This is a genomic window from Microbispora sp. KK1-11 (assembly GCF_006874435.1).
Lineage (GTDB): Bacteria > Actinomycetota > Actinomycetes > Streptosporangiales > Streptosporangiaceae > Microbispora > Microbispora catharanthi.
The window spans coordinates 1-115,343 of record NZ_VIRJ01000017.1 but is presented as its reverse complement, the minus strand read 5'-3'; the positions used below and the strand labels follow the sequence as shown (position 1 = coordinate 115,343).

At 72.3% G+C, this 115,343-nt stretch carries 98 protein-coding genes (1 of these 98 running past the window's edge); 43 read left to right on the top strand and 55 right to left on the bottom strand.

What is annotated here, in order from left to right:
- Positions 1–294: the start of a glutamate--cysteine ligase gene (locus FLW16_RS23950; protein WP_142562354.1), read on the bottom strand. 846 nt of this gene lie to the left of the window's left edge; the window shows 294 of its 1,140 coding nt (coding positions 1–294); its start codon is at positions 292–294; its stop codon lies off the left edge, out of view.
- 212 nt (positions 295–506) lie between these two features.
- Between FLW16_RS23950 and FLW16_RS23945 the strand changes: the two genes are divergently transcribed.
- The 4 genes from FLW16_RS23945 to FLW16_RS23930 all read left to right on the top strand — a co-directional run bounded on the left by FLW16_RS23945 (position 507) and on the right by FLW16_RS23930 (position 3,979).
- Complete coding sequence (locus FLW16_RS23945; protein WP_142562353.1) at positions 507–1,907, top strand: cellulose binding domain-containing protein; 1,401 nt, start codon at positions 507–509, stop codon at positions 1,905–1,907.
- 215 nt (positions 1,908–2,122) lie between these two features.
- Complete coding sequence (locus FLW16_RS23940; RefSeq protein ID WP_142562352.1) at positions 2,123–2,980, top strand: universal stress protein; 858 nt, start codon at positions 2,123–2,125, stop codon at positions 2,978–2,980.
- A gap of 131 nt (positions 2,981–3,111) precedes the next feature.
- Positions 3,112–3,597 carry a DUF6194 family protein gene (locus tag FLW16_RS23935; protein WP_142562351.1) on the top strand — a complete coding sequence of 162 codons (486 nt, stop codon included), beginning with the start codon at positions 3,112–3,114 and terminating at the stop codon, positions 3,595–3,597.
- 73 nt (positions 3,598–3,670) lie between these two features.
- Complete coding sequence (locus FLW16_RS23930) at positions 3,671–3,979, top strand: MTH1187 family thiamine-binding protein (protein ID WP_142562350.1); 309 nt, start codon at positions 3,671–3,673, stop codon at positions 3,977–3,979.
- A gap of 28 nt (positions 3,980–4,007) precedes the next feature.
- On the opposite strand, the gene FLW16_RS23925 is transcribed toward FLW16_RS23930, so the two are convergent.
- The 7 genes from FLW16_RS23925 to FLW16_RS23895 form a co-directional block, all read right to left on the bottom strand.
- Positions 4,008–4,691, bottom strand: coding sequence for an endonuclease V (locus FLW16_RS23925; RefSeq protein WP_142562349.1), 684 nt, complete (start codon positions 4,689–4,691; stop codon positions 4,008–4,010).
- The gene (locus FLW16_RS23920) at positions 4,588–5,961 is read right to left on the bottom strand and encodes an MFS transporter (RefSeq protein WP_142562348.1); all 1,374 of its coding nucleotides are present in this window, start codon (positions 5,959–5,961) and stop codon (positions 4,588–4,590) included. Before FLW16_RS23920 ends, FLW16_RS23925 begins: the two co-directional genes overlap by 104 nt.
- Before the next feature lie 54 nt (positions 5,962–6,015).
- A complete protein-coding gene (locus tag FLW16_RS23915; protein WP_142562347.1) occupies positions 6,016–6,921 on the bottom strand; it encodes a D-isomer specific 2-hydroxyacid dehydrogenase family protein in 906 nt (301 codons plus the stop codon).
- A gap of 126 nt (positions 6,922–7,047) precedes the next feature.
- Complete coding sequence (locus FLW16_RS23910) at positions 7,048–8,199, bottom strand: glutathione-independent formaldehyde dehydrogenase (protein WP_142562346.1); 1,152 nt, start codon at positions 8,197–8,199, stop codon at positions 7,048–7,050.
- A gap of 177 nt (positions 8,200–8,376) precedes the next feature.
- Positions 8,377–9,507: a sensor histidine kinase gene (locus tag FLW16_RS23905; protein ID WP_185949565.1), complete on the bottom strand. Its 1,131-nt coding sequence runs from the start codon at positions 9,505–9,507 to the stop codon at positions 8,377–8,379.
- A 137-nt stretch (positions 9,508–9,644) separates the two neighbouring features.
- Positions 9,645–11,408 carry an ABC transporter ATP-binding protein gene (locus FLW16_RS23900; protein WP_142562344.1) on the bottom strand — a complete coding sequence of 588 codons (1,764 nt, stop codon included), beginning with the start codon at positions 11,406–11,408 and terminating at the stop codon, positions 9,645–9,647.
- Positions 11,405–13,138 (bottom strand): ABC transporter ATP-binding protein, encoded by a 1,734-nt coding sequence (locus tag FLW16_RS23895; protein WP_142562343.1) that lies wholly within the window; start codon positions 13,136–13,138, stop codon positions 11,405–11,407. Before FLW16_RS23895 ends, FLW16_RS23900 begins: the two co-directional genes overlap by 4 nt.
- A gap of 89 nt (positions 13,139–13,227) precedes the next feature.
- On the opposite strand from FLW16_RS23895, the gene FLW16_RS23890 reads away from it, so the two are divergent.
- From FLW16_RS23890 to FLW16_RS23880, 3 genes are read left to right on the top strand one after another with little or no spacing between them, the layout of a single operon-like run.
- Complete coding sequence (locus FLW16_RS23890; RefSeq protein WP_142562342.1) at positions 13,228–13,857, top strand: TetR/AcrR family transcriptional regulator; 630 nt, start codon at positions 13,228–13,230, stop codon at positions 13,855–13,857.
- Positions 13,854–14,054, top strand: a complete 201-nt coding sequence (locus FLW16_RS23885; protein ID WP_142562341.1) for a ferredoxin — start codon at positions 13,854–13,856, stop codon at positions 14,052–14,054. The genes FLW16_RS23890 and FLW16_RS23885 overlap by 4 nt, the downstream gene beginning before the upstream one ends.
- Before the next feature lies 1 nt (position 14,055).
- On the top strand, positions 14,056–15,324 hold the full coding sequence (locus tag FLW16_RS23880) for a cytochrome P450 (protein ID WP_142562340.1): 1,269 nt from the start codon (positions 14,056–14,058) through the stop codon (positions 15,322–15,324).
- A 27-nt stretch (positions 15,325–15,351) separates the two neighbouring features.
- On the opposite strand, the gene FLW16_RS23875 is transcribed toward FLW16_RS23880, so the two are convergent.
- From FLW16_RS23875 to FLW16_RS23835, 9 genes are all read right to left on the bottom strand, one after another.
- Positions 15,352–16,653: a glycosyltransferase family 4 protein gene (locus FLW16_RS23875; RefSeq protein ID WP_142562339.1), complete on the bottom strand. Its 1,302-nt coding sequence runs from the start codon at positions 16,651–16,653 to the stop codon at positions 15,352–15,354.
- Between the two features lie 63 nt (positions 16,654–16,716).
- The gene (locus FLW16_RS23870; protein ID WP_142562338.1) at positions 16,717–18,951 is read right to left on the bottom strand and encodes a P-loop NTPase fold protein; all 2,235 of its coding nucleotides are present in this window, start codon (positions 18,949–18,951) and stop codon (positions 16,717–16,719) included.
- 128 nt (positions 18,952–19,079) lie between these two features.
- Complete coding sequence (locus FLW16_RS23865) at positions 19,080–21,662, bottom strand: CBM35 domain-containing protein (RefSeq protein WP_221891253.1); 2,583 nt, start codon at positions 21,660–21,662, stop codon at positions 19,080–19,082.
- A 138-nt stretch (positions 21,663–21,800) separates the two neighbouring features.
- On the bottom strand, positions 21,801–22,682 hold the full coding sequence (locus FLW16_RS23860; protein WP_221891252.1) for a carbohydrate ABC transporter permease: 882 nt from the start codon (positions 22,680–22,682) through the stop codon (positions 21,801–21,803).
- Entirely contained in the window at positions 22,679–23,632 is a 954-nt protein-coding gene (locus FLW16_RS23855; protein ID WP_185949564.1) for a carbohydrate ABC transporter permease, read from the bottom strand. Before FLW16_RS23855 ends, FLW16_RS23860 begins: the two co-directional genes overlap by 4 nt.
- Before the next feature lie 107 nt (positions 23,633–23,739).
- Positions 23,740–25,065 (bottom strand): ABC transporter substrate-binding protein, encoded by a 1,326-nt coding sequence (locus FLW16_RS23850; protein WP_142562336.1) that lies wholly within the window; start codon positions 25,063–25,065, stop codon positions 23,740–23,742.
- 62 nt (positions 25,066–25,127) lie between these two features.
- A complete protein-coding gene (locus FLW16_RS23845) occupies positions 25,128–27,263 on the bottom strand; it encodes an alpha-galactosidase (RefSeq protein ID WP_221891251.1) in 2,136 nt (711 codons plus the stop codon).
- 291 nt (positions 27,264–27,554) lie between these two features.
- Complete coding sequence (locus FLW16_RS23840) at positions 27,555–28,601, bottom strand: LacI family DNA-binding transcriptional regulator (RefSeq protein ID WP_221891250.1); 1,047 nt, start codon at positions 28,599–28,601, stop codon at positions 27,555–27,557.
- A 58-nt stretch (positions 28,602–28,659) separates the two neighbouring features.
- Entirely contained in the window at positions 28,660–29,331 is a 672-nt protein-coding gene (locus FLW16_RS23835; protein ID WP_142562335.1) for a hypothetical protein, read from the bottom strand.
- 204 nt (positions 29,332–29,535) lie between these two features.
- Between FLW16_RS23835 and FLW16_RS23830 the strand changes: the two genes are divergently transcribed.
- From FLW16_RS23830 to FLW16_RS23820, 3 genes are read left to right on the top strand one after another with little or no spacing between them, the layout of a single operon-like run.
- Positions 29,536–31,671 carry a sensor histidine kinase gene (locus FLW16_RS23830; RefSeq protein ID WP_142562334.1) on the top strand — a complete coding sequence of 712 codons (2,136 nt, stop codon included), beginning with the start codon at positions 29,536–29,538 and terminating at the stop codon, positions 31,669–31,671.
- A complete protein-coding gene (locus tag FLW16_RS23825) occupies positions 31,664–32,347 on the top strand; it encodes a response regulator transcription factor (protein WP_260615511.1) in 684 nt (227 codons plus the stop codon). Before FLW16_RS23830 ends, FLW16_RS23825 begins: the two co-directional genes overlap by 8 nt.
- Positions 32,348–32,378: 31 nt before the next feature.
- Complete coding sequence (locus FLW16_RS23820) at positions 32,379–33,266, top strand: AraC family transcriptional regulator (RefSeq protein WP_260615510.1); 888 nt, start codon at positions 32,379–32,381, stop codon at positions 33,264–33,266.
- A 370-nt stretch (positions 33,267–33,636) separates the two neighbouring features.
- Here FLW16_RS23820 and FLW16_RS23815 read toward each other — a convergent pair whose 3' ends face one another.
- The 8 genes from FLW16_RS23815 to FLW16_RS23780 all read right to left on the bottom strand — a co-directional run bounded on the left by FLW16_RS23815 (position 33,637) and on the right by FLW16_RS23780 (position 42,294).
- Entirely contained in the window at positions 33,637–34,524 is an 888-nt protein-coding gene (locus FLW16_RS23815) for an NAD(P)-dependent oxidoreductase (RefSeq protein ID WP_142562332.1), read from the bottom strand.
- A 208-nt stretch (positions 34,525–34,732) separates the two neighbouring features.
- On the bottom strand, positions 34,733–36,499 hold the full coding sequence (locus FLW16_RS23810; protein ID WP_142562331.1) for a thiamine pyrophosphate-dependent enzyme: 1,767 nt from the start codon (positions 36,497–36,499) through the stop codon (positions 34,733–34,735).
- Between the two features lie 54 nt (positions 36,500–36,553).
- Positions 36,554–36,787: a hypothetical protein gene (locus FLW16_RS23805; RefSeq protein WP_142562330.1), complete on the bottom strand. Its 234-nt coding sequence runs from the start codon at positions 36,785–36,787 to the stop codon at positions 36,554–36,556.
- 210 nt (positions 36,788–36,997) lie between these two features.
- The gene (locus tag FLW16_RS23800) at positions 36,998–38,038 is read right to left on the bottom strand and encodes a PP2C family protein-serine/threonine phosphatase (protein ID WP_142562329.1); all 1,041 of its coding nucleotides are present in this window, start codon (positions 38,036–38,038) and stop codon (positions 36,998–37,000) included.
- A 225-nt stretch (positions 38,039–38,263) separates the two neighbouring features.
- Positions 38,264–38,917, bottom strand: a complete 654-nt coding sequence (locus tag FLW16_RS23795) for a TrkA family potassium uptake protein (RefSeq protein ID WP_260615509.1) — start codon at positions 38,915–38,917, stop codon at positions 38,264–38,266.
- Between the two features lies 1 nt (position 38,918).
- Positions 38,919–40,268 (bottom strand): TrkH family potassium uptake protein, encoded by a 1,350-nt coding sequence (locus FLW16_RS23790; RefSeq protein ID WP_142562328.1) that lies wholly within the window; start codon positions 40,266–40,268, stop codon positions 38,919–38,921.
- Between the two features lie 219 nt (positions 40,269–40,487).
- Positions 40,488–41,663, bottom strand: coding sequence for a GDSL-type esterase/lipase family protein (locus FLW16_RS23785; protein WP_142562327.1), 1,176 nt, complete (start codon positions 41,661–41,663; stop codon positions 40,488–40,490).
- Positions 41,664–41,724: 61 nt separating this feature from the next.
- The gene (locus FLW16_RS23780) at positions 41,725–42,294 is read right to left on the bottom strand and encodes a TetR/AcrR family transcriptional regulator (RefSeq protein WP_142562326.1); all 570 of its coding nucleotides are present in this window, start codon (positions 42,292–42,294) and stop codon (positions 41,725–41,727) included.
- A 126-nt stretch (positions 42,295–42,420) separates the two neighbouring features.
- Between FLW16_RS23780 and FLW16_RS23775 the strand changes: the two genes are divergently transcribed.
- Together FLW16_RS23775 and FLW16_RS23770 are read left to right on the top strand one after the other, a co-directional pair.
- On the top strand, positions 42,421–42,759 hold the full coding sequence (locus FLW16_RS23775) for a PadR family transcriptional regulator (RefSeq protein WP_231514017.1): 339 nt from the start codon (positions 42,421–42,423) through the stop codon (positions 42,757–42,759).
- A complete protein-coding gene (locus FLW16_RS23770) occupies positions 42,756–43,871 on the top strand; it encodes a hypothetical protein (RefSeq protein WP_142562325.1) in 1,116 nt (371 codons plus the stop codon). Before FLW16_RS23775 ends, FLW16_RS23770 begins: the two co-directional genes overlap by 4 nt.
- A 15-nt stretch (positions 43,872–43,886) precedes the next feature.
- Here the strand turns inward: FLW16_RS23770 and FLW16_RS23765 are convergent, their stop codons facing one another.
- Positions 43,887–44,435, bottom strand: a complete 549-nt coding sequence (locus tag FLW16_RS23765) for a TetR/AcrR family transcriptional regulator (protein ID WP_142562324.1) — start codon at positions 44,433–44,435, stop codon at positions 43,887–43,889.
- A gap of 87 nt (positions 44,436–44,522) precedes the next feature.
- Between FLW16_RS23765 and FLW16_RS23760 the strand changes: the two genes are divergently transcribed.
- A complete protein-coding gene (locus FLW16_RS23760; RefSeq protein ID WP_142562323.1) occupies positions 44,523–45,668 on the top strand; it encodes an NAD(P)/FAD-dependent oxidoreductase in 1,146 nt (381 codons plus the stop codon).
- Positions 45,669–45,728: 60 nt separating this feature from the next.
- Here FLW16_RS23760 and FLW16_RS23755 read toward each other — a convergent pair whose 3' ends face one another.
- The 4 genes from FLW16_RS23755 to FLW16_RS23735 all read right to left on the bottom strand — a co-directional run bounded on the left by FLW16_RS23755 (position 45,729) and on the right by FLW16_RS23735 (position 50,646).
- Positions 45,729–47,975 carry an N-acetylmuramoyl-L-alanine amidase gene (locus tag FLW16_RS23755; protein WP_142562322.1) on the bottom strand — a complete coding sequence of 749 codons (2,247 nt, stop codon included), beginning with the start codon at positions 47,973–47,975 and terminating at the stop codon, positions 45,729–45,731.
- Between the two features lie 174 nt (positions 47,976–48,149).
- Entirely contained in the window at positions 48,150–49,580 is a 1,431-nt protein-coding gene (locus FLW16_RS23750) for a family 43 glycosylhydrolase (protein WP_142562321.1), read from the bottom strand.
- Between the two features lie 134 nt (positions 49,581–49,714).
- Positions 49,715–50,170: a hypothetical protein gene (locus FLW16_RS43890; protein ID WP_185949562.1), complete on the bottom strand. Its 456-nt coding sequence runs from the start codon at positions 50,168–50,170 to the stop codon at positions 49,715–49,717.
- 158 nt (positions 50,171–50,328) lie between these two features.
- On the bottom strand, positions 50,329–50,646 hold the full coding sequence (locus FLW16_RS23735; protein ID WP_142562320.1) for a hypothetical protein: 318 nt from the start codon (positions 50,644–50,646) through the stop codon (positions 50,329–50,331).
- 70 nt (positions 50,647–50,716) lie between these two features.
- Here FLW16_RS23735 and FLW16_RS23730 point away from each other — a divergent pair, with 70 nt between their 5' ends.
- Entirely contained in the window at positions 50,717–51,610 is an 894-nt protein-coding gene (locus FLW16_RS23730) for a LysR family transcriptional regulator (protein ID WP_142562319.1), read from the top strand.
- 28 nt (positions 51,611–51,638) lie between these two features.
- Here the strand turns inward: FLW16_RS23730 and FLW16_RS44590 are convergent, their stop codons facing one another.
- A complete protein-coding gene (locus tag FLW16_RS44590) occupies positions 51,639–51,908 on the bottom strand; it encodes a hypothetical protein (protein WP_221891248.1) in 270 nt (89 codons plus the stop codon).
- Positions 51,909–52,054: 146 nt separating this feature from the next.
- On the opposite strand from FLW16_RS44590, the gene FLW16_RS23720 reads away from it, so the two are divergent.
- The 8 genes from FLW16_RS23720 (at position 52,055) to FLW16_RS23685 (ending at position 63,895) form a co-directional block, all read left to right on the top strand.
- Positions 52,055–52,204 (top strand): hypothetical protein, encoded by a 150-nt coding sequence (locus FLW16_RS23720; RefSeq protein ID WP_221891247.1) that lies wholly within the window; start codon positions 52,055–52,057, stop codon positions 52,202–52,204.
- Between the two features lie 176 nt (positions 52,205–52,380).
- Positions 52,381–53,196 (top strand): NAD(P)H-binding protein, encoded by an 816-nt coding sequence (locus tag FLW16_RS23715; RefSeq protein ID WP_142562318.1) that lies wholly within the window; start codon positions 52,381–52,383, stop codon positions 53,194–53,196.
- Positions 53,193–53,570, top strand: coding sequence for a pyridoxamine 5'-phosphate oxidase family protein (locus tag FLW16_RS23710; protein ID WP_142562317.1), 378 nt, complete (start codon positions 53,193–53,195; stop codon positions 53,568–53,570). Before FLW16_RS23715 ends, FLW16_RS23710 begins: the two co-directional genes overlap by 4 nt.
- 11 nt (positions 53,571–53,581) lie before the next feature.
- Entirely contained in the window at positions 53,582–54,475 is an 894-nt protein-coding gene (locus FLW16_RS23705; RefSeq protein WP_142562316.1) for a haloalkane dehalogenase, read from the top strand.
- A gap of 280 nt (positions 54,476–54,755) precedes the next feature.
- Positions 54,756–56,342 (top strand): TIGR02677 family protein, encoded by a 1,587-nt coding sequence (locus FLW16_RS23700; RefSeq protein ID WP_260615507.1) that lies wholly within the window; start codon positions 54,756–54,758, stop codon positions 56,340–56,342.
- Positions 56,339–57,778 carry a DUF2398 family protein gene (locus FLW16_RS23695; protein WP_142562315.1) on the top strand — a complete coding sequence of 480 codons (1,440 nt, stop codon included), beginning with the start codon at positions 56,339–56,341 and terminating at the stop codon, positions 57,776–57,778. Before FLW16_RS23700 ends, FLW16_RS23695 begins: the two co-directional genes overlap by 4 nt.
- Positions 57,775–62,121 carry a TIGR02680 family protein gene (locus FLW16_RS23690; protein WP_142562314.1) on the top strand — a complete coding sequence of 1,449 codons (4,347 nt, stop codon included), beginning with the start codon at positions 57,775–57,777 and terminating at the stop codon, positions 62,119–62,121. Before FLW16_RS23695 ends, FLW16_RS23690 begins: the two co-directional genes overlap by 4 nt.
- 79 nt (positions 62,122–62,200) lie before the next feature.
- Entirely contained in the window at positions 62,201–63,895 is a 1,695-nt protein-coding gene (locus FLW16_RS23685; protein WP_142562313.1) for an AMP-binding protein, read from the top strand.
- 17 nt (positions 63,896–63,912) lie between these two features.
- Here the strand turns inward: FLW16_RS23685 and FLW16_RS23680 are convergent, their stop codons facing one another.
- Positions 63,913–64,800, bottom strand: a complete 888-nt coding sequence (locus tag FLW16_RS23680) for an oxidoreductase (protein ID WP_142562312.1) — start codon at positions 64,798–64,800, stop codon at positions 63,913–63,915.
- Between the two features lie 28 nt (positions 64,801–64,828).
- Complete coding sequence (locus FLW16_RS23675; RefSeq protein WP_142562311.1) at positions 64,829–66,262, bottom strand: MFS transporter; 1,434 nt, start codon at positions 66,260–66,262, stop codon at positions 64,829–64,831.
- A gap of 201 nt (positions 66,263–66,463) precedes the next feature.
- Here FLW16_RS23675 and FLW16_RS23670 point away from each other — a divergent pair, with 201 nt between their 5' ends.
- Positions 66,464–67,042, top strand: a complete 579-nt coding sequence (locus FLW16_RS23670) for a TetR/AcrR family transcriptional regulator (RefSeq protein ID WP_142562310.1) — start codon at positions 66,464–66,466, stop codon at positions 67,040–67,042.
- 66 nt (positions 67,043–67,108) lie between these two features.
- On the opposite strand, the gene FLW16_RS23665 is transcribed toward FLW16_RS23670, so the two are convergent.
- A complete protein-coding gene (locus tag FLW16_RS23665) occupies positions 67,109–70,750 on the bottom strand; it encodes a LamG-like jellyroll fold domain-containing protein (RefSeq protein WP_221891246.1) in 3,642 nt (1,213 codons plus the stop codon).
- A 373-nt stretch (positions 70,751–71,123) separates the two neighbouring features.
- On the opposite strand from FLW16_RS23665, the gene FLW16_RS23660 reads away from it, so the two are divergent.
- From FLW16_RS23660 to FLW16_RS23635, 6 genes are all read left to right on the top strand, one after another.
- Positions 71,124–72,401: a sugar ABC transporter substrate-binding protein gene (locus FLW16_RS23660; protein WP_142562309.1), complete on the top strand. Its 1,278-nt coding sequence runs from the start codon at positions 71,124–71,126 to the stop codon at positions 72,399–72,401.
- A gap of 14 nt (positions 72,402–72,415) precedes the next feature.
- Positions 72,416–73,369: a carbohydrate ABC transporter permease gene (locus FLW16_RS23655; protein WP_260615506.1), complete on the top strand. Its 954-nt coding sequence runs from the start codon at positions 72,416–72,418 to the stop codon at positions 73,367–73,369.
- A complete protein-coding gene (locus tag FLW16_RS23650; protein WP_142562307.1) occupies positions 73,366–74,172 on the top strand; it encodes a carbohydrate ABC transporter permease in 807 nt (268 codons plus the stop codon). Before FLW16_RS23655 ends, FLW16_RS23650 begins: the two co-directional genes overlap by 4 nt.
- 27 nt (positions 74,173–74,199) lie before the next feature.
- Positions 74,200–75,921 carry an amylo-alpha-1,6-glucosidase gene (locus FLW16_RS23645; RefSeq protein WP_142562306.1) on the top strand — a complete coding sequence of 574 codons (1,722 nt, stop codon included), beginning with the start codon at positions 74,200–74,202 and terminating at the stop codon, positions 75,919–75,921.
- Positions 75,922–75,954: 33 nt separating this feature from the next.
- Positions 75,955–76,983: a LacI family DNA-binding transcriptional regulator gene (locus FLW16_RS23640; RefSeq protein ID WP_221891244.1), complete on the top strand. Its 1,029-nt coding sequence runs from the start codon at positions 75,955–75,957 to the stop codon at positions 76,981–76,983.
- A gap of 108 nt (positions 76,984–77,091) precedes the next feature.
- Positions 77,092–78,651 carry a serine/threonine-protein kinase gene (locus tag FLW16_RS23635; RefSeq protein ID WP_185949561.1) on the top strand — a complete coding sequence of 520 codons (1,560 nt, stop codon included), beginning with the start codon at positions 77,092–77,094 and terminating at the stop codon, positions 78,649–78,651.
- On the opposite strand, the gene FLW16_RS23630 is transcribed toward FLW16_RS23635, so the two are convergent.
- Entirely contained in the window at positions 78,626–79,105 is a 480-nt protein-coding gene (locus FLW16_RS23630) for an Lrp/AsnC family transcriptional regulator (protein ID WP_142562304.1), read from the bottom strand. The genes FLW16_RS23635 and FLW16_RS23630 overlap by 26 nt on opposite strands.
- A gap of 175 nt (positions 79,106–79,280) precedes the next feature.
- Between FLW16_RS23630 and FLW16_RS23625 the strand changes: the two genes are divergently transcribed.
- The 3 genes from FLW16_RS23625 to FLW16_RS23615 all read left to right on the top strand — a co-directional run bounded on the left by FLW16_RS23625 (position 79,281) and on the right by FLW16_RS23615 (position 85,447).
- Entirely contained in the window at positions 79,281–82,766 is a 3,486-nt protein-coding gene (locus tag FLW16_RS23625) for an indolepyruvate ferredoxin oxidoreductase family protein (protein ID WP_260615505.1), read from the top strand.
- On the top strand, positions 82,763–83,902 hold the full coding sequence (locus FLW16_RS23620) for an acyl-CoA dehydrogenase family protein (protein ID WP_142562302.1): 1,140 nt from the start codon (positions 82,763–82,765) through the stop codon (positions 83,900–83,902). Before FLW16_RS23625 ends, FLW16_RS23620 begins: the two co-directional genes overlap by 4 nt.
- Positions 83,903–84,163: 261 nt before the next feature.
- Positions 84,164–85,447, top strand: a complete 1,284-nt coding sequence (locus FLW16_RS23615; protein WP_260615504.1) for an MFS transporter — start codon at positions 84,164–84,166, stop codon at positions 85,445–85,447.
- A gap of 98 nt (positions 85,448–85,545) precedes the next feature.
- On the opposite strand, the gene FLW16_RS23610 is transcribed toward FLW16_RS23615, so the two are convergent.
- Complete coding sequence (locus FLW16_RS23610; protein WP_221891243.1) at positions 85,546–86,373, bottom strand: MarR family winged helix-turn-helix transcriptional regulator; 828 nt, start codon at positions 86,371–86,373, stop codon at positions 85,546–85,548.
- A gap of 256 nt (positions 86,374–86,629) precedes the next feature.
- On the opposite strand from FLW16_RS23610, the gene FLW16_RS23605 reads away from it, so the two are divergent.
- Entirely contained in the window at positions 86,630–87,205 is a 576-nt protein-coding gene (locus tag FLW16_RS23605; protein ID WP_221891242.1) for an NADPH-dependent FMN reductase, read from the top strand.
- A gap of 4 nt (positions 87,206–87,209) precedes the next feature.
- Here the strand turns inward: FLW16_RS23605 and FLW16_RS23600 are convergent, their stop codons facing one another.
- From FLW16_RS23600 to FLW16_RS23555, 10 genes are read right to left on the bottom strand one after another with little or no spacing between them, the layout of a single operon-like run.
- Complete coding sequence (locus FLW16_RS23600; RefSeq protein ID WP_142562300.1) at positions 87,210–87,932, bottom strand: VOC family protein; 723 nt, start codon at positions 87,930–87,932, stop codon at positions 87,210–87,212.
- Positions 87,932–88,558, bottom strand: a complete 627-nt coding sequence (locus FLW16_RS23595) for an HAD-IA family hydrolase (protein ID WP_142562299.1) — start codon at positions 88,556–88,558, stop codon at positions 87,932–87,934. The genes FLW16_RS23600 and FLW16_RS23595 overlap by 1 nt, the downstream gene beginning before the upstream one ends.
- Positions 88,559–88,567: 9 nt before the next feature.
- Complete coding sequence (locus tag FLW16_RS23590) at positions 88,568–89,650, bottom strand: MSMEG_0565 family glycosyltransferase (RefSeq protein WP_142562298.1); 1,083 nt, start codon at positions 89,648–89,650, stop codon at positions 88,568–88,570.
- A complete protein-coding gene (locus FLW16_RS23585) occupies positions 89,647–90,483 on the bottom strand; it encodes a carbon-nitrogen hydrolase family protein (protein ID WP_142562297.1) in 837 nt (278 codons plus the stop codon). Before FLW16_RS23585 ends, FLW16_RS23590 begins: the two co-directional genes overlap by 4 nt.
- Positions 90,480–91,322: a carbon-nitrogen hydrolase family protein gene (locus tag FLW16_RS23580; protein WP_142562296.1), complete on the bottom strand. Its 843-nt coding sequence runs from the start codon at positions 91,320–91,322 to the stop codon at positions 90,480–90,482. The genes FLW16_RS23585 and FLW16_RS23580 overlap by 4 nt, the downstream gene beginning before the upstream one ends.
- Positions 91,319–92,740, bottom strand: a complete 1,422-nt coding sequence (locus tag FLW16_RS23575) for an MSMEG_0567/sll0787 family protein (RefSeq protein WP_142562295.1) — start codon at positions 92,738–92,740, stop codon at positions 91,319–91,321. Before FLW16_RS23575 ends, FLW16_RS23580 begins: the two co-directional genes overlap by 4 nt.
- Positions 92,741–92,746: 6 nt before the next feature.
- Complete coding sequence (locus FLW16_RS23570; protein ID WP_221891241.1) at positions 92,747–93,811, bottom strand: MSMEG_0568 family radical SAM protein; 1,065 nt, start codon at positions 93,809–93,811, stop codon at positions 92,747–92,749.
- A gap of 4 nt (positions 93,812–93,815) precedes the next feature.
- Positions 93,816–94,331 (bottom strand): MSMEG_0572/Sll0783 family nitrogen starvation response protein, encoded by a 516-nt coding sequence (locus FLW16_RS23565; RefSeq protein ID WP_142562294.1) that lies wholly within the window; start codon positions 94,329–94,331, stop codon positions 93,816–93,818.
- A gap of 37 nt (positions 94,332–94,368) precedes the next feature.
- Entirely contained in the window at positions 94,369–95,208 is an 840-nt protein-coding gene (locus tag FLW16_RS23560) for an amidohydrolase family protein (RefSeq protein ID WP_221891240.1), read from the bottom strand.
- A gap of 5 nt (positions 95,209–95,213) precedes the next feature.
- Positions 95,214–96,545: an MSMEG_0569 family flavin-dependent oxidoreductase gene (locus tag FLW16_RS23555; RefSeq protein ID WP_142562293.1), complete on the bottom strand. Its 1,332-nt coding sequence runs from the start codon at positions 96,543–96,545 to the stop codon at positions 95,214–95,216.
- 263 nt (positions 96,546–96,808) lie between these two features.
- Here FLW16_RS23555 and FLW16_RS23550 point away from each other — a divergent pair, with 263 nt between their 5' ends.
- Both FLW16_RS23550 and FLW16_RS23545 read left to right on the top strand, forming a co-directional pair.
- On the top strand, positions 96,809–97,735 hold the full coding sequence (locus tag FLW16_RS23550; protein ID WP_221891239.1) for a DMT family transporter: 927 nt from the start codon (positions 96,809–96,811) through the stop codon (positions 97,733–97,735).
- Positions 97,736–97,916: 181 nt separating this feature from the next.
- A complete protein-coding gene (locus tag FLW16_RS23545) occupies positions 97,917–98,588 on the top strand; it encodes a lytic polysaccharide monooxygenase auxiliary activity family 9 protein (protein ID WP_221891238.1) in 672 nt (223 codons plus the stop codon).
- Positions 98,589–98,669: 81 nt separating this feature from the next.
- Here FLW16_RS23545 and FLW16_RS45980 read toward each other — a convergent pair whose 3' ends face one another.
- A complete protein-coding gene (locus FLW16_RS45980; protein ID WP_142562291.1) occupies positions 98,670–100,241 on the bottom strand; it encodes a M28 family metallopeptidase in 1,572 nt (523 codons plus the stop codon).
- A gap of 154 nt (positions 100,242–100,395) precedes the next feature.
- Positions 100,396–101,238 carry a D-alanyl-D-alanine carboxypeptidase family protein gene (locus tag FLW16_RS23535; protein WP_260615503.1) on the bottom strand — a complete coding sequence of 281 codons (843 nt, stop codon included), beginning with the start codon at positions 101,236–101,238 and terminating at the stop codon, positions 100,396–100,398.
- A 275-nt stretch (positions 101,239–101,513) separates the two neighbouring features.
- On the opposite strand from FLW16_RS23535, the gene FLW16_RS23530 reads away from it, so the two are divergent.
- Positions 101,514–102,680: a steroid 3-ketoacyl-CoA thiolase gene (locus FLW16_RS23530; RefSeq protein WP_142562289.1), complete on the top strand. Its 1,167-nt coding sequence runs from the start codon at positions 101,514–101,516 to the stop codon at positions 102,678–102,680.
- A gap of 48 nt (positions 102,681–102,728) precedes the next feature.
- Here the strand turns inward: FLW16_RS23530 and FLW16_RS23525 are convergent, their stop codons facing one another.
- Entirely contained in the window at positions 102,729–103,817 is a 1,089-nt protein-coding gene (locus FLW16_RS23525; RefSeq protein ID WP_142562288.1) for an acyl-CoA dehydrogenase family protein, read from the bottom strand.
- Positions 103,818–103,855: 38 nt separating this feature from the next.
- On the opposite strand from FLW16_RS23525, the gene FLW16_RS23520 reads away from it, so the two are divergent.
- The 3 genes from FLW16_RS23520 to FLW16_RS23510 all read left to right on the top strand — a co-directional run bounded on the left by FLW16_RS23520 (position 103,856) and on the right by FLW16_RS23510 (position 107,021).
- Positions 103,856–105,019: an acyl-CoA dehydrogenase family protein gene (locus tag FLW16_RS23520; protein WP_142562287.1), complete on the top strand. Its 1,164-nt coding sequence runs from the start codon at positions 103,856–103,858 to the stop codon at positions 105,017–105,019.
- Between the two features lie 80 nt (positions 105,020–105,099).
- Positions 105,100–106,359, top strand: a complete 1,260-nt coding sequence (locus tag FLW16_RS23515; protein ID WP_142562286.1) for a C39 family peptidase — start codon at positions 105,100–105,102, stop codon at positions 106,357–106,359.
- Between the two features lie 59 nt (positions 106,360–106,418).
- A complete protein-coding gene (locus FLW16_RS23510; RefSeq protein WP_142562285.1) occupies positions 106,419–107,021 on the top strand; it encodes a TetR/AcrR family transcriptional regulator in 603 nt (200 codons plus the stop codon).
- Here the strand turns inward: FLW16_RS23510 and FLW16_RS23505 are convergent.
- Positions 107,007–108,692 (bottom strand): alpha/beta-hydrolase family protein, encoded by a 1,686-nt coding sequence (locus tag FLW16_RS23505; RefSeq protein ID WP_142562284.1) that lies wholly within the window; start codon positions 108,690–108,692, stop codon positions 107,007–107,009. The genes FLW16_RS23510 and FLW16_RS23505 overlap by 15 nt on opposite strands.
- A 159-nt stretch (positions 108,693–108,851) precedes the next feature.
- On the opposite strand from FLW16_RS23505, the gene FLW16_RS23500 reads away from it, so the two are divergent.
- From FLW16_RS23500 to FLW16_RS23490, 3 genes are read left to right on the top strand one after another with little or no spacing between them, the layout of a single operon-like run.
- On the top strand, positions 108,852–109,748 hold the full coding sequence (locus tag FLW16_RS23500) for an LLM class F420-dependent oxidoreductase (protein WP_260615502.1): 897 nt from the start codon (positions 108,852–108,854) through the stop codon (positions 109,746–109,748).
- Positions 109,745–110,221 carry a nuclear transport factor 2 family protein gene (locus FLW16_RS23495; RefSeq protein WP_142562283.1) on the top strand — a complete coding sequence of 159 codons (477 nt, stop codon included), beginning with the start codon at positions 109,745–109,747 and terminating at the stop codon, positions 110,219–110,221. The genes FLW16_RS23500 and FLW16_RS23495 overlap by 4 nt, the downstream gene beginning before the upstream one ends.
- Positions 110,222–110,232: 11 nt before the next feature.
- Positions 110,233–111,039: an SDR family NAD(P)-dependent oxidoreductase gene (locus tag FLW16_RS23490; RefSeq protein ID WP_221891237.1), complete on the top strand. Its 807-nt coding sequence runs from the start codon at positions 110,233–110,235 to the stop codon at positions 111,037–111,039.
- A gap of 14 nt (positions 111,040–111,053) precedes the next feature.
- Here the strand turns inward: FLW16_RS23490 and FLW16_RS23485 are convergent, their stop codons facing one another.
- The 4 genes from FLW16_RS23485 to FLW16_RS23470 all read right to left on the bottom strand — a co-directional run bounded on the left by FLW16_RS23485 (position 111,054) and on the right by FLW16_RS23470 (position 113,916).
- Positions 111,054–111,980: an aminoglycoside phosphotransferase family protein gene (locus tag FLW16_RS23485; RefSeq protein WP_142562281.1), complete on the bottom strand. Its 927-nt coding sequence runs from the start codon at positions 111,978–111,980 to the stop codon at positions 111,054–111,056.
- A gap of 124 nt (positions 111,981–112,104) precedes the next feature.
- Entirely contained in the window at positions 112,105–112,518 is a 414-nt protein-coding gene (locus FLW16_RS23480) for a nuclear transport factor 2 family protein (protein WP_142562280.1), read from the bottom strand.
- Positions 112,515–113,042 (bottom strand): nuclear transport factor 2 family protein, encoded by a 528-nt coding sequence (locus FLW16_RS23475; RefSeq protein WP_142562279.1) that lies wholly within the window; start codon positions 113,040–113,042, stop codon positions 112,515–112,517. Before FLW16_RS23475 ends, FLW16_RS23480 begins: the two co-directional genes overlap by 4 nt.
- Positions 113,035–113,916 carry an LLM class F420-dependent oxidoreductase gene (locus FLW16_RS23470; protein ID WP_142562278.1) on the bottom strand — a complete coding sequence of 294 codons (882 nt, stop codon included), beginning with the start codon at positions 113,914–113,916 and terminating at the stop codon, positions 113,035–113,037. The genes FLW16_RS23475 and FLW16_RS23470 overlap by 8 nt, the downstream gene beginning before the upstream one ends.
- 193 nt (positions 113,917–114,109) lie before the next feature.
- Between FLW16_RS23470 and FLW16_RS23465 the strand changes: the two genes are divergently transcribed.
- Positions 114,110–115,000, top strand: a complete 891-nt coding sequence (locus tag FLW16_RS23465; RefSeq protein WP_204053160.1) for an IclR family transcriptional regulator — start codon at positions 114,110–114,112, stop codon at positions 114,998–115,000.
- A gap of 71 nt (positions 115,001–115,071) precedes the next feature.
- Here the strand turns inward: FLW16_RS23465 and FLW16_RS43885 are convergent.
- A partial coding sequence (locus FLW16_RS43885) for an HNH endonuclease signature motif containing protein (RefSeq protein WP_185949560.1) occupies positions 115,072–115,343 on the bottom strand: 272 nt, incomplete at its 5' end.

Here is a 115,343-nt window from a genome sequence, read left to right as displayed (position 1 = left end):
CTCGGGATCGACCAGCGGGACCGTCCCCGCGGCGACGATGCCCAGGCCGAGGCCGTCCGCCGCGGCGACCGCGTCGGCGCGCAGCCCGGTCAGCTCCCGGGAGAGGTCCTCCAGACGCGTACACGGCCGGGTGTTGGCCTCCATGACCGAGCGGTGCAACTCCTGCGTGAACCGGTCGGGTGGCAACTGCTCAAGCAGCAGACCGGCGCGCGGGACGAGCTGCCGGGTCCCCAGGTCGACGACGTGGAACTCCTCTTCGACGCCGACCGCCATGTCCCGTGCGAGGTCTGTCATGTAGCCGCTCCCCAGGCTGATGAGTGCTTTGGTGTCCTCTGCCCTGAAAGTCGGCTTACGCACCTCTCTGGTTTGGCATGGTGATGAAAGTTACAGGCCCTCACCGGAGGATCCCCAGCTCACCGGGAGCGTCCGTGAGGGCGCCTTGACCGGGCCGCCGCCCCGCCGCCACGATCTCGGCGTTCCGAGCACCGTGACCGCAGGAGAGCCCGATGACCGGCCGCGCAACCTCCGTCCGACGCCGCATCTGGGCGGCCGCCGTCGCCGCGGTGCTGCTCACCGCCTGGCCCGCCGCGACCCCGGCCGGCGCGGTCGACGACCCGCCCGCGCCGGTGACCGGCAGCGCGACCTACTTCGACGGCCTCGGCTCGCCGTACGGCGGCTGCGGCCTCCCGCAGTCGGAGCTGGACTCGCAGGACTTCGTCGCGCTCAACGTGTACGACACCCCCGGCGACTACTCCTTCTACCCCCGCCCGCTGACCGGCGCGAACGCGTCCAAGGCCGGGCTGTGGAACAACGGCCTCAACTGCGGCCGGTACGTGAAGGTGACCGTCTCCGACTACTGCACCGGCGTCAACGACGGCGCGCCCGGCCAGGCGTTCTGCCGCAACGGCTCGTGGGTCTCCGACGCCTACAACGGCGCCACGCTCACGATGCTCGTCGCCGACAGCTGCGGCGACTCCAACGGCTGGTGCCGCGACGACCGGTATCACCTGGACCTGTCGAAGCCGTCGCTCAACAGGTTCGCCAAGAACGGGGCGCCGGTCGGGGACATGTACCCGAACCACTGGAACAACCGCCACGTGACCTGGTCGTTCGTCCCGGCGCCCGGCTACAGCGGCGACATCAGGATCGGGTTCATGAAGGGCGCGCAGGCGTGGTGGCCCGCGATCGCGGTCTCCCACCTGCCCAACGGCATCCACGGGGTGGAGTACTACGCCGACGGCGCCTGGAAGCAGGCCCAGATGAACTCCGACATGGGCCAGTCGTACATCATCGGCGGCGTCACACAGGGGGCGACGCGGTTCCAGATCCGGGTGCGCGACGTGTCCGACGCGCTGGTGAACGGCGGCCGGGTCTACAGCTTCGCCCTGCCCGCGTCCTGCGGATCGCAGTGCGGCGCGGACTACACCGAGGCGAGCTACACCACGACGACGCCCAGCGGCTCGCCGTCACCGTCGCCGTCACCGTCCGCGTCGCCCTCGGCATCCCCGTCCGCCTCGCCCTCCGCCTCGCCGTCGGCGTCCCCGTCCGCGTCCCCGTCCGCGTCCCCCTCCGCGTCGCCCAGCCCCAGCCCGTCCCCCTCGGCGAAGCCCGGGACCTGCCAGGTGACCTACCAGGTGGCCAGCTCGTGGCAGGGCGGGTTCACGGCGAACGTCACGGTCAAGAACACCGGCACCGCCGCCTGGCAGAACTGGACGACCACCTGGGACATGCCGTCAGGAGTGAGCCTTGTCAGCGGCTGGAGCGCGACCGTGACCTCCAGCGGCACCCGCTGGACGGCCAAGGCGCCCTCGTGGGCGACGAACCTCGCGCCCGGCGCGTCGGCGAGTTTCGGCTTCCAGGCGTCCGGCCCCTCCTCTCCGGGGGCGAGCGGGTTCACCTGCCCCTGACCCTCCGACCTGCTACCTGGCCCTCCGACCTGCTCCCGACCTCCGGCCGGCTCGCGTGCCTCGGCACCACGCGAGCCGGCCGCGCCGCGTGAGCACCCTCCCGCGATCTGTGCCTGCATCGGGAGGAGAAAGGTCCCTCAGAGCAGGGACCAGCGGCCCTGCCCCGGACGAGGCGCAGGCGGTCGGATTGGGGGCAGGAGCCAGAAGGAGGAGCCATGACCGAACCCGTCGTCGTGGGCACCGACGGATCGCGCGCCGCGGCCGCCGCGGTGGAGTGGGCCGCGGGCGACGCGGCGCGCAAGGGCCTGCCGCTGCGCATCGTCCACGCGGTGGACCGCCTGCCGTACGAGATCGCGCGCTATCCGATCCCGATCGAGGACCAGCTCGACCGGGCCGGCCGGCGGATCCTGGAGGAGGCCGAGCAGGCCGTGCGGGAGACCCGTCCGGCCGTCCATGTGACCACCAGCATGATCGATGGCGACCCGTCCCGGGTGCTGCGGCAGGAGGCCGGGAACGCGGCGGAGGTCGTGATCGGCAGCAGGGGCCACGGCGGGTTCGCCGGCATGCTGCTCGGGTCGGTCGGCATGCACGTCGCCGGTCAGGTCGACGCTCCCGTCGTCGTGGTGCGTGCCGGGGTGTCGGCGCCCCACGGGCTGGTCGTCGTCGGAATCGACGGCTCCGAGGAGGCCGGCGCCGCCCTGACCTACGCGTTCGAGGAAGCACGGCTGCGCGACTGCCGGCTGCTCGCCCTGTACGCCTGGCAGCTTCCGGTGCACCCCTTCGCGCCCGAGATCACCTATGACGTCGACGAGGTGCGCAAGGCCCAGGAGGACTATGTGGCGGGCGCGCTGCGGACCCACCGGGACCGGTATCCCGACGTCGCCGCCGAGATGCGGGCCGTCTGCACGCACCCGGTCGCCGCGCTGGTCGAGGCCGGGGAGAAGGCCGACCTGCTCGTCGTGGGGTCGCGAGGGCGCGGCGCCGTCGGCGCGGCGGTGCTCGGCTCGGTGAGCCGGGCGGTCCTGCACCACGCGCACTGCCCCGTCGCGGTGGTGCGGCCTCCCCGGCGCTGACACCGAGCGCGCGCGTCTTACCTCCCATTTGAGGGTTGACGAAGGGCCTGTAGAGGATTTCCGGAAAAAGTCTCATATAGGACTTGAATGAGAAACTTGAAGGAGGAAATCCAGCGAGAAAAGGACCTCGTGTGACCGAGAACGACATCATCGAATTCGTGACCGGCCTGCCGGGTGTCGTCGCCTTCACCGCCGCGGAGGACAACGGCGCCCCGCAGGCGGCATGGGGAGACACCTTCTTCTACTACGACCCCGACGACGAACCGGCCAACCGGAAGATGCCCTTCGCCACGATCGTCGTGAAGGATTACGCGGGGTTCGACACCGCCTCCGACCTGAACCGCCCCGGCGTCTTCCGGGTCAACATCGGGGTCGGCCGCGCCGTGTTCGAGGAACTGCTCGGCTATCCGCCGGCCGCGCACGCCGCGCACCACGAGGCGCTGGACTACCGTGTGCCGGACCGCATCCTGCCGCACCCCGTGTACGCGGCCCAGTCGTGGATCTGCGTGCTCAACCCCGGCGACGCCACCGCCGCACGGGTGCGTGCCCTCCTCACCGACGCGCACGCCCGTGCGGCCGCCCGCCACACGACAGGTGAGCGGGCCACCCGCGCGTGAGCCGCCCGCACCCGCTGCCGCCCGGCGGCGGGTGTTAGCGTGGCGCGGAGGATGCGATCTTCGAGGAGGTCTCATGTCGGTTCTCGTCGCGTTCAGCGTCACGCCGATCGGCGCCGGTGAGGATGTCGGCGAGATGGTGGCGGAGGCGGTGCGCGTGGTCCGCGCGTCAGGACTGCCCAACCGCACCGACGCCATGTTCACCACCGTCGAGGGGGAGACGTGGGACGAGGTGCTCGGCGTCGTCAAGGACGCGGTCGCCGCCGTCGAGGCCCGCTGCTCCCGCGTCAGCCTGGTGCTCAAGGCCGACGCCCGCGCCGGGCAGGGCAGGCTCGACGCCAAGGTCGCCACCGTGGAACGTCACCTCGCCGAAGGCGCCCCCTGATCACGGCCGGAGGCGCGTGCCGCGTCGGTCAGGTGGAGGCGGCCAGGGCGGCCTTGAGCGCCGAGCGGGACAGGTGGTCGGCGGCGCGCGTCGTCTCGGGGAGCCGGTGACGAGGGGTCAGGGCCAGCACGTCGTGGCAGGCGGTCTCCAGGTCGACGCGGTGGCCGACGGAGACGAAGACCGGTTTGACGCCGTCCCGGGTGCGCAGCACCCGGCCGACCACCTGGCCGTCCAGGAGCAGTTCGCTCCACGAGCCGCGCTCCCGGCCGGGCGGCTCGAAGGAGCCGACGAAGGCCGTCTTGCCGACGCCGATCGTGGGCAGGCCGGTGAGCACCCCGAGATGGCAGGCGAGGCCGAACCGGCGCGGATGCGCCAGGCCGTACCCGTCGCAGACGATCAGGTCGGGCGTGACGGTGAGCCGCTCCAGCGCCTCGACGAGGCTGGGCAGTTCGCGGAAGGCGAGCAGGCCGGGCACGTAGCCGAAGGCGGGCCGTCCCGGCACCGTCACCTGCTCGACCACGTCCAGGCTCGTCCCGTCGAGCACCACGACCGCGGCGGCCAGCAGGTCGTCGGCGTAGGCCACGTCCACCCCCGCGACCAGGGCGGGATCACGGGGACCCGGACCGGTCAGGTCCAGCCGGTGCCGCAGGGCGTCCTGGATCGCCTCCGCCTCCTCGGCGGTGGCCGGAGCGGCGATGGAGCAGACCTTCATGCGGGAACGATAGACGCCACCCGGGAGCGCGGCGGAGCGACCCCGTCGATCCCGCATCTTGGCCGGCCGCGGATCGCCGGGCCCGCAGCAGCGGGACGGCGGCGGCGAGCGCGGCGGCGGTCGCGAGTGTCGCGGGCGCGGCGCCGCCCAGCTCGGCCAGCCGCTCCACGGGGCCCTCCAGAAGACCCGCCACTCCGTCGGCCAGAGTCGTGAGGACGACCAGCAGGGCACCCGTCCGGCCGAGCAGCCGGTGGGGCGTGACGGCCTGCCGGTGGCTGAGCAGGGCGACGGCGGCGATAAGCGTCCCGGCTGCGGGGACGGCGGTCCCGAGGACATACCAGATCCACCCCGGCCCGGTCCCGGACATGGCGAGCAGCAGGGTGAACGGCCCGCTCACGAGCAGGGCCCACCAGGCCAGGCGGACCGTCCCGAGCCTCCGATGCAGCAGCACGGCGAGCAGCGCCCCGAGGACGGACGGGATGTACGCCGGCCCGCTCATCAGCCACCAGGCGTACCCGCTGTTCGTCCCTCTCAGGCCGAGGAACGCCGCCTCCCACGCCTCGCCCGCCACCGCGTCGGCGATCTCGGCGGACAGGGCCGACAGCACCAGATAGAGGGCGATCGCCCGCAGCGCCGGATGCCGGGCCGTGAAGCGGATCCCCTCCGCCGTCTCCCGCCACAGCCCCACCCTGGGCGGCGGCGGGCTCTCGACGGCGGAGACGCCTTGGAACAGCGCCGCCGCCGCGGCCAACGCCAGGCCGACGGCGAACGGGAACGCGGGACCCTGCCAGATGGCCCCCGTCAGCCTCATCGGCACGACGACGATCTGCGGCAGCAGGACCAGCAGCAGGACGTTCGCCGGAAGCAGGCGCCCGCGCCGTACGACGGACGGCAGGTAGGCGTCCCGGCCGAGCCCCGTCACCATCGCCAGGACGCCGCTCGCCGGCATCACCGCGAGGAGAAGGGGCCAGGTGGGCGCTCCGAGAGCTCCGGCCGCCGGGACGGATGCGAGGGCCGCCGCTCCCAGCAGCGCCGACACCACCAGAACGGACCGGCGTCGCGTCCGGTCGATCAGCACTCCCAGCGGCAGCGCCAGCACGAGGATCGCGACCGGCTCCACCGTCCGGTCGAACATGATGAGGAGCTTCGTCAGGACACTCCCGTCAGGGGTCCACAGAGCCGGTTCGGCCAGCGGGTAGGAGACGCAGACGACGGCGGCTGCGAGCGCGAAGAGCGCGAACCGCCGTCGTGCCGGGCTGGGGGAGGCCATCCGGCGATCTTCGTCGAGACCGTAGGGTCCCCGCAAACGGCGCCGGCAGGCGCGTCAGTAGCCCCGCGCCGGATCGATCCTGCCCAGGAGCGGCTCTCCCCGCAGGTAGCGGGCGACGTTCTCGCGCACGCGCTCGGCGAGGCTCTCGGTGAGGCGGGCCTGCGGGTTGGCGCTGTGCGACGTGATGAGCACGTTCGGCTCGGCCCACAGGCCGTGCCCGTCCGGCAGCGGCTCGGGGTCGGTGACGTCGAGGGCGGCGCCGCCGATCTCGCCGGCGCGCAGCGCGGCGAGCAGAGCGTCGGTGTCGACGAGCTCGCCCCGGGCCACGTTGACCAGCCACGCGTGCGGGCCCAGGGCGCGCAGCTCGTCCCGCCCGACCATCCGGTAGGTCTCCGGGGTGGCGGGAGCGGCCAGGATGACGTGATCGGCCCGTGGCCAGACGGCGGACAGATCCTCGAACGGCACGGTCGCTGCCGCGCCCTCCACGGGCTCGCCCGAGCGGTTGACCGCGAGGACGTTCGCGCCGAGGGCGCGCAGCGCGGGGATGACCGCCCTGCCGATGCCGCCCGCGCCGACGATGGCCACCGTGCTCGCGCGCAGCGTGCCGGGCTGGTCGCGCTGCCACGTACGGCTCCGGGCGGCGGCGGGCAGCCGGTGCACCCCGGCCAGCAGCAGGGCGAGGGCGTGCTCGGCGACCTGCGGGGCGTAGGCACCCGCAGCCGAGCACCATACACGCGTGGAGTCGACGAGCCCCTCCCGCGTCCATCGTTCGACGCCCGCGGAGGGCAGCTGGACCCAGCGCACGCTCGGCGTCAGGTAGTCCCGCACGCCCTCCGGCCGCGAGTCGGTCCAGACCAGCGCCTCCGCCCGGCGGGGATCGCCGACCACCTCACCGCCGGCGGCGCGAACGGATTCGACGATCAGCGGCGGGTCCGCCGGGGCCACACAGACGGTGAGCACGCCTGTCCCTTCCTGATCGCACCGGGCGCCTCCGCGGCGCGGCTTTCCTCCTCAAGAGTATGGTCCGCCCGCTTCGCCCGATCACCGGCCCGGCTCATCGAGATCAGGACGGGGGCCGCTGCGCGGTCAGCCGACCCTGTTCGGGTGCAGGACCACCTTGGTCCAGCCCTTCTCCCGCGCGTCGAAGTGCGCGTACGCCTCGGGCGCGTCGTCGAGGTCCAGCTCGTGCGAGACGATCCAGGACGGCCGGGCGCCGCCCTCGTGGATGAGGGCGGACAACTGGCGGTTGTAGTTCTTGACGTTGCACTGGCCGGTGCTCATCGTCTGGCCCTTGTACCAGAAGGTCCCGTAGTCGATGGCCACCTCTCCCCGCTTGTAGAGTTCGTTCCCGCCGCGGGGGTCGCGAGGGAGGAAGAGGCCGACGACGGCGATGTTGCCGGTGAACTTCACCGACTTGACCAGGTTGTTCAGCGTCATGTTGGGACGCTCCGTGCCCTCCGGGTCGTGCGCCTGGAAGCCCACGCACTCGCAGCCCCGGTCGGCGCCGATCCCCTGGGTGAGCTCCATGACCTGCTCGACGGGGGAGGAGCGGGAGTCGTCGATCGGGATCGCGCCGATCTCCTCCGCCTTGGCCAGCCGGTCCTGATGGTGATCGATGACCATCACGCCGCTCGCGTTCCTGAGCAGGGCGGAGTAGGCGGCCATCAGGCCGACCGGGCCCGCGCCGTAGATGACGACGGTGTCGCCCGGCTGCACGCAGGCGAGCATGGTCGCGTGCCAGCCGGTGGGCCAGATGTCGGCCAGCATGACGTAGTCGGTCTGCTTCTCCCGTGCGTCCTCGGGGAGGATGAGGCAGTTGAAGTCCCCGTACGGCACCCGCAGCAGCTCGGCCTGGCCGCCGTTGTACGGGCCCATCTCGGCGTAGCCGTACGCGGCGCCTGCCAGGCCCGGTTCGGGGTTGGTGGTCAGGCAGAAGGCCGTCAGGCCCTTCTCACAGTTGGCGCAGAAGCCGCACGAGATGTTGAACGGCAGGCACACCATGTCCCCGACCTTGACCTGGTCGACCGCGTCCCCGACCTCGACGACCTCGCCGAGGTTCTCGTGACCGAGGACCCGGCCCGGCGCGAAGGTGGTCCGGCCCTCGTACATGTGCAGGTCGGACCCGCAGATGTTGGAGGTGGTTACGCGGACGAGCACGTCGGTGTGCCGTTCGATCCGGGCGTCCGGAACGGTGGTGACTTTGACCTGTCGAGGGCCTTCGTAGACCACGGCTTTCATGGCTACTCGCAAACACGATCGTTACGGCAGACTTGTGCGAAGCGGCGCGCCGCGCCCGCTTTCCGCGACGGCGGCCCGGTGCCGACACACGTACCGGGCCGATGCGTTCCGGGCTCCCGTGCCCGCCCTGTATCGGTGTGAAGGCACGTACCCCGCCGGGTGGAGGAGAAAACCGGGTCAGCCGTGCGGCAATCGGAGGGGGAGCCGGGCGGCGAGCACGAAGCCGCCGTCGGGGGTCGGCCCGGAGAAGAACCGGCCCTGCGCGAGGGAGACGCGCTCCCTGATGCCGGCCAGGCCGTACCCGCCGCCGAGGGAGGGCGCCGCCCTGATCGTCTTCCCGCCGTGGTCGGCACGGTCCGGCGTGTCGACCACGGAGACCGCCACCTGGTCGCCGCTGACCTCGCAGGTGACCTGCACGATGGAGTCCGGTGCGTGCTTGCGCACGTTGCTGAGCCCCTCCTGCACCAGGCGGTAGCACGCGTGCGAGACCTGTCGCGGCAGCGCCCCCGGGGGCGCGTCGAGGCGGAGATCGACCTTGAGCCCGCTCGCCTGCGCCTCGCCGACCAGCCGGGCGATCGCCTCGGTGCCCTCGGCGAGGTCCCCGTCCTCGCGCCGGAGCACGGTGAGCAGGTGCCGCAGTTCGCCGAGCGCCTGCACGCCCTTGTCCTCGATGGCCGCCATCAGCTCCCGGATCTCGCCCGGCTCGGTGGTGTCACGGGCCATGCCCGCGTTGAGCACCATGGCGGTGACCGCGTGGGTGACGGTGTCGTGCATCTCCCTCGCGATCTTGCGGCGCTCCTCGGAGGCGGCGATCTCCTCGCGTTCGGCTACGCCGACACGTAGATCCCGGATGAGCCGCCGGTAGGCGTACACCCAGGTGCCGACCACCGCGGGCAGGTAGATGAGCGTCAGGGCGCGGACCAAGTTCAGATAGACCGAGTGGTCGGTGTGAGGGTTGCGGTAGTCGACGGCGAAGTAGACCACCGTCAGGGCCAGGGCGACGTACTGCCATCGGCGCACCCGATGCTCGGCCGTCATGGAGAAGACGGCGAGGATCATCGGCACGACCTGCCCGGTGACGCAGGCGCACACGGCCGAGGCGACGATCGCGGGCCAGGGGGTGCGGCGCCGCACCAGCATGGTCGCCGCGGTGATCGCCCCTATCGTGATCTCGAGCGCGTCCGGAGCGCCGCCCCAGATGGAGAAGCTGTAACCGATGAGTGTGGTGGGGATGGTGAACGCGAGGACGGCCGCGGCCAGCGCCGCGTCCACGAACCAGTCGCGATGAACGCCCCGTATGTTCCACATTCTGCTATTTTGCGACTTTTGCCCGATGTTCGTCACGTCGGCCGTCATCTTTTGACCGTGGCGGTCGCCGTATGGCGTGATCGAAGTTGACAGTGAGGCCTGTGATCGAACTGGGGACTGTCGTCCAGATCAACGTCTCATGGTTCGCCGTGCCATGAGCGCCATAGTGCGGCATAGGCGCCGCCGGCGATGACGAGATCCTCGTGGCTGCCGAGTTCCGTGATGCGGCCGTTCTGCATGACGGCCACCCGGTCGGCGTCATGGGCGGTCTGGAGGCGGTGCGCGATGGCGATGACAGTCCGGCCTGCGAGGACGGCGGCCAGTGCTCGCTCGGTGTGCCGTGCGGTCCTGGGGTCCAGGAGCGCGGTGGCCTCGTCGAGTATCAGCGTGTGCGGGTCGGCCAGCACCACGCGTGCCAAGGCCAGCTGCTGGGCCTGCGCGCCGTCCGGCCGATGTCCCTCATGGCCCAGCTCGGTGTCCAGACCATCCGGGAGTTCGTCGATCCAGTCGGCGCCGACCGCGGCGAGGGCGGCGCGCAGCTCGGCATCGGTGGCGGAGGGCGCGGCGATCTGTAGATTGTCCCGGATCGTGCCCAGGAACACATGGTGTTCCTGGGTGACCAGGACGATCCTCTGACGCAGCTGGTCGGGGTCCAGGCCGGCGACCGGGACCCCGCCCACCGTCACCGAGCCGGTGCGCGGTGCGTCGATGCCTGCCAGGAGCCTGCCCAGAGTGGTCTTGCCCGCGCCGGAAGGGCCCACGATCGCCAGCCGCTCACCGGGCCGGACTGTCAGGTCCACTCCGTGCAGTACGTCGTCCGCGCCGTCGTAGGCGTAGCACACCTCGGACACTTCGAGTCGATCGTCATTCGGTATGAGGCGGGACGCGCTCGGCGGCGCCTGCGGTGCCAGGCCGAGGCCCTCGACGCGGGCGAAGGAGGCGCCGCTGCTCTGTAGCTGTTCGACCCGTTGCAGGATGACGTCCAGGGGCTGGGAGAGCTGCCGCAGGTAGAGAGCCGAGGCGATCACCGCGCCCAGGCTCGTGCCGCCGTGCTCGTGCAGCACGCCACCGACCAGCAGAACGCCGGCCACCGGGATGACATAGGAGATGTCCACGACGGGGAAGAGCACGCTCCGCAGGAACAGCGTTCGGGCCCGGGTACGCCGGCACCGTTCGACCGCCTCCTGACATGCCTCGATGCGGCGCTGCTGCAGCCCGAGCGCCTCGACCGTGCGGGCCCCGGCCGTGGTTGCCGCGAGCTGCTCGGCGAGGGCCGAGTTGGCCGCTCCCTCGGCGAGGTATGCCGGCAGTGCCCGGCGCAGGTACCAGCGGACGGCGAACCAGATGCCGAGCAGGCCGAGCACCCCGCACGCACCGAGCAGCGGGTCGAGCGTGAAGACCGTCCCCAGGATGAACAGTGCCTGGACCCCGGCGATGAGGACATCGGGCCCGGTGTCGCGCAGGGTGCTGCCGACCGCCGCGACATCGGTGGTACCGCGGGTGGTCAGGTCGCCCGTGCCGGCGCGCTCGACCACCGAGGCGGGCAGCGCGAGCGCCCGTTCGGTGTACTGCTCGCGGACGCGTGCCAGGGTGCGCTCGCCGAAACGGTGCCCGACGTAGCTCGCGTAGCGGGCCAGGAGGAGCTGTGCCAGCGCGAAGAGGAGGATGGCGAGCGCCAGCCGGTCCACGGTGCGGACCTCGGCGCCGGCCTTGACCTCGTCGACGATGCGGCCGAGCAGCCATGGGCCGACGAGTCCGGCGCCGGCGGCCAGCGCGTTGAGGAAGATCATGGCGGCGAAGGCGCGGCCGTCCAGGCGGATCAGTCGCAGCGCGGCACGGCGGATCTGGACCGGTTCGGCGATGGGCAGAAGAGCGGTGGCCGGCTGGGAACGGTCGCTCATCGGACGGCCTCTCGTGGTGCGCTGTTCTCCTCGTCCGCGTCGCGGGACACCAACAGGCGGTAGCCGGGCTGTTCGGCCAGAAGCTCACGGTGGCTGCCGACGGCCGCGACAGAGCCGTCCACCAGGTAGTACACGATGTCCGCCTGATCCAGCATGAGTGGTGAGGTGCTGGCGACGACCGTGGTGCGGCCGGTCCGAGCGGCGCGCAGCCGGGCCGCGATGCTCGCCTCGGTATGTGCGTCCACTGCCGACGTGGGTTCGACCGCCAGAAGGATCTCGGGGTCGGCCAGCAGCGCCCGCGCCAGACGCACGCGCTGGCGTTGGCCGCCGGAAAGGTTGCGGCCCTGGGGGGCGACGGGCGAGTCGAGCCCGTCCGGCAGGCCGCGAACGATGTCCTGCGCCACGGCGGCCTGGAGCGCACGTCCGACAGCCTCCTCGTCCCGGTCCCATCTGCCGGCGACGACGTCGCGTAGCGTGCCGGCGAACAGGTCGGCCTCGTTGTCGGCGACCAGGATCCGCTCGCGGACGTGCGTCAGGTCGATCTCATCCAGGCGGATCGCGCCCCAGGTCGCGGAGGACTCGGTGAACCCGCCCAAGCGGTCGAGCACCGCCGCGGACTCCGCCGGCCGGGCGCTGACCAGCGCCGTCATCTTCCCGGGCGCGACCTGGACGCCGGAGGCCGGATCGCGGAGCGCGGCCGGCGACGGCGGCCCGTCCACGGGCATGTCGCTGCTCGCGCTGCCGGGCTCCAGGGCCAGGAAACGCACGACCCTGCGCGCGGCGACGAGTCCGCGACTGAGGTCGTAGCCGCCTTCGACGAAGAACGAGACGGGCACCACAAGGACGGCGGCGTATCCGTAGACCGCCACCAGTTCTCCGACGGTGATGTCCCCTTGAGCGGCCATCCGGGCTGCCAGCCAGGTCACGACGCCGAGGAACAGGGTGGGCAGGCCGACGCCGAGGGCCTGGATCCAGCTGGTCACCGCCCCGACCCGGTGCCCCTTCTCCAGCAACTCCTGCGAGCCGCGCCGGTAGCGTTCGGCGTACACCTCCTTGCCGCCGATGCCGTTGAGAACCCGCAGGCCCCCGACGATGTCCCCGAAACGGGCGGCGAGCTCCCCCTGCTTCAGCCGATACGTCGTCTCGACCACCCGCAACCGCCCCAGCAGCGGGCCGAGCAGCAGCACGAGCAGCGGCACACCCAGCAGCACCACAGCCGCGAGTAACGGCGAAACGTTCAGCAGCAACGCGGCCACGACGACGTAGGCGAGAACCGCGCCCACGCCGGGACCGGTGATGGTCAACGTGTTGGCGATCACGGCGACGTCGCCGAACCCGATCGTGACGACCTCCCCGGCCGTGACCTTGCGCGGAAGAGCCGCGCCGAGCCTCGTCGCCTGCATGACCACGACCTGCACGGAACGGAAGGCGGCGTCCAGGCGCACTCTGGTCATCGTGCGATGCCGCATGATGGCCAGCCACGCATTCACCACCCCGACTCCTGACAACGCCGCGACCCAGCCGACCAGGGCAGGCCGGTGTCCCGGCACCAGCCCGTCATCGACGGCGCGGGACAGCAGGTATGGCGGCAACGTCAGGAAAACCATCCAGGTGCCGCCCAGCACCGCGCCGGCGGCTATCCGGAGGCGCTGACAGGTGACGAGCCACCACAGGTACCGCCCAGCGCTGCGACAGTCGGGGGTTCCGGGGTTCATGATTCGTTCCGTCACGCACCGCACCCTAATCGCCGGCCGATTCGCCGCCGCCTCGGCGTACCGACCTCTTGACGCCATCAAATGAACGACCATTTAATTCCGTCGTGGGCCGGATCGCGGGTGTCACCGCCGCCGAGACGCGGGAGCGGCTGCTGCGCGCGGCCGTCGACGTGTTCGCCCGGCGCGGGTACGACGGCACGCGCGTGGCCGACATCGCCGCGGCCGCCGGGGTGAGCAACGGCGCCCTGTACGCGCACTTCGGCTCGAAGGCCGAGCTGATCGTGGCCGCGCTGCGCGCCCACGGGCCGCGGCTGCTGGCCGACATGCTGGCCGCCGACCCCGACCGGCCGGTCGCCGAGCTGCTGGTCGCCGTGGGCCGCCGCCTCCCTCGCCGTCCCGACGCCCGCGGTTCCCTGATCGTCGAGGCGCTCGTCGCGGCCCGCCGCGACGAGGACGTGGCCCGTCCGATGCACGACTACGTCGGCGAGCGGGCCGGCTGGCTCGCCGGGCTCGTCCGCGCCGCCCAGGACGACGACGAGATCGATCCGGCGCTCTCGCCCGGCGCCGTCGCCCATCTCTGTCTCCTGCTCGCGATGGGAAGCGCCCTCCTCACGCCGGACCTGCACGCGGTGGGCGACGACGAGTGGACCGCCCTGCTCACCCGCCTCGTCACCGCCATCGCCCCGACCGACCCCACTCCGCGGACGCCACCGAAAAAAGGGGAGCACCAGTGAAAGTGCAGATCGATCCCGAGCGCTGCCAGGGACACGGCCGCTGCTACGACCTGTCGCCCGACGTGTTCACGGAGGACGACGAGGGCTACGGCCAGGTCGCCGGCGACGGCGTCGTGCCGGCGGGCGGCGAGCGGGCGGCGCGGGTCGCGGCCTCCAACTGCCCGGAGAAGGCGATCGTCCTCGTCGAGGAGGCCTGACATGACCGTCGACGATCGCTTCGTCCACGACTTCCGGGAGCCGGAGGAACAGCACCTCGGCACCCGCAGCGAGATCATCACCGGGCCGGTCTCCGACTGGACCACCGACTTCTCCCACCTGGAGCCCGAGTGGGCCGCCGACCCCTACCCCATCCAGGACGACCTGCGGGGGCGCTGCCCGATCGCGCGCACCGAGAGGTTCGGCGGCGGGTGGCTGCCGACGCGGTACGAGGACGTCGCGGCGGTCGCCTACGACACCGAGCACTTCTCCTCCCGGGCGATCATCATGAGCAACTACCGGCCGCCGCGGGACATCGCGCCGGTGGGAGCCGTGCCGCCGATCTCCTCCGACCCGCCGTTCCACCACGACGCGCGCAAGCTGCTGCTCCCGGCGTTCACCAAGAAGGAGGTGGCGAAGCGGGAGCAGTCGGCGCGGGCGTTCTGCCACTCGCTGATCGACGGGTTCGAAGGCGCGGAGATCGTCGACGCCGCCCGTGACTACGCGCAGCACATCCCCATGCGGGTCATCGCCGACATGCTGGGCTTCCCGCCCGAGGACGGGCCGAGGTTCAGGGAGTTCGTCGAGCACGCGCTCGAAGGCGTGAACCTGCCGCCGGAGCAGCGGGTCGCGAACATGGGGGAGCTGTTCGACTACCTGCTGGAGCAGATCCGCGACCACGTCGCAAACCCGCGCGACGACCTCACCACCTATCTCATCGACGCGGAGCTGTACGGCCGGAAGCTCGAGCCCTCGCACGTGGCCGGCACGATGGCCCTGCTGCTCATCGCCGGGATCGACACGACGTGGAGCGCGATCGGCGCCTCACTGTGGCACCTGGCGAAGACCCCGGCCGACCGCGAACGCCTGGTCGCAGAGCCGGAGCTGCTGCCGACCGCGATGGAGGAGTTCCTCCGGGCGTACGCGCCGGTCACGATGGCGCGGCTGGTCAAGGAGGACATGCACTGGCGCGGCGTCGACATGAAGGCCGACGACTGGGTGCTGCTGTCGTTCCCGGCCGCCAACCGCGATCCCGCGCAGTTCGACCGGCCCGACGAAGTGATCATCGACCGCGAGATCAACCGGCACGCGGCGTTCGGGCTCGGCATCCACCGCTGCGTCGGTTCCCATCTGGCCCGCATGGAGCTCCGGGTCGCCCTGGAGGTCTGGCTGGAGCGGGTCCCCGTGTTCGGCCTCGCCGACCCCTCGACGGTGACCTGGGCCCCCGGCCAGGTGCGGGGGCCGCGCACGCTTCCGCTCCGCATCGGCTGACGCCCGCGGGGTGAGCGGGGACGGCCGTCACCGGGTCCCCGGGCGGGGGCGCGCGGCGCCGGCGTACGCCGCCAGGGTGTGCCGGGCGGTGCGCGCCCAGCTGTAGCGCTTCCGCACGTACGCGGCTGCCCGCAGGGCGAGCCGGTCCGCCTCCTCGGCGTCGCCGAGGAGGCACAGCAGGGCCGCGGCCAGTTCGCCGGGATCGTCGCGCACGCAGCGGACGGCGCCGTCGCCGACGACCTCGGGCGAGTAGCCGGGCCCGACGACCACCGGGCGGGCGAGCGCCATCGCCTCGACGGCGACCAGTCCGAACGGCTCGTACACGGACGGGAAGACGCAGACGTCGGCGGCCAGGAAGTGCGCGAACACCTCGGCGGAGGCGAGGAAGCGGTTGCCGGCGACCACGTGCCCGGAGGTCCGCGTCCGCTCGATCAGCCGGGCCACCGTCGCGGCGTCGTCGGTCTGCGGCGCCTGCGCGCCGATGAGCACGAACCGCGTGTCACCGTGCTCGGCGACGACCCGCGGCACCGCCCGGATCAGCGTGTGGACCCCCTTGTGCGGCGACGGCCGCCCGGCGAACACGACGAGCCGGCCCTGTCCGCCGGGCAGGTAGCGCCGCCGTACCTCCGCGCGGACCCGGTCGCGCTCGCCGCCGTACAGTTCGGTCAGCCGCAGCAGGTCGGGCTCCTCGAAGCCGTGCGGCACGACGAGCATCCGGTCCGCCGGCCAGCCCCGGGCGGCGAGGTCGTCGCGCATGCGGGCGCTCGGCACGATGATCGAACGGGCCGTCCTCGCCTGGGCCGTTTCCAGAAGGTCGAGGAGGACGGCGTACGCCGACCGGCGCCCCGCACGCGGATCACCCACGTGGGCGTTCAGTTCGCGGGTGTGCACGTGGAACACCACTGGCAGCCGCCCCAGCACGCGGCACAGGATCCCGGCCACACAGCCCATCCAGTCGTGCACGGCGACGACCGCCCCGGTCCGTCCCGCCTCCGCTCGCAGGATCCGGGCGGCCGCCCGCACGTTGAACGCGAGCAGTCCGGCGACCCTGGCGAGCCGCCGTACGCCCGGGGGGAGGACCGGGCCACCGCGCAGGCCGTAACCGGGGGTGGGCAGGCGGTGCAGCGTGACGTCGCCCCGGCGTTCCGTCCGGGGCGCCCGGCTTCGGCGGGCCGTCGCGCCGAAGACCACGACCGGCGCCCCGGCGTCACGCAGGGCGTCCATGATCCGCTCGGCGTACCGGCCCAGCCCGCCGACGACGTCGGGCGGGACCTCCGAGCAGACGGCGTAGACGCGGACGCCGGGGGAGACATGATCAGCGGTGGGCACGGCGCGAACCTAGCCCCTCACACCGCGCCCGGCAAAACCTCCCCGGCCCCCGTCGGCCGGTGACTACGTACGCAGCGGCGCCAGGTCGTCGCCCGCGCCGGAACAGGCACGGATCACGTCCGCCGTGAGCGTCACCCCCGGCACAGCGCACAGCACCTCATGAAGGTCCCGCGAGGCCGCCAGCTCCCGGAGCGATTCCGGCAGGTCCTGCACGCCGGAACCTTCCGTGATCCGATCGACGGCCTCGGGATGCGACTCCAGGTAGTCCGCCAACTCCGGCCATCGGATGCGAAGAAGCGTCCACAGCGCGAGGGTGTCGGTCGGCACCAGGCTGCCCTCCAGAACGCGCACGGCACGCAGGACGGTGTAGGTGTTGACGAACCGTTTCATCGCGCGCGGATTGCTGTGCAGCAGACGGGAGAACTTCGCGAGGGCGTGGTGGGAGACGTCCTGTACGCCGGCGTCGAGGATCCGTTCGACCGCCTGCGAGGCCACGATCTCGCGGACCCGGGGGTCGGCTTTCGCCAACGTCTCCAGCACCTCGATTTCGTCGCCGCTCGTGGTGAGCGCCGCACGGACCTGGTCGGCGGTGGCCGGCGGGGGCTTCGCGACGCTCACACCGAGCAGTTCGCCGAAGTACAGGTCCCGGCTGGCCCCGCCGAGTTTGGGCATGGGGACGCTGAGCTGGAAGAGCTTGTCCAGGAACAGGTAGCCGATCGGACGCCCCGGCTCGGCGACCGCCGATGTGAAGGTCTCGTAGGCGTTCTCGTAGGCGCAGCGCAGCCAGGCGCCGTCCATCGCGACGACGAAGCTCGGGGCATGGAAGTCCGGAGTGCGGCGTGCGGGCCGGCGCCAGTGCTCGGGCACGTCGCGGACGAGCGTCTGGACGGAATCGAGGAAGTTCACGACGTAGTCGGCGTTGCAGCGGTCGAGGTCCTCCACGAAGACCACGATGGGCCGGCCGGCGTGGCGCACGAGCCAGGCGATGTGCTCGGCGACGTCGTTCATGGGGTCGGTGTGGGACTGCTCGAAGGTGCGGGCCCTGCGCGCCGATCCCCACATCGCGTACCTGCTGACGAGGACCCCGGCCGTCCACAGCGCGCCGGCCGCTCCGACGAGCGTGGTCACGGTCTTGAAGGTCGGCTCGACGCTGCGGACCGTGATGACGCCCGCCCTGAACAGGAACGCGGCGAGGAGCGCCGTGCCGACCAGGAGCAGACCTGACAGCACCTGAGGGGCGCCGTCGCGACGGACGCGCGCGAGAAGCTCTCGTACGAGGAAGAAGGGACGTCGCCAAGGGGGCCTGTGCTGGACGACCGCCTTGCGGATCGTGGTGAGCAGCGCCCACCAGGGTGGTTCGATCCGCACATGCCGCCAGGTGTCGAAGAAGGCCACGATCGAGTCGCTCCGCAGGTCGCGGGCGAGCAGTTTGAGCAGGGTGCTCTTGCCCGTCCCCCACGAACCGTCGATGTGCACCAGAAAGGACGCGTCCGGGGCTTCCGCCCGCGCGTGGCGCAGTTGCCTGGCGAGCACGTTCGCCAGCGCGGCCCGCCTGAGCACGTCGCGGTCGGCCGGCGCGTCGCTGACCCACTGCGTGCGCTCCCGGCCGCCGGGCGCGAACTCTCCGGGGCTTCGCCGCCTGGCACCGGTGGCCCCGTCGGCCGAGGTGTGGCGGACGACGGCGTCGAACTCCGGCCACGTCTCGGCGAGAGCGGGAGCCGTGCTCATGTACCCGGCTCTGCCGCCTTGCCCGTCCGCCGCGAAGAGGATGCCGAGCGCCGCGCCGAGTTCGGGGCTCCAGACGGGCGCTCCGGAGTAGCCGGCCGTGAACCCCGCGCTGTCGGTGGCCTCCAGTTGGACGGCGCCGTTCGGCAGGCTTCCCACCGTGCGCCCGGACGCCCAGCGCCCGTCAGGGTAGCCGTGCGGAAATCCGTAGGCGCTCACCTGAAGGCCGGGCGGCGCGGCGGGGGCGAACTCGACCGGCCGGACATCCGGCGGCAGCGCCGTTTCCAGCCGGAGGACGGCGAGGTCCCCGGTCGCGAGATCCGAACCGGGCTTCGCCGGCGCCAGGAAGTGGACACGTGCCCGCGAAGGCCCCGTGCGGAGGAACGGGAAGTCCACGAGCACGGTCTCCGGCTGTTCCTCCCTTCCGCCGGTGATCACGTGCGCGCACGTCAGCACGAGATCCGCGGCGACGAGCACGCCCGCGCCCGCGACCGTCCCCGTTTCGTCGGCGATACGGGCGACGGCCTGCTCGACTGTTGCCTGCTCGAGTGTGGAAGCCGGGGGAGTGCTCATGGTCACATCGTCCTACGCGCGGACGGGAGATGTGGCACGTCTCAACCCACCATGCCCGGTCGTCCGTACGGCCGGCGGGGCGCGGCGAAGGAGGGCCCGCCGTGGACGGGCACGGCGGGCCCTGCCGGTCACTTGGCCGTGTTGTCGACCTCCAGCACGAGCCGCGCGAGCTCGAACCGGTCGAGGTTGGGCGCGTACGCCGTCGCGTTGCCGAGGACGAGCGCGCCGGAGGCGGTCGTCAGGGTGAGCGGCGTCGCCTGCGACCAGAAGTTGTCCCACGCGTAGCTGTGGCGGAACACGCCGCGCGTCGTCGTCCCGCCCGTCTCGGTGATGTCGAGGAACCGGCTGATGACGTCGGTGTTGTACGGGTGGCCGGTGTTCCTGTCGGCGTTGGCGTAGTGCGTCACGAGGACGTACTCGCCGGGGCCGAACCCGGCGGGCCTGGTGAGGGTGAGCGTGTTGCCCGCGCCGTTGCCGACGTCGCCCACGTAGGCGCCCGCGGAGGCGTTCGAGCCGCTCGTGGCGGGGACGGTGACCACGCGGGCCGTTCCGGCGCGCTGCGCCTGCTCGGCCTCGATCCGGTAGGCCGCCGCGTCCGCCTCCTCGGCCCTGACCGTGGTCAGGCCGCGCAGCCGCAGGCCGGCCGGGCCGCCCACCTCGACCACCGAGATGCCGGTGGGGAGGTACACGCGGGCCCGGGAGGCCGCCTCACCGGGGCGCGTCGCCCGCACACCGGCGATCCGCCGTCCGTCGACGCGGACGTCGAGGTCGCCGGCCCCGGCCGCCTTGTAGGAGAAGGTCAGGTCGTAGTAGCCGTTCTCGCTCACGGCGGCGAAGAACGTGGCGCGGGCGCCGCCGCCGAGGGTGACGGCGGCGCCCTTGCCCTCACGGGTGATGCCCGCGCCGCCGGACAGCCGGGCCTCGTCGGCCGGGTACGCCGCCCGCTCGGGGCCGGTGATCTCGGTGAGGTCGAACTTGTCCAGCGTGACGTCGCTGCCGGGCAGCGGGGTCGTGCCGTCGGCGCTGGTGCGCAGGGACAGCTCGTGGGTGCCGGCGGTCAGCTCGACCTCCACGTCGGTGCGGCCGCGGTAGGTCCAGCCGAGGTCGGCCGAATACTGCACGATCTGGTCGAGCGTGCCGTCCACGAACAGCGCGTGCCTGCCGGGGGCCTTGTTCGCGCCCTGGAAGACGCCCAGGCGGTAGCGGCCGTCGCGCGGCACGGTGACCGGGAACGTGACGGCGGAACCGGCCTTGTTCATGGAGCCGACGTCCCGCTTGCCGGAGGTCGCGTAGAGCTGCGGGTCGGCGGTGGTGTCCTGGTTGTGCGCCTGGGCCGAGGTGAGCGTGGCCGACTCGGCCTCCACCGCGACGCTCCACGGCGCGTCGGCCGCGGGCGCGCCGCCGCTCGCCGGGACGATCGTGACCCGGTAGGCGGCCATCACGTCGCCGCCAGGAAGGTCCACCCGCAGCGTGCCGCCGCGCAGGGTGGTCCGGGTGGCCGCGACGACCGGCGGCTGCACGGCGTCGCCCTCGTAGCCGGTCCACGTCGTCTTGGACACGACGACGTCGACCTGCTTGCCGAAGACCGCGGAGTCGAGCCCGGAGACGTCGAGCCGGACCGGCGCGGCGCCGCCGCCGACCAGCACGGTGCCCCGCCGTACGGAGGGGTCGACGGCCGCGACGGCCTGGACGGTGTCGGGGACGCCCGGCTGCGGCGGGGTCACCTTCACCGTCTGCCCGGTCAGGTCCGCGTACCACTTGAGCAGCGACCACGCGCCGTTGGCCTGGCGGGTGCGCACCGCGTGGTCGGAGAGGTTGCCGGCGTAGGTCCAGAACGCCATGTCGGCGTCCACCTTGGTGTCCTCGAACATGGTGATCCACTGGATCATCTGGCCGGGGACGGACATGTCGCGCCGGTTGCCGTACTCGTCGATGTTGATCGGCAGCGGGCCGATGCCGAGGTCGCGCTCCATCTGCCGGTAGTTCTCGTAGTGGCCCCGATAGGCGGCGAGGCTGCCGCGCGACAGTTCGTGCCAGGCCATGATGTCCGGCAGGCAGCTCCTTCCGCCGCAGGTGTTGTCCCTGGCCCAGGTGAGGAAGTCGCGCAGGCGGCCGGGGTTGTAGCCGGCCTCGTTCGGCCCGACGATGCGGGCGCCGGGGTCGATCGAGCGGATGCGCTCGACGACCGCCTTCCAGTCGCTGAAGAACTTCTGCTTCATCGTGGACCAGTTCTGGTACCAGATGCCGTCGGGCTCGTTGAACGGCACCCAGACGAACCTGCCCTTGTCCTGGGGACGCTCCGCGACGACCTTGCGGACCATCGCGTCGACCTTGGCGAGATAGTCGTCGATGCCGAGGTTCTCGTAGGGCCACTTGCTGTAGACGTCCTGCATGTAGACGACGATCTCCTCGCCGCCCGCGGCGAAGAAGCCGTCCGCGATCTTGAGCGCGTCGCCGTTGGGGTGCTGGTCGCCGTCCGGGGCCTTCTGGGCGACCGTACGCGGCCGGGCGCCGGCGACGAGGGGGTCTCCGGGGACGCCCGGGTCGGACAGGCCGTACAGCATGCCGGTCGCCCCGCCGTGGACCGGCCCGGTGCGCTGCGCGAAGTCCACCGCGACGACGTCGGCGGCGGCGGTGTCCGCGCCCGCCGGTCCGGCGACGGGCCCGGCGGTCAGGGCCGCCGCGGCGAGGGCCGCGGTCACGGCCGTCACGCGGGCACGCCGGAATGACCTTTGTCGGTGCATGGGTGTCCTCTCCTGTTACCGGGACGCGCGAGCGCCCGGAGGGGGTGGTACGGCGGGCTCGACGGGCACCGCCGGGATCGGAGGCGGAAGGTCGCCGCGCGGTCGTTACTTGACGGCGCCGCTGGTGATGCCGGAGATGATCTTCCGCTGGGCGACGGCGAAGACCACGACGAGCGGCAGGCTCATGAGGATGACGTAGGCGAAGATGAGGTGCCAGTTGTTGAGGTAGAGCCCGGCGCTCGCGACGCGGAAGAGGTTGAGCGGCAGGGTGTCGAGGCGGCCGCCGACCACGAAGAAGGCGTAGAAGACGTCGTTCCAGACGTAGAGGCAGACGAGGATCGTGGCGGTGGCCAGGACCGGCCGAAGCAGGGGCAGGACGACGTGGAAGAAGACGCGCACGGGCCCCGCGCCGTCGATCTGCGCGGCCTCCTCCAGCGAGGCGGGGATGGTGCGGACGAAGCCGGTGACGAAGAAGATGACCGTGGACATGTAGATGCCCATGTAGACGCCGATCATCCCGACGGCGCTGCCCGCCAGGCCGAGCTGGCGCAGCAGCAGCACGAGCGTGACCACCGCCGGGGGCAGGATGATGCCGCTGATCGCGAGCGCGTACAGCACGGCGTTGAGCCGGGTGGCGCGCCGGGCGAGGATCCAGGACGCCATCGACCCGAAGATCAGGACGCCGGCCACGGCGGGCACCACGACGAGAAGGCTGCCGAAGAACGCGGCGGGCACCTCGCCCTCGCTCCACACCTCGCCCAGGTTCTCCAGCAGGTGCCAGCGGGTGGGCGGGGTGAGGTTCGGGATCAGGGCCTCGCCCCGTGACTTGCCTGCGGTCGCCACCACGAGCCACAGCGGGATGCCGATGGTGACGACTGCCAGCGCCGTGGCGGCGAACGGCTGCAGGCGGGTCAGGAACGAGGTGTCCCTGGCCACGGAGCCGGTCACGGAGGAGGCGTGCCGGCGGGCGGGGGAGTGCGGCGTCACAGGATCTCCTCGCGCTTGCGCAGGATGCGGATGACGGGGAAGGCCATGAGCGACACGAGCAGGAACAGCACCAGGCTCATGGTCGTGGCCTGGGCGAACAGGCCCTGTCCGAAGGTGCGGTAGATGAAGATGTTGAGGATCTCGGTGGTCCGGGCCGGACCGCCGCCGGTGGTGGCCTGCACGATGTCGAAGCCGTTCATCGAGCCGAGCAGGGCGGTGGCGACGTTGAACGTGATCGCCGGGGCGAGCAGCGGGAAGCGCAGGCGCCGGAACGCGTGCCACCGCGACGCGCCGTCGATGCGGGACGCCTCCATGATCTCCTCGGGGATCGTCTTGAGCCCGGCCAGGTAGATGAGCATGGACAGGCCCATCCACTTCCACGCGTGGACAAGGGCGACCACGACGATGGTCCAGCGGGTGTCGCCCAGCCAGGCGTAGTCCACGTCGTGGCGGAAGATCTCCGACAGCAGCTGGTTGAGGCTGCCCTCGGGCTTGAGCAGGGCCTGGAAGATGTAGCCGACGGCGAGGGCGGACATCAGCACCGGGATGAGGAAGAAGACCCGCAGCGTGCGGTTGAGCCAGGTGTCGCGCTCCAGCAGGAGGGCCAGGCCGAGCCCGAAGAGGTTCTGGAAGACCGCCACGAGCACGGCGTAGACCACGGTGATGCGCAGCGCGGAGAACAGGGTGCCGCTGGAGGCGAGGTCGGCGAAGTTGTCGAACCCGACCGGCCTGATGGCGCTCTTGAAGCCCGACCAGTCGGTGAACGCGTACACGAAGTTGAACGCGGTCGGCAGGAAGAAGAACACCAGCAGGATCGCGAACGCCGGGGCCATGAACCACATCGGGTGGGTCCGGTCCGGCCTGCGGCGGGTGCGGCCGGCGAGACCGCGCGGGGCGGGCGGCGGCGCGAGCGGCCGGTCCGGGACGGGGGTGTCCGTGGCAGTCAGCATGGCATGTCCTCAGGTGCCGGGCGCGGAGACGGGGGGCGAACCGCGGCCTCCGCGCCCTGTCGATGGGCCTGTCGATGGGCGAGTCGTCGGGCGCGAGGGGCCGGGCGTCAGAAACCTGCCGCGCCGGCGGCCTTGGCGAGCTGGGCGAACTGCTCCTGGGTGGTGGAGGCCACCTGCTCGGGCGTCATGGTGCCGGTGATCATGTCGGCGAGGTTGATGTACAGGTCGGGGTTGGCCACGGCCAGGGCCTGCATGGAGCCGACGGCCTCGCCGAGGGAGTCGTGCACCTGCTGCAGCGCCTTGGGCACCGAGGCCGGGCTCGGCACGTCGGTCTCCAGGGAGACGGTGTTGCGGTCGGCGACGAAGTCCTTGTAGTCCGGGCCCATCCAGAACGACAGGAGCTGGCGCGCGGCGGCCTCGCGCTTGGCGTCACCGGTCTTGAAGGCCACCAGGGCGTTGGACTGGTCGGGGATGAAGGTGCCGACGTTGCCGCTGGGGGAGATCGGGAAGAAGCCGATCTTCTTGTCGAGGGTGGCGGTGTCCGCGGTGGCCTGGAGCTGGCCGAAGAAGGAGTTGACCTGCACCACCATGGCGGCCTTGCCGTCGAGCAGGGCCTTGCCCTGGTCCTCGAACTTGGCGGTCTTGATGTCCTTGTTGAACAGTCCCTCGTCGATCAGCGACTTGTACTTCTTGATCGCGTCGAGCACGACCGGGCTGGAGAAGGTCTCCTGGCCCTTGTTGATCTTGTCCCAGAGCCCGTCCTCGGCGGCGTCGGCGAGCTGGACCTGGACCCACCACTGGGTGGCCCAGCGGTCGCCGGCCATCTCGTAGAACGGGGTGACGCCCTTGGCCTTGAGCGTGCGGGCCAGCTCGACCATCTCGTCGAAGTTCTTCGGGGTCTCGGTGATCCCGTTGGCCTCGAAGACCTCCTTGTTGTAGTAGACGCCCTCGACGGCCGGGCTGGTGACCAGGGCGGCGTACCGCGTGCCGTTCAGGATGCCGGTGATGTCCTTGAGCTGGGGAGCGAGCTTGGACAGCCAGGGGGCCTGGTCCAGCGGCTGCAGGTTCGTCCTGGCGTTGACGGCCGTGAGCATGGACGCGGTCGGCTGCCAGAACGCCAGGTCGGGCTTGTCCCCGGTGGCGACCTTGGTCTGCACGCCCTGCTCGTACGGATCGGGGATGGTGACGATCTCGACCTTCGCGCCCGTGGCCTTACCGAACGCGTCGACGACCTGCTTGGGGACGGCGTTGCTGTTCTGCGCGGCCCAGATCGTCAGGGTGACGCCGTCGAGCCTGGCCGTCGGCTCGGCCCAGGTGGCGGCGTCCGCGGTGCCGCCGGCGGCGTCCGGGGAGGTGTCCACAGAGGGGTCGCTGCAGGCCGCGGCGCCCGCGGCGAGCACGGCGACGACCGCGAGGGTCTGCCATTTCTTCATGGGTTCGATCTCTCTTCTGAGGGCGCCCGGACCGCAGGCCCGGGATTTTAGAGCAGGAGGGATTAATCGGGCGAGGATGATGAGACGGGTGAAACACGGAAGATGCGGGCAGAAGGGCCGGAAACCGGCTTGGTGAGGACGAGGCGTCCCGTCTCCTGGTCCCACTCCCCGTCCCAGGCGGGCAGGTGGCGGGGGTAGACGACCTCGACGTCGACCCGTCGTCCGGCGAGGTGCGGGAGCGGCAGCGAGGCCGTCGCCCGCTCGTCCGCGCGGCACCAGACCCCCACGTACGTGTGGTCCGGCGTGGTCAGGCCGAGGCTGAGCCAGGGGTCGGCCCAGCCGGGAAGCCCCAGCGGCCAGACGGGGACGGCCGCGGCCAGGTCGGTGCGGATGTCCCGGTAGGCGGCGACGGCCGCCCTGACCGCCTCGCGCTGCGCGCCGGTCATGGTGGGCAGGTGGCCGGACAGGTAGAGGCGGCCCAGCATGCCGGTGCACAGGCTGTAGGCGACCCGCTCGTCGTCCATGTCCGGCTGGGGGTAGGCCCAGCTCGCCGACTGCTCCGGCAGGACGGACAGGGGAGCGGCCACCGCGATCGGGGGATACAGCAGGGGATCCTGCTGGTCGCTGGTGGACTGGAGCTGCATGCGCGACAGCAGGGCGTAGTCCATGCGCATCGCGCCGGAGGCGCAGTTCTCCAGGATCAGGTCCGGATGGCGGTCGAGGACCGCCTCCAGCCACGCCAGGTGGGCCCGGTTGCAGGCGAGCAGCCCCGCGCCCGGGCTCGCGGCGTCCACGTCGGTGCCCGCGCCGGGGTCGATGTTGTAGTCGAGCTTGAAGTAGCCCACGCCGAGCTGCTCCACGAGCCGGTCGACGACCTCGTCGAGGTGGGCGACGGCCGCCGGGTGGCGCAGGTCGAGGTGGTAGCGGCCGTGCTCCACGATCCTGGTGCCGCCCCGCTGCAGGAACGCCTCGGCGGGAAGCTTGTCGGCCATCGGGCTGCGCACGCCGATCACCTCGGGCTCCAGCCACAGGCCCGGCACCATGCCGCGCTCCCTGACGCGGGAGAGGACCTCCTCGATGCCCCGCGGGAAGCGCGTCTGGGACGGCTGCCACTCGCCCACGCTGTCCCACCAGTCGCCGTCGTCGTCGTACCAGCCGGCGTCGATGCAGAACACCTCGGCGCCGGCCTCGGCGGCGGCGTCGATCAGCGGGATCAGCTTCGCGGTCGTCGGGTCGCCCATGAGGGTGTTCATGTAGTCGTTGAACACCACGGGCAGGCGGGCCCGGTCCGTATGGGGGCGCACCAGGGCGCGGCGGTGGGCGGTCAGGGCGGCCGCCGCGCCCTGCAGCCCGCTGAAAACGCCGCGCGGCAGGCCGGAGGAGACGGCGACCGACGCCGGGACCGTGGTGAACGACTCGCCAGGGGCGAGGACCGTGTGCCACTGGTGGTCGATGTCGGTGGGGCCGAGCAGCGCGACGTAGGCGCCGTCCCTGCGCTCGCCGACCTCCCACCGCCACGGGCCGTTGTGCTCGACCTGCCAGAGCCACGCGCGGCCGGAGCCGGGGTCGAGCAGGGCCGCCGTGGGCAGGTGCTGCCCCGTCGACCAGGTGCCCGTGCTGGTGACCGCCAGGCGGCCCCGGCCGTCCTGGCCGTGCAGCGGCAGGTTGAGGTCGGCCATCTCCTCGCGCAGCGGCCGTACGCGCCAGCGGCTCTCGCCCAGCCACTCGCTGTCGGCGCGCACGACCTGCAGCCCGCCGGCCGAGCCGGCCGGGAACCCTGCGGCGAACGAGGTCACGCCCAGCACGACCGCCTCCGCGGTGCCGCGGTTGGCGATCGTCGTCCAGGACCGTACGGCCGGCACGCCCTCGGCGGAGCGCAGGTGCGCGTGCGCCTCCAGGCCGGTCTGCTCGTCCCGCAGGGTGACCCGCAGCTCGTGCCACTGCCCGTCACGGACCTGCTCGGCCCCCACGTAGGTGAAACGGCGGCCGACGGCGGTGTCGGAGAAGCGGTGGGAGGCCCGCGCCCGTCCCTGACCGGCCAGCAGCACCTCCACGAGAGGCTGCGCGGGCGGCCTCGGCCCCGGATCGCCCGCGCCCAGCTCGCGGATGCTCACGACACCTTCGGGTGATATGGCGATCACCACCCGCAGTGCCGAGTGCCCCCACACCAGGCTGGTCTCGGTGTGCCGTGAGTTCAACTGCGTCTCCTGACGATCGAGCCGGGTTCTCCGGAGGTCATGGCGGCGTGCGGGCCGTGACGGTGACCCTGGCGAGGAGAACGGCCGCGGGCGGCGGGCGAGCCCGGGAGTCATCTCCTGCATGTGTGTGACCGGTCACATCCGCACGAATGCGAGTGTGACCGGTCACATGACCGAGGGGAAGGCCCCGTTACGTTGTTGTTAATAACATCCGGCGGCGCGCCCGGATCGGCCGTTGGCCGTCGCGGCCGCACGGCCTCCGGCGGGCCGGCCGGGCGGCGCGGACGCGGCTCAGGCGCGCGGAGGCGCCGTCGACTCGCGCACCACCAGCCGCGGCGGCGTCAGCGACACCGCGGGCTGAGGTGTCCCGGCGAGCTCGGCCAGCACCGCCGCCACCGTGGCGCGGCCCAGTCCGGCGAAGTCCATCTCCACCGTCGTGAGCGCCGGCGTCCAGTACTCCGAGCCGGGCACCCCGTCGAAGCCCACGATGCTCACGTCACCCGGCACGTCCTTGCCCGCCTCGAACAGCGCGCGGCGCACCGCCATGGCGATGTCGTCGTTGCCGCACAGGATCGCGGTCACGCCGGGGTCGGCGGCCAGGACCCGTCCCGCCTCGTACGCCGACCGCACGTCCCAGCCCGCCGGCACCACAGGCGGGACCGCGGCTCCGGCTTCGGCCAGCGCGCGGCGCCAGCCCGCCTGACGTCCGCTGTGCTCCGACTCCGAGGGGATCGCCACGTGATGGACGGTCCGGTGTCCCAGGGCCAGCAGGTGCCGCGTCGCCTCGGCCGACGCCTGCTGCTCGTCCAGGCAGATCGCGGGCCGCGGCACACCCCGCACGCCCGGCTCGACGGCGGCCGCCGCGGGCAGGGACTTGGGGAGCGCGCGCAGCACCGCGATGCCGGCCGCGTCGAACGCGATCACGATCACGCCCCCGGCGCTCGGATCGCTGACGTAGTCGGCGGCGTTGCGCACGTCGCCCTCGCGGTCCGACTCGACCACCCGCACCCCGACGGCCAGGCCCTCGACCCGGGCCGCCTCCTCGATGCCCTGCAGCGTGGAGGCGTAGCCGTACAGCATGGTGTCGGAGGTGACCACCGTCACGCCCCGAGCACGCCCGGTCCCCAGCGCCCGGGCCACCCGGTTGGGCCGGTACCGCAGCCGTTCGATGACCTCCATGACGGTCTGCCGCGTCTCGGCGCTCACCTTGGGCGAGGCGTTGAGCACCCGGGACACCGTCTGCCTGGACACGCCCGCCGCCGCCGCGACGTCGCGGATGCTCGGCACCGTCTCCCGGCCGGGACGCGGCGAGGGCACCTCAACAGGGGTTTCGTTCACGCCCCCATCGTGATCGGTGTGGCGAGCCGGGGTCAAAACCGCCGTCGGGGTCGAGCGGTCACGAGTCCCCGGCCTCCCGTTCCGGCAGGACGTCCCCCGGCCGCAGGGCGAGCAGCAGGCCGAGCACCGTGTATCCCACGAGCAGGTGACCGCCGCCGACCCACCGGGACGCCGCGTCGCCGACCAGCACGTACGCGGGGACGGTGACGACGCCCCAGCTCTCGGCGACCAGGGGCCACGAGCGCAGCAGGCCCCTCCAGCGGCGGGCCGCCAGGAGCTTGACGCTGATCACGAACATGCCGAACATCGACAGCGGCCAGAACAGGTCGAGCACGCCGAGCAGCACGCCGTCGCCCGCCGCCTCGGGCAGGATCGCGTGCAGCAGCGACCACACGCTCGCCAGGGCGAGCAGCACGGCCTCGGTCCTCAGCATGATCACACTGGTTCGCGAGGTGCCTGTGGCGCCGGTCCGCGACTGCACGGCGAGCAGGCCGAACAGGCCGATCTGGAAGGCCAGACCGCCGAGGTCGCCGATCCGTCCGGCCGTTCCGCCGGCCGACGGGTCGAACAGGAAGATGGTCACGACCCAGATCAGCGTTCCTGCGGCCAGGCCCAGGCCGAGCCGGCGCACCCCGCCCTCACTGATCGGTGCGGGCCCGCCCCGGACGGCAGTGCCTGCGCGTACGTCGGTGCGGGCTCTGGCCGGGGTCGTGGTGAAGTGCGGTTCCATCTCACGTCCTTCATCGGTTCGTTCGCGGGCCGGGACGGCCGCGCGGATCAAGGCTCGGGGCCGCCGGACCCGGGAGGGCAGGGCCGCCGGTCCCCGATCGCGCCCCCGAACATGTCCGTCCGATTCGGGACGCGGGTCCTCCTTCGACCGGGACATCCCGTTTTCGTGAAAAACAAGGCGATTCGACCCGTCACAATGCTTGCCGTGAGGAAAGCGGAGACAGCGCCCGCGCCGGAGGCCGCCGGGGCCGCATCCGCGGGCGGCGGCCGTCTGCCCGCGGCGGCGGCGGCGGTGGCCGCCGTCGCCGCCCTGCTCGCCCTGGCCGCCGGCACGGTGCTGCTGGACGTCCTCGCCCGGGGAACGAGGGTGCCCGCGGGCGCCGAGCTTGATCCGGGATGGACCTCCGCGCTGGCCGGGCTCGCGCAGGCGGTGCCGGGCGTGCTGTTGCTGCGGCGGCTGCCGCGGCACCCCGTCGCGTGGGTGCTGACCGGCTCCGGCGTGATGTGGCTGCTGAACGGGGCCGCCGCCGCGTGGGCGGCCTACGCGGTGTACGTGGAGCCGGGCCTGCCGGGGGCGTCGGTCGCCTACTGGTTCTACCTCAGGCTGGGTGCCGCGCTGCTGCTCCAGCTGCCGCTGCTGATCCTGCTGTTCCCCGACGGGCGGCTCCCCGGCGCCCCGCTCTGGCGCCGGCTCTCCATCGCCAGCCTCGCGCTGACCGCGGCGCTGCCCGCGCTGCGGCTGGTGGCGCCCGTGTCCGTGCTCAGCCGGCACGGGGGAGTGCCGCTTCCGCCCGAGATCGCCCGGCTGGCGCTCGACCCGGTCGCCCTGACCCTGCCGTACGTGGTCTGGGAGCCGCTGCTCACCGCCGCCTCGGCGGCGGTGGTGGTGAGCCTGGTCGTGCCGTTCGCGGTGACGGTGCACCGCTACCGCGCCGCGGCGTCCGGCGGCCCCGGCGACGCCGACCGCAGGGCGCAGATCCGGTGGCTGACGTGGGCGGCACTGGCCGACATGTTCGTGCTGCTGCTCCCGCTCGTGCTGCCGCCCGACGTGCCCGCGTTCCTGCTCACGGTGGCCGTCGCGCTGACCTCCTTCGCCGTGGTCGTGGCGGTGGCCAAGCACCGGCTGTACGACGTCGACCGGCTGCTGCCCGCGACCTTCGGCTACGGCGTGACGGCCGTGCTCGTCGTCGTGGTCGACGCCGCCGTCTTCACCGCCGCCGCCGGCGCGGTGGACGAGCGCCAGGCGGCACTCGCCGCGATCGCGGTCGTCACGCTCGTCTACCTGCCCGCCAGGACGTGGCTCGTGCGCACCGTCAGGCGGCTGCTGCGCGGGCCGCGCGAGGATCCGTACGCGACCGTCTCGACGCTGGCCGAGCGGCTCGAACTCGCGGCGGGCCCGGACGAGCAGCTCGTCGCCCTGGCCCGCACGCTGGCCGAGGCGTTCCGGCTGTCCTACGTACGCGTGGAGATCGAAAGACCGGACGGGACGTGCTCGGCGGTCGAGCACGGCGTGGCCCGCGGCCCTTCGGTGTCGCTGCCGGTGGCCTACCGCGGCGAACAGGTGGGCCGGCTCGTGCTCTGCCGCACCGACCTGACCCAGCGCGACCAGCGGCTGCTCGGCGACCTCGTACGGCAGGCCGCCGCGGCCGCCCGCGCCACGGAGATGAGCGCCGGCCTGCAGCGCATCCGCGCCACGATGGTGGTGGCCAGGGAGGAGGAGCGGCGGCGGCTGCGGCGCGACCTGCACGACGGGCTGGGGCCGAGCCTGGGCGCGGTGGCGCTGCGCATCGAGACCGCCCGCAACCTGTCGCGCACCGCTCCCGAGCAGGCCGACGCGATCCTCGCGCGGACGGCCGAGGAGGTGTCCGCCGTGGTCGCGGAGGTCCGCCAGATCGTGCACGACCTGCGCCCGCCCGCGATCGACGAGCTGGGCCTGCGGGGGGCCGTCGAGCAGCAGGCCGGCCGCTTCCGCGGCGGGCTCACGGTGGCCCTGGGCGGGGTCCTGACCGGGGACGACGAGCCGCTGCCCGCCCTTCCCGCGGCGGTGGAGGTGGCGGCGTACCGCATCGTTTCCGAGGCGCTGGCGAACGTGGCGCGGCACGCGCACGCGGCCCGCTGCGAGATCGGGCTCGCCGTGCGGGACGGCATGCTCGACGTCGTCGTGCGGGACGACGGGGTGGGGATCGGCGAGGACGTCACGGCGGGCGTCGGGATGCTGTCACTGAGGGAGCGGGCGGCCGAAGTCGGCGGCGACTGCGTGGTGACCTGCCCGGAGGATGGCGGGACGCTGGTCCGCGCGCGGCTGCCGCTGGCGGAGAAGAGGGAGTTCACCGGTGTCTGACGAACCGAGCCCGCCGATCCGGGTGCTGCTCGCCGACGACCATCCGGTCTACCGCGACGGCCTGGCCGCGCTGCTGGGCTCGATGGCGGGCGTCGAGGTGGCGGGCACGGCCGCCACCGGGCGGGAGGCCGTCGAACGCGCCGCCGACCTGCGGCCCGACGTCGTGGTCATGGACGTGCGCATGCCCGACCTGGACGGCATCGAGGCGACCCGGCGGATCACCGCCGCGAATCCCGGCATGGGGGTGGTCGTGCTGACGATGTCCGAGGAGGACGCCACGCTGTTCGCGGCCATGCGGGCCGGGGCGCGGGGCTACCTGCTGAAGGGGGCGAACCAGACCGAGATCCTGCGGGCCGTCACCGCGGTCGCCCACGGCGAGGCCATCTTCGGTCCCGCCGTGGCCCGCCGGGTCGCGGAGTTCTTCACCGAGAGGCCCCCGGCCGCGGACCAGGAGGTCTTCCCCCAGCTCACGTCGCGCGAGCGGGAGATCCTCTCCCTGGTCGCGGCGGGACGTACCAACGGGCAGATCGCCGGGGCGCTGTACCTGTCGCAGAAGACGGTGCGCAACAACGTCTCCACGATCTTCGCCAAATTGCAGGTCGCCGACCGCGCCGAGGCCATAATCCGGGCCCGGGACGCGGGGCTCGGCCGTGGTGACGGCGGCCGGCGCCCCTGACGACGGCCGCGAACGCCTGTAGTCTCGGCGCGTGCGGCACGAGTCACCGGACGGCGGTGCGGGCGGCCTGCGCCGGCATCTGCCGGACGACGGGACCCGGCCCGGCCATCGGCTGCGGTTCGGCTCCGGCGCGGCGGGCATCGAGCGGCTGGAGGCGTCGCTCGTCGGCGAGGGGTTCGCCACGCACCGCCACGACACGTACGCGATCGGGATGACGCTGCGGGGCGTGCAGACGTTCCGCTACCGAGGTGAGCTGCGGCACTGCCTGCCGGGGGAGTGGCACGTCCTGCATCCCGACGAGCCGCACGACGGTGTGGCGGGCACCGACGAGGGGTTCGGCTACCGGATCATCTACCTCGACCCCTCCCTCGTCCAGGAGGCGTTGGGCGGGGCGCCGCTGCCGTTCGTCGCCGACCCCGTGATCGGGCGGCGCGAGGCGGACCCCGCGCTCGCGGCGTGCCTGCGGGACATCGACGAGCCGCTCGACGAGGTCGAACGGCTGACGCTCACGCTGCGGGTGGTCCACACGCTCGTGCGGCACTCCTCCGTACGGAACTCCTCCGCGGGGAGCTCAGGGCGGCCGGGCGTGCGGGCTCCGCTGGCGCTGGAGGCGCTGGCCCGCGTGCGCGACCTGATCGCCGGCGACCCGACGGTGAGGCACACACTCGCGGAGTTCGAGCAGGTCTCGGGCCTGGACCGGTGGACGGTCGCGCGCCAGTTCCGCGTCGCGTTCGGCACCAGCCCGACCCGCTTCCGCACGATGCGGCAACTCGACCTGGCCCGCCGGCTGCTGCGCGAAGGGGTGCCCCTGGCCGGGGCGGCCCAGCTCGCCGGCTTCGCCGACCAGGCCCACATGTCGCGCATGTTCAAAAGGGCCTATGGCCTCACGCCCGCCCGGTGGACCGCCGCGCTCGCCTGACGGCCGGCCGGGTGCGCCGCGGACTGTAGCGGAATACACCGTCGTTCGATATAGCACGAAACAGACTTCCCCGTCTTTTCCGGCTGCACTTGTGCTGTTCAGAAAAAGGCACCCGGGCGTGAGCCCGAAGGGGGAAGGAAGGACGATGAAAAGAATTCTCCGATGGGCGGCGGCACCGCTCGCCGTGGCGGCGCTGGCGGGGACGACGCTGCTGCCGGCGGCGTCGGCGTCGGCCGCGACGGGCTCTCGGCCTCGGCGTCGGGGTTCGGGTGCGTGAAGACGACGCCGAGCCCGTCCGCGCACAGGCGCCGCAGGGTGCTCCGGCCGATCCCGCGCGTCCCTCCGGTGACGATGACGACCGGGCGAGCGGTCATCCGCGTGTTCCCTGCCCGGCTGTCCTGGCCTCGATCGCGTGCACGACGGCGGCCATGTCCAGATCGGCGTGGCCCAGCGCGAGGGTCTCGCCGAACAGGGCGTGGCAGACGTCCAGCAGCGGCGAGGCGATGCCGGCCCGCCGCGCCGCCTCGGCGATGAGCCGGTTGTTCTTCAGCACGTCGGCGATGGCGGCCTGGGCGGCGAAGTCGCGCCCGGCCAGCTTCACCGCCTTGACCCGCGAGACGTCGCTCGCCATCTGGCCCGAGTTGAGCACGTCCACGAGCAGCCCGATATCGAGGCCCTGGCGCGCGCCGAAGTGCAGCGACTCCGCGAGGCCGGTGACCGTGGTGATCAGGAAGATGTTGACCGCGAGCTTCATCAGCAGCGCCCTGGGCGCGGGCCCGCACACCACCGTCTTGGCGCACATCGGCTTCAGCAGCGGGCGTACCTCCTCCACGGCGTCCGGCCGGCCGGCGAGCATCGCCACCAGCCGCCCCTGCTCGGCGGGCACGCGGGAGCCGGAGGTCGGCGCCTCGACGTAGCCGCCCCCTGCCGCGAGCACGTCGGCCTCCAGCCCTGCCGAGTAGACGGGGGAGGTCGTGCCCATGTGGACCACGACCCGATCCGCGACGTTGCGGGCGAAGCCGGGCGTGCCCCGCTCCAGCACCGCGTCGATCGCGGCCTCGTCGGCCAGCATGAGGATCACCACCCGCGCCCGCCGGAACACCTCGGCCGCGCTGCCCGCCACCTCCGCGCCCGCGGCGCGCAGCGGCCCGCTCCTGGCGGCCGTGCGGTTCCACACCACGAGGGGGGTTCCGGCGCGGACCAGGTTGAGCGCCATGGGCTGCCCCATGATCCCGAGACCGACGAAACCCACATCCATGTTCGCCTCCCCGACACACACGTTTCCGTGCCGCCGAGGCGGCACGCCGGGGACCGTTGTAGCCCATGGCGCGGCGGCGGTCTTGAACGATTGTGCCCGCCGGGATCACCCTGCCTGCGGTCGGCGAGCGGCGCGGCACGATCCTGCCCCGCACCTGCCCGTGCTTGCCCGTGCTTGCCCGTGCTTGCCCGTGCTTGCTCTGTGCCGCCTACGAGAGCAATTGGTTGATCTTGTCGCGGGCGACCGTGGCGAGGACGCCCGCCTTGTGCGGCTGGCCGCGCAGGAACGCCTCGGTGAAGTGCTTGGCCTGCTCGTACGTGACCTTGCCCGGCATCGGCGGCTCGTTGGGATTGACGTCGCAGTCCACCAGGGCCGCTCCGTCGTGCGCCAGGGCATCGCGGATCGCGCCCGGCAGGTCCTTCGGGTCCTTGATCTTCGCGCCGTAGGCCCCGCAGGCGCGGGCCCAAGCGGAGAAGTCGGCCTCGGGCTGCCGGTGCCGCACGGCGTACTCGGGGTAGCCGAGGATGATCTGCTCCCACAGGATCTGCCCGTAGCTGTTGTTGTTGTTGACCACGACCTTGATGGGCAGGTCGTGCCGCACGGCGGTGAGGAAGTCGGCCATGAGCATCGCGAACCCCCCGTCGCCCACGAAGGCGATCACCTGGCGGCCGGGGAAGGCGTGCTGGATGCCGATGGCGTACGGCAGGCCCGGGGCCATCGTGGCGAGGTTGCCCGACAGGTAGAACTCCCGTCCGCCGCGGATCGTCCAGTGCCGCGCGGCCCACGTCGCGATGGTCCCGGAGTCGCAGGTCAGGATGGCGTCGTCGGAGGCCACCTCGTCGACGCAGCTCATGAGGTACTGCGGGGCGATGGGGTCGCGCGAGGGGTCCTCGAGCGCCCTCATGTCCTCCCGCCAGGCGTCCATCTTGCGCTGGTACTTCTCCAGGAACGACCGGTCCTTCGCCGGTTCGAGCATGGGCAGCAGCGCCTGCAACGCCAGTTTGGCGTCGGCGGCGACCGGGGCCTGCGTCGGCCGGCGGATGCCGAGCAGGGTGGGGTCGGCGTCGATCTGCACCACCCGGGCCTGGCCCTCCGGCGGCAGGAACTTGCCGTAGGGGAAGGACGTGCCGACCATGAACAGCGTGTCGCACTCCTCCATGAGCTCCTCGCTCGGCGCGGTGCCGAGCAGGCCGAGCCCGCCGGTGGTGAGCGGATGGTCGTCGGGCACCACGAACTTGCCGGGCAGGGTCTTGACGATGGGACTGGCCAGCCGGTCGGCGACCGCCAGCACCTCCTCGCGGGCGTGCCGCGCGCCGACGCCGACGAGCATGGCGATCTTCTGGCCCTGCCGCAGCACCTCGGCCGCCCTGGCCAGGTCCTCCTCGGCCGGCCGCAGCGACGGGAGAGAGCAGGTCGTCAGGCTCGCGGGCGGGGTGCCCGGGCCGACATGCCGGTACGGGTCCTCGCTCGCGGGCGTCACCTGGATGTCGTTGGGGAAGGTCAGGTGTGACACCGTCCGCTTGGTCAGCGCGTTGCGCACCGCGAGGTCGACCACGCCGGGCATCTGCTGCGGATTGGTGACCATCAGGTTGTAGGCGGCCAGGTCCTGGTAGAGGCGGTCGAGGTGGACCTCCTGCTGGTAGTGGGTCCCCAGCACCGAGGTCTCCTGCATGCCGGTCAGGGCCAGCACGGGCACGTGGTCGAGCTTGGCGTCGTACAGGCCGTTCAGCAGGTGGATGGCGCCCGGCCCGGAGGTCGCGGCGCACACGCCGAGACGGCCGGTCGCCTTCGCGTAGCCGGTGGCCATGAACGCGGCGGCCTCCTCGTGGTGCACCAGGATGAACCGCAGCTTCTCGCGGTGCCGGCGGAAGCCCTCCATCAGGCCGTTGATCCCGTCACCGGGGAGCCCGAAGATCGTGTCGACCCCCCACTCCACCAGCCGCCGGGCCAGGCTCTCACCCACGATCTCGGTCATGTCCGCCTCCGATCGACATCAGCCGTACGGGCGCCCCGGCGTCCGCACGTGCCTTCAGCGGCCCCGCCCTCTGCGTCCCCCGGCCGGTGCGGTCCGGTGACCGCTCCGCCAGCCGAGGGCGTACGCGGCGACGAGGCCGGCGGCGACGGCGAGCGGCTTCGGGGACGCCATCGCGGACTTCAGCTGTTTCACGCCGCCCTTCGGGTCGGCCACGGCACCCGCGACGCTGCCGATCGCCGACGCCAGTTTGTCGCCCGCGCTCTTCACCACGTTGCTCTGAACGTTCATGATGACTCCGGCATCGAACGGCTCGCCGGTGGGGCCCTTCCCGCCCCCGGTATGCGTAAACGACGCCGCAGGTCACGGCGGCTTTGTGCCCATCAGACCCGCCTATCGCACGGCCCGCATGGGCCAATCCCCGCCGCGGCCACGCTGGTGGGCAGGCTCCGCGACCGGCCACCGCTCGGCCAGGGGGCCGGGCTACCCAGGGGGCCCGGGTTATCCGGGGTGACGGCGCAGCAGGAGCATGGCGGCGTCGTCGGGGAAGGGACCGCCGACGTGGCGCAGCAGGTCGGCGCGCAGCTCGTCGAGCGCCACCTGCGGATCGGTGCCCCGCAGCAGATGCGCCCGCTCCGCGAGCGGGTAGAAGCGGCCCTGCCGGTCGCGGGCCTCGATCACGCCGTCGGTGTAGAAGAGGATCTGGTCGCCGTCCCCGAACGGCACCCGGTGCGCCTTCGGCCGTGGCGAGCCGAGCGCGCCGAGCCCGAGCGGGAGGGCCTCCTCCTGCGGCTCGGCGAAGTGGACGCCGCCGTCGCGCAGCAGCACGAGAGGGGCGGGGTGGCCGCAGTTGAGCAGGGAGATCTCCCCGTCGTGGACCTCCGCGAGTATGGCGGTGACGAACTTCTCGCCGCTCAGATGCCGGGCCAGGCTGGTCTCCACGCGCTCGACCACCGCGGAGAGTTCCGACTGGTCGTAGGCGGCCTCGCGGAAGGCGCCGAGCACCCACGCCGCGGTCTCGACCGCCTCCAGGCCCTTGCCCTGCACGTCGCCGATGAGTATCCGTACGCCCTCGGGGGTGGTCACCACCTCGTAGAGGTCGCCGCCGATCTGGGCCTCCGCGGCGGCGGAGGTGTAGGAGAGCGCGACCCGCAGGTCGCCGGCGCGGCGGGGGACCGGGCGCAGGAGCACCCGCTGGGCCGCCTCGGCGACCAGGCGGACGTTGGCGAGTTCGCGCTCCCGCCGGTTCCGCAGCCTGCTGGCCATCATGCTCGCGGCGGTGACGCCGATGATCACCGCGATCGTGAGGTTGTTCTGCGGTCTGCCGAGGAGACCGTCGTAGACGGCGAGAGGGATGCAGACGACGAGGGCAAGCACACCCACCAGAACGGTGCGGCGCACGCCGCCCGCCACCGAGGCGAAGGCCGGGCCCAGGGTGAGGAGGGGCAGGAAGCCCACACCAGGGCCGGTGATCAGGTCGACGACGACGACCAGGGAAATCGCGATGAACGGCAACGTACGCAGGACGCTCTGGGAACTCATCGCGACTCCATAGCCGGCCCCCACGTCAGCACATGATTCCTTTGATGGCTTTACTCCTTCCCGCGTAGCGAACGGGGCACTCCCCATTGTCCGCGACGGATAGCGCCATTTCGGGCCGGTCGGTCAAGTCGCGGCGCGCCCCATCTGATCACTATGAGTAGTGACGTTACTCGAATTCGTGACGCGGTGGCCGGTAAAGCCGTACATCCGGCCTTCCCCACGCCGTCACGGCAGCTCCGCGAAGCGCTCGACCTGGTCCGTACGGCCGGACACGATGATGACGTCGCCGTAGCCGAGCTCGGTCTCGGCGGTGGCGTAGGTGAACTCCTCGCCCGGCCGCTTGACCGCCACCACCGTCACCCCGTACTTGCGGCGCAGGCTCGACTCGCCGAGGGGGACTCCGATGTACTCCTTGGGCGGAAGGGTCTTGACCAGGGCGAAGTTCTCGTCGACCTCCATGTAGTCGAGCATCCGCCCGCTCACCAGGTGGGCCACGCGCTCACCCATGTCGTACTCGGGGAAGACCACGTGCTGGACGCCGATCCGGCTGAGGATGCGGCCGTGCTGCTGGCTGACGGCCTTGGCCCAGATGTCGTTGATCTCCATCTCCACCAGCAGCGACGAGGTGAGGATGCTCGCCTCCAGGTCGCTGCCGATGGCGCACACCGCACGGTAGAAGTCCGGCAGGCCGAGCTGGCGCAACGCCTCGGGGTCGGTGGCGTCGGCGGTGGCGATGTGCGTGATCTGGCCCGCGAGACTCTGCACCACCTTGGGACGGTGGTCGATGGCGAGCACCTCGGTGCCGCGCCGCACCAGCTCCAGGGCGAGCGCGGTGCCGAAGCGGCCCAGACCGATGACGGCCACGGGGTCGTTTCTCATGTCAGCCAACGATGACGTCCTCCTCAGGTAATTCATAGCGGCGGGTGCGCTCCTTGAGCGCCAGGGCTGAGCCCAGCGTGAGCGGGCCGATCCGGCCGACGAACATCAGCAGCGTGAGCAGCACCTGCGCGGCGGGGGAGACGGCGGAGGCGACGCCGACGGACAGTCCGGTCGTGCCGAAGGCGGAGACGACCTCGAAGAGCACCCGGTCCAGGGAGTGCGGCGTCAGCACCAGCAGGACGTAGGTGAACAGCGCGACCAGGGCCACGCTCAGCGCGGTCAGCGAGACCGCCTGTCGCTGCGCCGCCTCGGTGAGGCGGCGGTGGCCGATGTTCACCCGGCTCTCGCCGCGCAGCTCCGCCCAGACGATGAACGTGAGCAGGCCCAGCGTGGTGACCTTGATGCCGCCGGCGGTGCCCGCGCTGCCGCCGCCGACGAACATCAGCAGCTCGGTGACGAGCCAGCTGGAGGGGTGCATCTGCGTGATGTCGAGGCTGTTGAACCCGGCGCTGCGCGGCATGACGGCGGTGAAGAACGCGGCGAGCAGCTTGCCCTGCCCGTCCATCGGCCCGAGCGTGCGGGGGTTGGTCCACTCCGTGAGAAGGAAGACCAGAGTGCCGCCCGCAAGCAGGACTGCGGTGACCGTGAGCGTGATGCGGGTGAGCAGCGACCAGCGGCCGGGGCGGCGCCAGGAACGGCGCAGCTCGAACACCACGGGATAGCCGAGCCCGCCCACGATCACCGCCGACGCGACGGTCAGGCAGACCCACGGATCGGCGGCGAACCTGACCATGCTGTCGGGCCACAGCGCGAAACCGGCGTTGTTGAACGACGAGACCGCGTGGAACAGGCCCAGATACAGGCCGCGCCCGACGGGCTCGCCATACCCGAGCACGAACCTGAGCGTGAGAACGGTTCCCACGACGGCCTCGCAGAGCAGGTTGAAGAGCACGACCTTGCCCACCACGCGCCGCAGGTCGCTGCCGTTGAGCACCCTGGTCTCGGCCTGCGCGGACAACCGGGCCCGCAGGCCCAGCCTCCGGGAGACGAGCAGGGTGAAGACGGTCGCGAGGGTCATGATGCCGAGGCCGCCCACCTGGATCAGGACGGCGATGACCACCTCGCCGAACACCGACCAGTGCGTGGCCGTGTCGACGACGGTCAGCCCGTTCACGCACACCGCCGACGTCGCGGTGAACAGGGCGGTGATCCAGTCCGCGGGCTTCCCCGAGGTCGTGGCGAGCGGACTGGACAGCAGGGCGGTCCCCAGGAGAATCGTCACCCCGAACACCGTCGTGATGACCTGCGCCGGCTGGTGGAAACGCGCCACCATGGCCCAGAACAGCCTCATGTGGGCTTCTCTCCGTCGTCACGGCCCCGTACGCGTCCGCGCGGCCGGCCGTGCCAGGCGGGGCTCTCGCGTTCGTCGTCGAACCAGCGGGGCGTCTGCGATACCACCGAGAACCTCCGTGTGGGCAACGGGACCATGTCCGCCGACCCGACTTCCCGGCACACCGCGGCCTACCGTAACAGCACATTTCCCACCAGGCACATCAGGGCGGGATTCCGGTCAGCCGGTCGTGATGGCGAACGGGCCGCCGCCGCCGAAGACGAGGCGGGCGAAGTTCTCGCCGATGCGGCGATGGCCCGCGGGGTCGGGGTGCACCTCGTCGGGCAGCGGCAGTTCCGCGTAGTCCGCCTCGCCGTAGAGGTCGCGGCCGTCGAGGTAGTGCAGGTTCGGGTCGTCGACCGCCCGCTGCCGGACGATCCGGGCGAGTTCGTCGCGGATGACGTTGAGCGTCAGACGCCCGGCGGCGCGCTCGGCGGGATCCCCCGTGGCCTTGAACCGCACGGTCCCGCCGTCGAAGTCGGGCGCGAGCGGGCCGGGGGTGTCCTCCTGGACCGGGCACAGGATGGAGGACACGACCAGCAGCGGCGTGGCCGGATGCCCCTCGCGGATGGTGTCGAGGAAGCCGTGGACCGCGGGGGTGAAGGCGCGCAGGCGCATCACGTCGCCGTTGACGATGTTGATACCGATCTTGACGCTGATCAGGTCGGCGGGGGCGTCCCGCATCGCCCGGGCGGTGAACGGGTCGAGCAGCGCGCTGCCGCCGAACCCCAGATTGATCAGCTCCACTCCGCCCAGGGCGGCGGCCAGGGCCGGCCAGATGGCGGTCGGGTGGGCGGCGTTCGAGCCGTGGCTGATGGAACTGCCGTGGTGCAGCCACACCCTGAGTCCGCCGTCCGGCGCCGGCTCGACCGGGGCGTCGGTGCGCAGCGCGATCAGCTCGGTGATCTCCGTGTGAGGAAGCCAGATCTCGACGTTCTTGTCACGCGCGGGAAGATCGGCGAAGCGGGCGGTGCCGGGAGGTCCTTCGCGCAGCTCAGCCGACTGCGTGGCCATGTCGATCACGCGGACGTTGCCGCCGGTCACGGTGGCCTGGGCCGTGAGGCGGCCGTCGACGAGCAGGTCGTATACGCCGTCCGCCGGGGCCGGGAGACCCCGGTAGGCCCTCTTGGTCGGCAGCGTGTCCAGTTCGATGGTGGTGGCCCGGGTCCGGAACGCCAGGCGTACGCCGGACGGCTGGGCCTCGGCCATGGCCAGTTGCCCGTCGGGGATCTGACGGCGAGCCCAGGCGGGCAGCCGGTGCGGCAGCAGGCCGTGCGCCGTGCGTTCCACGTCGAGGACGCCGCGCAGGACGTCCGGGGTGACGGGTGTGGTGATCCAGTCGTGCTCGATGCTCATGTCCTCAGCCTGTTGATCGGGTCGCCGGCGTGTTCCGCCGCGTCGGTGCGGGCCCTGGTGGTCAGGGCGTGGTCCGGTTGCGCAGCAGGGTGTCGAGGGAGTCCACGATCCAGGACCAGGATTCCTCCGGGTCGACGGCGGTGTGGCTGAAGCCTCCGCTCATCTCCAGGCTGACGTAGCCGTGGAAGACGCTGCCCAGCATCCGGACCGCGTGTGTCTGGTCCGGCTCCGCGATGTCGTAGCCGCGCAGGATGGCCCGCGTCATCTGTGCGTGCCTGACGCCGGCGCTGGCGGCCGCCGTCTCGGGGTCGAGCCTGAGACGGGCGGCGTCGTAGCGGCCTGGATGCTCGCGGGCGTAGCCGCGGTAGGCGTCCGCGAAGGCGGCCAGGGCGTCCTTGCCGGCGCGCCCGGCCAGCGCGTCGGCGACCCGGTCGGCGAGCTCCTCCAGCGCGAACAGGGCGATCCCGGTCTTCAGGTCCTGGGAGCTCTTCAGGTGTGAGTAGAGACTCGCGACCTTGACGCCGAACCGCCGGGCCAGCGCCGAGATCGTCACCTGGTCGAAGCCGACCTCGTCGGCCAGCTCCGCCCCCGCCCTGATCAGGCGTTCCGTGGTCAGCCCCGCCCGCACCATAACCCTCTCCCTGCTTGTCCTGAACTCATTATGGATTTGCCTAATACATTTAGGCAAATCGCCGATGATTCTCGAGATGATGTACGGCGCGCTTGAATATCATGTCTGCCGATATATCCTGGGGGTGTGACAGCACGGGCGATGACGGAACCGGCGTTCCTCGTTCTCACCGCACTCGTCGACGAGCCGCGGCACGGCTACGGCATCGCGCAGGAGGTCGAGCGGCTCTCCGGAGGGCGCGTTCAACTCAAGATCGGCACCCTGTACGGCGTGCTCGACCGGCTCGCGGCCGACGGGTTCGTGGAGGCGGACCGCGAGGAGGTGCGGCAGGGGCGGCTGCGCCGCTATTACCGGCTGACCGACGAGGGGGCGCGGGCGCTGGAGGAGGAGGCCGTACGGCTGGCCGACAACGCGCGCCGCGCCGTCGAGCGGCTGCGGCTCCGGCAGGCGGGAGGGCTGGCATGAGCGAGCGAATCAGTAGGCACAGCGAGCGAAGCGGTGGACGCAGCCTGCTCGAGGAGCGCTACCGGCGGTGGTTGCGGCTGTTGCCGGCGTCCTACCGGGCCGAGCGCGAGGAGGAGATGGTCTCGGCCTTCATGGAAGGCGCCCGGCCTGGGCGGACCGGGCACGACGACCAGCGTCCGCGTTTCCTGGAGATCGCCAGCGTGGCCGCGCTCGCGCTGCGGCTGCGGCTGGGCGGTCCGGGGTCACCGCCGGCGTCCTATCTGTGGGGTGAGGCGGTCCGCCGCGCCGCCCTGCTCGGCCTCGTCTTCTGGACGATGATCGCCGGCCTGTACGCCGGGCAGGCGGTGCTGACGTACGGCATCCCCGTGGACGCTCTGCCTGACGGCGTCATGGGCATCGGTGATCCCGGGTCGCCCGATCGGGTGCGGCTCGTGCTGGCGGACCTGACGCCGCTGCTGTGGGCGGCCGGCCTGGGCGCGCTCGTCCGAGGCCGCGCCGGCACGGCCAAGGCGGCGGCCACCGCCGCCCTGGTCGTGCCGTACGTGCTGATGCCGCCGTTCATCCTCGGGTGGGAGAGCGCGGTGCGCTGGGCCTGCTCGGCCCTTCCGGCCGTGGTCACGGTGCTGGCGCTGGCGATCGGGTTCCACCGCGACGCGCCGCCGCCCCGCCTGCCCGCGCGGCGGGCCCTGCTCCTGCTCGCGCTCCCGATCGCCGTGGGCCTCCTGCTCTCTCTGGTCGTCGGTGTGCTCGGGGCGGCGACGCGGGCGGGGGCCATCTCCGCACGGCTTCTCATTCCGGTGTGGATGGGGGTCGACGCGACGGGCCTCGCGTGCCTGTCGCTGCCGGCGGTCGCGGTGTGGTGCGTGATCCGGCGCCGGACGCCGGGGTGGCCCGCCGCGCCCGTGGCGCTGGCGGCGGCGATTCTCACCGTGCCCGTCGCGCTCGCCCGGGCGACCACGTGGCCGCTGGGCGTGGCCGACATGACCCGCCTCGCCGCGACCCTGCAACTGGCCGTGCTCGTGGCGAGCGGGATCACGCTCGTCGTCATCGGCGTACGGGCGCTGCGAGCGGCGGACGGAGGCCTCACCGAGGTGCTCGGGCAGCCCGGATGACGACCGGCCGCGTCGTCAGGGCGTCGGAGCGACGTACCGCTGTATGACCGGGCCCAGCCACTCGATGAGCTCCTGCCGGGTCATCGCGACTAACGGGGGAAGAGCGAGCACGTAGCGGCACAGCGCCATGCCGAGGATCTGGCTGGCGGCCAGGGCGGCGCGCGCCGGGGCGGTGGCGGGGTCGCCGGCCTTCGCGGCGACCGGCACGAGCTGCCCGGAGAAGATGGACCGCATCCGCTCGGCGACCGCGTCGTTGGTGACCGCGGTCCGCAGCAGGATCAGCAGCGCCTCGTCGCGCTCCCACCGGTCGAGGAAGTGACCGACGAGCATGGCTCCGGCGTCCTCCGGGGGAGCCGACATCAGGTCCGGCAGTTCGAGGTCGAACTCCGCGGCGGCGGCGAACAGCCGCTCCTTGTTGCCGAAATAGCGCATCACCATCGACGGGTCGATGCCGGCGTCCGCCGCGATGGCGCGGATGGTCGCCCGGTCGTACCCGTCGGCGGCGAACCGCTCGCGGGCGGCGGCCAGGATGAGCGCCTTGGTGTCCTCCGAGCGTCTTCCCATGCCAACAACTGTAGGCCAACACCTGTTGACACTCAAACCGCCACTCCTTAGTGTCGATGCCAACAAGTGTTGACTTAGGAGGTTGGCATGCTTCCGCAGAGCACGGAGGTGCTGGTGGCCGGAGCGGGGCCGGTCGGGCTGACGACCGCGCTGGCGCTGCGGCGACAGGGCCGGGCGGTCACCGTCGTGGACGACCAGGCCGAGGGGGCCAACACCTCGCGTGCGGCCGTCGTGCACGCCCGCACCCTGGAACTACTGGAGCCGTACGCCGTGACGCCCGCACTGGTGGACCGGGGCGTGCACGTCCCGCGCTTCACCATCAGAGACCGTGACACGATTCTGGTGCCGGTCTCGTTCGGCGACCTGCCGACGGCGTATCCGTACACGTTGATGATCTCCCAGGCGGACACCGAGGCGTTCCTGCTCAAGCGGCTGCGGGAGACCGGCGCCGATGTGGAGCGCCCCGCCGCCGTTGCCCGGCTCGACCAGGACGCCGAGGGCGTCGAGGCGACCCTCGCGGACGGCCGGCGAATCCGGGCGCGCTACGTCGTCGGCGCGGACGGCGTGCACAGCACCGTGCGCGAGCAGGCCGGCATCGTCTTCTCCGGGGGGACGTACGCCGAATCGTTCACCCTCGCGGACGTGCGCCTGTCGGGAGGTGTCCCGCGCGACGAGGTGATCCTGTACTTCTCCCCGGCGGGACTGGTCGTCGCCGCGCCCCTGCCCGGCGGCCTGCATCGGATCGTTGCCACCGTGGACGAGGCTCCCCGCCGCCCGGACGTCGCGTTCGTCCAGGAGTTGGTGGACGCTCGGGGCCCGAGGCGGCGTCGCGCCATCGTGCACGAGGTGATCTGGGGATCGCGGTTCCGCGTCCATCATCGGATCGCCGACCGGTTCAGGTCCGGGCGGATCCTGCTCGCCGGAGACGCCGCCCATGTCCACTCCCCGGCGGGCGGCCAGGGCATGAACCTCGGGATCGAGGACGGCGTCGTCCTTGGGGAGACGCTGGCCCGCGTGCTGTCCGGCGAACCGGAGGACCTGCTGGACGCTTACGCGGCGAGTCGGCGGCCGGTCGCGGAGGGCGTGGTGAGCCTGGCCGGCCGCCTCACCGGCATCGCCACCGTCTCGGCCGGCCGCCGCCACGCACGCAATGCGGCTCTGCGGCTCGTCGGCCGTCTCGGGCCCGCAAGGCGGCGCCTGGCCAGGCAGCTGTCCGGTCTCGACCGCCGCTGACCGGAGAATCCGCATCCCAGACGTGCCCGATGCGGAACGCGGCCGGGGCCGGGAGACCGCCTAATGACGGGACCACACGTGCCGGTGGTGGGAGCGCCGGCGCGGCTTGCCGTGCCGCACGGGCTTCGCGGACCGGACGGGCGAGGTGGCCGCCGACGTGGCGGCGCCCGGCTCGTAGCCGCCGGCCGACGCCGTCACCCGCACGGACAGCCGGGCGCCGCGGTCGCGGCTCTTGACGTGGTACGTCCGCCCGGTGGCGCCCCTGACCTCGGCGCCGTCGCGCAGCCACTGGAAGCGGATCCGCTTCGGCGACGGCGTCCAGGCGCCGGAGGAGGCGGTCAGCGTGCGGCCCACCTTCGGAACGCCGCGCACGACAGGAGGCGTGGTGTTGACCACCGCGACCGGCCGTGTCTCGTGGAGGTCCACGTCGGCGGCGCGGATGAAGACGTGGCGGTGGGCGTACCAGAGTTGGTAGTAGCGGTCTTGTCCTTTGAGGTCGGTGCGGTCGCCGGGGGCCGATCCGTCGAATGTGGTCGCGCGGTAGTAGTCGGTGACGACGTCGTCGTCGCTTACGGCGTAGGTCTGGCCGGGCTGGATCTTGTATTCCAGTGGTGACAGGGTCTGGACGGGGATGCCGGTGCCGGTGTAGGCGGTCGTTTCGGGGTAGGCGCGGCCGTAGACGGGGGCGGGGGTGGTCGCTCCGGCTTTCACGGTGACGGTTTTGGCCTGGGTGCGGACGACGACGGGGTGGTCGGTGGGGTTGTGCAGCCAGGCCAGGGAGCCGGCCCACCATACGCCGAGCCAGTTGTTCTGGACCTGGGAGACGACGAGTTTGTGGCCGGAGACGACGCGGGCGCTGATGTCGCTTGCGTACGTGGTGCCTGCCTCTCCGGTGGGTTTCCAGCCGGGGTCGGCGGCGAGGGGCGCGGTTTCGGAGGGTGACTGGTGGAGGGGGAGGAAGTTGGTGCCGGCTCCGGGGACGCAGTCGGGGGAGGGTGGGGAGGCGGTGGCGCAGCCGGTCAGGGGCTGGGGGTTGTCCTGGTATCCGGTGCGGACTTCGACGACGTCGCCGGGGGCGACGTCGGTGGTGGTCTTTTGGGTGCCGCCGATGGGGGTGCCGAGCAGGTCGAAGTAGTGGTCCCAGTCCCAGTAGGGGCCGGGGTCCCAGTGCATGCTCTTGGTGGCGCCGAGGACGGTTCCGGGGACCTGGTCGTGGCCGATGACGTGTGCCCGGTCGAGGGGGATGGCGTACTTGCCGGCGAGGTGTTTCACCAGGGTGGCCGATGTCTGGTACATCGATTCGGTGAACCAGTTGGCGGTTCCGGCGAAGCCTTCGTGTTCGATGCCGATGGCGTGCATGTTGACGTACCAGTTGCCGGCGTGCCAGCCGACGTCCTTGGCGTCGAGGTGCTGGGCGATGTGGCCGTCGGAGGACCGGACGGTGTAGTTCCAGGCCATGTACGTGGGGTCCTGCACGAGCCGTACGGAGGGGTCGTAGTAGCCCTCGGTGTCGTGGATGACGATGTAGTCGAGCGTGGGCCCGCCTGGCCCGGTCCTGTCGGCGATGTCGTGGTTGCCGTAGTCGGTCGTGTTGTCCGGGTCGTCCGGGTCGTGTTTGGCGTACGGCGCGGGGATCAGCTCGCAGTCGGGGCCGGACGGGCAGTCGGCGCCCGGGTCGGCCGCCGCCTTGGTCTGTGGGAGCGTGACCGAGTCGTCGGCGGCGAGGGTCACCGTCTGGCCGTCGGCGGTGACGCGGCTCTCGCCGCTGCGCAGGGTCTGATAGACCTGCCGGACGAAGTCGTGCTTGGCGCCGAACCGCGCCACCGCGTCCCGCCAGGAGCCCAGGTCGTCGCCGCCGTCGTGGTAGGACGCCAGCAGGGCCGCGCCGCCGCAGATGTTGGCGTTCGGCTCCCGGCGCAGCGCGTCGGCCGTCAGACCGGTCAGCTCGGCCGCCGCCGCGATCTGGCTCGTGGTCCCGACCGCGTGTCCCTTGTCCGCGCCGTCCCATGCCTCGGGTGCCCGGTCACCGAGGTCGAACACCCCGTAGCCGCCGTCGGAGCTCGGCCTGCCCTGATGGTCGTCCCAGCGGGACAGCATGTACGCCACGGCCTTCAACAGCGACTCGGGTACGCCCGCCGCCTTGGCCGCCTCGCCGAAGGCCGCCTCCCGCGTGGGCGCCGACAGCGTTGCCGTGCAGGCGACCCTCGGCCCGGCCGTGGAGGTGGAGGCGAGGACGGACGGCGCGGCGGGGAACAGCGCCGCCGCCGCGGCGACCGCGACGGCGATGCCGCGATGTGGAGTTCTCAACGTTGTGCGACCCCTTCTCGAATGCCTGTGGGGGGATCAGGCCGGGGCAATCACACCGCCGCGCGCCGCCGTACGCCAGAGCGCTACGCAAATCTCGTCGAGATCGTAACTTTTCGCCAGACAGGCCGAGTCAGATGAAAATCCTCGCCTGAAGCACACTCCTCCTGCCGGGGACTAGTAGACGTAGGGCCAGCCGGCGCTGTCCCAGCCGAGCTTGTTGATGCCGAGGCGGGAGGAGCCGTCGTCGGCGTACCAGTGGTAGAAGAGGATGTCTCCGTCGTTGTCGGCGAGGACGGCCTGGTGGCCGGGACCGTGGATGCTCCCGTGACCGGCCAGCACCTGCGTGCCGCCTCCCGAGGTCATCGCCGTCCCGTTGCGGTCGACGTACGGGCCGGTGACCGAGGTGGAGCGGCCCACCATGATGCGGTAGGTGCTGGAGGCGCCCTTGCAGCACAGGTCGAAGGAGACGAACTGGTAGTAGTAGCCGCCGTGCCGGTAGATGAACGGCGCCTCGATCGCGCCGCCGCCCCGGCCGGCGATGCTGAGGATGGTGCCGTTCAGCCGCTTGCCGGTGGCCGGGTCGAGCTGGACCATCTTGATCCCCGACCAGAACGAGCCGAAGTCGAGCCACCAGCGGCCCTGGTCGTCGATGACGAGGTTGGGGTCGATGGCGTTCCAGTTGTCGGAGGTGTTCGACTCGATGACCAGGCCCTGGTTGGCCCACGAGCCGGAGGCCCCGGTCGTGCTGGTGGCCAGGAAGATGCCCGAGTGGTTGGAGCCGAAGGTCGAGGCCGCGTAGTACATGTAGTACTTGCCGTTGACGTAGGTGATGTCCGGCGCCCACAGGTCGTTGCTGTTGTTGGTGTAGCCGTGCGCCCAGGAGGCCCCGCCGGGAAACGCCGCACCCGCGTTGCGCCAGGCGGTCCGGTCGGTCGAGGTCTTGATCTGGATGCCGTTGCCGGTGTAGGCGAGCAGGTAGGTGCCGTCCGGCTTCTTGGTCACCTCGGGGTCGTGCACGTTGATGTCGCCGGTGACGTAGCCCGGGTCGGGGTAGGAGGTGACCTTGACGAGCTGCCACTGCTGGTTGGCGCCGTTGAGGTCGGCGTACTGGGAGATGCGGCCGCCGTCGGCGGTGGACCACTCCCAGACTTCGAGGGCCTTGCCGCTGTTGCGGTTGATCAGCTTGACATAGCCGCTGTCGGTGTCGACGACCCGGAACTGCTGGTTGGCGGCGTTCTTGTCGGTGTACTGGATCACGTCGGCGCCGTCGGCGGTGGAGCGGCCGGAGATGTCGACGACCTTGCCGCTGTGGCGCGACCTGAGGCGGTAGTAGCCGCCGCCGGAGTCGACGAACTGCCACTGCTGCCAGGCGCCGTCGTTGCGGGACCACTGCACCAGGGGCGCGCCGTCGTTCGTCGCCATGTCGTAGACGTCCAGCGCCTTGCCGCTGTTGCGGTTGACCAGCACGTACGACGCGCTCGTGTCGACAGTCGCCGCATGGGCGGGGCCGGCGGCCATGAGGGATGGACAGATCGCGAGCAGCGCCAGGACCGCCAGGGCGAGGACGCGGCGCGGCCACGCGGGAGAACGTGCGGAGGTGTCCATGGGGGTGCCTCTCGTCGAAACGGACGGTACGGAGTGGGGATGTGAGCGCTAACAAACGTGGTCCGGGAGCGCCCTCGATCACGCTGTCGTTCACCGGAGATTGCCGCTCAGTGTCAGCGTCGGTTTCCGGGTCGTCAAGGGCCCCCGTCAAACGGCGCCGGCGCGCCCCGCGCTCGCCCGGCCGCGTACGCGGGCGATGAAAACGCTTTCGAGAGCTCGGGTCGCCGGGCGGGAATCGTCCGTCTGACCTGCTTCCGGCGCTCCGGACCTGTCGTCGCGGTCTCCCGATGCGACGAGACGTCCTTGCGCGTCGAGAAGGCGGCGACGGCGGTGAAAGTTTCCGCGTCGCCGAACGCCCGGGCCGGCGGCACCGCGTGGCGGTGGGGTAGGGCTGGACGCCGGGCGGATTGAGGCTGAGCACCGCCATGTCCTGCCCGAGCGTCCATCTCCCGCAGCCGGGCATCGAGGTCGCTGGGCCGGGCGCGAGAGCCGGGAGGGCTGTCTACCGTGGACATCGAAGCCATCTCGGTCTCGTCGCCCGGCACGACGTGCAGGCCGTGCGCGACGCGCAGGAACGCCTCGGTGGCCATGTGCTCCTCGACGCGATGACCCTCATGCCCGTCGCCCGCCGTCGACGGACATCGCGATCCCGGTGATGTAGGACGCGGCGTCCGAGGAGAGCCAGGCCGCCGCACGGCCGATCCGCTGCTGGCCCCGGTGACCAGGCCCGCCTTTCAGGAAGCGTCGCTCATGCCAGCGCCTCGTGGTTCGCCCAGGCGACCTTGTACGGGTGCCGGGACTGCCAGCGGCCGATGACCTCGTGCATGCCCGGCGCGGTGAACGCCTTCGCGAGGGCATCGGTGTCGGCGACGGCCACCTGCACGATCGCGGTCGCGATCAGGGCCGGAATGGCCTCCTCGCCGGGAACGGGAATGTGGCGCCGGGTCGCGACCGACTGCACGAAACCGGAGTCGAGCATGACCTTTTCGATATCCGCGAGGTACTGGTCTAGCTCGGTGTCGGGCAGCGGCTGGTCGAAGGAGACAATCATCGTGTGGTTGATCATGCAGCCATTCTGGGTTCCGCACGGCACCCGCGTCCAAGACCGGTTCGCCATCCGGCGATAACCTGGAGGCATGGTCGAACTGGAGACTCGCGAGCTCGAGTACTTCATCGCGCTCGCCGACGAGCTGCACTTCGGCCGGGCCGCCGTCCGGCTCTCGATCGCCCAGCCGGCGCTGTCGAAGGCCATCCGACGGATCGAGACCCGGCTCGGTGTCCCGCTCTTCATCCGCTCCAGCCGGCACGTCGAGCTCACCCCGGCAGGGAAGGCGTTGCAGGAACATGGCCGGCACGCGCTCAACGCGGTCAGCGCCGCCATCCGGCACGCCCAGCGTGCCGGCGATACCCAGGCCCACCTGCGGCTCGTGCTCAAGCCCGGCGGCGACGCCGGCCTGCTCTCCGGGCTCCTGGCGGAATACGCGCACCAGCCCGACGCCCGCCAGGTGGACATCCTGTTCAGCGGCCCGGCCGATCGCGCCGACTTCCTGCGCGACGGCCGGGCCGACGTCGGCTTGCTCTACGCGCCGTTCGACGACCTCGACGGCCTGGCCCACGAGACGCTGCACACCGAGGATCGCGTTGTCGTCGTCCCGGCCGGACACCGGCTGGCCGGGCACGCTTCGGTGCGCATGTCCGATCTGGATGGTGAGACGCTGCCACGCTGGAAAGGAATACCGGGAGGCGATGGCACCGGTCCCGAGGTCGCCGATGTGGTCCAGATGCTTCAGATGATCACGGTGGGCCGGATGATCGGGATGCTGCCCCGCTCGCTGGTCGAACCGATCCCGCCCGGCCTGGCCTGCGTCCCGGTGGCCGACGCGCCGCCGAGCCGCCTGGTGCTCGCCTGGGTCGAGCAGGACCGCCGGCCGCTGGTCGCCTCGTTCGTGGCCGCCGCACTCAGGTCGCGCCGGGACACGACTCGATCGGACATCGACGAACCTGACGCGCCGCTCGTCACTCCCCGGTGAGAAGGGCGATCTTCGGGTGTCCAGGCGGTCATCGCATCAGGCCCTCCGCCGGGTCGGTGCTCGGTTGCCCGGTGGTCCATGAGGTGAGGATGCGCAGGGCGTCGTGGGCCCAGTCCTGGTGCAGTTGCCTGACCACCGGGTTCGTGAACAGCGGCCGCAGGTGGTTGCGCCGGTGGGCCGGGATGGCGGCGAAGTTCGTGTAGAGGGCTGCGGAGGCGGGGTTCCAGGCCAGGATGTCCAGGCGTTTGCCGAGGACGAGCGCGGGGGTTTCGGTGAGCTGGTCGAGCAGACGTCGCATGGCGGGACGCAGGCTTTGGGCGGGCCGGCGGCGGCGTGGGCGGGCGGAGTCCGTCTCCGGAAGGCCGCACTCCCGCGGTGTCAGCTGGGCCCGGCAGGCCTTGTTCCGTCTCGGCGCCGACGGTACGCAGGATCCAGCCGTCTTCCGTGCCCTGCTGGACGCCGCCGCCACGGCCCCGCCGCGGCGCCGCACGCGGCGAGGACCCTGGCGCGATGACCATGTTCCCGGAGACCGCCGAGCAGGCTCGCGCGCTCGGCGGCCGGCACGGTGCCACCACCCACCTCACCACCGACTGATGTGAACCGCGCCGAGTGTCGTGGCGGCCGGTGATGAAAGCAGCACGTTCTCCGGCTTGATCCCGCGCCGGCACCACCCTCATTTCTGAGTCGGTCGACTGACTAGGAGTGGACAGGCGGCCTCCCAAGCCGTTACGGTTCTTCTCAGTCAGTCAGCTAACTAACTGAGGAGCATCATGATCCTGGTAACGGGTGCCACCGGAAACGTCGGCGGCCAGGTGGTCGCGCTGCTCGCCGCCGCGGGTGAGCAGGTGACCGCCGTCTCCCGGCGGACCGCCGAACTGCCCGAGGGCGTACGGCATGTGCGCGCCGACCTGGACGACCCCGCCGCGCTGAAGGACGCCTTCGACGGTGCGGACGCGCTGTTCCTGCTGGTGGCCGGTCAGGACCCGCAGGCGATCCTCGACGCCGCCCGGGCGGGCGGGGTCCGGCGGGTCGTCCTGCTGTCCTCGCAGGGGGCGGGGACCAGGCCGGAGTTCTACCGCCACCCCGCCTCCTTCGAGGACGCGGTGCGCCGGTCCGGCCTGGAGTGGACCATCCTGCGGCCCGGCGGCTTCCACTCCAACGCCTACGCCTGGGCGGAGTCCATCCGCGGCGGTCGTACGGCCGCCGCCCCGTTCGGTGACACCGGCCTGCCGACCATCGACCCTGCCGACATCGCCGAGGTCGCCGCGACCGTCCTGCGCGAGGACGGACATGCCGGCCGCGTCTACGAACTGACCGGTCCCGCGCCGACCACGCCCCGCGAACGGGCGGCGGCGATCGGCGCCGCGCTGGGCACGCGGGTGCGGTTCACCGAGCAGACCAGGGAGGAGGCTCGGGCACAGATGCTGCAGTTCATGCCCGCACAGGTGGTGGAAGGGACGCTCGCCATCCTGGGGGAGCCGACGGACGCCGAGCAGCAGGTCAGCCCGGACGTCGAGCGCGTCCTCGGCCGTGCTCCCCGGTCCTTCGCCGACTGGGCGGGCCGCAACGTCGCCGCCTTCCGATGAGCCTGATCGAGGCGTTCCTGGCCGAGCCGTCGGTGGCGACCCTGACCACCCTCCGCCCCGACGGCTCGCCGCACGTGGCGGCCGTGCGTTTCACCTGGGACCCCCGAGCGGCCCTGGCCCGCGTGCTGACCGTGGCGTCCGCGCGCAAGGCCCGGAATCTGGCCGCCCGCTCCGGGGTCCGGGCGGCGCTCTGCCAGGTGGACGGGTTCCGCTGGGTCACGCTCGAAGGCTCCGCCACCGTCCACGACGACCCGGGCCGCGTCGGCGAGGCGGTGCGCCGCTACGCCGGACGCTACGGCGCCGCCCCGCCCAACCCGCCCGGCCGCGTCGTCATCGAGATCGCGGTGGATCGAATCATGAAGCTCAACCTCTGAAAGGACCTGTCGTGCCCGTTCAGCACGTTCTCGGCTCCACCATCCACTACCGCGACACCGGCTCCGGGGCGCCGATGGTCTTCCTGCACGGCAACCCCACCTCATCCCACCTGTGGAGGCACGTCATCCCCGCGATCGGCGAAGGCCGCCTGCTGGCCCCCGACCTGATCGGCATGGGTGATTCCGGCAAGCCCGACATCGCGTACACCTTCGCAGATCACGCCCGTTATCTGGACGCCTGGTTCGACGCCCTCGACCTTCACGACGTGGTCCTCGTCGGCCACGACTGGGGCGGCGCGCTGGCCTTCGACTGGGCCGCCCGTCACCCGGACCGGGTGCGGGGCATCGCCTTCACCGAAACCATCGTCAAGCCGATGACCTGGGAGGAGTTCCCCGAAGGGGGCCGGGAACCGTTCGCCGCGATCAAGACCGAGGGTGTCGGAGAGAGGATGATCCTGGACGACGACGTTTTCATCGAACAGGGGTTGCCGGGCACCGTCGCGGCCCCCATGGACCCGAACGACCTGGCCGTCTACCGCAAGCCGTACCCGACGCGCGAGAGCCGCCTGCCGCTGCTGCGGTGGGCGCGCTCGATGCCCCTCGGCGGTGAGCCCGCCGACGTGGTGGCACGCGTGGAGGCGTACGACAGGTGGCTGGCCGCCAGCCCGGAGGTGCCGAAGCTGCTGCTCGCCTTCGCGCCCGGGCCCGGCACGATGGTGCACCAGGACATGATCGACTGGTGTGCGGCCACCATGGCCGGCCTCGAGATCCGGCAGTACGACGAGGTCGCGGGGCACCACACGCCGGAAGACCACCCGGAGCTGATCGCCGCGGCCGTCGCGGCCTGGGCGGAGGCGCACTGGCTCCGGCCGCCTCCGGCACGGTGGACGTTAAAGCGGTCCTGAACTGGCTCGGGACGAACAAAGTGGTTCGGCGACGTGACGCTGGGCTACGCCCAGTTCGGCTGTGAGATCACCTCGTCGAGCGGCGGCATTGACTTCCGCACCGACAGCTACTCCCTCTCCGCCGGCTGAGGTCACCGGTTCCCCGCCCCGCGCAGGTCGCAACTGTCGGTGGCCTCCAATACGGTCTTCTCGGCACGCGGAGCCCCGCCCGCCTCTCGTGGGGGGCGGGACTCCGCGAACGGGGCGGGTGCGGCACGGATCGGTGAGACGGACCCGCGACATGGATCGGGGGGACCGGATGGCGGACCGCAGGGCGTTGGACCTCGACTCGCTGGCGATCAGCGATCGGTTCAGGCTGTTCAACTTCACCAGGCGCGACGACCATGTGGCCTACCTCTGGGTCCTGCGGGCGATGGACCGGCTGCGCGAGGTGCACCAGGTCCAGGTGGACGCCGGTGAGGTGCAGGCGGCCCTGAACGAGCTGGCCCGGCTCCACGACGAGGTCCCCACGTTCGACGGCAACCTGCGCGACCGGCTCGACGCCCTGTACGACGACGGGGTGGTGCACCGGTTCGACGACGCGTCCCGGGCCGGCAACCTCGTCCGCTACCGCAACAGGCAGTCGGTCTACCAGTTCAGCGAGCTCGGCTACTGGGCGTACACGTCGGTCGAGGGACTGCTCGCGGCCCGCATCCAGGACGCCAACCTGTCGCGGCTGGTCTTCTCCGACATCCTGGAGGACCTCAAGGCGCTCGCGGCGGCCAACCGCGCGGGGGAGAGCGAGCAGGTCTACCGCCGGTTGTCCCGGCTGGACTCGGTGATGGAGGACATGGGGCGCCGCTCCGCGCACTTCCACGTGACGCTCGGCGAGATCATCCGGTCCACCGACGCCTCTCCCGAGACGTTCCTGCGCTACAAGAACGCCCTGCTGACGCACATGTCCGAGTTCATGGCGGAGCTCGACCGCTACCTGCCCCGCCTGGCCACGGCCGTGGGGGATGTCGAGGCGAGCGGTCTGGCCTCCCTGCTCGACCGCGCGGCGGCCGCGGACGAGCGGCCCTTCATGGATCGGCACGAGCGGCTGGAGGACTGGCGTCGCCGCTGGTCCGCCCTGCGGGCGTGGTTCGCCCCCGAGGGATCGCAGGAGTCCCGCGCAGGGGAGTTGCGCAACGCCACGCGCATCGCGGTCTCGGGGGTGATCGCGCTGCTGCGGCAGATCTCGGAGGCGCAGCGCGGCGGCGTCAACCGGGCCACGCAGCTGCGGCATCTGGCCGAGTGGGTCTGGAACGCGCCGGACGAGGGCGCCGCCCACGCACTGATGGGCGCGGCGTTCAACCTGCGCAGCGCACGCCACCTGGGCGCCGCCCACGAGGACACCGAACAGATCTCGCCCAGGGCGACCTGGTGGGACGCGCCGGGGGTGGAGGTGTCGGTCACGCTCTTCCGCAGCGGCAAGGCGCCCACCCCGGGCGTGCCCGCGCCGGTGCGCGGAAACCCCGGCGCGCGGGCGGCGCTGCGCCGCGAGCAGGCCGCGGAACGCGCGGCCGAGCGCGAGGCCGCCGGCCACCTGACGGATCTGGGCGCGCACGGGCGGGTGCTCGACGAGTCCGAGACCCGCGTCCTGCTGAAACTGATGACGCGGGCGCTGGAGGGACGAACGGTCGTCGCCGGCCGTCTCAAGAGAGGATCCGGCGCCGACGACGCCGTGATGATCCGGCTCGTGCCGTGCGACACCGGAAGCGCCGTGCGCACCGCGCAGGGACTGCTCCACCTGCCCGGGTTCCGGGTCGAGCTCGCCGGGCGGACGCCGGTGAAAGGTCCGGGGGCAGGTTCGAAGGCGGATTCGAAGGCAGGGGGTGCCAGGTGACGAGTCCTCGCGCGCGGGCCGCCGCCGGCGTCTCCGTCGCCGACCTCGGCTCCTATCAGCAGGCGGTCCGCCGCGTGCTGACCTGCGATCTGATCACCAAGGAGCGGCCGCGGCCCGGCGTGCTCGACCAGGTGCTGCGCTGGGCCGACGAGATGACGCGCGACTTCCGCGAGCTGCTCGGCTACACGCTGATCGCCACGACCCACCACGTACGGCTGGTCCGCCGCCTCGACGTCCTGGACGACACCCAGCAATCGATCTTCTCCCGCAAGGGGAAGCCGTTCGACCGCCGCAGGCTGGCCTACCTGTGCCTGGTCCTCGGGTCGTTCCAGCGCTCCCGCATCGAGATCAGCCTGGCGGACCTGGTGCGGATCTTCACTCCGCTGGCCAACTCCATCGACGGCCTCGGCTTCGATCCCGCGATCGGATCGCACAAGGCGGCCATCGTCGACGTGCTGGGCTGGCTGGTGGACCGCGGCGCGCTCCGGCTGTCCGACGGCAGCCTGGAGTGGTGGGCGCGCGACACCGAACGCGGCGACGCGCTGTACGACATCGACCATGACATCTGCGCGGTGCTGTTCAAGCCGGCCCGGCCCGTCCAGCACCTCACCAGCGCGGCCGGCCTGGTGCACGAGCCGCCGCATTCGAACCCGGTCCGCAGGGCGCGGCGGCTGCTCGTCGAGTTCCCCGTGGTGTACTACGCGGACGTCGAGCCGGAGGTGGCCGAGGCGCTGCGCGCCCCGGGTCTCGCCGAGGACCTCGTCCGGTTCACCGGCCTGGTCCTGGAACGGCGCGCGGAGGGCGTCATGCTCGCCGACCCGGGCGGTGTCTTCACCGACCGGCCGTTCCCGGGCCGGGGCAACGCGGTGAGCCGGGCGGCCGGGCTGCTGCTGGCGAAGATCGCCGACCTGTTGGAGGACCCCGAGCACGTGCCGGAGTCGCTGCCCGTGCCCGCGCTCGCCGACGACCAGGCCGACCTCGTGACACGGATGGACGCGGGCCTGCCCCGCGACGGAATCGTCGCCGAGCTCGCCTGGTCCCCGTCCGAGGCCGAGCCGCCGTCCCCCGACGACCGGCCCGCGCCTCCCGAGGCGCCGTTCGTGGAGCGCAGCCGCCTCGAGACGATGACGACGGAGTTGTACGACGAGTTCGGGGCGGCCTCGTTCACCACCACCTGGCAGCAGGACCCCCGGGGGCTGCTCGACGCCGTCATCGGCTTCCTCGCGGACCTGACGCTGCTCAGGCCGGTGCCCGGCGGCGTGCTCGTCCTGCCGGCCGCCCTGCGGTACCGCAACATCCGGGCCGCCCTGCCCACCCGGAGCTCGGGCGGCCAGCTGGCGCTGGTGGCGCTGCCGGAGCCGGCCACGCGGAAGGACCCGCCCCTACAAGGTCCGCGCATGCAGGAGGTTTCGTCCACACAGGAGGAGGAGCGATGACGCCGCCGCCCGACCGGTTCCAGCCCAGCAGAGCCGGTGTGATCAACGTCTGGGACTACGTGGACGAGGAGTTCGCCTTCGCCGACGGGCGCCTGGTCCTGCGCGGGCACAACGGCTCGGGCAAGACCAAGGCGCTGGAGGTGCTCTTCCCGTTCATCCTCGACGGCGTGGCGGACGCCCGGCGGCTCGACCCGTTCAGCGGCGAGAACCGCACGATGAAGTCCAACCTGCTCTACCGGGGGCAGGAGGCCGAGTACGGCTACGTGTGGATGGAGTTCGCCCGGCGGGAGATCGGGGCGGAGCCCGCCGCGACCGACGAGACCGTCACCCTCGTCATCGGCATCCGCGCGCACCGGCACAGGGACGGGGTGCGGACCTCCTTCTTCGTCACCGACAAGCGTCTCGGCGTCGACTTCGGGCTGCTGGCGCCCGACTCCCGGCCGCTCACTGAGCGGCAGCTCAAGGCCGTCCTCGGACCGGACGCCCACAGCGAGACCGCCACGCAGTATCGGGACGCGGTGGACGCGCGGCTGTTCGGGCTGGGCAGGGAGCGCTACACCCAGCTCCTCGACCTGCTGCTGGCGCTGCGCCGCCCGCTGCTGGCCAAGGACCTCGACCCCGACAAGGTCTCGGCCACGCTCACCTCGGGTCTCAGCCCCATCGACGAGGAGCTGGTCGACCAGGCGGCCCGCGACTTCGAGAACCTGGCGGCGGTCCAGAAGCAGTTCGACGACTTCGCCGTCGCGGACTCGGCCGTGCGGGCGTTCCTCACCGACTACGTGGCATATCTGCGTACCCACGCGAAGGCCCGGCTCGCCCGCATCCACACCGAGATGGACGGCGCGGTGGAGCACGCCCGCACGCTCGTGCGGGCCGAGGAGGCGCGCAAGAGGGCCGTGGCCGCACGCGAGGCCGCCTCGGCGGCGGCCACCACGGCCGAGGCCGAACGGGAAGGGCTGGAGCGCCGCCTCGCCGCGTTGCGCGCGGACGACGCCTACCGCGCGCGGGGAGAGCTGGAACTGCGCCGCCGTCAGATCGCCAAGACCAGCGAGGAGATCGAACGGGAGCGCGCCCGGCTGGCGGACGGCCTGGAGCACCTGGCCGCCCTGGAAGGCGACGCGGGCGAACTCGCGGAGCGGCTGGAGAGCGCACGGGCGGCGATCGTCCGCCATGCCACCGACCTCGCCGAGGCGGCGGAGCGGGCCGGCGTCTCCCACGACGGGGACGGCCCGGCCGACACGGGCGAGGACCTGCTCACGACGGCGCGGGCACGTGCGACCGCCCGCCGGGACGACGTCGCGAAGGTCCGCGACGAGATCGCAAGGGTGTCAGGGGCGGAGCGGGACCGCCTGCGGGCGGAGACCGACAGGGACAAGGCGGACAAGGACGTCGGGGAACGCGAGTCGCGGTGCGAGACCGCCGACGCCGCGCTGACGACGGCACGCCGCCTCGCGAGGGAGGCGCTCGACGCCTGGGACGCCCGCTGGGCCCGCTCGTCGGAGCCCCCAGGGGACCTGCACCCGGAGGACGACGAGGCGGTGGCCGGGCCCGCCGATGTGGCGGCGCTGGCGGAGGCCCTCGCCCACGCCGGAGACGCCGGGGCGCCGTCCCTGGCCGAGGTCTACAGCGTGCGGACCGAGGAACGGCGAACGGAGGCGGCGAGATCCGCAGAGCGTCTGTCCGCGCGGGTGCGCGACCTCGCCGCCGACCTCGTCCGCCTGCGCCGCGAGCGGGAGGAGATCGCGGCGGAACGCGACGAGGCGCCGCCGCACGACGACCGCCGGACGGCGGACCGCGACGGACGCCCGGGGGCGCCCCTGTGGCGGCTGGTCCGGTTCGCCGACGGGCTCGACGAGAAGGAGGCGGCCGGCCTCGAAGGCGCTCTGTACGGCGCGGGACTGCTGACCGCCTGGGTGCACCCGGAGGCACGGCGGACTCTCGACGCCGTCGAGGTCATGGAATCCGACGGTTACCTGATCCCGCTCCCCGAGGAGAGCCGCCCGTCCGGCCGTACGCTCGCCGACGTCCTCGTGCCGGAGGAGCAGGACCTGGTGCCGGCGGGGGTCGTCGCGGACGTGCTGCGGTCGGTCGCGGTCTCCGACGCGATCACCCTCTCCCGGGATCGGCAGGGCGGACCTGCGCCGACGGTGACCGGCCGGGCCCAGTTCGGCCTCGGCCTCCTCCTCGGCGCCCGGCCCAAGCCGTCGCCCGAGTACATCGGCGCCACGAACCGGGCCAACCGCCGCGCGGCCAGGCTCGCCGAGTCTGACGAGATGATCGGCGAGACGAGCCGGGCGCACGAGGACGCCGAGCGCGATCTGGCACGCGCGAACCGCCGCCTGGAGGATTTCGCCCGGGCCAGGCGGGAGCTCCCGCCCGCCACGGCGGTCGTCGAGGCCGTCACCCGCGTGTCTCAGGAGTCCGCGCTGCTGGCCCAGGCGCGCTCGGCGCTCGCCGACCGCCGTCGCGACCTCGACGCCGCGGTGGCCCAGGTCGACGCGGCGCGCCGGCGGCTGCGCCAGGTCGCGGCGGAAAGGAGCATGCCCGTCGCCGAGCAGGAGGTCGACGCGGTCGCGCGGGCCGTCGACGACTTCCTCACGACGGCGCAGCGGCTGCACGACGGTCGCGAGCGAGCCGCGTCCGAGGAGCGGGACCTCGCGTCGCGGCAGGCCGCGATCGCCCGGCAGCGCGAGCGGCACGACGCGGACTCCCGCGCTCTGGAGGACAAGGAGCGGGAGCACCGGGCCGAGGCCGAGGAGCTCAGGGCGGGTGAGGAGGCCCTCGACGCGCCGTTGCGCGAGGTGCTCGCCCAGATCACCGAGGCCGAGCGGCGCCTCGCCGAGGTCCGTGAGCGGTGCGAGGAGCATGCCGCGGCAGCGGCGCGGGAGAACGAGGCGCTGATCGTCGCCCAGGCCGACCTCAGGCACGGCCAGACTTCCCTCGGCCAGGCGCTCGGGCACCTCTTCGAGCACGTCGCGGCGTTCGGGCCGTACGCGCATCTGGAGCTGCGCCCGCTCCTCGGCGTCACCGCCACGGCCCCGTGGCCCGCCCACGTCGGCTGGCCCGAACCGGGGGAGGCGGCCGCCTCGGTCGCGGCGGAGCTGTCCGCCCATCCCGGCGCTGGAGAGGGGGGCGGACCGCCGCCCGATGCCGCCGCCCTGGTCGGCCGCGTGCTGCCGGGAGACGTGGCCACGCTGCTGGACGCCTTCGCCGCGGAGATGGCCGACATCCGCGTGCCCGGGGAGAGCACGCTCAAGAACGCCGCGACCCGGCTGTCGGCCTCGCTGCGGACCTTCCAGGACGCGCTCGACGGCTGCGCCGAGGACTACCGCCTGGAGCACGACCCCACCGGCGTCGTCATGGTCTACGTCAGCGACGAGGGCGGCCGCAATCCGGTCGCCGCGTTCGCCCGGCGGGTCGCCGACCGCGTCCAGGAACAGGGAATGCTGCTCGAGGAGCGGGAGAGGACCGTGCTGGAGGACGAGTTGCTCACCGCGCTCGCCCAGCAGGTGCACGACCGGGTCCGCACCGCACGCGACCTGGTGCGCGGGATGAACGACGACACCCGATCACGGCCCATGTCGTCCGGCACCAGGATCGGCATCCGCTGGGGCCGCTCGGACCGGCTGAACGACCGGCAGGTCGCCGTGTTGCGGCTCCTCGACCGCGACGCGCGGGGGCTCGGCGCGGCCGGGCTGGCCGAGCTGCGCGGCCTGCTGCGGGAGATGATCCGCGACTACCGTGCCGCGCATCCGCGCGCCACGTACAAGCAGGCCCTGGCCGACGTGCTCGACTACCGCACCTGGTACGGCTTCGAGCTGGTGCTCGCCGTGCCGGGGGAGAAGGAGGTGAAGCTCACCCGGGCCAAGCACGAGGAGATGTCCGGAGGGGAGAAGTCGGCGGCCATCCACCTCCCGCTGTTCGCCGCGGCCAACGCCCTCTACTCGTCCGCCAAGCCCACGTGCCCGCGCGTGATCGCACTGGACGAGGCGTTCGCCGGCATCGACGACCGGTACAAGCCCGAGCTGCTGGGCCTGACCGTGAAGTTCGGCCTCGATCTGCTCATGACCGGCCACGACCTGTGGGTCCACTTCGACACCGTGCCGATGGCGGCGCACTACGACATGCACCACGACAAGAGCGCCCACGCGGTGTCGGCGATGCTGATGCTCTGGGACGGCGCCCAGACCGTCGACGCCGACGCCGGTTTCTCCGGCAACGAGGAACTGGCCGAAACGCTGCTCGGCTTCCGGCCGAGCCGCCGCGCCCCCGCCCTCACCGAGGGCACCCTCCTCGCCGCCGACGGCGACGAGGAACCCGACGACGCGGAGGCCGGGATATGACCGTGGATCATCGGGGGTGACACGGCGCGAGCGGCGGTCGTACGTTGACCTCCGTGGCCTGCGCGACAAAGGAGTCACCGTGAGCGAGACGACCAGCACCCATGTCTTCCGGGAAGCCCGCGACCTGCTGCTCGGCTTGAGGGAGGAGCCCGAGCGGGCGGCCCGCGAGTTCGCCTGGCCGGTCTTCGGCGACAGGTTCAACTGGGCCACGGACTGGTTCGACGCGATCGCCCGGGGCAACCCCCGTACGGCGTTGTGGATCGTGGAGGAGGACGGCTCCGAGCGGCGCTACTCCTTCGACGAGATGGCCCGGCGCTCCGATCAGGTGGCGGCCTGGCTGGCCGCCCAGGGGGTCGGCAGGGGCCACCACGTGCTGCTGATGCTCGGCAACCAGGTCGAGCTCTGGGAGTCGATGCTGGCGGTGATGAAGCTCGGTGCCGTGATCATGCCGGCGACCACCGCCCTGGGCGCGGCGGACCTCGCCGACCGCGTAGAGCGGGGACGCGTCCGGCACGTCATCGCCAACGCGGCCGACACGCACAAGTTCGACGGCGTGCCGGGAGAGTACGGCCGCGTCTGCGTGGGCGAGGCGACCGGGTGGCTCCGGTACGGCGACGCCTACGCGACGCCGGAGCCGGACCCGTTCGAGGCCCGGACCTCTCCCGGCGACCCGCTTCTGCTGTACTTCACCTCGGGGACGACGAGCAGGCCCAAGCTCGTGCGGCACACCCAGGTGTCCTATCCCGTGGGACACCTGACGACGATGTACTTCATCGGGGTGCGGCCGGGCGACGTCCACCTCAACATCAGCTCGCCCGGCTGGGCCAAGCACGCCTGGAGCTGCTTCTTCGCGCCGTGGAACGCCGAGGCGACGGTGTTCGTGCACAACTACTCCCGCTTCGACGCCGCCGCCCTGCTCGGGCAGGTCCGCCGCGCCGGGGTCACCACGTTCTGCGCGCCGCCCACGGTCTGGCGGATGCTCATCCAGGCCGACCTCGGGGACGGGCCGGGCAGCCTGCGTGAGGCGGTCGCCGCGGGAGAGCCGCTGAATCCCGAGGTCATCGCCCAGGTGGAGCGGGCGTGGGGGCTGACGGTCCGCGACGGGTACGGCCAGACCGAGACGACGGCGCTGATCGCCAACACGCCCGGCGTGCCCGTGAAGGCCGGCTCGATGGGCCGCCCCCTTCCCGGCGTCCCGGTCGTCGTCGTCGATCCGGTGACCGGCCGGCCGGCGGACGAGGGCGAGATCTGCCTCGACCTCGCCGCCCGCCCGGTCAACCTGATGACCGGATACCTGGACGGCGAGGAGGGGGCCATGTCCGGGGGCCTCTACCACACGGGTGACGTCGCGGTCCGGGACGCCGACGGCTCGATCACCTTCGTGGGACGCACCGACGACGTGTTCAAGGCGTCCGACTACAAGATCTCGCCGTTCGAGCTGGAGAGCGTGCTCATCGAGCATCCCGCCGTCGCGGAGGCGGCGGTCGTGCCCGCCCCCGACCCGATCCGCCTCGCCGTGCCCAAGGCGTACGTGGTGCCGGCCGCGGGCTGGGAGCCGAACGGGGAGACCGCCGCGGCCATCCTGCGGCACGCCCGTGAGAGGCTCGCGCCCTACCAGCGGGTGCGCCGGCTCGAGTTCGCCGAGCTGCCCAAGACCATCTCGGGGAAGATCCGCCGGGTCGAGTTGCGCGCCAGGGAGAGCGACGCCGCGGAGGCCGGCGCCCCGCCGTCCGGTGAGTGGCGGGACGACCAGTTCCCCGAGCTGCGCTCCTGACCCGGCCGGTCCGGCCGTCACCGCGTGCCGTGCGCGAGGAGGCGGGCGACCGGCTCCTCGGTCAGCCCCACGACGCCGTCGAAGTCCGTGGAACGGCTGACGGCGGCCCAGTGCTCCGCCTCGGCCGCGCGGGACCGGGACGCCTGCTCGGCCATGCGCAGCGCGTCGGAGCCGAGCAGCAGCCGCAGCGGCGGATTGTCCACGTCGACCAGCTCGGCGATCACCCTGGCCGCCCGCCGGGGGTCGCCCGGCTGGGCGCCGTCCACCGTTCGCCGGTAGGCGTTGACCCGGCCGACGGTCTGCTCGTAGTCAGGCCCCACCGGCGGGATGCGCATCGACGAGCCGCCCCAGTCCGTACGGAACCCGCCGGGCTCGACGATGACCACGGTGATCCCCAGCGGCCGGACCTCGCTGTTCAGCACCTCGGAGAACCCCTCGACGGCGAACTTGGCGGCCTGGTAGGCGCCGAGCCCCGGCGTGCCCCCGACCCGGCCGCCCACCGAGCCGATCTGCAGGATGTGACCGGACCGCTGCGCGCGCAGCACCGGCAGCGCGGCCTTGGTCATGGTGACGACGCCGAACAGGTTGGTCTCGAACTGCGCCCGGAAGTCCTCGTCGGAGGTCTCCTCGATGGGTGAGGAGTTGGCGTATCCCGCGTTGTTCACCAGCACGTCCAGCGAGCCGAACTCCTCGACGGCCAGCCGTACGGCCCGCTGCGCCGCCGTGGCGTCGGTGACGTCCAGTGCGACGGCGCGTGCCCGGTCGCCGTGGGCCCGGACGAGGTCGTCCAGCCGTTCCGGCCGGCGGGCGGTGGCCACGAGGCGGTCGCCGCGTTCGAGCACCTCCTGGGCCAGCGCGTGTCCGAGGCCCCGGGACGCGCCGGTGATGAGCCATGTCCTCTGCATGATGTGTTGTCTCCTTTGGGTGGTGTGTTCAGTGCGCCGCGCCCGCCGGGACCCGCTCGGCCGCCTCGGCGGCGGGCGCCGTACGGCGGCGCGCCCCCGGGACCAGCAGCGCCACGGCGACGGTGGCCGCCAGGGTCACGGCCAGCACCAGGAAGGCGGTGGTGAAGCCCGACTCGTACGGCAGGCCGTCGGGGCGCAGGTGACCGGTGACGACGGAGCTGACCACGGCGGTGCCGATGGAGCCGCCGATGGTGCGGATGTTGGTGTTCATTCCGCCGGCGACGGCGGTCTGGCCGGCCGGCACGCTCTGCACGATCAGGTTGGTCATCGACGCGTAGGCCAGGCCGAGACCGAGCCCGAACACGGCGGTCGCGGCGGCGAGCTGCCAGGGCCGGTCGTGCCAGATGGCGACGCCGGCGCTCGACAGCGCGCCGAGCGCGCAGCCCCACACGAGCTGAGCCTTGACCCCGGCGAAGCGGGAGATCGGGCCGCTCACCGTGCCGGCGACGGCCATCGTGACAAGCATGGGCAGCATCAGCAGCCCGGCCTCGGTCACGCTCGATCCGAATCCGTAGCCCGTCACGGCCGCCGGCATCTGCATGAACTGCGGCAGGAACGCGTACGAGGCGAACATGCCGGCGCCGAACAGCAGCGCCACCAGGTTGGTCGTCCACACGGCCGGAAGCCGCATCATGCGCATGTCGATCAGCGGGTCGCGCGAGCGCAGCTCGACCGCGATCCACGCGGCGAACAGCATCGCGGCGGCGGCGAGCGGCGCGATGACGGCGGCCGACCCCCAGCCCCAGGCGGACGCCTCGGTGAGCGGGACCAGCAGCGCCACCAGCCATCCGGACAGCAGCGCCGCGGCCGCCCAGTTGACCCGGCCGGGCGTGCGCACCGGGGACCGGGGAACGTTGCGGTAGGCCAGGAACGCGGTGGCGACGACGACGATCGCAGGCAACCAGAACAGCCAGCGCCAGCCGAGAGCGTCGACGATCGGGCCTGCGAGCACGATTCCGACGCCGCCACCCGCGGCGATGACGGCGGACAGGACACCGACCATCGAGGGCACCCGGGTGGCGGGGAACTCGTCGCGCACGATCCCGAACGACACGGGGAACACGGCGCCGCCGAGCCCCTGCACGATCCGTCCGGCGATGAGCACCCCGACGTTGGGGGCGACGGCGGCGACGATGCAGCCGAGCGCGATGGCGGCCAGCGCGATGAGCAGCGTGCGGTCCTTGCCGATCATGTCGGCGATGCGGCCCATCAGCGGCGTGGCGACGGACGCGGACAGCAGCCAGGCGGTGAGCACCCAGGTCACCGTGCTCTGGCCGGTGTGCAGGTCGTGCTGGATGGTGGACAGCACGGGGCTGACCAGGGACTGCAGCATGGAGAACGAGGCCGTGGCGGCTGCCAGCGCGAGGAAGGTCAGCCGTTGCGGCGAGGTGGTGCGTGACATCGAGATCCTTCGACAGGAGGAACCGGTGCGACGAGGCGCGCCGGTGACGCCGCCCCGGCGACGGGGACGGCGCGAAACAGAGACGACGATCAGAGCGGCGTTGACAGGGAAGACGCGAACGCGAATGCCCGCCTGCTAAAGTCGAGGCGTGCCTCCAGATTAGCGGAGGTACTCCTCCGGTTCAACTCGAAAGGAAGACCGGTGAAGGAGAAGGCGGCCGAAGGCCCCCGGACGCGGGTGCGACGCCCCCAGCGCGCGGACGCGCGGCGCAACTTCGACGCGCTGCTCGCCGCCGCGCGGGAGGCGTTCGCCGAACACGGCACGGAGGCGTCGCTGGAGGACATCGCCCGGCGCGCCGGTGTCGGCATCGGCACGCTCTACCGCAACTTCCCCACGCGGCAGGACCTGTTCGACAGCGTGTACCTGGACGAGATCGACGAGCTGTGCGGCGCCGCGGGGCAGGTCGCGGACCTGCCGCCGTGGGAGGCGCTGGCCGCCTGGCTGCGCCGGTTCGTGGACTACGCGGCCACCAAGCGGGCCATCTACGAGGCGCTCAACCGCGACTCGGAGATGATGCGGTCGTGCCGGACCGCGATGTACGAGGCGGGGGAGCCGCTGTTCGACCGGGCGAAGGAGGCCGGGGAGGTCCGCGGCGACGTGACCTTCGACGACGTCCTGCGGATGATCTCCGGCATCACCGGGGGCGGGTTCGTCGACGACGACCAGCGTGAGCGGGTGCTGCGCATGGCTCTCGACGGCGTCCGGGTCCGCCCGGCCTGAACGCCCGTGGAGAACAGGAACGCCGGGCGGGGCCGACGGCCCCGCCCGGCTGATGCACCTGGCGTGTTACTTGGCGATGGGCGTCACCGCGATCCTGTCGATGATCGGGGCGTACTTCGACCGGAGCAGGATGTCCGGGAAGGTCGCGGAGATGTAGGTGGCGCCGTCGAAGTTCGGCAGTTCGCGTGAGGCGAAGGCGACGGTGTTGGCTCCCTTCGTGAGCTGGACGGGGATGGTCATCTCCCAGAAGTTGTCGGCGTGGAAGGAGTGGGGGAACCAGGCCCGCTGCGGTGTGGCGCCGTTGACGGAGATCTCGGCGTGGCGGGCCAGCGGGTCGGGGTTGTAATGAGACGCGGGCGACTGTTCGGGGTTGGAGTAGCGAACCGTCAGCGCGTACGTCCCGTTCTCGGGAGCGGTGACGTCGAAGGTCAGGGTGCCGCCGTCGCCGGGGGCGCCGCCGATGTCGGTGACGGCCTTCCCGCCGCTCGCCAGCGGATAGGCGGCCACCTTGGCGGCGCCGGCCACGTGGGCCGACTCGGCCTCATACCAGGTCGGCGTGAGCGTGCCCTCGGTCTTCTCGACCCGCAGCCGGTCCAGCCGCACCCTGCCCGTCCGCGCGACGTAGGTGATCTTGTTGACGCCACCGGACAGGAATGCCTTGACCTGGGAGGACCCGGACGGCTCGGCGATGTCCTGCCCGTTGACGGTCAGCGTGCCCCTCCCGCCGCCGCGCAGGTCGACACCCAGCGTGGACTCGCCGTCGCCGGGTGAGTAGACCCAGAACGTCGCCGACTGCCCCTTGCGCAGGTCGGCCACGCCGGAGCCGGACACCTTCTTCTCGCTGTAGTCGGCGCGCGCTCCGTCGAGCGTGGCGTACTCGGCCTCGTAGACGGCCTCGCTCGCGGCCGGGTTGGCGAGGGTCAGGTCGATCTTGTCGACGATCGCGTCCCCCTTGGTGGCGCGGGTGCCGTCGAGGCTCCTGGCGGCCAGGGTGATCGTGTGGTCCCCCTTGGACAGGGTGACCTTCGTGTCGGTGTGGTCCCAGACCACCCACTTGTACCCCAGCGGAAGGTGGAGCTCCCGCTCGTCCTTGCCGTCGACCCGGAGGAAGACGTTGGTCGGGCCCTGCTCCCGCACCGCGTCGGCGGTGTTCAGCGAGTTCGCGAAGACCGACAGGTCGTACGTGCCGTCCTGCGGGACCGACACCGTGAAGTTCAGCGTGACGTCGGAGCCGGTGCGCAGCCCGCCGACGTCGTAGCCGCCGGAGGTGTAGAACTTGCCGACGTCGGACGGAGTCCCCTCGGGACCGTTGCGGCTGTACCCCGTGCCGGTGTGGCCGGCGTTCTCCGCCTCGTACGTGGCCTGCCAGAGCGTGGTCGCCGGAGTGCCGGAGGCGGCGTGGTCGCCGGGGGTGAGGATGATCTGGTAGGCCGACGACTCCTTCAAGGCGGGCAGCGCGGACCCGAACTCGAAGCTCACCGCGCCGTCCGTCACCTTCTGGTTCAGCTCGGCGACGACCCGGGGCTGCGCCGAGTCGCCGACCTGGCCGGTCCACGGGATCTCCTGGATCAGGGCGTGTACCGTGCCCCCGAACAGCGCGGTGTCGACGTCGTCGAAGTGAATGCCGACGAGACCGGACGCGCCGCCGAACAGCGCGCGGGCCTGCGCCTTGGCCTTGTCGAGCGTCGCGACGCCCTGCAGCGTGTAGCTGACGTTCGGCCGCGGCGGGGTGACCTTGACCGTGTTGCCGGTCATCTGGCCGTAGGCGTGGAGCAGCCACCACTGGCCGTTGCCGCGATTGGCCTGCACGGCCGAGTCGGACAGGTTGCCGTCGATGTTCCAGTACGCGATGTCGGCGTCGACCTTCGACTCCTCGATGGCCGAGGCCCACTGGACCATCTGGCCGGGCACCGACGTGTGGTAGTTGAAGGCGTACTCGTCGAGGTTGATCGGGAGCTGCCTGCCCTCATACGGGGTGCCCGTGAAGATGGCCTGCTCCCACTGGCGGTACTTCGCCACGTTGGTGCGGATGCGGGCCGGGTCGCCCAGCTCGTGCCAGGTCATGACCTCGGGGACCGTCCCCGCCTGCACGGCGTGCCGCAGGAAGCCCTGCACCTGGTCGTACAGGACGCTGGTGTTGGGGCCGGCGATCCTGGCCTTCGGCATCTTGCCCTTGATCAGGGCGTTGACCTCGTCCCAGGCCTTGAAGTAGTACTGGGGGTCACTCAGCCAACTGATCTTGTTGTAGCTCCATGTGCCGGTGCCGAACATGTTGCCCTCGGGCTCGTTGAACGGCACGAAGACGATGTGGTCCTGATATTTCGGGTCGAGGGTGCGGACCTGGTCGACCTGCTTGGCGATCTTGGCTTTGAAGTCGTTCAGCCTGGCCTCGGGCGTGGCGCCGGGCCACTCGTAGGGGAAGCCCCGGTAGATGTCGGTCATGTAGATGTACACGTCGCCGCCGGTGCTGTCGGCGAGCGGCTTGACCACCTCCAGCGCGTCGGCGCCGGGGTGCTGCGGGCCGTCCTGGGCCTTCGTCGCGACCGTGCGCAGCCGCATGCCCTCAAGGAGGTTGGAGGTCGGCACGCCCTCGCCGTACACGCCGTACAGGGTGCCCGACGCGCCGCCGTGGAAGGCTCCGGTCTCGGTGCCGAGGTCGATGGTCAGGTCGTTGGCGACGACCTTGACCGTGGCCTCGACCGTGGTCCCGTACGCGGTGCCCTTGACAGTGAACTGCCCCGGCTTGGCGTACCTGGCCGGGTCGACGGCCTCCCAGGTGACCGGCACGCCCCGGCGAATGCCGTCGGAGAACTGCGCGTTGACGGTCGCGGGCAGTGCCGGTGCGGTGCCCGGATAGGTGGTGATCTCGAAGGAGGTCTGCTCGACCTTGGTGAGAGCGGCCTTGCGGTCGCCGGCGAGCTCGGCGACCTGCTCGGCGTTCATGGCGGCGTCGTAGACGCGGAAGTCGTCGAGGTCGCCGGCCAGGAACGGGTGCCCGCCCCAGAACGGCTTGCCCAGGAAGCCGGAGGTGCTGTTGCGGTCGGAGTGCATCACCGCGGCCAGGTCGATCTGGGCGGTGGTGCTGCCGATGGGCACGCCGTTCACGTAGTAGGTGAGGGTCCTGCCGTCGATCGTGGTGACGAGGTTCACCCATTGATTGGTGGGCAGCTTCTGCGCGCCCGGCACCCCCACCTCGGCGCTGCCGTTGACCGGCTTGATGGACGATCTCGTGGTGGCGTCGCCGGCGTAGGACGGGGTGACGAAGGTGGCGGTCGCGGCGTCCTTGCCGAGGTTGTAGACCCACTGGAAGTCGGCGCCGCCCGCCCACTTCAGCCATGTGGAGACGGTCATGGCGTGGCGGTCGCGGAACAGGCCGTTCGGGATCGTCACGTAGGGGGCGGTCGCCGAGCCGGTCGGCCCGCCGGGCAGCGACAGGGCCTGCGTGCCGTCGGGACCCGCGGCGGTCTTGGCCGACCCGGGGTTGGCCAAGACCCCGTCGAGGCCGGAGGGGGAGCGGTCCTCGATGACGCCGCCCGACAGGTCGCCTTCGAAGTCGTAGTGGAGGACGAGTGCCGGTGCGCCGGCGCTCTGGGTCGATGAGGCGTGGGCCGGCGATGTGGCAAGGGGGATCGCGGTCATCGCGAGGGCGGAGGCGAGAACGGCGTGAGGTGCGAGCCTGCGTGCTCGCCCGGACAAGGGTACGGCCATGCGCTGTCCCATTCGCGGGGGGAATGACGGATCGAATCGATTCGGCGAATCGATTCGACTGGACGATAAGCGGGGTGCCGCAAAACGGTCAAGGGCCGGAAACCCGCCCGGCACGCGATCGTCATCTCGCCGTCACGCGCCGGCGCACCTCACGGCCCGTCCCGGACGGGGGCGTCGCGAACCCGGAAAGCCGCACGGCGCACGCCGGCGAGGACGCCTCCGCGGGTGTCTCCGCAGACGCCTCCGCAAATCGTGCCGCGCATCCCATTGACGCATGCGACGGACCGGGCCTATCGTCAGCGAACCGATTCGCCGAATCGGTTCGACTCCGATCGGAAACAGACGCGTAACGCTGTCAGTGGAGGTCACGTCAATGAGACCAGGGTCAAGCGGCCGGCGTGCGGCCGGGTTGGGTGCGGCGCTCCTCGCGGCCACCGCCGGGCTGGCCGCCTGCTCGTCACCGTCCGACGGCCCCGCCGCCTCCTCGGCGGGCGCGAGCCAGGCCGCCGGGGGCGGGACCTACACGATCTGGGATCCGTACCCGCAGTACGACAAGACCTCCGACTGGGTGAAGCTGCTGGACACGTGCGGCACCCAGGCGGGCGTGAAGGTCGAGCGGACCGGCTACGACACCAGCGACCTGACCAACAAGGCGCTGCTGGCGGCTCAGCAGGGCAACTCGCCGGACGTGCTGATCGTGGACAACCCGGTCGTCTCGACGCTGGCCGAGGCCGGCGTGCTGACGACGACCGAGGAGAACAAGCTCGACGTCTCGTCGATCGCGCCGAACCTGCTGGCGGCGGGCCAGCTCGGCGGCAAGGCGTACGGGGTCCCGATCGGGGCGAACACGCTGGCCCTCTACTACAACAAGGACGTGCTGAAGAAGGCCGGTGTGGACGCGGCCGCGGTGAAGGACTGGGCGTCGCTGACCGCGGCGCTGGAGAAGGTGAAGGCCGCGGGCAAGAAGGGCATCACGTTCTCGGCCATCGGCACCGAGGAGGGCAGCTTCCAGTTCCTGCCCTGGTTCTGGGGCTCCGGCGCGAACCTCACCAAGCTGGACTCACCCGAGGGCGTCTCCGCGGTGGCCCTGTGGGCCGACTGGCTCAAGAAGGGCTACGCGCCCAACTCGGTCATCAACAACACCCAGACCACGAGCTGGCAGGAGTTCGCGACCGGGGACTTCGCCTTCGGCGAGAACGGCACCTGGCAGCTCGCCAACGCCAAGAAGACCGGCTTCGACTACGGCATCATCCCGATCCCCGGCAAGGACGGCGGCACCGCCCCCGCCCCGACCGGCGGTGAGTTCGTCAGCATCCCGGTGCAGTCGGACACCGCACGCTACGCCACCTCCCAGAAGCTCGTGAGCTGCCTGACCAGCACCGACAACTCACTGGCGACCACGACCACGCTGTCGTACATCGCGCCGACGGAAGCGGTGCAGGCCAAGCAGGTCGAGCAGAACGCCGAGCTGAAGGTGTGGGTGGAGGCGGTCAAGGCGGCCAAGGGCCGCACCAGCGACAACCTGGGCACGAAGTATCCGAAGATCTCCGAGCCGATGTGGGGCGCCGTGCAGGCGGCGCTGAGCGGTTCCACGGCTCCGCAGGAGGCGATGACGGCGGCGCAGGCGGCGGCGGCGAGCGCGACCCAGTAATGAGCATGAGCCGAGTGACACGAACGCCGGTGCGTACCGCCCGCGCCCCCGTCCCCGCCCAGGGGCGGGAGCGCCGGGCGGCACGCACCCGATCGGGGCAGTGGGCGGCGTGGGCGTTCCTCGCCCCCGTCGTCGTCTACCTGCTGATCTTCTACGCCTACCCGCTGTATCGCAACGTCGAGCTGAGCCTGCGCACGTACACGGTGCGCTCGTTCGTGCAGGGGGACGCGCCGTTCGCCGGGTTCGCCAACTACGCCAAGGTGTTCGCCGACGCCACGTTCGGGCCGGCGCTGTGGCACACCATCGTGTTCACGGTGGTGTCGCTGGCCTTCCAGTTCACCATCGGGCTCGCCCTGGCCGTGTTCTTCAGCCGGAACTTCCGGCTGTCCACCACGCTGCGCGCGCTGTTCCTGGTGCCGTGGCTGCTGCCGCTGATCGTGTCCGCCTCGACCTGGTCGTGGATGTTCAACAGCGACTCCGGCGTGGTCAACGCCGCCCTGAGCTGGGTCGGCGTCGGCCCGGTCAACTGGCTGACCTCCCCCGACTGGTCGCTGTGGTCGGTGATCATCGCGAACATCTGGATCGGCATCCCGTTCAACCTGGTCGTGCTCTACAGCGGCCTGCAGGCGATCCCCTCGGCCGTGTACGAGGCGGCGGCGCTCGACGGGGCCGGCGCCTGGCAGCGGTTCTGGCGGGTGACCTTCCCGCTGCTGCGTCCCGTGTCGGCGATCACGGTCCTGCTGGGGCTGGTCTACACGCTCAAGGTGTTCGACATCATCTGGATCATGACGAAGGGCGGGCCGAGCGGCTCCTCCAGCACGTTCGCCACATGGTCCTACCGGCTCGGCTTCGGCAACCTCGTGCCCTCCTTCGGCCCCGGCGCGGCGGTGGGCAACCTGCTGATCCTCATGGCGCTCGCCTTCGGGCTCGTCTACATCCGCGTGCAGCGACGGCAGGCCGCGGCATGAGGCGGCTCAAGACCGCCGTCGGGCTGGCGCTGACGGCCGTGATGCTGTTCCCGGTCTACTGGATGGTCAACGTGTCGTTCACGCGGGACCAGGACATGCGCAAGTCGCCGCCGTACTGGTTCCCGGTCCACGGCACGCTGGACGGCTATCGGGCGGTGCTGGAGCGGCAGCTGCCGTACCTGGGGGTGAGCCTGGTCGTCGGGCTGGGCACCGTCGTGCTGACCCTCCTGGTCGCGGCGCCGGCCGCGTACTCGCTGGCCAAGCTGCGCCCGCGCGGCGGCGGGGTGCTGAGCTTCGTGCTGCTTATCGCGCAGATGATCCCGGGGATCATCATGGCGATGGGCTTCTATGCCATCTTCCTCACCACCGGCGTGCTCAACACCGTTCCCGGGCTGATCGTGGCCGACTCCACCCTCGCGGTGCCGTTCGCCGTGCTGATCCTCACCACGTTCATGTCCGGCATCCCCGAGGAGCTGCTGCAGGCGGCCCGGGTGGACGGCGCCGGGGTGATGCGCACGTTCGTCTCGATCGTACTGCCGGTCTCCCGCAATTCGATCATCACGGTGTCGCTGTTCGCGTTCCTGTGGGCCTGGTCGGACTTCGTCTTCGCCTCCACCCTCGACCAGGGCGGCGCCCACCAGCCGATCACGCTGGGCATCTACCACTACATCGGCAACAACAACCAGGAGTGGAACGCCATCATGGCCACCGCCGTGGTCGCCTCCATCCCGGCCACCGTTCTGCTCATCGTCGCCCAGCGTTACGTCGCCGCAGGCGTCACCGCCGGCGCCGTCAAGGACTGAGCCTCTTCGAGAAGGGACCCCCTCTTCATGACCGTCGCCGCTTCAGGCCCGGTGTTCTCCCTGCGGGAAATCCCGTTCAGCTACCGCGGCTCCTGGTTCGGCTTCTCGCCGGTGGTCGCCCAGAAGACCTACGCCCGGGACGTGCACCTGGTCTCCCACCAGACCGGCATGCATCCGATCCTGCGGCTGGCGCCGTCCGCCGAGAGCGACGTCACCGCCACACCCCACCAGCTCACCTGGAGCCACGCCGACGGCCGGATCGACCTCGCCTACGAGAACGCCGACACGGTGCGGCTGCGCGGCCGGGGCCTCGGGCTGAGCCTCCTGGCCGCCGACCCCGTCCTGACCCCGTTCAGCGGCCCCTACTTCTACCAGGACCCGGCGGACGGATCGTTCGTCTTCACCGTCTACCAGACCGGCCGCCGCTACCGGATCACGGTGCTCGCCGGCCAGGCCGAGGCGCGGGGCGCCCAGGCGCTCGGCACCGCGGAACGGGGCGTCGTCCTGAGCGGCGAGTGGGAGATCGCCGTCGAGGAGTACGAGACCGCACGCGCCCCCTATGCGCGCACGGACGCCTTCGAGCAGGTGGCCGAGGCGGCGCGGGCCGAGTTCGACGCGTTCACCGCGGCGGTCGCGCCCTGGCGCAGCGACCGCACGCCCGCGGCCGAGCTGGCCGCCTACGTCCTGTGGTCGGCGACCGTACGCCCGGCCGGGTTCGTCACCCGGCCCGCCGTGCTGATGTCCAAGCACTGGATGGACAAGGTGTGGAGCTGGGACCACTGCTTCAACGCCATCGCCCTCGCCGACGGCCTGCCCGGCCTGGCGTGGGACCAGTTCCGGCTGCCCTTCGACCACCAGGACGACGCGGGCGCGCTGCCCGATTCCGTCACCCACTCGGAGATCCTCTACAACTTCGTGAAGCCGCCCATCCACGGCTGGGCCCTGCGCGGCCTTCCGCCGGCGGCCGAGCCGGAGGAGGTCTACCGGCTGCTGGAACGCTGGACGACCTTCTGGCTCACGGCGCGGCGCGTTCCCGGCCGTGAACTGCCGCACTACCAGCACGGCAACGACAGCGGCTGGGACAACGCCACCACCTTCGACGCCGAACGCGTCGTGGAGACCGCCGACCTGGCCGCCTTCCTCGTCCTGCAGCTGCGCGAGCTGGCCCGCCGGGCCCCGGACCCGGCCGCGGCGGCCCGCTGGTCCGGCGCCGCCGACCGGATGCGCGACGCGCTGCTCGCCGAGCTGTGGACGGGGGACCGGTTCGTCGCCCGCGGCGCGCACTCGGGGCGCACCTGGTCCAGCTCCAGCCTGCTCGACCTCATGCCCATCGTGCTCGGCGACGAGCTCCCCGAGCCGGTGCACTCGGCGCTCGCCGCACGCATCGCCTCGCACCTGACCGCGTTCGGGCCCGCCACCGAGCACCCCGAGTCCGAGCACTACCAGGACGACGGCTACTGGCGCGGACCGATCTGGGCCCCTTCGACCGTGCTCATCGAGGACGGCCTGCGCCGCGCCGGCCACGTCGGGCTGGCCGACGAGATCAGCGCCCGCTTCCGCGGACTCTGTGAGCGGTCCGGCTTCGCGGAGAACTTCGACGCGCGCACCGGCGAGGGGCTGCGCGACCGCGCCTACACCTGGACGGCCAGTGCCTACCTCATCCTCGCCGCCGCTCACGAGCGGCGGCAAGAACCGCGGACGGAGACGGCGGAGGCGGCGGCTTTGACACGACCGCGGACGCCTGCATAGCCTTCTGTCGAATCGATTCGAATCATCGCGTCGATGAGCTGCCGCGGGGGACGGGTGAACATCGGGGAGATCGCCAAGCGGGCGGGCGTGTCGCGGAGCACGGTCTCCTACGCCCTGAGCGGCAAGCGCGCGGTCTCCGCCGCGACCCGCCGGCGCATCCTCCAGGTCATCGACGACGTCGGCTACCGGCCCAACGCCTCCGCCAGAGCCCTGGCGGAGGGCCGCACCCGCACCGTCGGCCTGGTCATCCCGCCCGCCGGGCGGCGGCTGACCCCGATCCAGCTCGGCTTCGTCGCCGATGTCGTGGCCGCGGCCGGTCGGCGCGAACTGGACGTGCTGCTGTCGCCCAGCGGCGGCGAGCACGACGGCTCGTTCGAGCGGATGGTCCGCGGCCGCCGCGTCGACGGCGTGATCCTGATGGAGGTCCGGCTGCAGGACGCGAGGGCCGCCCGCCTGCGGGAGTCCGGTGTGCCCTTCGTGGCGATCGGCCATACCGCGGACGCCGCGACCGCATACTGGGTGGATCTGGACTACGAAGGCCTTGTCGCGAGCTGCGTGCGTCATCTGGCCGACCTCGGGCACCGCGAGATCGCCTTGATCAACCGGCCGCGAGAGCTCCTGGACTCCGGCTACGGCCCGGCCCGCCGTGCCCTGGACGGGTTCAACGCCGCCGCGGCGGCGCGGTCGCTGTCCGCGACCGCGTCGTGCTGCCCCGACGAGGCGACGGCGGGCGAGACCTGTGTGGAGGACCTGCTGGCGGCCCGGCCCGGGGTCACCGGCCTCGTCACGGTGAACGAGGCGGCCCTGCCCGGCATCGAGCGCGCGCTGCGACGCCTCGGCCGCGCGATACCCCGGCAGATCTCCGTCACCGGGGTCGTGGGGCGGCACTGGGCCGAGGAGTTCCATCCGCCCCTCACCGCGGCCGACGTCCCGATCACCGACATGGCGGAAAGGGCCGTCGAACTGCTGGCCGAGCGAATGGCCGAGCCCGGCACGCCGCCCCGCCACGTTCTGCTCTCCCCGCCGATCTCCCTGCGTTCGAGCACGGCGCCGCCGCCGTGAACGGGTTCCGCCGGTCCGGCCGATCCGGCCGTTCTCGCCCGGCCTGCCCGAGAGGATAGGTTGGCTCCCGATCATTGGGGCGCGAGTGGCCACAGGGAGGTGCGGGACGTGGTGCCGTCCATGCTCGGCGGTCGTTACGAGCTGGAGGAGCTGATCGGCCGGGGCGGGATGGGCGAGGTCTGGCGGGGCCGGGACCTGCGGGCCCACCGCCCCGTGGCCGTGAAGATCCTCACGCCGCAGGTCGCCGGGGTCGCCTCGCGGGAGCGCTTCGCCCGCGAGGCCCGCGCCGCCGCCCGCGTCGTCCACCCGAACGTGGTCACCGTGCTCGACGTGGGCGAGCAGGACGCGCGGCCCTACCTGGTGATGGAGCTGCTCACCGGCCGCAGCCTGGCCGCGGAGCTGCTCGACCGGGGCAGGTACGGCGTGGCGGAGGCGTGCCACCTCATGAGCCAGGCCGCCGCGGGCCTGGACGCCGCGCACCGCGCCGGGGTCGTGCACCGGGACGTCAAACCCGCCAACCTGCACCTCACCGCGAGCGGCGTGCTCAAGGTGGTCGACTTCGGCGTCGCCCAGGTGGCGACCGAGGCGGCGCGGCTCACCATGGTGGGCACCGTCGTCGGCACCGCCGCCTACCTGGCTCCGGAGCAGATCGACGGCAGGGGCGGCGGGTCCGCCTGCGACCTCTACGCGCTGGGGTGCGTCTGCTACGAGCTGCTGTGCGGGCACCCGCCGTTCACCGGGTTGGCCCCCGAGCTCGTGTACCAGCACATCCACCAGGCCCCGGTGCCGCCCAGCCGGCACCGTCCCGACATCCCCGCCGAGCTGGAGCGCCTCATCATGGCGCTGCTCGCCAAGGACCCCGCAGGCCGGCCCGCCGACGCGGAGGTCGCGCGCCGGGTCCTGGCGGCCGTCGCCCTCTCCCCGGGGAGTCCGGCGCGCGAGGCCGGGATGCCGCCGGGGGAGGCCGGAACGCCCGCGTGGGAGGCGGGAACGCCCACTCCGCCCCCGTCGCAGGCGCCCTACGCGGGCGGCGCGCGTGCGGGCGACACGGCACTGCTCGACACCCCGCCGCCCGGCGTCCGGGCCGGCCGTGCCGCGGGGGCGTCGCCCGAGCGGCGCACGCTCATCCGGCTCGGCGCCGCGGTGGCGGGGCTCGCCGCGGTCACGATCGGGGTGGCGGCGCTGTCCGACGGCGGCGGGCAGGCGGAACCCGCGGTCGCGGCCCAGTCGCCGGCGGCCACCCACGCCGATACGTCACCCACCCCGGGGAGGAAGGCCTCGGCCAGTCCGACGCCCCGGCCGACCAGGACCGCGTCCCCCAGGCCGTCCCCCAGGCCGTCTCCCACGCCGTCCGCCCGCCGCGTCTACCGGAGCTACCAGGAGTGGCTGGCCGCCTTCGACCACGCCGTGCAGGAGCAGGAGAGCCGGGGCGGCATCGAGCCGAAGCTGGCCCGCGACGCCCACGAAGCGATCAGGAAGACGGCCAGGGACATGTCCGGGGGCAGGGGCCGGGGCAAGGACCGGGACAGGGGCGACAAGGCCGCGGGGCGTGTCCGCGACCTGCTCGTCAAGCTGCGGCAGGCATACCAGGCCGGCCGGCTCGCCGACGGCCCGCTGGTCGACTTCCTGAACGCCACCGGCCTCAGCGCGCGGGAGGACGACGACTGAGGTCCTCGACCGGCCCGACATCGCGGGTCCACGAGCCCAGCACGAGCAGGGTCTTGGTGCCGGTCACGTCGCCGGCGCGGCGCAGCCGGTCGATGACCTGCTGGAGGTGCCCGAGGTCGCGGACGCGGACGTGGATGAGCGCGTCCGGGTCCCCGGCGATGGTGAACACCTCCTGCACCTCCGGCACGTCCGTGGCGGTACGGACGATCTTGTCTACCGGAGTCGTGCCGGGATAGCGCAGTTCGGTGAACGCCTCGATGCCCCAGCCGAGCTTGGCGTAGTCGATCCGCACGGTGAAGCCCGTGATGACGCCGATCTCCCGCAGGCGGTCGACCCGACGCTTGACGGCCGCCACCGACAAGCCGATCTCGGCGGCCATCTCGGAGAAGGTCCTGCGCCCGTCCTCGCGCAGCAGGCGCAGCAGCCGGTGGTCGATGTCGTCGATCTCCGCCATGGCATGCTCCCTCTTCCCGGCCTCTCCGGCTGGCGCGGCGCAAAGAACAGTAGCGCCCGAGGCGGACTTCTCCATCTTTTTGCGTCTTGCCGGTCGTTTCTCGCGCGATGCTTGCGCGTACGCCCGGGGCGTTGGTGTGCTGTGGGTCACTCCCAGAACTCAGGAGGTTCGCCCCGTGTCTCCGCCCGCGTCCACGTCTCCCGTCTCGCTCGACGACAAGTACGCGGCCGAGCACGGCACCGTGCTGATCTCGGGCGTCCAGGCCCTCGTCCGGCTGACCCTGGAGCAGCGCCGCCTCGACGCCGCGCGCGGCCTGGACACGCGGGTCTTCGTCTCCGGATATCCCGGCTCGCCGCTGGGCGGCGTCGACCTGGAGATGGCGAGGGCCGCGCGGTTCCTCGAGGAGGCCGGCGTGGTGGCCCGGCCCGGCCTCAACGAGGAGCTCGCGGCCACGGCGGTCGCGGGCACCCAGCTTCTCGCCCAGGTGCCGGGCCGTAGACACGAGGGGGTGACCGGGTTCTGGTACGGGAAGAACCCGGGTCTCGACCGGGCCGCCGACGCGATCCGGCACGGCAACCTCGCCGGCACCTCGCCGCTCGGCGGGGCGGTTGCCTGGATCGGCGACGACCCCGGCAGCAAGTCGTCGACCGTGCCCAGCTCCTGCGAGCCGATGTGCCAGAGCCTGTCGATGCCGCTGCTCGCCCCCGGCTCCGTGGCTGAGGTCGTCGAGCTCGGGCTGCACGCGGTGGCGCTGTCGCGGGCCACCGGCCTGTGGGCGGGCCTGAAGATCGTCGCCGACGTCGCCGACGCCTCCGCCACCGTCGACCTCGGACCGCTGCGCCAGAACATTCGGTCCGGCATCCCGGTGCCGGACCGCGCCGACCGCGGGGCGCCGCCCACCCTGGTCGGCCCGGCCTCGCTCGATGCCGAGCACGACGTGCTCACCCGCAGGCTCGGCCTGGCCCGCGAGTACGCCCGCGCGCACGGCCTCAACCGGGTGACCCACGAGGCGCCGCGGGCCACGACGGGGCTGCTCGCGTCCGGCACCTCCTACGCCGTGGTCCTGCGCGCCCTGACCGACCTCGGCCTGGACGAGGCCGCCATGGACCACCTCGGCCTGCGGCTCATCCGGCTCGCCATGCCGTTCCCGCTGGCGTACGACGACCTCGCCGCCATGACCGCCGGGCTCGACCGGGTGCTCGTGGTCGAGGACAAGGTGCCGTTCCTGGAGGGGCACCTCAAGCAGGCGCTGTACGACACCGGGCAGCGCCCGGACGTCATCGGCAGGGAACTGCTGACGTCGCGCGGCACGCTCGGCGCGGAGGACGTGGCCGGGGCCCTCGCCACCTGTCTCGGCCCGGACCGCCTTCCCCGGCGGGCGGCCGTCCTGTCGCCCGCCCCGTCCGCCACTCGGGTGGAGCGCCGGATGCTCCCGCTGGTCGCCGCCCGCACGCCGTACTTCTGCTCGGGCTGCCCGCACAACGCCTCCACGCGCGCCTCCGACGACACGTTGGTGGGCGCGGGCATCGGCTGCCATGCCATGATCGCCCTGGACGGGAACGGACGCGGCAGGCAGGTCGGCATGACGCAGATGGGGGGCGAGGGCGCCCAGTGGTTCGGCCTGGCCCCCTTCACCTCCGACCGCCACTTCACCCAGAACCTCGGCGACGGCACCTTCCACCACTCCGGCTCGCTGGCCGTGCGCGCCGCCGTCGCGGCCGGCGTCTCGATGACGTACAAGCTGCTCTACAACGACGCGGTCGCGATGACCGGCGGGCAGCGCGCCGAGGGCCGCCTCGACGTCCCGGCGCTGACGCGGTGGCTGGCGGCCGAGGGGGTGCGCCGGGTGGTGGTCACCACGCCGGAGCCGGAGACCTACCGGGGCGTCCGGCTGGCGCCGATCGCGTCCGTACGGCACCGCGACGACCTCCCGGCCGTGGAGAAGGAACTCGCCGCGATCGACGGGGTGACCGTGCTGATCCACGACGACCGCTGCGCGGCCGAGGAACGGCGGCTGCGCAAGCGCGGCAAGCTGCCCGCGACGCAGGCCAGGGTGGTGGTCAACGAGCGCGTGTGCGAGGGCTGCGGCGACTGCGGGGACGCCTCCACCTGCCTGTCCGTGCAGCCGGTGGAGACCGAGTTCGGCCGCAAGACCCGCATCCACCAGGCGTCGTGCAACTCCGACCTGAGCTGCCTCAAGGGCGACTGCCCGTCGTTCCTGCTCGTCGAGCCTCGCGCCGAGACCCAAGCCGAGACCGCGCGTCCGGTGCCCGAGCCGCCGGTGGCGCTGACCGAGCCGGTGCCGCGCTTCCCGGAGCGCTCGGTGCTGCTGCGGATGCCCGGCATCGGCGGCACGGGGGTGGTGACCGTCTCGCAGATCCTGCAGATGGCCGCACACCTCGACGGCCTGCACGCCGCCGGCCTCGACCAGACCGGGCTGGCGCAGAAGGGCGGTCCCGTCGTCAGCGACGTGCGGATCTCCCCAGACCCGATCACCGGCTCGGTCCGCGCCGCCCGCGGCACCGCCGACGTCCTCGTCTGCTTCGACGTGCTCGGCGCCGCCGCCGACGACACTCTCGGCATCGCCTCGCCGGAGCGTACGGTCGCCGTCGTGAACACCGCGATCGTGCCGACGGCCGCCATGGTCACCGGCCGCGCCGCCCTCCAGGGGGCTGAGGACGCGATCGCCCGCATCGCGTCGGCCACCGTGCCCGGCGCGGGCCTCCACCTGGACGCCGGCGCGCTGTCCGAGGCGTTGTTCGGCGACCACATGCCCGCCAACCTCGTGCTCGTCGGCGCGGCCTACCAGCACGGCTGCATCCCGATCTCGGCGGACGCGATCGAGCGGGCCATCCGCCTCAACAAGGCGGCTGTCGAAACGAACCTGGCGGCCTTCCGCTGGGGGCGCGCCGCGGCGCTGGACCGCGAGGCCGTGTTCCGGGCCGCGATCCCTCCGGCCGTGCCCGCCGTTCCGATCGGCGACGCCGCCCTGCGCGAGGCGGCGGGAACCGGGTCGATCGAGGAGACGCTCGCCGTACGCGTCGCCGACCTGACGGGCTACCAGAACGGGGCCTACGCCCGCTCGTACGCGCGGGAGGTGCGCCGGGTGGCCGCGCTGGCCGCCGAGCGGGCGGGGGAGGAGGCCGGGGCGCGCATCGCGCTCGCGTACGCCCGGGGGCTGCACAAGCTGATGGCGTACAAGGACGAGTACGAGGTCGCCCGGCTGCACCTCGACCCGGTGGAGCGGGCCCGGCGCGAGCGGGAGTTCGGTCCGGGCGCCGCCGTGTCGGTGCTGCTGCACCCGCCGCTGCTGCGGGCGATGGGCCTCAAGCGCAAGATCAGGCTGCGCCGGTCCGCCGGCGTCGTGTTCCGCGGGCTGCGGGCCGCCCGCGTGCTGCGCGGCACCGCGTTCGACGTGTTCGGGTACGCCGGCGTCCGCCGGGTGGAGCGTACGCTGGTCGTGGAGTACCGCGAGCTGGTGAGGCGCGCGTTCGACCGGCTCACCCCGGCGACCGCCGCGGTCGTCGCCGAGATCACCGCCCTGCCGGACCTGATCCGCGGGTACGAGGACATCAAGCTGGCCCGCGTCGCGGAGTTCCGCGACCGCGCCGCCGCCCTTCTCGCCGAGCTGAACGAGCCCGTCCTCCAGGAGTCATCGTGACCGTCGACCGTCTGCTGCCCGGCCCGGACGCCCGGGACCTCATCGAGCTGACCCGTGAGATCGCCGACAAGGAACTCGCCCGCCGCGTCGACGAGCACGAGCGCGCGGAGACCTATCCCGAGGGGCTGTTCGCCACGCTCGGCGCCGCCGGGCTCCTCGGCCTGCCCTATTCGGAGGAGTACGGCGGCGGCGGCCAGCCGTACGAGGTGTATCTCCAGGTGATCGAGGAGCTGGCCGCGCGGTGGGCAGCCGTCGCGGTCGCCGTCAGCGTGCACACGCTGTCCTGTCTGCCCCTGGCGGTGTACGGCACGCCGGAGCAGCGGGAGCGCTGGCTGCCGGACATGCTCGCCGGGCGGCTGATCGGCGGCTACAGCCTGTCGGAGCCCCAGGCCGGGTCGGACGCCGCGGCTCTGGCCTGCAAGGCCGAGAAGACCGAGGGCGGCTACCGGATCACCGGCACCAAGGCGTGGATCACCCACGGCGGCCGGGCGGACTTCTACGCGCTGTTCGCCCGCACGGACTCCGGCCCGCGCGGCATCTCCTGCTTCCTCGCCCCCGGCGCCGCCGAAGGGCTGACCTTCGGCCGCCCTGAGGAGAAGATGGGCCTGCACGCCGTCCCCACCACGACCGCCCACTGGGACGGCGTGCTGATCGAGGCCGACCGCCTCATCGGCGCCGAGGGCCAGGGCCTGCCCATCGCGTTCGGCGCGCTCGACTCCGGCAGGCTCGGCATCGCCGCCTGCGCCGTCGGCCTCGCCCAGGCCGCGCTCGACGAGGCCGTCGCGTACGCCAAGGAGCGCGAGGCGTTCGGCAAGAAGATCATCGACCACCAGGGGCTCGGCTTCCTGCTCGCCGACATGGCCGCGGGCGTGGACTGCGCCCGGGCGACGTACCTCGACGCGGCCCGCCGCCGCGACGCCGGCCTGCCGTACAGCAGGCAGGCCAGCGTCGCCAAGCTCGTCGCGACCGACACCGCGATGCGGGTCACCACCGACGCGGTGCAGGTCTTCGGCGGATACGGCTACACGCGCGAGTTCCGCGTCGAGCGCTACATGCGCGAGGCCAAGATCATGCAGATCTTCGAGGGCACCAACCAGATCCAGCGCCTCGTCATCAGCCGCCACTTGGCCAAATAACCCATCACATGCTCGAACCCCGCTTCCCTGCGCCGGGAAGCGGGGTTCTTTGTCTCAGGGCCGGGCCGCTAGGGCCTGTAGAGCTTCGTTCCGCCCAGGGAGCGCCTGTATGTACTCGGCGCGGGCCTCGGCGCCGTCAGCGTCCCGGATCGGTCCAGCACGGCAGTGTTGAGGGGGAGCAGAAGACGAAGTGATCGTAACTGTACGACGGGGAGACGCCATGGCATAGTAACTGGCAAACGTGTTTAGGGGGTTACCGCCATGGATGACGTGCTCGACGCGCGGGTACCGCACCAGGAGCGGGTGCGGGGGACGATGCGGGCCGCCACACCTGACCGCAGCACCCGCAACACCGCGGTCCTGGTGGCGTTCACCGCCATCACGAACCTGGCCGACGGCGTCACCAAGGTCGTCCTGCCCCTGGCGGCGATCCCGCTCACCGATTCGCCCGCGCAGGTGGCGGGGGTCGGCCTCACCCTCACCCTCCCGTGGCTGCTGATCGCGCTGCACGTCGGCGTACTGGTGGACCGCTTCGACCGCCGCCGGCTGCTGTGGCTGGCCGACGGCGCCCGGATCCTCGTCGTCGCCGTCCTCCTGGCCCTCGCCCTGCGCGACGCGGTGACCCTCCCTGCCCTCTACGGCGCGGGTCTCGTCCTGGGCGTCGCCGAGGTCGTCGCCCTCACCTCCGCCGCGACGCTCGTCCCCTCCGCGGTCAAACCGGCCGCGCAGGAGCGGGCGAACGCCTGGCTGGCAGGTGCGGAAACCGTGTGCAACGAGTTCTGCGGGCCCTTCGTGGGCGGGCTCCTGGTCACCGCCGGCACCAGCGTGGCGCTGGGCTGGACCGGCGCCGGCTATCTGATCGGCACGCTGATCCTGGTCCTCCTCGTCGGCCGTTTCCGGCCGCGCCAGGACGACGCGCGGCCGACCGGCTCGGTCAACCAGCGCATGGCGGAAGGCGTCCGTTTCCTGTGGCGGCAGCGCGTGCTGCGGCTGATGGCGCTCGCGCTGACCGTTCTGTGTGCGTGCTGGGGGGCATGGCTCGCCCTCATGCCCCTGGTCGCCACCTCGCTCATGCACCTCAACCCCCGGGAGTACGGCATCCTGGTCAGCGCGCTCGGCGTGGGCGGCCTGGTGGGCGCGCTCACCGTCACCGGCGTCAACCGGCTGCTCGGCCGCCGCTGGTCGATGTTCGCCGACCTCGTCGGCACCGTGGCCATGGTGGCCGCCCCGATCTTCTCCACCAACCTGTGGGTGGTGGCCACCGGCGCCTTCCTCGGCGGCATGGGCGGCATCCTGTGGACGGTGAACGCACGCACCATCAGCCAACGCCTCGTCGACAGCTCCATGCTCGGCCGGTACCACGCTGCGGCCAGGCTCTTCAGCTGGGGCGCCATGCCACTGGGGGCCGGGCTGGTGGGCCTGCTCGCCGAATGGTTCGGCATGCGGACGGCCTTCGCGGTCTTCGCGACGGCCGCCCTGCTGACCATCATTCCGTTCCTGCGGACCATGACACCCGGGGCGTTGGCCGAGGCCGACAGGGCGTGACCGGCATCGCCGGATGCGGCACTCCGGCCCTAGTCGTCCGGGCAGGGCCGGTCTGCGGGTCGGTCAGCGTGGCCGTACCAGCAGCCTGATGCGCCCGCTCAGTTGTCGAAGGCCCATAGCGCGGCGGCGATCGGCTCGAGCCCCGCGGCCAGTTCGTCGAGCTCGTCCGCACTGAGCACGTCATACGCCGGGGCTGCCAGCTCGTCGGTGAGGGACTCGATCCGCTGCCTGGTCTCCCGGCCGGCGTCGGTGAACCCGCCGGCGGCGTCCACGAGGCCGCGGCCGCGCAGCCCGTCGACCACGGCTGTCAGCCGTGCCTTGGGCAGGTGGTGGATCCGGCCGAACTCCTCCGCCCTCATTCCGAGGGAAACAGCCATGAGGACGTGGGCCTCGGTGCCGCCGATGCCGTGGGCGAGAAGGGCGGCGTTGTGGCCGTCCCCGCGGTGCTCGCGCAGCAGCGTCGCCGCGTGCCAGAGCCTGGCCACAGGCTCCTCGGGCACGTCGAGCGCCCGCAGCCCGGCGTACAGTGGCCGGCCCTCGGTCGGCGCGCTGACCGCTGCTCGGGTGGCGAGGTCGGCGGCCCGCACCAGACCGGGCGAGTCGGCGAGCTCTCCGATCATTTGCCGCAGGGCGGCGGTGCTGCCCCGTTCGCGCACGGTGATCGCCTCCTGCGGGGTGATCTTTCCCCACACCCAGGGGATGTGGCGTGCCACCTCGCCGTCGGCGAAGTTGTAGAAGACCGCGTGTACCACCTCGGCCGGTGCCGGCCCCAGCGGCGCGGCCCGGCCCGCGAAGTATCCGTCCCAGTAGTTGCGCATGCCCAGGGCCAGGAACGCCTCGTTCACCACCTCGGAGAAGGTGACGGCGGCGATCGGCTCGACGAGCTCGAACATGCGGTGGACCTTGGCCTGTGAGTGCTGCTGCATCGGTCGGCATCTCTCTTGGTCGTGACAGCTGGTCGCGACAGCGCCCTCGTGGGCCACTGTTCACCCTGGCTACGAACGACGCGGCCCGGATACGACACCTCCGGTCGATAATTTTCCGGTCGATTCTGCAGGCGTACGGGAAGATGGGCGAGCCGCCAGGCTCGCCTGACTAGAGGCACGCCGCGTCGGTCGCCTTCTCGATCACGGCGTACTGTTGAGCGGGTTATATCAGCTTATGACTGTTTTGGGGGAGATCGTGGGAAAGCCCGTTCTGCAGATCGTCATCGCGAGCACCCGCCCGGGCCGCACCGGGCTACCGGTCGCGGAGTGGTTCCACGAGCGCGCGGTGGCCCAGGACGCCTTCGAGGTCGAGCTCGTCGACCTGGCCGAGGTGAACCTGCCGTTCATGAACGAGCCCAACCACCCCCGGCTCCGGCAGTACGTCCACCAGCACACCAAGGAGTGGAGCGCCACCATCGAGCGCGGCGACGCGTTCGTGTTCGTCACGCCGGAGTACAACTACGGCTTCAACGCCGTGCTGAAGAACGCCATCGACTACCTGCACCAGGAGTGGCAGTACAAGCCGGTCGGGTTCGTCAGCTACGGCGGCGTCTCGGCGGGCACGCGGGCCGTGCAGATGCTCAAGCAGGTCGTCACCACGCTCAAGATGGTGCCGGTGTTCGAGGCGGTCTCCATCCCCTTCGTCGCCCAGCTCCTCGACGAGGAGGGCCGGCTGCAGCCCAACGACGTGATGAACGCGGCGGCGGACACGATGGTGGCCGAACTGGCCCGGCTCGCCACCGCGCTGCGGCACCTGCGCCCCGCCGCCTGATCACTCAGGGGAGGGCGCCGGTCTCCGGATCACGCCCCGTGAGGCAGTAGACCCCGCCGGCCGGGTCGCGCATGACGATCCAGTGCCGTCCCCGCGTCACGACCTCAGCGCCGTGCCGCTCGTGCAGTGCGCGAGCGGCCTCGGGGTCGGCACAGGCCAGGTCGACGTGGGCCGATCGGCCGGGACCCTCGCCGAGCCGCTGCAGGAGGATCCGCACCGGCATCCCCGGCATCGCCAGCGTCGTGAACTCGGGCAGCGACCCCCGGCGCGGGGGCCACCCGGTCAGCGCCGCCCAGAACGCCGCCTCCTTCTCGTACGCGTCGGGCGCGATGTCGAGGCTGACCTGGTCGAGGCGGGTGCCGGCGAACACGGGCGGCCGCCGCGCCGCACCCTCCCACGCGACGAGGCAGAACGCCCTGCCCTCGGGGGAACGCAGCATGGCCCAGTCGCCGTGGTCGGAGGCGACGGCGGCGCCGAGCGCCTCGGCCCCGGCCACGGCGGCCCGGACGTCGTCCACCTCGAGATCGAGATGGGCGCCGCCCTCCCCGTCCACCGCCTGGAGCTTCACGCAGGCGTCGCCGGACTCGGGCAACAACGTGGCGAACTCCCCGTCGTCGCCCCGGCGGGGAGACAGGCGCGTGCCGGTGACGGCGGTCCAGAACGCCGCGGCCTCCTCGAACCGCTCGCGCGGCCGGTCCACGAAGGCGACCACTCTCCGCACCCCCATCAGCACGCCTCCTCGAACAGCGGGAACAGCGCCGTCTCCAGGTCGGCCGGAGCGCGGTAGACGACCCCGGTCATGCCGAGCACCCTCGCCGCGTCGACGTTCTCGGCCCGGTCGTCGACGAACAGGCATCGCTCCGGCGGCACGCCCGCGTGCCCGGCGGCGATCTCGAAGATTCGGGGATCGGGCTTGGCCACCCCCACGTCGTAACTGCTCACGACGTGGTCGAAGGCGTCGTGCAGCTCCAGCTCGCGCAGGTGGGCGGTCAGTTCCGAGGTGGCGTTGCTGACGAGCACGACGGGGACGCGGGCCCGCGCCCGAGTGAGCAGCGCGAGCACCTCCTCGTCCGCCCAGGTGCGGGCGGCCAGCCAGTCGGCGGTCAGCGCGCTCGCCCGCGCGGCCGAGCCCACCAGCCCGGCGAGGACGGGAACGGCCGAGGCCAGCCACTCCTCGCGGGTCACCAGCCCGGTCAGGGCCGGGACCACCAGCGCCGACTCGCCGGTCGCCCGGGCCACGGTCCCCGGTTCCACCCCGTACGCCCGCTCGATCTCCGCCTGCTGCTCAAGATCCTGAAATTTCAGGACACCGTCGAAGTCGCACAGCACCGCGTCGAATGCTCTGGTCGCCACGGTCCGAGACTACGACGCGAGCGACTCGTACAGGGCGACGTGGCGTTCGGCGGCGGCCCGCCAGGTGTGCCGGGCGGCGACCGCCCGGCCCGCCGTACGCCTGCCGGGATCGGCGGAGGCGAGGGCGTCGGCGAGCTCGGCGGCGAGCCCGGCGGGGCTGACGGCGAAGCGCGCGGCGGAGCCGAAGACCTCACGCAGGACCGGCAGATCGCGCATCACCAGAGGGACGCCCGCCGCCAGGGCCTCCATCGCGGCGAGGCCGAAGCCCTCCTTCACCGACGGGAAGGCGAAGGCGGCGGCCCCCGCCACGAGCGCCGGCAGGTCCGCGTCGGAGACCGGCCCGAGGACCAGCGGCTCGACGCCCAGCTCCGCCGCCCGGGCCTCCCACCGCGCGCGGTAGTCGCGGTAGTCGAAGAGCGTCTCGCCTCCGGCGATCACCAGCCGGACGTCCGGGCGCGCCTCCCGCAGCAGCGCGTACGCCTCCAGCAGGTCGATCGAGCCCTTGCGCGGCTCGATGCCGCCGACCGTCAGCACGTAGGTCCCGAGCTGCGTGCGCCACATGTGGGTGGCGACCGGGTCGGCGGACGCGAAGCGCTCGTAGGCGACGCCGTTGGGAATCACCGTCGCCGTGATGCCCCACCCGGCCGCGAGCTCGGCGGCCACCGCCTGCGACACGCAGACGTGCGCGTACGGCGTGACGATCGCGCGCTCGTGACAGGCGGCCAGCTCGGGCGTGGTGAAGTGGTCCACGTGGTGGACGGTACGCACGCACCGGCCCGCCGCGTTGGCGCTGATGCAGTCCTGGGCGTGCACGACGTCGTACGAGGCCGCCTCCGGGGCGAACGCCCCGCGCAGCACCGCGATCGACCGCAGCACCCGCGGGCCGACGCCCTCTGTGGGGATGTCGGAGAACGGCACGACGCGCAGCCGCACGGCCGGGTCGACCGGGCGGAAGAACCCCGAGTCGCCGCCGCGGCCGAGCGTCCACACCGTCACGTGCTGTCCCGCCGCCGCGAGCGCCTCGGCGAGGGCGAGGGTGTGCACGACCCCGCCGCGCGGCCTGGTCGAGTAGCTCAGCAGCGCGATTCTCACCCGCGCGCCTCCCGGTAGACGTCGGCCCTGCGTTCGCCGAGGTGATGGAGGATCCGCCGGGCGCGGTCGATCTCGGCGGAGACGTCGAGCTCGGCCACGGCGAGCCCGGCCTTCGACCAGGTGCGGGCGAGCACGTCGCCCCCCGGCCCGACGACCTTGGCCTGGCCCAGGAACCGCATGCCGCCCATCACCCCGGTCTGGTTGGAGGAGGCGAGCACGACCTGGTTCTCGGCGGCCCGCGCCTGGTCGTACAGGTCGAACAGCCGGGACTGCCGGTCCTGGGCCATCCGCGGCGCGCGGTTGGTGACGCTGGTGGGCCAGGCCGACAGGCAGGCCAGGATCTGCGCGCCGTCGAGCGCGAGGCTGCGGGCCGACTCGGGGAAGGTCTTGTCGTAGTCGATCAGCATGCCGATGCGCCCGGCCGGGGTGTCGAAGGCGTCGAAGCGGTCACCCGGGCCGTAGGCCGCGGTCTCGCCCGCGGGCAGGTGCACCTTGCGATGCAGGCCGAGCACCCCGTCGCCGCTGACGCACACGGCCGCGTTGTAGCGGACGTCGCCGCCGTCCTCGCAGAATCCGACGCACACCACCATCTCGGCGGCCAGCGCCGCCACCCGCGCGATCACCGGGTCGTCCGGCTTCAGCGCGGGTGGCAGCGTGTCGGGGTCCGGCCTGCGCAGGTCGGCGAGGTAGCCGCCGAGCGCGGCGTCGGGCAGCACGAGCAGCCGGGCGCCCGCGGCGCGGGCGTCGTCGATCAGTTTGGCGATGCGGGCCAGGTCGAAGGCGAGGTCGCGGCCGAAGTGGGCGGCCGCCGCCGCGATCCGCAGAACGGTCACGCCGCGTGCCCCGCCGTTCCGTACGTCTCCGGCCGGCGGTCGCGCAGGTGGCCCATCGACCGGCGCGCGGCCTCCAGCGCCCGCGGCACGTCGATCTCGGCGACGGCCACGCCCGGCCCGACGCCCGTCGCCGAGACGATCTCGCCGCCGGGGTCCACGACCTTCGCGCTGCCGACGAAGCGCAGCGACCCGAACGCGCCCGCCTGGTTGGCCGACAGCCACACGATCTGGTTCTCCAGCGCCCGCGCCCGGTCGAACAGGTCGAAGCGGCGCTTCCAGCGGTCACGCTCCAGGTCACGCGCCGCGTTCGTCCGCGAGCCCGGCCAGGCCGACACGCACACCCCGATCTGCGCGCCGTCAAGGGCCAGCGCACGGGCGGACTCGGGGAACGCCTTGTCGTAGCAGATCATCATGCCGATCCTGCCGACGGGCGTGTCGAAGGCGCGGAAGCCGTCGCCCGAGGCGTAGCTGGCGTTCTCGCGGAGCGGCTGGTGCACCTTGCGGTGGTTGCCCAGCACGCCGTCGCCGCTGACGCACACCACGCTGTTGTAGCGGGCGTCGCCGCCGTCCTCGCAGTAGCCCGCGACCACGACCATGTCGCCGGCCAGCGCGGCCAGCCGCCGGATCTCGGGGCCGTCCACGGCGAGCGGGGGCGGCCCGGCGTCCGCGGCGTCGCCGTCGAGGCTGAGCAGGTAGCCGCCGAGGCACGCCTCGGGCAGCGCGAGGAGCCGCACGTTCGCGTTGCGGGCCTCCTTGACGAGGCGTTCGACGATCGCGAAGTCCTCGTCGAGGTCGCGGCCGAATGCGGCGGACACCGCCGCCATGCGCAGGGCGCTCACGCGGTCCCCAATCCGGTCACCGGGCCGCCGACGGCCTCCGTGACCTGTCCGTCGGGCCAGCGCAGCGAGACGCCGCTGCCGGTGGTCAACTCCCCGCACACCGCGGAGGCGGCCGGCCCCGCCGCGGGCGCGGGCGCCCCCGGCTCGTCCGCCGTGAGCATCGCGAAGCCGGGAAAGCAGGTGAGCCAGTCGCCCATGGAGGCGGCGGCCGGGCGCGGCACCGCGGCCACGTCCAGCACGGCCGCGCAGCCGCTCGCCTCGGCCAGCATGCCGAGCGTGCCGGCGATCCCCGCCATCGACACGTCCTTGGCGGCGGCGGGGCGGCCGGCCGCGACCGCGCCGAGCATCACCCGCAGCTCGTCCGTACGCCGGGAGGTGGTCGAGTCCCACTGGCGACCCCGGTAGCCGGCCCGCCAGCCGCCGCCGAGGTCCGCCGTGAGGCGCACGGCGTGGCCGGGACGTCCGCCGCCGCCGGGCACGGGACGCGCGGCGCGGCCCAGCGCCGTCACCGACAGCGCGGCCGGCACCCCGAGTTGTGTGTGCCCGCCGAGCACCGGCACCCCGTACGCGCGGGCGGCCCGGGCCAGGCCGTCCAGCACCCGGGCGGCGTGCGCGGCGTCGGGCGCGGCGAGCGCGTCGAGCAGCCCCACCGGGGCGGCGCCCATCGCGGCCAGGTCGTTGAGGTTGACCAGGACCGAGCACCAGCCGGCCCACTCCGGGTCGCGTTCGACCATGGACGGCACGATCGCGTCGCAGGCGGCAACGACGTCGCCACCGGGCACCGGCGCTCCGTCGTCGCCGACGAAACCCGGGCCGCCGAGGGCGTGCGGGGCCTGCCCGGCGAGGGCGGCGAGCAGCGGCCCGAGCGCCGACTTGGCCGCCGCGGCGTGGGCCGCGACCCGGCCGATCGGGTGACGCATCAGCACGTGCGGCGCGTCCGCGACCGTCACCGGCCGCACGCGGGTCCAGCCCAGGCGGCGGAAGAACGTCTCGGCCCTGACCTGCACGGTCGCCTCGAACCTCAGCACGCCCTCCGCCTCGGCGCGGGCGCACGCGGCCCGCACCAGGGCCGCGCCCACGCCCCCGGAACCACGCGCGGAGACCAGTCGCCCGCCCGTCCACCAGCCGATGTCGGGGCCGTCGCAGGCCGGTCCGAGCCGCACTCCGCCGACGACCGTGCCCGCCGCGTCCCTGGCCACCAGCGTGACCGTGCGGGGATCGTCGTCCCTGTCGTCGAGGTCGTGCTTCTCGAACAACCCCTGCTCCCGGACGAACGCCTCGTGCCGCAGCCGCCGGTAGGCCCGGAGGGTCGCGGCGTCGGCCGCCTGCTCGATCCGGAGAGCCGGGCGGCGCGCCAGCGTGCTGCGGTCACCGAGCAGCGCGAGGATGTCGGGCGCCGTGTCGCCGTCGAGGTGCATCGGCCCTCACCCGCCCGCCGCGCTCAGCACGCCGCACGCCCCGCAGGCGGCGCAGCCCGCTCCCTGGTCCGCGCCGCGCATGCCGGCCGCGCGCAGCAGCGCCGCCACGCCCTCGGTGACGTACGTCAGCAGGCCCGCGCCCGGGGCGCCGATCCCGTCGCGGGCCGCGAGCGTGCCCCGCATCGGGCGGAACGGGACCACGAAGGGATAGACACCGCGCCGGATGAGGCGCCCCGCGCCCGCGATCAGCTCGTCAGGGTCCTCACCCAGCCCCACCAGCAGGTACGTCGAGACGTGGTTGCGTCCGAACACCCGGACCGCCTCGTCCCAGGCGGCCTCGTACTCGGCGAGCGGCACCGACGACTTGCCCGGCATCCAGCGCCGCCGGACCTCCTCGTCCAGCGACTCCACGTGGATGCCGATCGCGGTGGCCCCGGCGTCGCGCAGCGCGCCGATCCAGGCCAGGTCGCCCGGCGGCTCGCACTGCACCTGGATCGGCAGGTGCGGCACGGCGTCCAGCACGGCGCGCACGCACCGCGCCAGGGTGCGCGCGCCGCGATCGGGCCCGGTGGTCGTGCCGGTGGTCATCACCATCTGCCGCACGCCGTCGAGCCGTACCGCCGCCTCCGCCACCTCGGCGAGCTGGGCGGGCGTCTTCGCTGCGACCGTCGCGCCCGACCTCAGCGACTCCTCGATGGTGCAGAAACGGCAGCGGTCGGCCTCGCCGTACCGGACGCACGTCTGCACGACGGTCGTGGCGAGCACGTCCGCGCCGTGCAGCCGGGCGATCTTCTCGTACGGCACGCCGTCGGCGGTGGTCAGGTCGTAGAAGCTCGGCCGCCGCACGGGCACCAGGGAGACCCCGGTGTTCTGCTCGCCGAGCCAGACCGTGCCGTCGCGAACCGTGTAGGGGCTGCCGGGATCGATGGGCAGCGCCGCGCCGGCGCCGTCGACGAGGACGTGGCCGTCGCCGCTGGGCCCCGCGCCGTCCGGCCGCCGTACGGGCGTGTCGAAGGCCACGCCGCGCAGGGCCAGCTCGGCGCGGGTCATGATCCGCAGATCGACGGTCACGGCACTACAGCTGGTAGGTGGAGTTGATGATGGCGCCCTTGCGGGCGTAGTGGATCAGCGCGTCCTGCACGTCCAGCGGGTGGGTCGGGATCACGCCCTCGATGAGGTCCTCCTCGCGGGCGCCGTGCAGGGACAGGCCGAACCGGCAGCAGTAGACCTTCCCACCCTCGGCGATGAACGTCTTGAGCTGGTTGTTGATGTTGTGCTCGCCCGGGAACGCCGAATTGCCGGTCGTCGGGAAGCCGCGGGTGGCCAGGCAGTTCAGCGATCCCGGGCCGTAGAAGTAGATGGCGGTCTCGAAGCCCTTGCGCAGCGCCCGGGTGGCCTGCAGCACGGCCACGAAACTGACCGACGACTCGTGCGCGATGCCGTGGACGAGCGTGAAGTACGACTCGCCGTTCTCGGCCTTGTAGTCGGGGAAGACCTTGGTCGTGCCGTAGATGCTGGAGCCCTCGGGCAGGGACGGGTGGGGGATCTCCTCGATGCTCTTCTTCTCGAGGTCGGTCATGTCGACGGACATGGTGTCTCTCCTTTGGCTGCAGGGGGGTGAGATGGGGTCAGTCGTAGAGGGAGGCGAAGGTGCCGCGGAAGACGAGCGCGCCCAGCTCCCCGTCCCCGGCCGCGGCGCGCATCCGGGCGTGCTCGCCCGCGAAGTCGCCCCACGGCTGGTCGCTGGCGAACAGCACGCGGTCGTGCCCGAGGCCGCGCCGCTCGATTTCCCGGGCCAGCCAGTACGGCGCGAAGCCGATGGCCCAGGACAGGTCGGTGTAGACGCGTTTGCCGGCCGCGATCCAGTCGAAGAACCGGGAGCCGGTGAGCTTGATGTGGCCGCTCATCCCGCCGCCGAAGTGCACGAGGTGCACCGGCACGCGGTCGGCGTACCACTCGACCAGGTGCCCGATCTCATCGACGTCCGAGGCGGCGCCGGGTGAGGTGTGGACGTGGACGACCAGGCCATGGCGCTGGGCCGCCGCGAAGATCCGGTCGAGGCCGGGACGGCAGGCGGGGTCGGTGGGCCGCCCGCCGAGCAGGAAGCTGAGCTTGAGCGCCCGCACGCCCCGCTCTCCCGCCAGGGCGAGGGCGCCGGCGGTGCGTTCCGCGTCGCGGGGCAGCGGCGAGACCCACAGCCCGGCGCGGATCCGGTCGTCGGCCTGCGCCGCCTCCAGGACGAGGTCGTTGAGGGCGAAGGCGACGGCCGGGTCGGGCACGCCGTAGTTGGGCAGCACCAGTGCGCGTTCCGTGCCCTCCGCGTCGAGGTCGGCGATCAGCTGCTTGACCGTGGCCCGCGCGGTGACGTCGGGGTTCACCGCGGGGCCGCCGTAGAAGGGATGGGCGGGCAGCACGCCGATGTGCCGGTGGGCGTCGAAGACCATGCCGGGGGTCATGTCGTGGACCATGGGACTCACCCGACCGGCAGCGCGGGTGAGAGCTCGGCGGGCGCGCCGGTGAGCGCGCCACAGACGTCGGCCAGCCGCCGGGACGCCTCGATGTGGCCGGCCAGGAACTCGGCGTCCCGGCCCACCGCCTCGAACCGGCCGGAGCCCCAGGTGTGCTGCCAGGGCAGCCCGAGGAAGTAGAGCCCGGGACAGTTCGTCACGCCGCGCCAGTGCATCGGATAGCCCCGGCCGTCGAAGGCGGGGATCTCGATCCATCGGTGGTCGCGGGTGAAACCGGTCGCCCAGACGACCGAGGTGATCCCGGCCGCGGCCAGGTCGAGGGCGCGTACCGGCTCGCCCGGTTCCCACACCGGCACGTAGCGGGGCTCGCCGGGGGCGTCGATGCCGCGCGCGTCGATGTACGCGTCGATGGCGTCCTTGATCCCCTCGGCCACCGCGTCGGCCCGGTCGAGGTTGTCCTTCAGGTCGGCGGCGAACTCCAGCGTCGTGCCGGTCACGCCGGTCAGCCGGCCGTACAGGCGCATCCCGTCGCGGGCGAAGGCCCGCAGGTCGATGTCGCGCCCGCCGTCGCGCCCGGTGACGTAGTGGTTGGCCCGCAGGCGTACGGCGTCCGCGTCGTCGAACTCGTCGATGCTCCTGGCGTAGTGGCCCATGTCGTGCAGCCACGCCACGCAGTCCCTGCCCCGGTAGAAGCGGGCGACCCGGGGCGCGCTCCCGACGGCGAGGTGGACCCGGCGTCCGGCCAGATGCAGGTCCTCGGCGATCTGGCAGCCCGACTGCCCGGTGCCGATCACGAGGACCTCGCCCTCGGGAAGCTGGGCGGGACGGCGGTACCGCGAGGAGTGGATCTGCGTGATCCCCGCGGGCAGCCGCTCGGCCGGCCGGGGGACGGCGGCCGCGTGATAGGGGCCGGTGGCCACCACGACCTGGTCGGCGGTGAGGTCCCCGGCGGTGGTCGAGAGCTCGAACGTCCCACTCGCGGCCCTCCGCAAGCGGGTGACGCGCACGCCCTCGGCGAGCGGGGGCCCGAAGGAGGCGGCGTAGTCCTCCAGATAGCGGACGATCTCCTCGCGGACCATGAAGCCGTCGGGGTCGGGCCCGCGGTAGGGGAAGCCCGGCAGGTCGCACTGCCAGTTGGGGGTGACCAGGCAGAAGGAGTCCCAGCGGCGCTCGCGCCACTCGTGGCCGACCCGCCGCGCTTCGATGACGACATGCTCGATGCCGCGCCGGCCCAGGCAGTGGCTGACTGACAGCCCTGCCTGGCCGCCGCCGACGACCGCGACCGGGTAGTGGACTCCGGCGATCCGCGGTGTGCTGGTTTCTGCCGCCGATTGCATGACGGCCACTTCAGTCCGCCCCGATTACCAGACCACGGCATCCGGAATAAAAATCCGTTACCGGTACGTCACCCCGCGATCCGTCAGGTGATGAGGCGGGTCCGCCTCGTGCCGGGTCCCGGCGAATCCCGCCTTGACGGCGAGCGACCTGGGCGAGTGCCTTGGTCATGCGCCTTGGACGATTGTCCAAAACCGTGTCGCCGGACATGAGGCCGCCGTCGCGGGGGATGGCGGATACATGGGAGACCCGGCCGCCGAGGGGAGTGACCGATCATGACGCCGAGGGCTCCGGCGGGCGGGGCGCCGCCGTGATCGTCACGGTGATTCTCGGCCTGGCGGCCGCGGCTCTCCTCGGCCTGGGCTGGGTCGCGCAGCAGCACGTCGCGTACACCGAACCGCTGGGCGAGATGCTGCACGTGCGCCTGCTGTTCGACCTGGCGCGCAAGCCGGTGTGGCTGGCCGGGATCGCCGCGATGGTCGGCGGGCAGGTCCTCGGGGCCCTGGCCCTGCGACGTGCCGACGTGGCCACCGTGGAGCCGCTTCTGGCGACCAACCTCATCTTCGCCCTCGCCGCGGCGGCCCTGTTCTACCAGGAGCGCCTGGGCGCGGCGGAGTGGCTGGGGGCGGTGCTGGTGAGCGGCGGTGTGGCCGCCTTCCTCCTGGCCGGGCGTCCCCAAGGGGGAGGGATGCCGGCGTCGGGCTCCGTGGTGTGGATCGCGGTGCTGGTCGTGGCGGGATTGGCCGCCGGCATGGTCGCCGTGGCGCTGCGGGCGCCCCTGCAGACCAAGGCGATGCTGCTCGCCGCGGCCGCGGGGGCGTTGTACGGCCTTCAGGACGCCCTCACCCGCGGGTCCCTGCTGACGCTGGCGCACGGACCGGTGGCGCTGTTCACCTCCTGGGAGCCCTACCTGCTGCCCGTGATCGCGGCGACCGGCATCCTGCTCAACCAGAGCGCCTTCGACGCCGCGCCGCTGCGGATCTCGCTGCCCGCCACCACCGCGACCGAGCCGATCGTCGGGATCGTCCTGGGAGTCGTGATCTTCGGCGAGCGGCTGCGTGTCGATCCCCCGGCTCTCGCGGGAGAGGTCGGCGGCCTGGTGGCGCTCGTGGTGGGCATCGTCATCCTCGGCCGCTCGCCGTTCCTGGCCAAGTCGGAGCAGGGGCAGCAGGCCCCTCGCGACCGGGAGTGAATGAAACGTGCACGGTGATCGAGCCATCCCGAGGAGAAAGTCGCAGGTGAGAAAGTTCGGCCTCATGACCAATGTTAGTCGCCTGGCCGAACAAACGCCGGTCAACTATCGTCACTGACGACGTCAGGGAGCGCTCCCCATCTGGCCCGGAATCCCCCCACCGGAAGATGGAGACCCAACAGTGCACGCGCATTCACATCCCCGGATCCGCCGCTGGGCCCTGCGCATCACGGCCCTGCTGACCGCGTCGGTCGCCTGCCTGGTCACCTGGGCGGGCGCCGCCTCCGCCCACGGCTCGGTCGTGGACCCGGCCTCCCGCAACTACGGCTGCTGGCTGCGCTGGGGCAGCGACTTCCAGAACCCGGCGATGGCCCAGCAGGACCCGATGTGCTGGCAGGCGTGGCAGGCCGACACCACCGCCATGTGGAACTGGAACGGCCTCTACCGCATGAACCTCGGCGGCAACTTCCAGGCCGCGATCCCCAGCGGCCAGCTGTGCAGCGGCGGCCACGCGGAGAACGGCCGGTACAACGCCATGGACGTCCCCGGCGCGTGGAAGGCGACCGACGTCCGCAACAACTTCTCGATCAAGCTGTGGGACCAGGCCGGCCACGGCGCCGACTACCTGCTCGTCTACGTCACCAAGCAGGGCTTCGACCCGACCCGGCAGGCGGTCGGGTGGAACGACCTGCAGTTGCTCACCAAGACCGGCAAGTACGCCCCCGGGCAGTACTACTCGGTCAACCTCAGCACGTCGGGCCGCAGCGGCCGGGCCGTGGTCTACACGATCTGGCAGGCCTCGCACATGGACCAGACGTTCTTCTTCTGCAGCGACGTGAACTTCACGGGCTGACGACCCCGTGAAACGGGCCCCGCCGGACGTCGTCCGGCGGGGCCCGCTCGTACGGCTACCGCATACGGATCAGCGCGGGGATCACTGGGCGGGCGCGTCGTGCGCCTCGCCCACGTGGGCGGCGGACCGGGCGGCGGCCGCAGTGGTGCGCGCGGCGGCCGCGGTGGTGCGGTTGTCAGGACCGGGCAGGTCCCGGCTGAAGGCGTAGACGGCCGCGGCGGTGGCGATCGCGCCGGTGTTCAGCGCGAGGGCCTTGTCGTTGATGTTGGCGAGGGTGTCGCAGGCCTGGTGGTAGCAGGAGTCGTACGCCTGGCCGGCGGTGCCGCCGAACAGCGCCTGCTCCTCGGGTGTCTTGACGCCCTCGGCGCCGGTGAACGTCCCGCCGGACGGGATCCCGGCGTCGATGAACGGCCCGTAGTCCGACCGTCCGTCGAAGTCGGTGCCGTTGTGGCCCTGACGGAGCGTGTCGAAGTACTTCTCGAAGAGCTTCTCGATCTCGCCGGAGCCCTCGGGACCGGGACCGGCGCCGGTGGCGTCGGAGTCGTCGCCGTCGTAGATCTTCAGGGCGTAGTTCGGGGAGGCGACCATGTCGAAGTTCAGGTACAGCTTGATCTTCGCCAGGTCGGCGGGGGACAGGCTCGCGACGTAGTGCTCGGAGCCGAGCAGACCCAGCTCCTCCGCGCTCCAGAAGGAGAATCGCAGCTTGTTCCTGGTCGGGATCTTGCCGAACGCGGTGGCGACCTCCAGGATCGCGGCGCTGCCGGAGCCGTTGTCGTTGATGCCCGGCCCCGCCAGCACGCTGTCCAGGTGCGCGCCGAGCTGCACCACCTTGTTCGGGTCGCCCCACCGCGAGTCGGCGATCACGTTGTGGGTCTTACGGATCTCGCTGACGGTGTCCGTCTTCACCCGTACGGACGTCCCGGCGGCGGACAGCTCCTGGCCGACCGCGAAGCTCACGCCCACGGCGGGGATGTGCACGGTGGGCTCGCCCAGCGTGCCCTGCAGGGTGTCGGTGCGCCCGGGCTGGCCCTCGTTCATGATGATCACCGCGGACGCGCCCGCGGCCTGCGCGTTCTCGGCCTTCACCTGGAAGGTGCAGGTGCCGCGCTGCACCAGCGCGACGGCGCCCGCCGGGAAGCCGGCGAAGTCGGCGGCCTCGCAGCCGGAGGTCGACGTGTTGGGCGTGGGTCCGGGAGGCAGCACGAGGTCGACGTTCCGGACGGCCGCGGTGACGTCTCCCGACCCGGAGTAGGTCATCGTGGCGAAGTCGCCGACGCTGCTGCCGTCCGGCGGGGTGGGCGCGTACGTCTTGGGGGAGGGCGCGGTCCGCTGCAGGACCGCGGTGGAGTTCTCCTTGAAGAACGGGAAGTCGAACTCCTGCAGGGTCACCGTGTAGCCGGCCTTCTTCAGCACCCCGGCGACGTAGTCGCGGGAGGCCGCGAAACCGGGAGTGCCGGCGGCGCGGGTGCCGCCGTTGGCGTTCGCGATGTCCTGCAGCTTGCGCAGATGCTTCTTCACGGCCGACGCGACCACCGTCTGCGCGATGTGGGCGGGGTCGGGGTCGGCGTTCGCCGGCGCGGCCGGCAGGAGGGGAAGCACGAGGGCGGACGCCGCGGTGGCGACGGCGGCCCGCATGCCGAGCGAGGCACGCATTGGGCTCTCCTTCGGGTCCAATGACGGTCCGAACGGTTCAGTGATGAGGCCCCCGATGGACACTGATCGGGAACCTAACGGGGTTTGACCGATTCGGGAAGGCCCTGTTTTCTGTCCCGCGGGGGTATTGCGCGGGCCCGCCTCGCCGTACGTCTCAGCGGTCGGTCGCCCAGTCGAGCAGCGTCTCGGCGGTGTCCCAGCGGCGGCTGGCGACGTCCTCGCCGAGGATGATCCCGATCAGCCGGCGGCCGTCCCGGTCGGCCGCGAACGCCAGGCAGAACCCGGCGGCGTTCGTGGAGCCGGTCTTCACACCGATCGCGCCCGGCAGTCCGAGCATGTGGTTGGTGTTGTACCAGTCGTACCGGCCGTCCTCGGTCGAGTGCTCGCTGGTCGAGGTGACCTTCTTGAAGACGGGGTTCCGCAGCGCGATCTCCGCGAGCCTGGCCTGGTCGCGGGCGGTGGAGTAGCCGTCGCCGTGGGACGTCGGGAGCCCGTCGGCGTTGACGTACAGGGTGTCGTTCAATCCGAGTTCGCGCGCGGTGGCGTTCATCTTGTCCACGAAACCGGGCACGCCGGGGCCGTACACGCGGGCCAGGGCGTGCGCCGCGTCCGCGCCCGAGGGGAGCAGCAGGGCGTACAGCAGTTCACGGACCGGCAGGGTGTCGCCGGCCTCGAGGTCGGCCGTCGAGCCGTCGTTGTCCCAGGCGTACTCGAGGTCCTGCTGCTTGATCGTGACCTTGTCGTCGAGGTTCGCGTCCCGCAGGACGACGTACGCGGTCATCATCTTGGTCAGGCTGGCGACCGGCATGCGCTCACCGGCGTGCTTGTCCAGCAGTTCCTGCCCGGTCGTGGCGTCCCACAGATAGACGGCCCGCCCGTGCACGTGCGGCGCCGCGTACGCGTGCGTGGAAAGGTGCTGCGTCAGGCCGGGAGCGGCCAGGGCTGGAGACGCGAGAACTGGCGACGCCACCCCCGTGACCAGGGCAAAGGCGGCCATGGAGACACCAAGAGAAAGCTTCCGAGCGAACATGCGAATCAGCGTGCCATGGCTATTCGGACTTCCAAGACGAAACTTCGCAAAATATCGGCAAAGCGCCTGGACTTATGTGACTTAAGAGGTTTCAGATGGCTTCTCGGGTAATCGGCCGTGACCTGTCCGGGTGCGCCGAGGGTTCCGCTGACCGGGATCACGCTTGGCCGGCGGCGGGGGGACGGACACCATGAGCCCCTGACCCCGTGAACCCAGATTCCGGCACGCGAACGGGAGAGCGCATGGGAACTCCGGTCATCGTCGACGCCGCGCGGACGCCGTTCGGACGCCGGGGGGGATGGCTCTCCGGGCTGCACGCCGCCGAGTTGCTCGGCGTGGCGCAGCGCGGGGCGCTGGAGCGCCTCCGGCTCGACCCGCACCTGGTCGAGCAGGTCATCGGCGGCTGCGTCACCCAGGCGGGGGAGCAGTCCGGCAGCGTCACCCGTACGGCCTGGCTGCACGCCGGGCTGCCGGAGGAGACCGGGGTCACCACCATCGACAGCCAGTGCGGGTCGGCGCAGCAGGCGGTGCACCTGATCGCCGCGCAGATCGCGGCGGGCGTGATCGACGTCGGCATGGCCTGCGGCATCGAGGTCATGTCGCGGGTGCCGCTGATGGCCAACTTCGGCGAGGGCGCCGGCCGGCCCCGGCCCGACTCCTGGGACCGCGACATGCCGGCCCAGTACGTGGCCGCCGACCGGATCGCCCGCCGCCGGGGCTTCACCCGCGAGGGACTCGACGCCTTCGGGCTCCGCTCCCAGGAGCGGGCCGCGCGGGCGTGGGCGGAGGGCAGGTTCGACGGGCAGATCATCCCGGTGACCGTGCCCGCCGACCTGCCCGCCGACCTGCCCGGCGACGACGGGCCCGCCGCCGTCACGAGGGATCAGGGGCTGCGCGAGACCAGCATGGAGGCGCTGGCCGGCCTCAAGCCGATCCTGGAGGGCGGCCTGCACACCGCGGGCACCGCCTCGCAGATCTCCGACGGCGCGAGCGCGGCCGTGCTGATGGACGAGGAGCGGGCCCGTGAGCTCGGGATGCGCCCGCGCGCCCGCATCGTGGCGCAGTGCCTGGTCGGCGCGGAGCCCGAGTTCCTGCTCGACGGCCCGGTCAGGGCGGCGGAGAAGCTGCTCGCCCGCACCGGCATGAAGATCTCCGACATCGACCTCTTCGAGGTCAACGAGGCGTTCGCCTCGGTTCCCATGTCGTTCGCGCAGGTCCACGGTGTCGATCCGGACCGGCTCAACGTCAACGGCGGCGCGATCGCGATCGGTCACCCCGTCGGGGCGACCGGCATCCGCCTCGTCGCCGCCGCGATGGCCGAACTGGAGCGGCGCGACCAGGAGACGGCGATGGTCGCCATCTGCGCCGGCGGCGCGCTGGCCACCGGCGCGATCATCCAGCGGGTCTGAGGCGTCGACGCGGAATGGCCAACGCCGGCACCGCCGGATCCGGCCCGGTCAGACGCCGAGTACGGCGGGGGCGAGGCGGGCACGGTGCCAGGCGGCGTCGCCGAACAGCTTCGCCGCCGAGTGGGCCCGCTTGAAGTACAGATGCGCCTCGTGCTCCCAGGTGAAGCCGATGCCGCCGTGCAGCTGGATGGTGTCGGCCGCCACAGTGGAGAACGCCTCGGCGCAGTACGCCTGCGCCGCCGCGGCCCGCACCGGCAGGTCGGCGGCGTCCTCGGCGAGCGCGCGGGCCGCGTCGTAGCTGACGGACCTGGCCGACTCGACCAGCACGTACAGGTCGGCCAGGCGGTGCTTGACCGCCTGGAACGAGCCGATCGGGCGGCCGAACTGCTCCCTGGTCTTCACGTACTCCAGCGTCATTTCCAGGCAGCGCGACGCCCCGCCGAGCTGTTCGGCGCTCAGCGCGGTCGCCGCCACGGCGAGCAGGCGCTCCAGCGCGCGGTGCCCGTCGGCGGTCAGCAGCCGCGCCGGGGCGCCGTCGAAGACCACGCGCGCCTGCGGCCGGGTCCGGTCCAGCGTCACCAACGGCTCGATCCGGACGCCCCCGTCCATCATGTTCCGAGCAGCGGGCTCGACCGCGTATACGCCGAGACCGCCCTCGGGGGTGGCGGCGGGCACGAGGAACAGGTCGGCGCGTGCGCCGTCGAGCACGTGCTCCTTGACGCCGGTGAGCCGGCCGTCCGCCACGCGGGCGCGGATCGCCTCCGGGTCCCACGTCCCGCGCTCGGCCCAGGCCAGCGCGCCGACGCGGGTGCCGTCGGCGATGCCGGGCAGGTCGGCGGTCGCGCCGCATGTCAGCAGCGCGTCGGCGGTGAGGACGGCCGAGCCCAGGTAGGGCACCGCGGCGAGTGCGCGGCCCAGCTCCTCGCACACCACGTGGGCCTCGGCGTACGAGAAGCCCGCCCCGCCGTGCTCTTCGGGGACGGCCAGGCCGAAGGCCCCCACCTGGTCGGCGAGCAGCCGCCAGACGGTCTCGTCGTACTCCGGCGTCGCGTCGGGCCCAGGGCGGGCCGGGGGATTGCGCTCGAGCAGGGCGCGGACGGTGCGCCGCAGCTCCTCCTGCTCCTCGGTGGTGAACATAACAGTCATTCTAACAACTGTTTGGTAGAGTTTCAGAGGTGAACAGGAGCGAGACGTTCAGGGCAGAGGTGCGGGCCTGGCTGGAGGACAACCTGTCGGGCGAGTTCGCCGGCGCCCGGGGGCTGGGCGGGCCCGGCCGCGAGCACGAGGCGTTCGACGTGCGGCTGGCCTGGGAGCGGCACATGGCCGAGGCCGGCTGGACCTGTCTCGGCTGGCCCGAGCAGTACGGCGGGCGGGGCGCGAGCGTCGAGGAGCAGGTCGTCTTCCACGAAGAGTACGCGCTGGCCGGCGCGCCCGCCCGGGTCGGCCACATCGGCGAGAACCTCCTCGGCCCGACGATCATCGCGTTCGGCACCGACGAGCAGCGCGCCCGCTTCCTGCCGCCGATCGTGGCCGCGCGGGAGCTGTGGTGCCAGGGCTACTCCGAGCCGAACGCCGGCTCCGATCTGGCCAACGTGCAGACCCGCGCCGAGATGGACGGCGACCGCTGGCGGGTCACCGGCCAGAAGGTGTGGACCTCCCTGGCCATGGAGGCCGACTGGTGCTTCGTGGTCTGCCGCACCGAGCCGGGCTCGGCGCGTCACCACGGCCTGTCCTACCTGCTCGTGCCCATGCGGCAGGACGGAGTGGAGATCCGGCCGATCGTCCAGATGACCGGGACGAGCGAGTTCAACGAGGTGTTCTTCGACGGCGCGGTGACGGACGCGGCGAACATCGTGGGCGCCCCCGGCGACGGCTGGAAGATCGCCATGGCGACGCTCGGCTTCGAGCGCGGTGTGGCCACGCTCGGCCAGCAGGTGGGTTTCCGCCGCGAGCTGGAGGCGATCATCGCGCTGGCTCGCAGGACAGGCGCCGTCGGCGACCCCCTGCTGCGCGACCGGCTCGTCCGCTCCTGGATCGGCCTGGAGGTCATGCGGCTCAACGCGGTGCGCACGATGGCCGGCATCGCGGCGGGCGCGCCCGGCCCGGAATCGTCCATCTCCAAGCTGGTGTGGGGCGTGTGGCACCGCGAGCTCGGCGAGCTGGCCATGGACGTGCTCGGCGCGGCCGGCATGGTCGCCGACGGCCCGCCGTACGACCTGAGCGACGAGCAGCGGCTCTACCTGTTCTCCCGGTCCGACACCATCTACGCGGGTTCGAACGAGATCCAGCGCACCATCATCAGCGAGCGCGTGCTGGGCCTGCCCCGCGAACCCCGGTAGCGGATACGTATTCCTGCCGATGTGCCGGACGGGCCGCGGTCTCTACCGTCGAGGGCGCCGACGAGACCCCGAGGTGAGCCATGCGCGTGCTGACCGCGTTCCTGTCCGCCCTTCTGATGACCTCCTCCCTCACTGTCACCTCCACGGCCGCCGAGGCCGTGACCAAACCCCCGCCGTCCGCCGTCGACGTCGTCTACCAGCGGGCCCACTTCGGCCCCGGCCTGCGGGAGGGCGTGAAGGCGGGCAACACCCTGTCCTTCGCCGCTCCCGTGGGCACGATCTCCTACAGCGACGCACTCGGCACCAAGACCTGGGAGTACGCCCGGTGGACCGGCCCCGAGCGGCCCATCGGGTTCGCCGCCACAGAGCTGGTGGCCTCCTGGAACGCCGACGTGCCCGCCGGCAGCTGGCTGCAGGTCGAGATGCGCGGCCGCCACCCCGCCGGGCAGACGAAGTGGTACGTGCTCGGCCGCTGGGCGTACGGCGACGAGGACATCCGCCGCACGTCGCTGTCCGGGCAGCGGGACGCAGACGGCACCGTGTCCGTGGACACGTTCGTGGCCGCGGCGGGCAAGGCGATCACCTCCTACCAGCTGCGCGTCACGCTGTACCGCGCGCCCGGCTCGGCCGTGAAGCCGGTCGTGCGCGAACTCGGCGCGATGGCCTCCGCCGTGCCCGACCGGGCGACCGTCCCGGTCAGCCCCGGCGGCGCCGCCTGGGGCGTCGAGCTGCCCGTGCCCCGCCGCTCGCAGAACGTCCATGAGGGCCACTACCCCGAGTGGGACGGCGGGGGAGAGGCGTGGTGCAGCCCGACCTCGACCACCATGGTCCTCGGCTACTGGGGCAAGTGGCCCAGCAAGCAGGACACCTCCTGGGTGGACCCCTCCGACCCCAACCCCGAGGTCGACTACGCCGCCCGGTACACCTACGACTACGCGTACGAGGGGGCGGGCAACTGGCCGTTCAACGCGGCCTACGCGGGACGGTACGGTCTTGAGGGATTCGTCACCCGGCTCCGCTCGCTGACCGAGATGGAGCGGCTGATCCGGGCCGGCATCCCGGTCGTCACCTCGCAGTCGTTCAAGGCCGAGGAACTGCCCGGCGCGGGATACAGCACCAACGGCCACCTCATGGTCATCATCGGCTTCACCGCCGACGGTGACGTGATCGCCAACGACCCCGCCTCACCGGACAACGACGCGGTCCGCCACGTCTACCCGCGGGCCAACTTCGAGAACGTCTGGCTGCGCAGCACCGGCAGCGGCGGGATCGTGTACGTCATCCACCCGAAGAACCGCCCCCTGCCGCCCACCACCCCGGGGCTGCCGGCCAACTGGTAAAGGTCGCGCCGGGCCCGGCGGTGTACGGCCGCGGGCCCGGCCCTCCTATAGTTAGTCAGGTGACTGACTCGACGAGTGCCCGGGTGAGGGCCGCCGGCGCCAAGCGGCAGCGGCTCATGGCGGCGGCCGCGCAGGTGGTGCACCAGCAGGGCGCGGAGCGCACCACCATCGCCGACATCGCCCGCGCGGCCGACGTGCCGGTCGGCAACGTGTACTACTACTTCAAGACCAAGGACGAGCTCGTCGCCGCCGCGCTGGCCGAGCACGCCCGCCACCTGCGGGATCTCACCGAACGGCTGGAGCGCCTGCCGGACCCCCGGGAGCGGCTCAAGGGCCTGGTGGAGATGTGGGTCGGCCAGCGCGACCTCGCAGCCCGGTACGGCTGCCCGACCGGCACGCTCGCCGCCGAGCTGGACAAACGAGACGAGGGCGGCCTGGACACGGAGGCGGGCAGGGTCATCCGGCTGCTGCTCGACTGGGTCGAGCGACAGTTCCGCGAGCTCGGCCTGCCCGAGCCCGACGGCCTCGCCCTGACCCTGGTGGGCGCCTACCAGGGCATGTCGCTGCTGGCCAACGCCCTGCGTGATCCAGAGATCATGACGCGCGAGGGGGCCCGGCTGACCGGCTGGCTCGACTCACTGTGTGGTTCATCCGGCGTCTGACCCGGACGTACGCTTCGCGAACAGCGTGGTCAGCGCCGCGGTCCGCGCGTCGTCCCACCCGTCCGGCGGCGCGATCCGCGCCCACGCGGCGATCACCTCGCCGTCGTAGTCGTGCCCGTGCCCCGGCGGCGCGTCGAGGGAGAACACCAGGTCGGCCGTGATCTGCCAGAACGTCACGAACGGATACCACCGGATCCAGGGCAGCACGTCGTCGCCGCGCCGCTCCTCCAGCCAGTCGGGCCGGGCGAGGACGAGCCGGGGCGTCCACCACACGATCGGGTCGGAGGGGTGCTGGAGGTAGACGACCCGCGGCGCGTTCCACGGTGACGCGGGGAGATCCAGGTCCGAGGGACGGTTGGCGAAGCGCACGGTCTCGCCGTTCCGATAGACGGGCAGCGCCTCCCTGCTGCCGGGGTCGCGGCCGTCGACGAGCCGCCGCCACAGCGCGCTGCTGTCCGGCGGCCCGACGAACAGCGCGCCGTCGGTGCGCTCACGCAGGTCCCGGTCGCCGCCGAACGCCGACTCCGCGCCGAACGCCCCCAGGCTCTCCCCGAAGACCAGCAGCTTGGGCCGGTGACCGGCGGGCAGCGCCGACCAGCGGGCGTACACCTGGTCGAACAGCTCGCGCCCGGCCGCCCTGGCCCGCTCGCGGTCCACCAGGAACGACAGCCAGCTCGGCAGGTAGGAGTACTGCATGGAGACCAGCGCGGTGTCGCCGCCGTACATGAACTCCAGGGCGGCGGCCGCCTGCGGGTCCACCCAGCCGGTGCCGGTCGTCGTGATCACGCAGAGCACCCTGCGGCCGAACGCGCCGGTCCGCTCCAGTTCCCGTACGGCCAGGGCGGCCCTTTGGCGTGTGGTCTCGGCGGAGTCGAGCCCCGCGTAGACCCGGATCGGGGAGACGGCGGGCCGCTCGCTGAAGCGGCTCAGCTCGCCCACCGTCGGCGCGTCCGCGACGAAGGCGCGGCCCTCCAGGCCGAGGGACGCCCAGGAGACGAGCGAGGCGGGGCTGCCCGACAGCGTGGCGGCCGTCGGCGGGGTGATGCCGGGGGCGGTCTCGGTGTTGATCGCGGCGAAGCTGCGGTCGGCCCCCTTGAGCAGGGCCTCGGTGAGGATCCCGTCGGTCAGGAAGACGGCCAGCACGCCCACCCCGAGCCCCGCGGCTAACTGCGCGGCCGTCGCGGGGAACCACCGCCCCAGGAGGCGGCCCAGCGCCCGCGCCGCGATCCGCAGCGCCCGGGCGGCGGCCAGCAGGACGAGGAACAGGGCCGCCGCGATCAGCGGGACGCCGATGTAGTTGAGCCGTTCCGGCGGGTCCAGCCCCATCAGCACGTAGATGTCCCGCTGCGCCCGCACGCCCAGCACCAGCGAGGCCGCGCCGAGACCGCAGCCGAACGTCGCGACCAGGCGCCGGACCCGCCGCCGTCCCTTGCGGTTCCACGCCGCGCGCCACTTCGCCGGGAGCCGGGCCGCGACCGGGCGCATGAGTGCGCCGGCGAACACTCCCGCCAGGTATCCGGTGGCGGTGAGCACGCCCGCGATGATCCCCTGCAGCGTCCAGGGCCGGGGCAGCAACGACGGCGTGAGGGACAGGGAGAAGAAGGTGGCGGCGAGGACGATCCCGGCCGTGTCCAGCGGCGCGTTGAGACGCAGCCGCCGTCTTTCCCCCATCAGGTCCCCGATCCACGCACCGTCCGCCGGCCTACTCCGCTGGCCTACGGAGCAGGCAGGCTATCAAGGTCACGAACAGGTAACGGCGCGGGTGGGGGCGCGTCCCGGTCATCGGGAGCGGTCCGATCCCGCCCCGGGCCGCGCCGATAGCGTCCCCGCGTGAGCGGAGCGATGAAATACGCCGTGCAGGCCCCCGTGGCGGCGGACACGACCGCCGACCCCGAGTGGATCGCCGGCTTCGCCCGGCATGCCGAGGCATGCGGGTTCGAGTCCGTCGTGGTGGTCGAGCACACGGTCGTGATGAGCCGCTACTCCAGCGTCTATCCCTACGACAGCTCCGGCCGGATGGAGCTGCCGGACGACTGCGACATCCCCGACCCGCTCGACCTGCTCGCCTTCCTGGCCGGCCGTACGAGCGAGATCGGGCTGGCCACCGGCGTCCTGGTGTTGCCCAACCATCACCCGGTCGTGCTGGCCAAGCGCCTGGCGACCGTGGACGCGCTGTCCGGAGGCCGCCTGCGGGTGTGCGTCGGGATGGGCTGGATGAAGGAGGAGATCGAGGCCTGCGGCGCCGACTTCGCCACTCGCGGCCGACGGGCCGACGAGCAGATCCGCGTGATGCGCGCGCTGTGGGCGGGTGGCGGCCCGGACGGGGTCGGCCACCACGGCGAGTTCTTCGACTTCGACGGCGCGATGACCTATCCCAAGCCGGTCCGCGGCGCGGTGCCCCTCCACATCGGGGGGCACAGCGTCGCCGCGGCCCGCCGCGCCGGACGCCTCGGCGACGGCTTCCAGCCGCTGGGCGTCGTGGGAGACGACCTGCGCCGCCTGCTCGGCGTGATGCGCGCCGAGGCGGAGGCGTGCGGCCGCGACCCCGAGGCGCTGGAGCTCACCCTCGGCCACATGGTCTCCCGCATCACCCCGGAGAAGGCCGCCTCGCTGGCCGCGCTGGGAGCCGGCCGGATCCTGCTGTCGCCCACGCCGACGGCCGACCTCGCGGCGGTCACGGAGGAACTGTCGGCCTGCGCCGCTCGCCTCGGGCTGAAGGCGAGATGAGCGATGTGACGGCGGCCGACGCCGCCGCGCTGGCCGACCTCGTGGCGCGGTACGCCTTGTACGCCGACGAGCGCGACACCGCGCGCCTGACCGGCCTGTTCACCCCGGACGGGGTGCTCGTGCTGCCGGACCCGCCGCGCGCGCTCGGCCCGGTTCTCACGCGTACGGGCCACGAGGAGATCGCCGCCGCGATGACCGCGCTGGAGAGCCTCACCATGACCTTCCACGCGCTCGCCGGGCAGGTCGTCGACCCCGGTCCTGAGCCCGGCACCGCCACGGGCGCGGTGGCCTGTGTGGCCCACCACTTGTCCGAACGAGCTGACGGGCCGTCGGACCTGGTCTGGCACCTGAGGTACGCCGACACCTACCGGCGGCTCGACGGCGCCTGGCGCATCGCCCGCCGCGAGGTGCGGATCGACTGGATCGAGACCAGGCCGGTGCGGCGCGTACGCGGCCGGGAGGGAGAGCCATGACCGTCCCTGTGGTGACTGTCTCTGTGGTGACCGGCGGCGCGCTGGGCATCGGCGGCGCGGTCAGCCGCAGGCTCGCCCGCCGGGGCGACCTGGTGGTGCTCAACGACATCGACGCCGAGGCGGCCGAGCGGACCCGCCGCGCCATCGAGGCCGCCGGGGGGCGCTGCGTCACGGTGATCGGCGACGCGAGCGACGAGGAGACGGCCGACCGCGTGCGGGACGCCGCGCTCGACGCGGGCGGCGGCCGGGTGGACGTGCTGGTCAACAACGTGGGCGACTTCCGCCCCGCGTCCAGGACGTTCCTGCGCAGCACCCCCGCGCAGTGGCAGCGCCTGTACGAGCTGAACCTGCGGCACGTGTTCACCCTGACCCACGCCATCCTGCCGGTGATGGTCGAGCAGGGCTCCGGCTGCGTGGTGAACAACTCCACCGTGGAGGCCTTCCGCGGCATCCCCGGCCACGCCGTCTACTCCGCGTACAACGCGGGGGTGTCGGCCTTCACCAAGAGCCTCGCCGTGGAGGTCGGCCGCTACGGCGTGCGGGTCAACGCGATCGCGCCCGACCTGGCCGACACCGAGCAGACCCCGGCGAGCGCGATGCTGCGCGGACGCGATGCCGGGCTGATCCCGCTGTGGGTGCCGCTCGGCCGGTTCGGCGAGCCCGACGACTACGCCGCCGTCGTGGAGTTCCTCGCCTCCGACGAGGCGCGGTTCGTCACCGGCCACACCATCCCGGTGGACGGCGGCACGCTCGCCGCCTCCGGCTGGTACGGCCGCGCCGACGGCAAGGGCTGGACCAATATGCCCGACCACCCCTGAAACGCGCGTCCGGCTCATCCCCACCGGGTGAGCACGGCCGTGGCGATGGCGACCTGCACGGCGTCCAGCGCCGTCTTGCCGTCGTCGACGTCCCACAGCGCGTTCTGCAACACCCGGCCGAGGGTCCAGCCGGCCGCCCGCCTCCGGTCGAGACCGACGACCTCGGTCAGCAGGTCGAAGCGGCGGAGCACCGCGCGGGCGACGTCGCCGGTGGCCGCCACCTCGTCCCACCGGTTGTCCAAGGCGGGCAGCAGCTCGAATCCGGGGTCGCCGGCCAGCGGTTCCGGGTCGATGGCGAGCCAGGGTTCCCGCTCCCCGGCGAGGACGTTGTCGTAGTGCAGATCCCAATGCAGCAGGCGGTCGCCGGGTTCGCCGGCCAGTTCGGCCACGGCGGACGCGCAGACGCGCACCAGCCGCCGCTCGCCCGGCTCGCGCAGCGCGCGTACGGCCCGCGGGACCTGGTCGAGCATGGCGGCGGCGACCGCGGCGAGCCCCCGCACGCCCTCGGGCGCGGGCACCGCGGTCAGGCGGGCCAGCAGTTCGGCCAGGATCCGCAGGGCCGCGACGTCGTCGGCCACCGAGGACAGGGGCCGGCCCGCGTCGAGCCGTTCCAGCAACTGCGTGCCGCTCGGCTCGTCATGGTCGAGCAGGCGCACGACGCCGTCGCCGTTCCACGCCCGCAGTCCGGCGGCCGCGCCGGCGGTCTCCTCGCGCAGCCGCTGAAGCTTGAGCACGGCGGGTGTCCCGTCGGCCCGGAGCACGGGCAGGACCAGCGACGCCATGCCGTGGGCCGCCCGGCCGTCGGGCCGCAGCCTCCAGCGTTCCAGGAACTCGCCGCCCAGACGGGGCAGCTCGGCGATCCAGGCGCGCTCCTCGGCGCCGTGCGCGCCGTAGGAGGCGGCGAACGCGCCGGGAACGTCGATGCGGGATGAGGTGGTCATTGATTCTCCTTCGCGGTCAGCCGTGTTCGTAGTCAGCCGTGATGAACGAAGGAGAACCGAAGAGGAGCCCGATCACCGGGCAGGCGTCAAAGCATGCCCCCACCCTACCGAGCGGCACGGGGGCTCAGCCGGGCTGGAGAACGCCGAAGTCGCCGGCCGCCATCGTCATGTCGAACACCCGGGACGCGAGCAGCCGGCCCTCGGGCGTGCGCTCCCAGCGGTCGTCGTATTCGCCCAAGCACTCGTAGAAGCGGCCCTCGTACGCCCCGGCGCCCTGGTGGTAGACCCGCGCGTACGTCAGCGACCTGGCGCGGTCGCCGTCGATCTCGACGCGGTGGTTGCCCAGCAGGTGCTGCGAGGGGCCGCAGCCGCCGAGGTGCGCCCGGATCGTGGTGACGATCTCCGCCCGGCCCGTGCGGCGGTAGCCGGTGGCGTCCGGGGTGAAGGCGGCCGCGACCGCGTCCCAGTCGCGCCGGTCGAGCGCCGCGGCGAACGCGGCGAGCCGTTCGACGATCTGCCGCCGGTCGTCGTCCGTCATGCCCGCTCTCCGTCCGTCACAGGAGCGGAGACGCCGCTCGCGAGCAGGGCGGGGGACTCGGGGCGGCCGTCCAGTACGCGGGCGGTGCGGGTGACGATCCGCCATCCGGCGTCCGTGCGGCGCAGCGTCCAGTGGTTGGCCGTCGCCCGGCGGAGCACGAACCCGCCGTCCCCGTGCGTGACCATCAGGGAGTAGGAGAGCGCGGTCGCGTCGTCGCCCGCGAGGGTCACGCGCGGCGGACCGACGAAGTGCGCGCAGCCGCCCGCGATCCATCCTTGGTGGGCGTCGGAGCGCACCATCGCCGCGATCTGATCCTGCCCGCGCATGAGCAGTTCGTCCACGTCGTACACGCCGTCCGCGTCCCACAGGCCGGCGACGGCGTCCGCGCTGCCGCTGTCCACCAGCGGGCCGTAGGAGAGGATGAGCCGGGTCACCTCCCGCTCGTCCTCCAGCGCGCGGGTCCGCTCCTCCAGGCGGGCCAGCCGCCGTCCGATGTCGGTCCCGGTCGTCGCCGTGTCAGCCATCGGTCCTCCCCAAGTCGACGCCCATCGCGGCGGCGAGGTCGTGCAGCGCCTCCAACTGCTCCCGGTAGTGGTCCGCAGAGGTCGCGGCGACGGTGACGCCGGCGACGGTCGCACCGGCGTCGCGCACCCGCTCCAGCGCGTGCCGCGCGGCGTCCGGGGCTGCCTGGGGATCCACCGGCCGGCCCGCCGCCAGCACGACGTCGAAGGCGTCCGGCAGGTCCGCCTCGCGGACCATCGACGCGAGTGTCTCCAGGGGCAGTCCGAACGGCACCCACCCGTCGCCGTACGTCGCCGCGCGGCGCAGCGAGCGCGGGGTGCGCCCGCCGATCCACAGCGGCACCCGGGGCTGCACAGCGTGCGGCTCCACCACGAACCCGGAGAAGTCGTAGAACTCGCCGTGGAACTCCGGCTCCCCCTGCGACAGCGCGGCGCGCAGCGCCGCGATCGCCTCGTCGGCCCGCGCCCCCCGGCCCTCGAACGGCACGCCGAGCAGGTCGAACTCCTCCTTGAGGCTGCCCACGCCGAGGCCCAGCGTGAGCCGCCCGCCGCTGACGCGGTCGAGCGTGCCGTACCGCTTGGCGATCGCGAGAGGGTGGTGGTAGCCCAGCACCAGCACCTGTGTGACCAGCCGGATCCGGCGGGTGCGCGCCGCGAGGTAGCCGAAGGTCGCGAGCGGATCCCAGTAGACGGCGCCGCGCTCGGCGGCGACGCCGGCCGGGACGGCCACGTGCTCGCTGCAGGTGAGGTGGTGGTAGCCCAGCCGGTCGGCGGTCTCCGCGATCCGGGCCAGGTCGTGCACGGCGGCCTCGCGTTCCCACTCGGAGTGGACCCCGGGCAGCCGGACCACGACAGGACTGACGATGCCGATCCGCACCGGCGCACCTCCCCATTAGCACCATGCTTCGCAGAAATCTTTCTAGTGGAGGCCGACACCCGAGCCGCCGCTCGTCCCGCTGACCGGAACCGGACACGAGGCAGCAGAACGGGATGACTCTTCCCCCCTTCCCAGGGGCGTGATGCGTTGCTACATTCCGAAGCAAGAATTCATTTCAGTTTTGGGAGGTGTGATGACCGCTCTCCGTGCCGAGCACGAGGCGACGGCGCCCGCTCGACGAGAGCTGCCGCCGTCGATGGTCGAACGGATGACGTTGATCATGGACGCGTTCACCGGTCGCTCCACCCGCCTCACGCTCGAGGACGTGGCTCGCTGCACGCACCTTCCGCGCTCGACGGCTCATCGCATCCTCGACCAGCTCGTACGGCTGAACTGGCTGGACCACACGTCGTTCGGCTACAGCCTGGGCAAGCGGGCGCTCGGGCTCGGCGGCCGGGACGGCAGTCACGGCGAGATCCGGGAGGCCGCCGCGCCGTTGCTGCACAACCTGCAGATCAGGACCGGTATGGTCGTCCACCTCGCCGTGCTCGACGGCGCCGAGGTGTTCTACCTCGACAAGGTCGGCGGCCGGTTCGCCCTGTCGGTGCCGTCACGCGTCGGCGGCCGGGCCCCGGCCCACTGCACCGCGCTCGGCAAGGCGATCCTCGCCTGGCTGGAGCCCGAGCAGGTCGAGGCGCTCATCGATGGGCACATCAGCCGTCTGACCAACCGGACGATCGGTGACATCGGCACGCTGCACCAGGAGCTCAACCGCATCCGGCAGCGCCGCGGGCTCGCCTTCGAACGGGGGGAGTGCTTCCCCGACATCTCCTGTGTCGCCGCGGCGGTGCGCGGCCACGAAGGGCCGGTGGCCAGCATCTCCCTGGTGGGCGATGCCCGCACGCCGCTGGAGAAGGTGGCCCCGCTCGTGGTCGACGCCGCGCGGCAGGTCTCGCTCGCCCTCTTCCCCGACCTTGACTCCCAGCGCAGGTCCCGGGCCGTCCACCGCGTGCCGGACCGCACCTGGTCCCCGGAGACCATGAACCGCCTGCTCGCCGTCGGCCAGAACGGCGACTGGCTCTGAGCCGGCCCACCGCATCCTCCCGTCGCGGCCGGAGTGATCGGAGCGACCGGCCGGATTCGGCCTGACCGCATCTAGATTCGCAGCCGCCTGATCTGGCTCGGCTGGTAGGTGAAGGCCCAGCGGTCGGTGCCGGTCTTGCGGCGGGTGTAGCGGTCGGGGTGGCGGTAGCGGTCGCGGTTGTGGAATTGGCAGGCGGGTCCGAGCAGTTTGAGGTTGGTGAGGCCGCCGGTGCTCCAGTTGTCGGCGTGGTCGATCTGGCACATGGTGGCGGGTAGTGGGCAGCCGTCGATCCAGCAGGTGGCGTAGCGGGTGTAGATGGCTCGTCGTTGGGCGGGGGTGGCCA

Excerpts from the sequence above, each read along its gene's own strand:
- FLW16_RS23945 (WP_142562353.1), top strand. The coding sequence starts at position 507 with ATGACCGGCCGCGCAACCTCCGTCCGACGCCGCATCTGGGCGGCCGCC.
- FLW16_RS23940 (WP_142562352.1), top strand. The coding sequence starts at position 2,123 with ATGACCGAACCCGTCGTCGTGGGCACCGACGGATCGCGCGCCGCGGCC.
- FLW16_RS23930 (WP_142562350.1), top strand. The coding sequence starts at position 3,671 with ATGTCGGTTCTCGTCGCGTTCAGCGTCACGCCGATCGGCGCCGGTGAG.
- FLW16_RS23925 (WP_142562349.1), bottom strand. The coding sequence starts at position 4,691 with ATGAAGGTCTGCTCCATCGCCGCTCCGGCCACCGCCGAGGAGGCGGAG.
- FLW16_RS23920 (WP_142562348.1), bottom strand. The coding sequence starts at position 5,961 with ATGGCCTCCCCCAGCCCGGCACGACGGCGGTTCGCGCTCTTCGCGCTC.
- FLW16_RS23910 (WP_142562346.1), bottom strand. The coding sequence starts at position 8,199 with ATGAAAGCCGTGGTCTACGAAGGCCCTCGACAGGTCAAAGTCACCACC.
- FLW16_RS23905 (WP_185949565.1), bottom strand. The coding sequence starts at position 9,507 with ATGTGGAACATACGGGGCGTTCATCGCGACTGGTTCGTGGACGCGGCG.
- FLW16_RS23900 (WP_142562344.1), bottom strand. The coding sequence starts at position 11,408 with ATGAGCGACCGTTCCCAGCCGGCCACCGCTCTTCTGCCCATCGCCGAA.
- FLW16_RS23880 (WP_142562340.1), top strand. The coding sequence starts at position 14,056 with ATGACCGTCGACGATCGCTTCGTCCACGACTTCCGGGAGCCGGAGGAA.
- FLW16_RS23870 (WP_142562338.1), bottom strand. The coding sequence starts at position 18,951 with ATGAGCACTCCCCCGGCTTCCACACTCGAGCAGGCAACAGTCGAGCAG.
- FLW16_RS23855 (WP_185949564.1), bottom strand. The coding sequence starts at position 23,632 with ATGCTGACTGCCACGGACACCCCCGTCCCGGACCGGCCGCTCGCGCCG.
- FLW16_RS23850 (WP_142562336.1), bottom strand. The coding sequence starts at position 25,065 with ATGAAGAAATGGCAGACCCTCGCGGTCGTCGCCGTGCTCGCCGCGGGC.
- FLW16_RS23835 (WP_142562335.1), bottom strand. The coding sequence starts at position 29,331 with ATGGAACCGCACTTCACCACGACCCCGGCCAGAGCCCGCACCGACGTA.
- FLW16_RS23815 (WP_142562332.1), bottom strand. The coding sequence starts at position 34,524 with ATGGATGTGGGTTTCGTCGGTCTCGGGATCATGGGGCAGCCCATGGCG.
- FLW16_RS23810 (WP_142562331.1), bottom strand. The coding sequence starts at position 36,499 with ATGACCGAGATCGTGGGTGAGAGCCTGGCCCGGCGGCTGGTGGAGTGG.
- FLW16_RS23805 (WP_142562330.1), bottom strand. The coding sequence starts at position 36,787 with ATGAACGTTCAGAGCAACGTGGTGAAGAGCGCGGGCGACAAACTGGCG.
- FLW16_RS23800 (WP_142562329.1), bottom strand. The coding sequence starts at position 38,038 with ATGAGTTCCCAGAGCGTCCTGCGTACGTTGCCGTTCATCGCGATTTCC.
- FLW16_RS23795 (WP_260615509.1), bottom strand. The coding sequence starts at position 38,917 with ATGAGAAACGACCCCGTGGCCGTCATCGGTCTGGGCCGCTTCGGCACC.
- FLW16_RS23790 (WP_142562328.1), bottom strand. The coding sequence starts at position 40,268 with ATGAGGCTGTTCTGGGCCATGGTGGCGCGTTTCCACCAGCCGGCGCAG.
- FLW16_RS23785 (WP_142562327.1), bottom strand. The coding sequence starts at position 41,663 with ATGAGCATCGAGCACGACTGGATCACCACACCCGTCACCCCGGACGTC.
- FLW16_RS23780 (WP_142562326.1), bottom strand. The coding sequence starts at position 42,294 with ATGGTGCGGGCGGGGCTGACCACGGAACGCCTGATCAGGGCGGGGGCG.
- FLW16_RS23770 (WP_142562325.1), top strand. The coding sequence starts at position 42,756 with ATGAGCGAGCGAATCAGTAGGCACAGCGAGCGAAGCGGTGGACGCAGC.
- FLW16_RS23765 (WP_142562324.1), bottom strand. The coding sequence starts at position 44,435 with ATGGGAAGACGCTCGGAGGACACCAAGGCGCTCATCCTGGCCGCCGCC.
- FLW16_RS23760 (WP_142562323.1), top strand. The coding sequence starts at position 44,523 with ATGCTTCCGCAGAGCACGGAGGTGCTGGTGGCCGGAGCGGGGCCGGTC.
- FLW16_RS23750 (WP_142562321.1), bottom strand. The coding sequence starts at position 49,580 with ATGGACACCTCCGCACGTTCTCCCGCGTGGCCGCGCCGCGTCCTCGCC.
- FLW16_RS43890 (WP_185949562.1), bottom strand. The coding sequence starts at position 50,170 with ATGGCCACCGAGGCGTTCCTGCGCGTCGCGCACGGCCTGCACGTCGTG.
- FLW16_RS23735 (WP_142562320.1), bottom strand. The coding sequence starts at position 50,646 with ATGATCAACCACACGATGATTGTCTCCTTCGACCAGCCGCTGCCCGAC.
- FLW16_RS23730 (WP_142562319.1), top strand. The coding sequence starts at position 50,717 with ATGGTCGAACTGGAGACTCGCGAGCTCGAGTACTTCATCGCGCTCGCC.
- FLW16_RS44590 (WP_221891248.1), bottom strand. The coding sequence starts at position 51,908 with ATGCGACGTCTGCTCGACCAGCTCACCGAAACCCCCGCGCTCGTCCTC.
- FLW16_RS23715 (WP_142562318.1), top strand. The coding sequence starts at position 52,381 with ATGATCCTGGTAACGGGTGCCACCGGAAACGTCGGCGGCCAGGTGGTC.
- FLW16_RS23710 (WP_142562317.1), top strand. The coding sequence starts at position 53,193 with ATGAGCCTGATCGAGGCGTTCCTGGCCGAGCCGTCGGTGGCGACCCTG.
- FLW16_RS23700 (WP_260615507.1), top strand. The coding sequence starts at position 54,756 with ATGGATCGGGGGGACCGGATGGCGGACCGCAGGGCGTTGGACCTCGAC.
- FLW16_RS23690 (WP_142562314.1), top strand. The coding sequence starts at position 57,775 with ATGACGCCGCCGCCCGACCGGTTCCAGCCCAGCAGAGCCGGTGTGATC.
- FLW16_RS23680 (WP_142562312.1), bottom strand. The coding sequence starts at position 64,800 with ATGCAGAGGACATGGCTCATCACCGGCGCGTCCCGGGGCCTCGGACAC.
- FLW16_RS23675 (WP_142562311.1), bottom strand. The coding sequence starts at position 66,262 with ATGTCACGCACCACCTCGCCGCAACGGCTGACCTTCCTCGCGCTGGCA.
- FLW16_RS23665 (WP_221891246.1), bottom strand. The coding sequence starts at position 70,750 with ATGGCCGTACCCTTGTCCGGGCGAGCACGCAGGCTCGCACCTCACGCC.
- FLW16_RS23660 (WP_142562309.1), top strand. The coding sequence starts at position 71,124 with ATGAGACCAGGGTCAAGCGGCCGGCGTGCGGCCGGGTTGGGTGCGGCG.
- FLW16_RS23650 (WP_142562307.1), top strand. The coding sequence starts at position 73,366 with ATGAGGCGGCTCAAGACCGCCGTCGGGCTGGCGCTGACGGCCGTGATG.
- FLW16_RS23645 (WP_142562306.1), top strand. The coding sequence starts at position 74,200 with ATGACCGTCGCCGCTTCAGGCCCGGTGTTCTCCCTGCGGGAAATCCCG.
- FLW16_RS23640 (WP_221891244.1), top strand. The coding sequence starts at position 75,955 with ATGAGCTGCCGCGGGGGACGGGTGAACATCGGGGAGATCGCCAAGCGG.
- FLW16_RS23630 (WP_142562304.1), bottom strand. The coding sequence starts at position 79,105 with ATGGCGGAGATCGACGACATCGACCACCGGCTGCTGCGCCTGCTGCGC.
- FLW16_RS23615 (WP_260615504.1), top strand. The coding sequence starts at position 84,164 with ATGGATGACGTGCTCGACGCGCGGGTACCGCACCAGGAGCGGGTGCGG.
- FLW16_RS23610 (WP_221891243.1), bottom strand. The coding sequence starts at position 86,373 with ATGCAGCAGCACTCACAGGCCAAGGTCCACCGCATGTTCGAGCTCGTC.
- FLW16_RS23600 (WP_142562300.1), bottom strand. The coding sequence starts at position 87,932 with ATGGGGGTGCGGAGAGTGGTCGCCTTCGTGGACCGGCCGCGCGAGCGG.
- FLW16_RS23575 (WP_142562295.1), bottom strand. The coding sequence starts at position 92,740 with ATGCACCTCGACGGCGACACGGCGCCCGACATCCTCGCGCTGCTCGGT.
- FLW16_RS23565 (WP_142562294.1), bottom strand. The coding sequence starts at position 94,331 with ATGTCCGTCGACATGACCGACCTCGAGAAGAAGAGCATCGAGGAGATC.
- FLW16_RS23560 (WP_221891240.1), bottom strand. The coding sequence starts at position 95,208 with ATGGTCCACGACATGACCCCCGGCATGGTCTTCGACGCCCACCGGCAC.
- FLW16_RS23555 (WP_142562293.1), bottom strand. The coding sequence starts at position 96,545 with ATGCAATCGGCGGCAGAAACCAGCACACCGCGGATCGCCGGAGTCCAC.
- FLW16_RS45980 (WP_142562291.1), bottom strand. The coding sequence starts at position 100,241 with ATGCGTGCCTCGCTCGGCATGCGGGCCGCCGTCGCCACCGCGGCGTCC.
- FLW16_RS23535 (WP_260615503.1), bottom strand. The coding sequence starts at position 101,238 with ATGGCCGCCTTTGCCCTGGTCACGGGGGTGGCGTCGCCAGTTCTCGCG.
- FLW16_RS23530 (WP_142562289.1), top strand. The coding sequence starts at position 101,514 with ATGGGAACTCCGGTCATCGTCGACGCCGCGCGGACGCCGTTCGGACGC.
- FLW16_RS23525 (WP_142562288.1), bottom strand. The coding sequence starts at position 103,817 with ATGTTCACCACCGAGGAGCAGGAGGAGCTGCGGCGCACCGTCCGCGCC.
- FLW16_RS23515 (WP_142562286.1), top strand. The coding sequence starts at position 105,100 with ATGCGCGTGCTGACCGCGTTCCTGTCCGCCCTTCTGATGACCTCCTCC.
- FLW16_RS23505 (WP_142562284.1), bottom strand. The coding sequence starts at position 108,692 with ATGGGGGAAAGACGGCGGCTGCGTCTCAACGCGCCGCTGGACACGGCC.
- FLW16_RS23495 (WP_142562283.1), top strand. The coding sequence starts at position 109,745 with ATGAGCGATGTGACGGCGGCCGACGCCGCCGCGCTGGCCGACCTCGTG.
- FLW16_RS23485 (WP_142562281.1), bottom strand. The coding sequence starts at position 111,980 with ATGACCACCTCATCCCGCATCGACGTTCCCGGCGCGTTCGCCGCCTCC.
- FLW16_RS23480 (WP_142562280.1), bottom strand. The coding sequence starts at position 112,518 with ATGACGGACGACGACCGGCGGCAGATCGTCGAACGGCTCGCCGCGTTC.
- FLW16_RS23475 (WP_142562279.1), bottom strand. The coding sequence starts at position 113,042 with ATGGCTGACACGGCGACGACCGGGACCGACATCGGACGGCGGCTGGCC.
- FLW16_RS23465 (WP_204053160.1), top strand. The coding sequence starts at position 114,110 with ATGACCGCTCTCCGTGCCGAGCACGAGGCGACGGCGCCCGCTCGACGA.